101 protein-coding genes and 2 pseudogenes (2 of these 103 cut by a window edge) are annotated in these 115,343 nt (G+C 46.7%); 56 read left to right on the top strand and 47 right to left on the bottom strand.

The window, feature by feature from the left end:
- Positions 1-51, top strand: partial view of an IS1 family transposase gene (locus H6F73_RS06340; RefSeq protein WP_190758336.1) — the final stretch only. Its footprint begins 663 nt before the window's first position; the window shows 51 of its 714 coding nt (coding positions 664-714); the start codon falls outside the window, past its left edge; it ends in the stop codon at positions 49-51.
- Positions 52-168: 117 nt separating this feature from the next.
- Here the strand turns inward: H6F73_RS06340 and H6F73_RS06335 are convergent, their stop codons facing one another.
- From H6F73_RS06335 to H6F73_RS06325, 3 genes are all read right to left on the bottom strand, one after another.
- The gene (locus H6F73_RS06335) at positions 169-627 is read right to left on the bottom strand and encodes a peroxiredoxin (protein ID WP_190757937.1); all 459 of its coding nucleotides are present in this window, start codon (positions 625-627) and stop codon (positions 169-171) included.
- Between the two features lie 154 nt (positions 628-781).
- The gene (locus H6F73_RS06330) at positions 782-1,678 is read right to left on the bottom strand and encodes a metal ABC transporter permease (RefSeq protein ID WP_190757936.1); all 897 of its coding nucleotides are present in this window, start codon (positions 1,676-1,678) and stop codon (positions 782-784) included.
- A gap of 65 nt (positions 1,679-1,743) precedes the next feature.
- On the bottom strand, positions 1,744-2,469 hold the full coding sequence (locus H6F73_RS06325) for a metal ABC transporter ATP-binding protein (protein ID WP_242072381.1): 726 nt from the start codon (positions 2,467-2,469) through the stop codon (positions 1,744-1,746).
- 185 nt (positions 2,470-2,654) lie between these two features.
- Here H6F73_RS06325 and H6F73_RS06320 point away from each other — a divergent pair, with 185 nt between their 5' ends.
- Entirely contained in the window at positions 2,655-3,635 is a 981-nt protein-coding gene (locus tag H6F73_RS06320) for a metal ABC transporter substrate-binding protein (RefSeq protein ID WP_190757934.1), read from the top strand.
- Positions 3,636-3,817: 182 nt separating this feature from the next.
- A complete protein-coding gene (locus H6F73_RS06315; protein ID WP_190757933.1) occupies positions 3,818-5,110 on the top strand; it encodes a DNA cytosine methyltransferase in 1,293 nt (430 codons plus the stop codon).
- Positions 5,111-5,112: 2 nt separating this feature from the next.
- Here H6F73_RS06315 and H6F73_RS06310 read toward each other — a convergent pair whose 3' ends face one another.
- Positions 5,113-6,561: an LCP family protein gene (locus H6F73_RS06310; RefSeq protein WP_347239481.1), complete on the bottom strand. Its 1,449-nt coding sequence runs from the start codon at positions 6,559-6,561 to the stop codon at positions 5,113-5,115.
- 298 nt (positions 6,562-6,859) lie between these two features.
- On the opposite strand from H6F73_RS06310, the gene H6F73_RS06305 reads away from it, so the two are divergent.
- The 4 genes from H6F73_RS06305 (at position 6,860) to H6F73_RS26395 (ending at position 12,643) form a co-directional block, all read left to right on the top strand.
- Positions 6,860-7,000, top strand: coding sequence for a hypothetical protein (locus tag H6F73_RS06305; RefSeq protein WP_190757932.1), 141 nt, complete (start codon positions 6,860-6,862; stop codon positions 6,998-7,000).
- Positions 7,001-7,046: 46 nt separating this feature from the next.
- Positions 7,047-8,108, top strand: coding sequence for a mannose-1-phosphate guanylyltransferase (locus H6F73_RS06300; protein WP_190757931.1), 1,062 nt, complete (start codon positions 7,047-7,049; stop codon positions 8,106-8,108).
- Between the two features lie 129 nt (positions 8,109-8,237).
- Positions 8,238-9,875 carry an AarF/ABC1/UbiB kinase family protein gene (locus H6F73_RS06295; RefSeq protein WP_190758334.1) on the top strand — a complete coding sequence of 546 codons (1,638 nt, stop codon included), beginning with the start codon at positions 8,238-8,240 and terminating at the stop codon, positions 9,873-9,875.
- 86 nt (positions 9,876-9,961) lie between these two features.
- Positions 9,962-12,643 carry a bifunctional serine/threonine-protein kinase/formylglycine-generating enzyme family protein gene (locus H6F73_RS26395; protein WP_242072348.1) on the top strand — a complete coding sequence of 894 codons (2,682 nt, stop codon included), beginning with the start codon at positions 9,962-9,964 and terminating at the stop codon, positions 12,641-12,643.
- A gap of 54 nt (positions 12,644-12,697) precedes the next feature.
- Here the strand turns inward: H6F73_RS26395 and H6F73_RS06285 are convergent, their stop codons facing one another.
- Positions 12,698-12,889, bottom strand: a complete 192-nt coding sequence (locus H6F73_RS06285; RefSeq protein ID WP_190757930.1) for a hypothetical protein — start codon at positions 12,887-12,889, stop codon at positions 12,698-12,700.
- 270 nt (positions 12,890-13,159) lie between these two features.
- Here H6F73_RS06285 and H6F73_RS06280 point away from each other — a divergent pair, with 270 nt between their 5' ends.
- From H6F73_RS06280 to H6F73_RS06270, 3 genes are all read left to right on the top strand, one after another.
- Positions 13,160-13,840, top strand: a complete 681-nt coding sequence (locus H6F73_RS06280) for an N-acetylmuramoyl-L-alanine amidase (protein ID WP_190757929.1) — start codon at positions 13,160-13,162, stop codon at positions 13,838-13,840.
- A 106-nt stretch (positions 13,841-13,946) separates the two neighbouring features.
- Complete coding sequence (locus H6F73_RS06275) at positions 13,947-14,558, top strand: C39 family peptidase (RefSeq protein ID WP_190757928.1); 612 nt, start codon at positions 13,947-13,949, stop codon at positions 14,556-14,558.
- A 94-nt stretch (positions 14,559-14,652) separates the two neighbouring features.
- Positions 14,653-15,456, top strand: coding sequence for an MOSC domain-containing protein (locus H6F73_RS06270; RefSeq protein ID WP_190757927.1), 804 nt, complete (start codon positions 14,653-14,655; stop codon positions 15,454-15,456).
- 20 nt (positions 15,457-15,476) lie between these two features.
- On the opposite strand, the gene H6F73_RS06265 is transcribed toward H6F73_RS06270, so the two are convergent.
- From H6F73_RS06265 to H6F73_RS06255, 3 genes are all read right to left on the bottom strand, one after another.
- Complete coding sequence (locus H6F73_RS06265; RefSeq protein ID WP_190757926.1) at positions 15,477-16,673, bottom strand: DUF3747 domain-containing protein; 1,197 nt, start codon at positions 16,671-16,673, stop codon at positions 15,477-15,479.
- 887 nt (positions 16,674-17,560) lie between these two features.
- Complete coding sequence (locus H6F73_RS06260) at positions 17,561-17,749, bottom strand: CsbD family protein (RefSeq protein ID WP_190757925.1); 189 nt, start codon at positions 17,747-17,749, stop codon at positions 17,561-17,563.
- A gap of 181 nt (positions 17,750-17,930) precedes the next feature.
- Positions 17,931-18,548, bottom strand: coding sequence for a molybdenum cofactor guanylyltransferase (locus H6F73_RS06255; RefSeq protein ID WP_190757924.1), 618 nt, complete (start codon positions 18,546-18,548; stop codon positions 17,931-17,933).
- A gap of 863 nt (positions 18,549-19,411) precedes the next feature.
- Here H6F73_RS06255 and H6F73_RS06250 point away from each other — a divergent pair.
- Entirely contained in the window at positions 19,412-23,005 is a 3,594-nt protein-coding gene (locus H6F73_RS06250) for a bifunctional diguanylate cyclase/phosphodiesterase (RefSeq protein ID WP_242072347.1), read from the top strand.
- Between the two features lie 414 nt (positions 23,006-23,419).
- Here H6F73_RS06250 and H6F73_RS06245 read toward each other — a convergent pair whose 3' ends face one another.
- The 3 genes from H6F73_RS06245 to H6F73_RS06235 all read right to left on the bottom strand — a co-directional run bounded on the left by H6F73_RS06245 (position 23,420) and on the right by H6F73_RS06235 (position 24,853).
- Positions 23,420-23,641 (bottom strand): DUF167 domain-containing protein, encoded by a 222-nt coding sequence (locus tag H6F73_RS06245; protein WP_190757923.1) that lies wholly within the window; start codon positions 23,639-23,641, stop codon positions 23,420-23,422.
- 48 nt (positions 23,642-23,689) lie between these two features.
- Positions 23,690-24,130 (bottom strand): cupin domain-containing protein, encoded by a 441-nt coding sequence (locus H6F73_RS06240; protein ID WP_190757922.1) that lies wholly within the window; start codon positions 24,128-24,130, stop codon positions 23,690-23,692.
- Positions 24,131-24,253: 123 nt separating this feature from the next.
- On the bottom strand, positions 24,254-24,853 hold the full coding sequence (locus H6F73_RS06235; protein ID WP_190757921.1) for a DJ-1/PfpI family protein: 600 nt from the start codon (positions 24,851-24,853) through the stop codon (positions 24,254-24,256).
- Between the two features lie 235 nt (positions 24,854-25,088).
- On the opposite strand from H6F73_RS06235, the gene rppB reads away from it, so the two are divergent.
- From rppB to H6F73_RS06200, 7 genes are all read left to right on the top strand, one after another.
- Positions 25,089-26,435: a two-component system sensor histidine kinase RppB gene (gene rppB / locus H6F73_RS06230; RefSeq protein ID WP_190757920.1), complete on the top strand. Its 1,347-nt coding sequence runs from the start codon at positions 25,089-25,091 to the stop codon at positions 26,433-26,435.
- 176 nt (positions 26,436-26,611) lie between these two features.
- On the top strand, positions 26,612-28,276 hold the full coding sequence (locus tag H6F73_RS06225) for a TolC family protein (protein WP_190757919.1): 1,665 nt from the start codon (positions 26,612-26,614) through the stop codon (positions 28,274-28,276).
- Positions 28,277-28,423: 147 nt separating this feature from the next.
- Positions 28,424-29,746 (top strand): 3-isopropylmalate dehydratase large subunit, encoded by a 1,323-nt coding sequence (locus H6F73_RS06220; protein WP_190757918.1) that lies wholly within the window; start codon positions 28,424-28,426, stop codon positions 29,744-29,746.
- 354 nt (positions 29,747-30,100) lie between these two features.
- Positions 30,101-30,874 (top strand): aquaporin Z, encoded by a 774-nt coding sequence (gene aqpZ / locus H6F73_RS06215; RefSeq protein WP_242072346.1) that lies wholly within the window; start codon positions 30,101-30,103, stop codon positions 30,872-30,874.
- Between the two features lie 228 nt (positions 30,875-31,102).
- Positions 31,103-31,516 carry a VOC family protein gene (locus H6F73_RS06210; RefSeq protein WP_190757917.1) on the top strand — a complete coding sequence of 138 codons (414 nt, stop codon included), beginning with the start codon at positions 31,103-31,105 and terminating at the stop codon, positions 31,514-31,516.
- A 298-nt stretch (positions 31,517-31,814) separates the two neighbouring features.
- On the top strand, positions 31,815-32,456 hold the full coding sequence (locus H6F73_RS06205) for a hypothetical protein (protein ID WP_190757916.1): 642 nt from the start codon (positions 31,815-31,817) through the stop codon (positions 32,454-32,456).
- Between the two features lie 78 nt (positions 32,457-32,534).
- Entirely contained in the window at positions 32,535-33,020 is a 486-nt protein-coding gene (locus H6F73_RS06200) for a gluconokinase (protein WP_190757915.1), read from the top strand.
- 12 nt (positions 33,021-33,032) lie between these two features.
- On the opposite strand, the gene H6F73_RS06195 is transcribed toward H6F73_RS06200, so the two are convergent.
- The 3 genes from H6F73_RS06195 to H6F73_RS06185 all read right to left on the bottom strand — a co-directional run bounded on the left by H6F73_RS06195 (position 33,033) and on the right by H6F73_RS06185 (position 35,394).
- The gene (locus tag H6F73_RS06195) at positions 33,033-33,263 is read right to left on the bottom strand and encodes a hypothetical protein (protein ID WP_190757914.1); all 231 of its coding nucleotides are present in this window, start codon (positions 33,261-33,263) and stop codon (positions 33,033-33,035) included.
- Positions 33,264-33,406: 143 nt separating this feature from the next.
- A complete protein-coding gene (locus H6F73_RS06190; protein WP_190757913.1) occupies positions 33,407-34,228 on the bottom strand; it encodes an SDR family oxidoreductase in 822 nt (273 codons plus the stop codon).
- An 80-nt stretch (positions 34,229-34,308) separates the two neighbouring features.
- The gene (locus H6F73_RS06185; protein WP_190757912.1) at positions 34,309-35,394 is read right to left on the bottom strand and encodes a DUF2817 domain-containing protein; all 1,086 of its coding nucleotides are present in this window, start codon (positions 35,392-35,394) and stop codon (positions 34,309-34,311) included.
- A 124-nt stretch (positions 35,395-35,518) separates the two neighbouring features.
- Between H6F73_RS06185 and H6F73_RS06180 the strand changes: the two genes are divergently transcribed.
- On the top strand, positions 35,519-36,241 hold the full coding sequence (locus H6F73_RS06180) for a TPM domain-containing protein (RefSeq protein ID WP_190758331.1): 723 nt from the start codon (positions 35,519-35,521) through the stop codon (positions 36,239-36,241).
- A gap of 82 nt (positions 36,242-36,323) precedes the next feature.
- On the opposite strand, the gene H6F73_RS06175 is transcribed toward H6F73_RS06180, so the two are convergent.
- The 8 genes from H6F73_RS06175 to H6F73_RS06145 form a co-directional block, all read right to left on the bottom strand.
- Complete coding sequence (locus H6F73_RS06175) at positions 36,324-36,707, bottom strand: DUF4346 domain-containing protein (protein ID WP_190757911.1); 384 nt, start codon at positions 36,705-36,707, stop codon at positions 36,324-36,326.
- Positions 36,708-36,890: 183 nt separating this feature from the next.
- The gene (locus H6F73_RS06170) at positions 36,891-38,720 is read right to left on the bottom strand and encodes an aspartate kinase (RefSeq protein ID WP_190757910.1); all 1,830 of its coding nucleotides are present in this window, start codon (positions 38,718-38,720) and stop codon (positions 36,891-36,893) included.
- Between the two features lie 178 nt (positions 38,721-38,898).
- Positions 38,899-39,057: a hypothetical protein gene (locus tag H6F73_RS26235; RefSeq protein ID WP_206754740.1), complete on the bottom strand. Its 159-nt coding sequence runs from the start codon at positions 39,055-39,057 to the stop codon at positions 38,899-38,901.
- Positions 39,058-40,299, bottom strand: coding sequence for a tetratricopeptide repeat protein (locus tag H6F73_RS06165; protein ID WP_190757909.1), 1,242 nt, complete (start codon positions 40,297-40,299; stop codon positions 39,058-39,060). It abuts the gene before it with no gap.
- A 253-nt stretch (positions 40,300-40,552) separates the two neighbouring features.
- The gene (locus tag H6F73_RS06160) at positions 40,553-40,900 is read right to left on the bottom strand and encodes a DUF5615 family PIN-like protein (RefSeq protein WP_190757908.1); all 348 of its coding nucleotides are present in this window, start codon (positions 40,898-40,900) and stop codon (positions 40,553-40,555) included.
- On the bottom strand, positions 40,897-41,214 hold the full coding sequence (locus H6F73_RS06155; protein ID WP_190757907.1) for a DUF433 domain-containing protein: 318 nt from the start codon (positions 41,212-41,214) through the stop codon (positions 40,897-40,899). Before H6F73_RS06155 ends, H6F73_RS06160 begins: the two co-directional genes overlap by 4 nt.
- A 185-nt stretch (positions 41,215-41,399) precedes the next feature.
- Positions 41,400-42,968: an NAD(P)H-hydrate dehydratase gene (locus tag H6F73_RS06150; protein WP_199330438.1), complete on the bottom strand. Its 1,569-nt coding sequence runs from the start codon at positions 42,966-42,968 to the stop codon at positions 41,400-41,402.
- A 168-nt stretch (positions 42,969-43,136) separates the two neighbouring features.
- A complete protein-coding gene (locus tag H6F73_RS06145) occupies positions 43,137-44,033 on the bottom strand; it encodes a hypothetical protein (protein WP_190757906.1) in 897 nt (298 codons plus the stop codon).
- A 247-nt stretch (positions 44,034-44,280) separates the two neighbouring features.
- On the opposite strand from H6F73_RS06145, the gene mnmA reads away from it, so the two are divergent.
- The 5 genes and pseudogenes from mnmA to sat all read left to right on the top strand — a co-directional run bounded on the left by mnmA (position 44,281) and on the right by sat (position 48,520).
- Entirely contained in the window at positions 44,281-45,333 is a 1,053-nt protein-coding gene (gene mnmA / locus H6F73_RS06140; protein WP_190757905.1) for a tRNA 2-thiouridine(34) synthase MnmA, read from the top strand.
- Between the two features lie 200 nt (positions 45,334-45,533).
- A complete protein-coding gene (locus tag H6F73_RS06135; RefSeq protein WP_190757904.1) occupies positions 45,534-45,758 on the top strand; it encodes a hypothetical protein in 225 nt (74 codons plus the stop codon).
- Positions 45,755-45,970, top strand: a complete 216-nt coding sequence (locus H6F73_RS06130) for a Txe/YoeB family addiction module toxin (protein WP_190757903.1) — start codon at positions 45,755-45,757, stop codon at positions 45,968-45,970. Before H6F73_RS06135 ends, H6F73_RS06130 begins: the two co-directional genes overlap by 4 nt.
- Positions 45,971-46,075: 105 nt before the next feature.
- Positions 46,076-47,062: pseudogene (locus H6F73_RS06120) on the top strand (hypothetical protein).
- A gap of 276 nt (positions 47,063-47,338) precedes the next feature.
- Positions 47,339-48,520 (top strand): sulfate adenylyltransferase, encoded by a 1,182-nt coding sequence (gene sat / locus H6F73_RS06115; protein ID WP_190757900.1) that lies wholly within the window; start codon positions 47,339-47,341, stop codon positions 48,518-48,520.
- Between the two features lie 344 nt (positions 48,521-48,864).
- Here sat and H6F73_RS06110 read toward each other — a convergent pair whose 3' ends face one another.
- From H6F73_RS06110 to H6F73_RS06095, 4 genes are all read right to left on the bottom strand, one after another.
- On the bottom strand, positions 48,865-49,149 hold the full coding sequence (locus H6F73_RS06110; RefSeq protein WP_190757899.1) for a hypothetical protein: 285 nt from the start codon (positions 49,147-49,149) through the stop codon (positions 48,865-48,867).
- A 162-nt stretch (positions 49,150-49,311) separates the two neighbouring features.
- Positions 49,312-49,935 carry a cold shock domain-containing protein gene (locus H6F73_RS06105; RefSeq protein ID WP_190757898.1) on the bottom strand — a complete coding sequence of 208 codons (624 nt, stop codon included), beginning with the start codon at positions 49,933-49,935 and terminating at the stop codon, positions 49,312-49,314.
- Between the two features lie 241 nt (positions 49,936-50,176).
- Positions 50,177-50,341, bottom strand: coding sequence for a hypothetical protein (locus H6F73_RS26390; RefSeq protein WP_242072345.1), 165 nt, complete (start codon positions 50,339-50,341; stop codon positions 50,177-50,179).
- Between the two features lie 83 nt (positions 50,342-50,424).
- Complete coding sequence (locus tag H6F73_RS06095) at positions 50,425-50,637, bottom strand: BrnT family toxin (RefSeq protein ID WP_347239480.1); 213 nt, start codon at positions 50,635-50,637, stop codon at positions 50,425-50,427.
- A gap of 440 nt (positions 50,638-51,077) precedes the next feature.
- Between H6F73_RS06095 and H6F73_RS06090 the strand changes: the two genes are divergently transcribed.
- The 3 genes and pseudogenes from H6F73_RS06090 (at position 51,078) to H6F73_RS06080 (ending at position 55,079) form a co-directional block, all read left to right on the top strand.
- The gene (locus tag H6F73_RS06090) at positions 51,078-53,339 is read left to right on the top strand and encodes a caspase family protein (RefSeq protein WP_190757897.1); all 2,262 of its coding nucleotides are present in this window, start codon (positions 51,078-51,080) and stop codon (positions 53,337-53,339) included.
- A 165-nt stretch (positions 53,340-53,504) separates the two neighbouring features.
- Positions 53,505-54,356, top strand: coding sequence for a DUF3598 family protein (locus tag H6F73_RS06085; protein WP_190757896.1), 852 nt, complete (start codon positions 53,505-53,507; stop codon positions 54,354-54,356).
- A 114-nt stretch (positions 54,357-54,470) separates the two neighbouring features.
- Positions 54,471-55,079: pseudogene (locus tag H6F73_RS06080) on the top strand (Uma2 family endonuclease).
- An 86-nt stretch (positions 55,080-55,165) separates the two neighbouring features.
- On the opposite strand, the gene aat reads toward H6F73_RS06080, so the two are convergent.
- On the bottom strand, positions 55,166-55,747 hold the full coding sequence (gene aat / locus H6F73_RS06075) for a leucyl/phenylalanyl-tRNA--protein transferase (protein ID WP_190757895.1): 582 nt from the start codon (positions 55,745-55,747) through the stop codon (positions 55,166-55,168).
- Between the two features lie 128 nt (positions 55,748-55,875).
- On the opposite strand from aat, the gene H6F73_RS06070 reads away from it, so the two are divergent.
- On the top strand, positions 55,876-56,205 hold the full coding sequence (locus tag H6F73_RS06070; protein ID WP_190757894.1) for a hypothetical protein: 330 nt from the start codon (positions 55,876-55,878) through the stop codon (positions 56,203-56,205).
- Between the two features lie 62 nt (positions 56,206-56,267).
- On the opposite strand, the gene rpsN is transcribed toward H6F73_RS06070, so the two are convergent.
- From rpsN to H6F73_RS26385, 4 genes are all read right to left on the bottom strand, one after another.
- Positions 56,268-56,570: a 30S ribosomal protein S14 gene (rpsN, locus tag H6F73_RS06065; protein WP_190671718.1), complete on the bottom strand. Its 303-nt coding sequence runs from the start codon at positions 56,568-56,570 to the stop codon at positions 56,268-56,270.
- 114 nt (positions 56,571-56,684) lie between these two features.
- On the bottom strand, positions 56,685-57,401 hold the full coding sequence (nth, locus tag H6F73_RS06060) for an endonuclease III (RefSeq protein WP_190757893.1): 717 nt from the start codon (positions 57,399-57,401) through the stop codon (positions 56,685-56,687).
- A gap of 32 nt (positions 57,402-57,433) precedes the next feature.
- Positions 57,434-58,528: an RIP metalloprotease RseP gene (gene rseP, locus H6F73_RS06055; protein ID WP_190757892.1), complete on the bottom strand. Its 1,095-nt coding sequence runs from the start codon at positions 58,526-58,528 to the stop codon at positions 57,434-57,436.
- A 323-nt stretch (positions 58,529-58,851) separates the two neighbouring features.
- Positions 58,852-59,103 carry a hypothetical protein gene (locus H6F73_RS26385; RefSeq protein ID WP_242072394.1) on the bottom strand — a complete coding sequence of 84 codons (252 nt, stop codon included), beginning with the start codon at positions 59,101-59,103 and terminating at the stop codon, positions 58,852-58,854.
- Here H6F73_RS26385 and H6F73_RS06050 point away from each other — a divergent pair.
- From H6F73_RS06050 to H6F73_RS06040, 3 genes are all read left to right on the top strand, one after another.
- Positions 59,012-59,812: an endonuclease/exonuclease/phosphatase family protein gene (locus tag H6F73_RS06050; RefSeq protein WP_242072344.1), complete on the top strand. Its 801-nt coding sequence runs from the start codon at positions 59,012-59,014 to the stop codon at positions 59,810-59,812. The genes H6F73_RS26385 and H6F73_RS06050 overlap by 92 nt on opposite strands.
- A 124-nt stretch (positions 59,813-59,936) precedes the next feature.
- Positions 59,937-60,173 carry a hypothetical protein gene (locus tag H6F73_RS06045; RefSeq protein WP_190757890.1) on the top strand — a complete coding sequence of 79 codons (237 nt, stop codon included), beginning with the start codon at positions 59,937-59,939 and terminating at the stop codon, positions 60,171-60,173.
- Entirely contained in the window at positions 60,151-60,573 is a 423-nt protein-coding gene (locus H6F73_RS06040; protein WP_190757889.1) for a putative toxin-antitoxin system toxin component, PIN family, read from the top strand. The genes H6F73_RS06045 and H6F73_RS06040 overlap by 23 nt, the downstream gene beginning before the upstream one ends.
- A gap of 203 nt (positions 60,574-60,776) precedes the next feature.
- On the opposite strand, the gene serS is transcribed toward H6F73_RS06040, so the two are convergent.
- From serS to H6F73_RS06020, 4 genes are all read right to left on the bottom strand, one after another.
- Complete coding sequence (serS, locus tag H6F73_RS06035; RefSeq protein ID WP_190757888.1) at positions 60,777-62,057, bottom strand: serine--tRNA ligase; 1,281 nt, start codon at positions 62,055-62,057, stop codon at positions 60,777-60,779.
- A gap of 177 nt (positions 62,058-62,234) precedes the next feature.
- Positions 62,235-63,104: a transglutaminase family protein gene (locus tag H6F73_RS06030; RefSeq protein WP_190757887.1), complete on the bottom strand. Its 870-nt coding sequence runs from the start codon at positions 63,102-63,104 to the stop codon at positions 62,235-62,237.
- Between the two features lie 97 nt (positions 63,105-63,201).
- The gene (locus H6F73_RS06025; RefSeq protein ID WP_190757886.1) at positions 63,202-63,744 is read right to left on the bottom strand and encodes a zinc ribbon domain-containing protein; all 543 of its coding nucleotides are present in this window, start codon (positions 63,742-63,744) and stop codon (positions 63,202-63,204) included.
- A gap of 334 nt (positions 63,745-64,078) precedes the next feature.
- Positions 64,079-64,660, bottom strand: coding sequence for a TIGR00730 family Rossman fold protein (locus H6F73_RS06020; RefSeq protein ID WP_190757885.1), 582 nt, complete (start codon positions 64,658-64,660; stop codon positions 64,079-64,081).
- Between the two features lie 202 nt (positions 64,661-64,862).
- Between H6F73_RS06020 and H6F73_RS06015 the strand changes: the two genes are divergently transcribed.
- Positions 64,863-66,248 (top strand): ATP-binding protein, encoded by a 1,386-nt coding sequence (locus H6F73_RS06015; RefSeq protein WP_190757884.1) that lies wholly within the window; start codon positions 64,863-64,865, stop codon positions 66,246-66,248.
- A gap of 90 nt (positions 66,249-66,338) precedes the next feature.
- On the opposite strand, the gene H6F73_RS06010 is transcribed toward H6F73_RS06015, so the two are convergent.
- The 4 genes from H6F73_RS06010 to H6F73_RS05995 all read right to left on the bottom strand — a co-directional run bounded on the left by H6F73_RS06010 (position 66,339) and on the right by H6F73_RS05995 (position 77,261).
- The gene (locus tag H6F73_RS06010; protein ID WP_190757883.1) at positions 66,339-71,501 is read right to left on the bottom strand and encodes a PAS domain S-box protein; all 5,163 of its coding nucleotides are present in this window, start codon (positions 71,499-71,501) and stop codon (positions 66,339-66,341) included.
- 838 nt (positions 71,502-72,339) lie between these two features.
- Positions 72,340-75,132 carry a family 10 glycosylhydrolase gene (locus H6F73_RS06005; RefSeq protein WP_190757882.1) on the bottom strand — a complete coding sequence of 931 codons (2,793 nt, stop codon included), beginning with the start codon at positions 75,130-75,132 and terminating at the stop codon, positions 72,340-72,342.
- Between the two features lie 147 nt (positions 75,133-75,279).
- Entirely contained in the window at positions 75,280-75,858 is a 579-nt protein-coding gene (locus H6F73_RS06000; protein WP_347239479.1) for a hypothetical protein, read from the bottom strand.
- 119 nt (positions 75,859-75,977) lie between these two features.
- A complete protein-coding gene (locus H6F73_RS05995) occupies positions 75,978-77,261 on the bottom strand; it encodes a glycoside hydrolase family 10 protein (RefSeq protein WP_190757880.1) in 1,284 nt (427 codons plus the stop codon).
- Between the two features lie 828 nt (positions 77,262-78,089).
- Here H6F73_RS05995 and nrdJ (H6F73_RS05990) point away from each other — a divergent pair.
- The 15 genes from nrdJ (H6F73_RS05990) (at position 78,090) to H6F73_RS05920 (ending at position 94,065) form a co-directional block, all read left to right on the top strand.
- Positions 78,090-79,319 carry a ribonucleoside-triphosphate reductase, adenosylcobalamin-dependent gene (gene nrdJ, locus H6F73_RS05990; RefSeq protein ID WP_190757879.1) on the top strand — a complete coding sequence of 410 codons (1,230 nt, stop codon included), beginning with the start codon at positions 78,090-78,092 and terminating at the stop codon, positions 79,317-79,319.
- A 308-nt stretch (positions 79,320-79,627) separates the two neighbouring features.
- A complete protein-coding gene (gene nrdJ / locus H6F73_RS05985) occupies positions 79,628-80,710 on the top strand; it encodes a ribonucleoside-triphosphate reductase, adenosylcobalamin-dependent (RefSeq protein WP_347239499.1) in 1,083 nt (360 codons plus the stop codon).
- A 91-nt stretch (positions 80,711-80,801) separates the two neighbouring features.
- Complete coding sequence (locus tag H6F73_RS05980) at positions 80,802-81,017, top strand: hypothetical protein (protein WP_190671684.1); 216 nt, start codon at positions 80,802-80,804, stop codon at positions 81,015-81,017.
- Positions 81,018-81,936: 919 nt separating this feature from the next.
- Complete coding sequence (gene fbp / locus H6F73_RS05975; RefSeq protein WP_190757878.1) at positions 81,937-83,007, top strand: class 1 fructose-bisphosphatase; 1,071 nt, start codon at positions 81,937-81,939, stop codon at positions 83,005-83,007.
- Between the two features lie 92 nt (positions 83,008-83,099).
- The gene (tal, locus tag H6F73_RS05970; protein WP_190757877.1) at positions 83,100-84,239 is read left to right on the top strand and encodes a transaldolase; all 1,140 of its coding nucleotides are present in this window, start codon (positions 83,100-83,102) and stop codon (positions 84,237-84,239) included.
- 337 nt (positions 84,240-84,576) lie between these two features.
- Complete coding sequence (zwf, locus tag H6F73_RS05965; protein ID WP_190757876.1) at positions 84,577-86,106, top strand: glucose-6-phosphate dehydrogenase; 1,530 nt, start codon at positions 84,577-84,579, stop codon at positions 86,104-86,106.
- Positions 86,107-86,275: 169 nt separating this feature from the next.
- Positions 86,276-87,655: a glucose-6-phosphate dehydrogenase assembly protein OpcA gene (gene opcA / locus H6F73_RS05960; RefSeq protein WP_190757875.1), complete on the top strand. Its 1,380-nt coding sequence runs from the start codon at positions 86,276-86,278 to the stop codon at positions 87,653-87,655.
- Between the two features lie 66 nt (positions 87,656-87,721).
- Positions 87,722-89,209, top strand: a complete 1,488-nt coding sequence (locus tag H6F73_RS05955; protein ID WP_190757874.1) for a cobyrinate a,c-diamide synthase — start codon at positions 87,722-87,724, stop codon at positions 89,207-89,209.
- Between the two features lie 80 nt (positions 89,210-89,289).
- Positions 89,290-89,724 carry a DUF29 domain-containing protein gene (locus H6F73_RS05950; protein WP_190757873.1) on the top strand — a complete coding sequence of 145 codons (435 nt, stop codon included), beginning with the start codon at positions 89,290-89,292 and terminating at the stop codon, positions 89,722-89,724.
- Between the two features lie 410 nt (positions 89,725-90,134).
- Complete coding sequence (locus H6F73_RS05945; RefSeq protein WP_190757872.1) at positions 90,135-90,830, top strand: hypothetical protein; 696 nt, start codon at positions 90,135-90,137, stop codon at positions 90,828-90,830.
- 194 nt (positions 90,831-91,024) lie between these two features.
- Positions 91,025-91,801 (top strand): class I SAM-dependent methyltransferase, encoded by a 777-nt coding sequence (locus H6F73_RS05940; RefSeq protein WP_190757871.1) that lies wholly within the window; start codon positions 91,025-91,027, stop codon positions 91,799-91,801.
- A gap of 67 nt (positions 91,802-91,868) precedes the next feature.
- Positions 91,869-92,204, top strand: a complete 336-nt coding sequence (locus tag H6F73_RS05935) for a cupin domain-containing protein (RefSeq protein ID WP_190757870.1) — start codon at positions 91,869-91,871, stop codon at positions 92,202-92,204.
- 128 nt (positions 92,205-92,332) lie between these two features.
- On the top strand, positions 92,333-92,818 hold the full coding sequence (locus H6F73_RS05930) for a hypothetical protein (protein WP_190757869.1): 486 nt from the start codon (positions 92,333-92,335) through the stop codon (positions 92,816-92,818).
- Positions 92,819-93,011: 193 nt separating this feature from the next.
- On the top strand, positions 93,012-93,755 hold the full coding sequence (locus tag H6F73_RS05925; protein WP_190757868.1) for an alternative oxidase: 744 nt from the start codon (positions 93,012-93,014) through the stop codon (positions 93,753-93,755).
- 40 nt (positions 93,756-93,795) lie between these two features.
- A complete protein-coding gene (locus H6F73_RS05920) occupies positions 93,796-94,065 on the top strand; it encodes a Uma2 family endonuclease (RefSeq protein ID WP_190758329.1) in 270 nt (89 codons plus the stop codon).
- 38 nt (positions 94,066-94,103) lie between these two features.
- Here the strand turns inward: H6F73_RS05920 and H6F73_RS05915 are convergent, their stop codons facing one another.
- Complete coding sequence (locus H6F73_RS05915; RefSeq protein ID WP_190757867.1) at positions 94,104-94,808, bottom strand: Crp/Fnr family transcriptional regulator; 705 nt, start codon at positions 94,806-94,808, stop codon at positions 94,104-94,106.
- A gap of 378 nt (positions 94,809-95,186) precedes the next feature.
- Between H6F73_RS05915 and H6F73_RS05910 the strand changes: the two genes are divergently transcribed.
- On the top strand, positions 95,187-95,852 hold the full coding sequence (locus H6F73_RS05910) for a TMEM165/GDT1 family protein (RefSeq protein ID WP_190757866.1): 666 nt from the start codon (positions 95,187-95,189) through the stop codon (positions 95,850-95,852).
- A 112-nt stretch (positions 95,853-95,964) separates the two neighbouring features.
- On the opposite strand, the gene H6F73_RS05905 is transcribed toward H6F73_RS05910, so the two are convergent.
- From H6F73_RS05905 to petJ, 6 genes are all read right to left on the bottom strand, one after another.
- Complete coding sequence (locus H6F73_RS05905) at positions 95,965-96,804, bottom strand: tetratricopeptide repeat protein (RefSeq protein WP_190758328.1); 840 nt, start codon at positions 96,802-96,804, stop codon at positions 95,965-95,967.
- A 263-nt stretch (positions 96,805-97,067) separates the two neighbouring features.
- Positions 97,068-98,411 (bottom strand): TldD/PmbA family protein, encoded by a 1,344-nt coding sequence (locus H6F73_RS05900; protein ID WP_190757865.1) that lies wholly within the window; start codon positions 98,409-98,411, stop codon positions 97,068-97,070.
- Between the two features lie 269 nt (positions 98,412-98,680).
- Positions 98,681-100,165, bottom strand: coding sequence for a TldD/PmbA family protein (locus tag H6F73_RS05895; RefSeq protein WP_347239478.1), 1,485 nt, complete (start codon positions 100,163-100,165; stop codon positions 98,681-98,683).
- 303 nt (positions 100,166-100,468) lie between these two features.
- A complete protein-coding gene (locus H6F73_RS05890; RefSeq protein WP_190757864.1) occupies positions 100,469-100,858 on the bottom strand; it encodes a nuclear transport factor 2 family protein in 390 nt (129 codons plus the stop codon).
- Between the two features lie 26 nt (positions 100,859-100,884).
- A complete protein-coding gene (locus tag H6F73_RS05885) occupies positions 100,885-101,904 on the bottom strand; it encodes an aldo/keto reductase (protein ID WP_190757863.1) in 1,020 nt (339 codons plus the stop codon).
- A 33-nt stretch (positions 101,905-101,937) separates the two neighbouring features.
- On the bottom strand, positions 101,938-102,279 hold the full coding sequence (gene petJ, locus H6F73_RS05880) for a cytochrome c6 PetJ (RefSeq protein ID WP_347239498.1): 342 nt from the start codon (positions 102,277-102,279) through the stop codon (positions 101,938-101,940).
- A gap of 258 nt (positions 102,280-102,537) precedes the next feature.
- Between petJ and H6F73_RS05875 the strand changes: the two genes are divergently transcribed.
- On the top strand, positions 102,538-103,278 hold the full coding sequence (locus H6F73_RS05875) for a DUF928 domain-containing protein (RefSeq protein WP_190757862.1): 741 nt from the start codon (positions 102,538-102,540) through the stop codon (positions 103,276-103,278).
- Positions 103,279-103,466: 188 nt separating this feature from the next.
- Here the strand turns inward: H6F73_RS05875 and H6F73_RS05870 are convergent, their stop codons facing one another.
- Positions 103,467-104,555, bottom strand: coding sequence for an iron dicitrate transport regulator FecR (locus H6F73_RS05870; protein WP_190757861.1), 1,089 nt, complete (start codon positions 104,553-104,555; stop codon positions 103,467-103,469).
- A gap of 232 nt (positions 104,556-104,787) precedes the next feature.
- On the opposite strand from H6F73_RS05870, the gene H6F73_RS05865 reads away from it, so the two are divergent.
- The 7 genes from H6F73_RS05865 to H6F73_RS05835 form a co-directional block, all read left to right on the top strand.
- Complete coding sequence (locus tag H6F73_RS05865; protein WP_190757860.1) at positions 104,788-107,685, top strand: CHAT domain-containing tetratricopeptide repeat protein; 2,898 nt, start codon at positions 104,788-104,790, stop codon at positions 107,683-107,685.
- Between the two features lie 293 nt (positions 107,686-107,978).
- On the top strand, positions 107,979-108,725 hold the full coding sequence (locus H6F73_RS05860) for a DUF928 domain-containing protein (protein ID WP_190757859.1): 747 nt from the start codon (positions 107,979-107,981) through the stop codon (positions 108,723-108,725).
- A 15-nt stretch (positions 108,726-108,740) separates the two neighbouring features.
- Positions 108,741-110,981, top strand: a complete 2,241-nt coding sequence (locus H6F73_RS05855) for an adenylate/guanylate cyclase domain-containing protein (RefSeq protein WP_190757858.1) — start codon at positions 108,741-108,743, stop codon at positions 110,979-110,981.
- Between the two features lie 72 nt (positions 110,982-111,053).
- A complete protein-coding gene (locus H6F73_RS05850; protein WP_190757857.1) occupies positions 111,054-111,860 on the top strand; it encodes an MBL fold metallo-hydrolase in 807 nt (268 codons plus the stop codon).
- 237 nt (positions 111,861-112,097) lie between these two features.
- Positions 112,098-113,636 (top strand): mechanosensitive ion channel domain-containing protein, encoded by a 1,539-nt coding sequence (locus H6F73_RS05845; RefSeq protein WP_347239477.1) that lies wholly within the window; start codon positions 112,098-112,100, stop codon positions 113,634-113,636.
- A gap of 45 nt (positions 113,637-113,681) precedes the next feature.
- Positions 113,682-114,671 (top strand): filamentous hemagglutinin N-terminal domain-containing protein, encoded by a 990-nt coding sequence (locus H6F73_RS05840; RefSeq protein WP_190757856.1) that lies wholly within the window; start codon positions 113,682-113,684, stop codon positions 114,669-114,671.
- Positions 114,668-115,343 carry the 5' portion of an S-layer family protein gene (locus tag H6F73_RS05835; RefSeq protein WP_190757855.1) on the top strand. It continues 623 nt past the right edge of the window, so the window shows 676 of its 1,299 coding nt (coding positions 1-676); its start codon is at positions 114,668-114,670; the stop codon falls past the right edge of the window. Before H6F73_RS05840 ends, H6F73_RS05835 begins: the two co-directional genes overlap by 4 nt.

Below are 115,343 nucleotides of genomic sequence, written 5' to 3'. Positions count from 1 at the left end.
CGCTTGTTGCTCCACTATTTGAACTATCGGGTAGTACCTCTGTTCGCCTAAAACATTACCTTTTCAGCAACGCCATGACGACGAAATCGTCAATGAATTCTCAAAACAGAAGCGAAAAGAAAGAAATAAATTTTTCACTTCTCGCTTCTACTTGCGTGTTAATGGTTTCTAAACGTGGATTTGTCGCAATGTTTTCAGCGACTCCTCAATGTGAGCTTTAAAGTTCATCTGGGAGTTAAAGATATGCTGAACAACACCATCGCGATCAATGACATAAGTCACTCTACCCGGAAGGATTCCCAAGGTTGACGGGACGCCGTAAAGCTTCCGCAATAGGTTGCCACTGTCGCTTAACAGGGTGAAAGGCAGATTGTGCTTGGTGGCAAATTGCTGGTGAGACGCCAGGGAGTCGCCGCTGACGCCAATCACCTCAGCACCGGCATCCTTAAACGCTTGGTACTTATCGCGGAAAGCGCAGGATTGAGTCGTACAGCCTGGGGTGTCGTCTTTGGGATAAAAATACAGCACAACAGCCTTTTTGCCTCGGAAATCGTGGAGGCTGACGGGGGTGCCGGTTTGAGAAGGTAAGGTGAAATCGGGTGCAGTGTCTCCAACTTTGACTGTCATCGCGCCTCGCTACTACTCAATCTGAGTAAGATATTAACTTTTGTTATGCTACCGCGATTCGTTAGACGCTTGCCAGGAACAAAGCGCTGACAAATTCCCAAGTGCCGGTGGGGCTATATAAGTTAAGTAAAGTATTAGGATACCGACTGAGTCTTTACGAACGGGAACGCATTAAAGCCTTCAACTCCTGCCACACCGGCATCTGTCTCGAACCTGATCGGCGCTGAGTGAAAATACCTTGACTGGGACTGAACAGCAAAGCTAACACAAACAACCCAGATGTAACGAGAACAATTGCAGGGCCAGAAGGCAGGTTATAAAAATAGCTGAGATACATACCGGCAATGCTAGAAACAACCCCAATGCCGGCACCTAAAATCATGACTAAATGGAGACGCGAAACTAACAGATAAGCCGTCGCGCCCGGTGTAATTAGCAGTGACAAAACTAAAATAACCCCTACAGATTTCATACTCGCCACCACTGTTAGGGCGATCAATACCATTAGACCAAAATTAAGTAAATTAATCGGCAAACCCGCCGCCTGAGCGCCTGCTGGATCAAAGGTATAAAACAGTAATTCTTTGTACAGCAGCACCACAACCACCATCACAATTGCTGCTATGATGGCCGTGTCTCGAACTTCTAAAGCTGTAACACCCAGAATGTTGCCAAACAAAAAGTGATTGAGATCAATTTTGTTGTCTTTCTGAATAACCGTAATTAAAGTAATTCCGAGGGCAAAAAATGCAGAAAAAACAATCCCCATTGCCGCATCTTCTTTAATGGGTGATCGCGTGCGAATCCAGGCAATTGCCATTGCACTGAGAATGCCGGCAATGAACGCCCCCACGAAAATATTAACACCCAAAAAAAACGCAATTGCCAGTCCCGGCAACACAGAATGACTGATGGCATCACCGAGTAACGCGAGGCGCTGCACCATTAAATAACTGCCAACAACAGCGCAAATTGAGCCAACTAAAATGGCAATAATGAGTGAGCGCTGCATGAATCCATACTGTAGCGGCTCAATTAAAGCTTCAAGCATAAGAATTTAAGATAAAAACAGCATGAGTTTGTGTTTTATTTCGGGTACATTCGCAAAGTTAAGACTTATGCTGCTTCAGAAAAGAACATGACTTTACCGCCATAAGCGCGGTACAAGTTTTCTCGACTGAGAACCTGTTGCCGGCTCCCGGTTGCCACAACTTCAGTATTAAGCAAAATCAAATCATCAAAGTGAGTAATTGATTCGCCTAGATCATGGTTAACAACGAGTACAATTTTACCCTTTGATGCTAATTCATGGAAAATATCAAAGATTACGGCTTGAGTCTTTTGATCAATGCCAACAAACGGCTCATCAAAACAAAAAACCTCTGCTTCTTGAGCGAGTGCTCTCGCCAGAAACACGCGCTGCTGCTGTCCACCGGAAAGATCGCCAATTCGCCGGTTGTGGTAGTCACTCATGCCAACGCGATCTAAGGCATTTGCAGCAACTTGCCGGCTGACTGTAGAGAAGCGCCGAAACCAGCCGGTTTTTCTGATGCGTCCCATCATCACCACATCCCAGACAGTAGCGGGGTAAGTCCAGTCAATTTGCGAACGCTGCGGCACATAAGCCACGTACTGCAACTGTTCTGACAGGGTTTTGTCACCGTAGAGAACTTGGCCACTGGTGGCGGGAACTAATCCCAGCATCGCTTTTAAAAGGGTACTTTTCCCGGCACCGTTTGGCCCAATAATGCCGGTGAGTCGTCCGCCGCGCACAACACAGCTTGCATCACGCAACGCCTCTACCGTGCGGTACTGGACACCTAAATGACTAACGGTAATCATGAGATCGGAACTTAATTGGGTGTCGTTGAATTGATGTCGGAGTTGGGATATATCAAGATCGCGGGACAACTTGACGGTCTTCATAACCTGCTCTGTTGGAATGCTTTCTTTACAGCCTACTGCAAAAATGAAAGGAATATGAAAAAATCTATAAAGAGAAATAATCCGAGAGATATACAAAAGTGATGACTTACACACGAAGCATCAGAAACCTTTTGCTGCCGGCAGTTGTGGTTGTTTTGGGACTTTGGTTTAGTGGGTGTAGTCCCCAGGGAGGAAATCGTGAAGCATCAACCAACAGTGACAAGCCAAATGTAGTAGCAACGAGCACAATTATTGAGGATTTAACGGAAGAAGTGGCTGGGGATGAAATACAGCTCACCGGCATCTTGCAACCGGGTGCAGATCCTCACGTTTACGAGCCGGTGCCGGCAGATAGTGTTGCCTTAGAAAAAGCAGATTTGATTCTCTACAATGGCTACAATTTGGAGCCTGGGTTAATTAAATTAATGAATGCTGCCGGTAACAAAGGGCGTAAGGTGCCTGTGGGAGAAGTTATCAAGTCTTTGCAATTAGATAAAGCAGGGGAAAAAGTCCCCGATCCGCACGTTTGGGGTGATGTTAAAAATGTGATTCAGATGGTGAACCTCATTCGTGATGAGTTAATTTCGCTTTTACCTGAAGATCGAGAGAAATTCACACAAAATGCAACGCGACTGACAGGGGAATTAAAACAGTTAGATAATTGGATTGGCAAACAAATTGCAACCATTCCTGCCGATAAGCGCCGGCTCGTTACCACCCACGATGCTTTTCAATATTATGGACGGGCGTATCAAATAAAAATTATCGGCACATTGATTGGCATTAGTACCGAGGAGCAACCGAGCGCCCAGACTGTAAGAAAATTAGTGGATGCAGTCAAAGCTGCGGGTGTGCCGGCAATTTTTGCAGAAACAACGATTAACCCGGCGCTAATTACAACAGTCGCGGAAGAATCGGGCGTAAAATTAGCACCGAATCAGCTTTATTCTGATTCAATCGGGGCTGCCGGTGGCACAGGAGATTCTTATATCAAAATGATGGTTGCGAATACCCGCACAATTGTAGAATCTCTGGGAGGAAAATACACCCCCTTTGAGCCGGCAGCTCAATCTCAAAAATGAGTGCAGATGACTTTGTCAAAATCATTAATTAGGGGGTTTTATACACGCAAATAGTAAAAAAAATGATTTAAAAAATGACATTTTTTTGAAAATATATTACGCTAGAATCAATCAATGTAAGACATTTGATAAAGTCATCTATTTTTTATTTTAGCTAATTGAAATAATTTAAAAAGCTTGTTATGAACGGAACTACCCGTCCAATCGGTGTTGATTTGTTTGCCGGCGCGGGCGGCATGAGTTTGGGATTTGAACAAGCAGGATTTGATGTACTAGCTGCGGTGGAACTTGATCCCATTCATTGCGCGACTCACGAGTTCAATTTCCCGTTTTGGTCAGTTTTGTGTCAGAGTGTTGCCGATACAACTGCAGACGCCATCAGAAATTTATCTGCAATAGGAAATCGCGAGATTGATGTTGTGTTCGGTGGCCCTCCCTGTCAAGGATTTTCACTAATTGGCAAAAGGGCACTTGATGATCCTCGCAATTCCCTTGTTTTTCACTTTTTGCGGCTGGTTTTAGATCTTAAACCTAAATATTTTGTCATGGAAAACGTGCGAGGTTTGACCCTCGGAAAACATCAGAAATTATTGGAGGAGATTATAGAGGAATTTCAATTAAAGGATTATGAAGTAGAAGAAAATTACAAAGTTCTTAATGCCGCTCATTATGGCGTACCCCAAAATCGGGAAAGATTGTTTCTCCTGGGATGTCAAAAAGGCTTAACTTTACCGCAATATCCTGAAGCGATTACCTGCCCTGCAACATTAAGCGGTAAGAATTCCAGCAAATTATCTATGTTAACCTCGTGCCCGACGGTGTGGGATGCGATAGGAGACTTACCGGAAGTCGAAGATTACCCAGAATTGCTCAGCAAAGATTGGGTGATCGCAGAGTATGGAAAGCCGAGTCAATATAGCGGTCAACTTCGTAATTTTTATCCTGTAGATGATGATTATTCCTACCGGCGACAATTTAATTCGCAACTTCTGACTTCTAGTTTGGGTACACAACACACCCTGGAATCAATCAAAAGATTCGCCGGCACCGTTGCCGGTAAAATAGAGCCGATTAGTCGCTTCCATAAGCTTAATCCGCAAGGCATTTGCAACACACTTAGAGCCGGCACAGCGAGCAATCGCGGCGCTTTCACCTCTCCTCGACCCATTCATCCATTTACGCCGCGATGTATTACGGTACGGGAGGCAGCGCGGTTGCACTCATACCCCGACTGGTTTAGATTCCATGTGACAAAGTGGCACGGCTGCCGGCAAGTGGGCAACTCAGTGCCACCTTTATTAGCAAAAGCTGTAGCATCAGAGATTATCCGTGTTTTAAATGTACCGCTACAGAAGCCGGCGGAAAATTGGCAAATGGGAGAAGAAAAGTTACTCGAACTCAATATGTCTCAAGCAGCTAAGCGTTACGGTGTAAATTCACAAGTCATAGAACCGAGAACCCGAAGCAAAAGGTAAAATTAACGGCGAGGGGAAGAAGCAGATTTCAAATAAAATTGAACCCAATCTTGACCCACCCGAATTGTCAAATCAGATTCTAGCTCGCCCGTAGAATCCGATTCAATATTGCCAAACCCTAAGACTTTTTTAAGCTGTACTGCCCCTTGTAAATCACCTTTTTGAACAATAATCTGCGTCTTGAGGAGCCGGTCGGGCCAATCTTGCACAAGATACACATTATCAAAGCCGTGGTCTTGGAGATAGTTAACCGCAAACATTGCAATTTCAGGTGAATCAGAAGCGTTTTGAATCGCAATTTTCAGGGGACTGCGTAACTGACGGGCGGCAAAGCTATCGCCTTGAGGCAAATCTGCCTCACCTTCTCCCGGAACCTTTGGTTTAGATGAGATCGCAAAATAATCGCGCATGACCCGATCGCGCCCTTCACTATCCAGAATCCAGTAGCTAGCTTTATACTCTTGTGGATCGCTAAACCGACCGGGTAACATCACCATTTTTAAATCATCTGGTTGCATTTGAAGACTAAAATTCATCAGCGCTAGCATTTCTTCCAGGCTGAGATTCGTATCAATATACTTTTGCATCACCCGGATAATTTGAGGCAACCGAGGCAACACCGTCGAACTAGAAAGCCGGTTTCGCAATGCTTTCAGTAAACTCTGCTGCCGCTGTACCCGACCGATATCACCTTTATTTTCATTGCGGAACCGGGCGAACTTTTCTGCCTGTTCCCCATCAAGAGTTTGCCAACCTTCGGCTAAGTCAATATTGAGTTTCTGGGTTTCATCCACATAAGACATGGGGTGAGGGACAAACACCTCAACCCCACCGAGAAGATCCACTAACTCTCGAAATGCGCCGGTGCTGACGCGCACATAGCGATCAACCGGCACGCCGTTGAGGTTGCGACTCACCATCCGGGCGGCTAAAGCTGCGCCTCCCTTAACATTTGCCTCGTTAATTTTCTGCGTGCCAAATCCCGGAATTTCTATTTGAGTATCCCTAGGAATTGACAGCATATTCACCGTGTTTTCCTTCGGATTTACCCGCAGCAGCAGCATCGTATCACTGCGACCGGCAAAAATTTCTGGAGAGTTTTCCCGCGCCTTGGGAACGCGATCAATGCCCAAAATTAAAATATTGACGGGTCGTGTCAGCCGGTAATTAAAGGTTTCTTGCCACACATCCTGAAGCGATCGCCCTGCAGGCTCTTTAGGGCCAAGCGGGAGCGACAAAGGTGTCATCAGTGCTAGTGTTGCCCCTAGCGTGGCCGACATCGTTGCCGTCAGAATCAATCCTAAACTCCACAACATAGACCGGCTTGCGATCCCAGTGAATTTCAACACTGGCATTCGTTTGCCGGCGCTTGCAGACTTCTGTGGTTTTTCCACAACCTCCGATTGTTGAGAGTCTGCACCCTCTTTAAACGGATCTACTCCTTCTACCACCTTGACCTCACTCGCAAAACCACAGCCTGCGCGTACGGTTAAATTAAAATCAACGCGACTGATTATAGCCTGGGTTTTTTAATACACAGCGCCGGATCGATTGTAGATTTTAAATTTTAGAGTGTCGTTTCGCCGGCCAACGTGAAAACAGTCCTCCCTGTTGAAATCCCACAGAGATATCTAGAAGATTTTCTCGTTGACCGGCCAGACTTAAACTCGATAAAATCCGCACCCAGACTGTTTTCGAGCTTTAGACAGGCCGTGAAAATTTAACCCGAATCAACTGGATAGGAGCGCGTTGCTGAACCCTTACCCAATCTACATTTACGGGGCAGAACTGCTGAGCCGTATCCCCCCAATGGAAGATTTATCACCGGCAGCTCTACAATCATCGGTTGATCTTCACCCCACAGACGCAGAAAGCGGAAAAACCTTGTAGTATAGGGCGAAGAAAGATTGAGCTTCGCAACGGGCTAAAGCCAACCATGAATCGCTCCTTAATCCCTGTTATTCTTGCCGGCGGCAAAGGCGAACGCTTCTGGCCGCTCAGCCGGCGGCACCGGCCTAAACAATTTTTAAGTCTTGACGGCAGTGGCAAAAGTCTCCTGCAAGCAACCGCAGACCGCCTCCTGGCACTCGCCGGCGGTTGGGACGGGTTGTGGGTCGTCACCTCTGCCCAGCTTGCGGAAGGCTTGCGTGAACAGCTTCCCCAGTTGCCGGAAGAAAACTTACTGATCGAACCAGAAGGACGGGACACCGCGCCGGCAGTCGCTTGGGCAACCTTGGAAATTCAGCGCCGCTACGGGGATGATACTGTCATCGGCTTTTTCCCGGCAGATCACTGGATCGGGGACGAAGTGGCATTTGGGCAAACGATTAGCGCCGCAACCCAATTGGCGGCCTCTGAAGCGTCAATCGTCACCCTCGGCATCAAGCCGAACCTTCCCTCCACCGGCTACGGCTACATTGAGCAAGGCGACAGTGCCGGCACCTTTGAAGAATTGCCGGTTTATCGCGTGAGCCGGTTTACCGAAAAACCAGACCGGCAGACAGCGGAAAAGTTTTTGTCAACCGGGCGTTTTAGCTGGAATAGCGGGATGTTTATTTTCCGTGCCGGTGTTGTCCTGGCTGAACTTCGCACCCACGCGCCTACCCTGATGCAGCAGCTAGAAGCACAAGGACGCGATGCTTACCCGCAATTAGAAAAGATAAGTATTGACTACGCCTTGATGGAAAAAACCCAGTTAGCCTACGTGTTGCCGGCCTCTTTTGGCTGGGACGATCTCGGCGACTGGAATGCGATTGAACGCCTGCTCAAAGGAGACGCCGTCAATGTCGAATTAGCCACCCATGTTGGGCTAGACACCACCGGCACGATTCTCTACGCCGCTGACTCAGAAGAGGTGATTGTCACGATCGGTTTAGAGGATGTCGTCGTTGTACGCGATGGCAACGTCACTTTAATCGTCAAAAAAGACCGCACCCAAGACATCAAGCAGGTGATCAAAAGCCTACAGGCAGACGCCAAATTCGAGAATCTGCTGTAAGAATAAGTCTGGAGTCATTGGGTCATCGGGCTGACAGCTTGGGGATAGCTTATGGCATTCCTCCACTTATCCCATGCCCTAATGCCCTATGCCCCATGCCCAATCCCCAATTCCCAATCCCCAATTCCCATGTTTTCTTTAACCAGAACCAGTGGCCGCCAGGGAGAAATCATCGAAGTAGTCTTACGCAACGGCTGGGACTATATGCGAGTGCTGCTGACCGGCGGCAAATCCGATGAACCCAAACTGCCCACACCGGCTGTCCTGCGTAAAATCTTAGTGGAGTTGGGTCCGGTTTATGTCAAGTTGGGCCAGCTTCTGAGCACGCGCCCGGATCTATTGCCGGCACAATACATTGAAGCTTTGACGGATCTGCAAGCCAATGTGCCGCCGGTTCCTTGGTCAGAAGTGGAAGTGGTGATCCGGCAACAATTGCAAAAGCCTTTAGAAGAAGTTTTTGCCACCCTGGAACCGCGTGCAGTGGCTGCCGGCTCAATTGCCCAAACCCATAAAGCCACCTTAAGAGATGGCCGGCAAATTGCCCTAAAAGTTCAGCGTCCCGGCATTGATGTCGTTGTCGCCCAAGATATCTCTCTGATCCGGGCTTTGGCAGACTTGGTTGCCCTCACAGAGTTTGGCAAAGATTACGATGTTGTTGCTTTAGCCGATGAATTTGCCACCGCGCTTCAGGCAGAACTTGATTTCACCCAAGAAGCTAGCTACACAAATCAATTGCGGCGCAATTTGTCAACCAGTCGTTGGTTTGACCCTACGCAATTGATGGTTCCAGAAATTATTTGGGAATTAACCACTGAAAAGTTACTGGTTTTAGAGTGGCTAGACGGAGCGCCATTACTATTAGCTGATTTAAATGCCGGTTCTAATAATGGGGATGTTAGGGCTAAGCGTAAAGCCATAACAACCCTGCTATTCCGGGCTTTCTTCCAGCAAATATACATCGATGGATTCTTTCACGCTGACCCCCATCCTGGTAATTTGTTTTATCTCAGAGATGGCCGGCTCGCTTTGCTAGATTTTGGGATGATGGGCCGGCTTGACCCGCGCACCCAGCAAGTTTTGACAGAAATGCTATTAGCAATTGTTGACTTAGATGCAGCACGATGCGCTCAGTTAACCATGCAATTGTCGGATTCTGCTGTTCCGGATAAGCTGTCAAACTTGGAAAACGACTTTGCGCGAATGCTGCGGAAATATTACAACATCAGCCTTTCGCAAATTAACTTTTCTCAAGTATTTTACGAAGTGCTGCAAGTCTCTCGTGAAAATAAAGTTCGCTTGCCTGGTAGCTTGGGATTGTATGCGAAAGCACTGGCAAATTTGGAGGGAGTTGCACGTCAATTTGACCCCGACGTTAATTTACTCGATGAAGTTAAACCCTTAATTACAGACTTGTTTCGCCGGCAGCTTTTTGGCGACGATCCACTGCAAGCCGTTTTGAGAACTGCACTCGATATAAAAAGTCTTTCTTTGCAGTCTCCGCGTCAAGTTGAGTTATTGCTAGAGCGAGTTACTTCTGAAACGTTGCGGTGGAATTTAACTGTAAAAGAACTCGATGGGGTTCGCCGCACGATGGATGATTCAGCTAACCGGCTCTCGTTTAGTATTGTCGTTGGATCACTGATCATCGGGGCAGCCATTGTCTTTTCTAACGGTCAAAGTGTCGTTAGCAGCGCCTTGTTTTACGCAGCGAGTTTTCTAGGATTGTGGTTAATTGTTAGTATCTTGAGATCAGGCCGGTTGAGGTAATTTTAAACAGGGTCTTATTTTTTAATAAGATTTGTTGAGAGCTGCAAGATAGCTGGCATCAGTAAGGTGCCGGCGCAATGGCAATTATGCGAAAATCAATTAAATTGCCACTGCCCGGAGTACCCACTATGCTCGTTGCCGGCCAAATACTACGGAATCGCTACGAAATCGTCAAAGTGCTGGGAAGCGGCGGGTTTGCGGAAACCTATTTGGCAAACGATTTAGATATTCCCATCACTCCCAAGCCTAAATGTGTCGTCAAGCGGCTTCATCCCCAAGCAATTGAACCGGATATCCAGCGGTTATTTCAAAAAGAAGCAGAAATTTTATATAAACTGGCGCAAAACCATGAGCGCATTCCCAAGCTGTTTGCTTATTTTGAAGAAAATCAAGAATTTTATCTCATTCAGGAATTCATCGAAGGGCATGACTTAAGCAAAGAATTGAGTCCAGGCAAAAAGTTAAGCGAAACTTATGCGATTAAATTATTACAGGATATTTTAGAAATCCTGGCCTATGTTCACCAGAATAATATCATCCACCGAGATATTAAGCCCCAGAATATCATGCGGCGAAAAGATGGCAAGTTGATGCTAATTGACTTTGGAGCAGTTAAGGAGATTGGCATTCAGAAGACAATTTTATCAGGAAAAACGAGCCGCACGGTTTCTATTGGAACGCTTGGTTTTATGCCCAGCGAACAGGCAATGGGGAAGCCAAAACCAAGCAGCGATATTTACGCACTGGGGAGGACAGTCATTTTTGCTTTGACTGGAGTAGAGCCTGATTTGCTCGAAGAAGATAATGATGGTGAAGTGATTTGGAAAAATTACGCTTCTGTGAGCGATGGGTTAGCAGACATTTTAAGCAAAATGGTGCGAGATCACTTCACTGGGCGCTATGCGAATGCGACAGAAGCTTTGCAAGCGCTGAATTCTTTAGTGTCAGGATCAGCGCTGCCAACAGCCCCACCTCAAACGAAGACTATTATCTCGCCACCAGTCCTTCCGACTCCTTCCGTCCCATCTCAAGCGAGTACAGTAATTGCAGCACCCATTCTTCCAACTTATCCCTTTCAATTCATGACTGTTACCGTCAATGCTAGAGGAAAAATTGTTAATCGGCAGCAGGGACAAGCAGACGTTTTTACAGAAAAACTCAGTAACAACGTCAGTTTAGAAATGGTGTCAATTAAGGGCGGCAGATTTCTCATGGGTTCCCCAGAAACGGAAGAAGGGCGATATGGCTATGAAAGTCCTCAGCATCGGGTAACGGTACAGCCGTTTTTCCTGGGAAAATATCCTGTCACTCAAGCGCAGTGGCAATCAGTGATGGGCAATAACCCCGCTAACTCTAAAGGAAATAACAGGCCAGTAGAAAATGTATCTTGGAATGATGCCGTTGAATTTTGCCAGAAACTCTCGCAAAAAACCGGGCGTAACTATCGTTTACCCAGCGAGGCGGAGTGGGAATATGCCTGCCGCGCCGGCATTACCACCCCGTTTTACTTTGGCGAGACAATTACACCTGATTTGGCTAACTATGATGGCATTTATATTTACGCTTCTGGGCCACAGGGTCAATGTCGAAAACAAACAACCGATGTCGGGAGTTTCCCGCCCAATGCCTTTGGGCTGTACGATATGCACGGCAATGTCTGGGAGTGGTGTCAAGATGTCTGGCATGAAAATTACAACGGTGCGCCTTCTGATGGCAGTGCGTGGGAAATTGGGGGAGATAGCAAATACCGGTTGCGGCGTGGAGGTTCTTGGAACCTCAACCCCGCGTACTGCCGTAGTGCGCTTCGTATCAGGTACGGGCCGAACTTCAGGAACTACCACTTCGGTTTTCGGGTGGCACTCGTTCCCGCAGCGATCTCAGCGCCGGTTCTTCCCACTCCTTCCGTGCCGTCTCAACAGACTACAGTGATTGCAGCGTCTGCCCTTCCAACTTCCTCTTTTGAATTCACAACTGTTACCGTCGATGCTCAAGGAAAAATTGTTAACAGTCAGCAAAGACAAGCAGAAGTTTTTGCTGAAAAACTTGGTAACAATGTAATTCTGGAAATGGTGTCAATTCCCGGCGGCACATTTCTCATGGGTTCCCCAAACACGGAAGTAGGACGATTTAGCAGTGAAAGTCCACAGCATTGGGTAACGCTACAGCCGTTTTTATTAGGAAAATATCCCATCACCCAAGCACAGTGGCAAGCAGTGATGGGCAATAACCCGGCTAAATTTAAAGGTAATAACAGGCCGGTGGAAAATGTATTTTGGAATGATGTCGTTGAATTTTGCCAGAAACTCTCGGAAAAAACAGGACGCAACTATCGTTTACCCAGCGAGGCAGAGTGGGAATATGCCTGCCGCGCCGGCACCACCACCCCATTTTACTTTGGCGAGACAATCACCCCTTTTTTAGTTAACTATGATGGCAACGCCACCTACGCCTCAGTACCGAAAGGCGTTAACCGCAAACAAACAACCGATGTAGGGAGTTTTCCACCCAATGCCTTCGGACTGTATGATATGCACGGCAATGTTTGGGAGTGGTGTCAAGATGTCTGGCATGAAAATTACAACAATGCTACTTCTGATGGCAGTGCGTGGGAAAGTGGAGGAGATAGTAATTTTCGGTTGCAGCGTGGAGGTTCTTGGAAAAACTACCCCAGGTACTGCCGCAGTGCGAATCGTGGTGACTTGATGTCGGTCTTCAGCTACAACTTCGTCGGTTTTCGGGTGGCTCTCGATCCGATGAGGGCTATTTAACCCTTGTCTCTGTTACTCTTTTACCCTTTTCTTAGCATTTGATTTCACCGGCAATTAAAGCACCAGTTCTAAAACAGTTGAAGTTTGGGGTGACAATCTCCTGTCAATGGTTGTGATAAAGTGTTGTGTCACATATTCCATAATGACGGGTTGCAGCGTTAAGCCTGATTCACCGGCTTCAAGAAACATTCTAGCTTCGAGGGATTCTAACGCCTCTAGCAATTCCCGCCAAGAAACTTTCGGCAAGATTTCTTCATATAACTTGGCCGGCGTTACGGCTTCTCGGTTCTAAACTTTTGGCACTAAGAATTTGCAGACTTTCGGTAATAGAAAGTCCTATAAGATGAAACGAAGCATCATTGATTTGGGGCTGACGATGCCGGCTTTGCGCCGGTTAACGAATGTATCCGAGAATTTACACAAATTTACATAAATTAGTCACTTTTTCTCCCTGATACTCCCTTTACTGCCAGAAATAATTTCGTTATCACTAACCCTGAAACGAAAAATTAAGTTATGGCAAGCGATCCAAAAACCTATCAATTTGATCTTCCCACCACAAACCGGCCAACAGACGTTTCCATCCCAGAAACTTGGTATCCCGGCATTCGTAATTATTGGTCAGAATGTACAACGCAGCGCGATGTCCATCCCATTGACGGGATTAAAGCGGTTGTAATACACGCAACAGCCGGCACGAGTTCCGAAGGCGCAATTTCAGTCATGCGAGACGGCAAAGCCAGTTTTCATTGGCTGGTTCCAGATGAGAATGAACCGCAACATGGTCAACTCATTTGGGCTTGTGCGCCTGAAACTCTCGCAGCATGGCACGTTCGCAACGAAGTGTTTCACGCAGATGTGAATGCCGGCAGAACCAGAGTCAATCATTGGTCTTTGGGAATCGAAGTTGTGAACACACAAACAACAGCGGATAGGTTTTCAGATTGGCAGGTTGCTGTGACAGCAAAAATTGTTCGTTATTGTTGGGCAAAGTATCCCAATCTTCGCCATATCGTATCCCATGCAAAGCTCGACCCAGACCATCGTACAGATCCTGGGGTTAACTTCCCTTGGGATAAATTCAAAAGTTTAGTTTTATCTTCAAACGAGCAAGCACCTTTTGCGGCTTTCACCACTACGGCTAGAAATGCCGATGATATTTCTCCAAGTGCCGGCGATTCAAATTGCTGCTTTTAGGCTTAGAATATCTGAGCTTATATCTGGTGTCCGCGCTTTTTGCCGGCCTAGATTTCTTTCTCTAGCAATTTTTTCAGGATCGTCTAAAAATTTGTGAGGTCAAATCATGAAAGTTATTAAGGGTGTTCCCTATTTTTCTCAACTAGACAATGAGTTTGAACCCTACACAGCTTGTAATGTGACATCGCTTGCAATGTGCCTTTGGTACTTGGGTGTTCGAGGTAACGGTAACTACCATCAATTAGAGGATGAACTCTACAAACGGGCTGTTGACAAAGGCTGGAATCGTTTTACGACGCTGGGATTAAAAAGTCTAGCTGAAAGTTATGCCGGCATCAAAGACGACCTAACTGAAAAAGGCACTCTCAAAGATATCCGAGAAGCTATTGATCAGGAAAAAATTTGTATCGTACACGGTTTTTTTACAGCAGTCGGTCATATTCTCGTGATCAAGGGATACACCGACAATGGATTTATCGTTAACGATCCCAACGGAGAATGGTCTCCCTGGACTTATGACAAGAATGAGGCAGGAGGTAACAATAAAAAGGGAGAAAGTATTGAGTATTCCAAAAAAGCAATTACAGCTTGCTGCGATAGTTGGAGTATGGGTGAGGCAGAAATTCGCTATTCTTCGCTAAGCGATTCTCAAGCAGAAAAAGAAGCAGAAACAATTTGGCTGCACCGCCTTTATAAAGATAAAACCAAACTTGGATAAAGTGTTTTTAGTCATGGATTTGGTTGACATTTAATCACGCAATTAGCTTAAATTATTAAGGCATAATTGCAATTATTTTCATCAATCAAATCCCATGACACCGGCAGCAATCAAGCAGTTATTTACTTACCCGATTAAAGGTCTGACGCCCCATGAGTGCGAGCGCGTCACCCTGGAAGCAGGGCATGGCATTCCCGGCGATCGCGCCTTTGCCTTAATGTATGTCGAAGCCGATAAGATTTCCGACCCAGAAGAAAGCGTTCCCTGGCTGCCTAAAGGCAATTTTGCCATGCAGAACGACTGGCCTGGTTTAGCCGGCCTACAGTGCCAATACGAGCCGCAAACGGGCAATTTAAGTGTTCACCGGCAGGGGATTCCCCTATTCGTTGCAGACACCGGCACACCGGCAGGACGCGAACTCATCGGGGCATTTTTTACCGGCTACCTGGCTTCCCTGCACCCCACGGCAACCGCACGGCACCCAGAGAAAGCCCCCCTGCGCCTTGTCGGCAGCGGCACCGGCACCACACGCTATCCCGACCGGCAGCCGGTGCATATTTCCCTCGTCAGTCAGGCAACTCTTGATGCCATCACAACAGAAGCCGGTCAGCCGGTTGACGCCCGCCGGTTCCGTCCGAACATCGTTATAGATGGCGTATCCGCTTGGGAAGAATTCAACTGGATTGGGAAAGAATTGCAAATAGGAGAATGCCGAATCGCTATCTCCGCCCGGATTGGCCGGTGTGCGAACATAGATGTTAATCCCGAAACCGGCGAACGGGATATTCCCCTATTTTCCTTACTTCCCCAAAAATTTGGCCACGCCCAAACCGGCGTTTTAGCCACCGTGATTGCCGGTGGCCCTATCGCGGTTGGTGATCTTTTAAATCAACCGTAGAAGCATTAGCGCCCTTGCAATTACGGTGTTGGGGTTGCTGATTCCGACTTGACGCAGTTCAATGTCCGCAGAGTCGCCGCAGCCGCGTAGTTACGGCGTGCCGCTTGATCTGGGTAGAAGGCGTTGCCGGTTTCATTGAGTGGGGAAGCGACATTACAATAGCCAGACATCTGAGTGATCAGGGGAGCTGCCCAGTGAGTTGACGTGTCTGAGAACACTTTAGGCGTTTGTTTGGCACCGAGAGTCGTGGGCAGTCCGCGCAGCGATTTGCCCTTTTCTGCCGCCCGTCGCAACACTGCCATCATTTCAGCCCGTGTCACCGACTGTGCCGGTCGGAAGGTGCCATCTTGATAACCACTGATCAAGTTGTTATCGCGTGCCCATTGAATCTTCGCCGCACTCCAGCGCGAGGTATCCACATCCGGATAGGGGCGAGATGTCGCTTGAGTGGGGAGGGTGATATTGGCATTGGGGATGTTTTTCAAGGATTCCACCACCAAAGACACCAATTGCTCACGGGTTAAGGTTTCTTGCGGGCGGAAGGTATTATCGGAGAAACCGGCAACAAATCCGAGTTCCACAGCTTGATCGATTTCCTTGCCGTAAACATCGGTGCGGATGTCTGCGAATTTGGTTCCGCCGGTGTTACCCCCATCTGTTGGGGTAGCACCTAATGCTTGATCGCTGGTAAAGTAAACGTGCCCTAAAGTCTTGCCATCGTAAGTTCGTTTGGTCATCCGCCAGCCCGGATTCAGAACGATTTTAGAAAAATCATTGGAAAGGCCATTCGTTCTTCCGATTTCAATCACAGGTGCATTTCGAGTCGTGCTCGTTCCCAGCAGCCGGATATCTCCATCTCGGTTAACAACCCGCAGGCTGTACTGCAATCCTAAATCTTGATCGGCCATTCGGATAGAGTAGCCGTTGCTATCCAAGCTGCGGGAACAGATGCCGGTGAAGTCAAAGTTCAGCAGCAGCGGTTGCACTTGGACAGGACTCGACCCACTTTCACTCCAGCAGGGACGCGCACTCGATAGCTGTTCGATTACCAACAGTTTATAAGTATTATTGGCAAGCGGTTGAGCCACCGCAACGAATTTATTTTGGTCAACTTCTGTTTTGCCAAAAGTTGCAGCCAGAAGTGGGCTTAAAGCGGTGATTGTTGAGAGTGTTGCTACGGCAAAGGCAGCGAATTTAACGGGGAAAGATGTTTTCATGGTGTCTGGGTTAAATTAAGCGGTTGGCTGGGGTGGGGGTCAAGGTAAGTTCCTCTATATGTCGATTATTTCTGAGGTGCTTTCAACTGTTAAGAACATACGTTATGGTTCCTCAACTGTCTAGTAGGTTCTCAGCCGCAACTCACGTCCTTTTAAAGGGGGGAATGCTTCACCGGCATCCTTTCCAGGTTGTTTTTAGATTGTTTGCCGGCACCGCCTCCGGGAACTTTCCTTGTTGCAGTTAACAAACTGTCCAAATTTGGAAAGTTATTCCGGTTTGGGATAGCGAATAACTGCGCTGTGAGAGCGAACAAACAACGTTTACTCACTGGACGGTTCTCGTTTGAGATGTGCTTACTTGAATCTCTAGGCTATTATCACCCTTATTGGTAATTGCTGAACTTATCTTGTAGAAGAAGTTGCAAACCCCCTTGTTTCATCAAGATTCTTAAGAAAATATTAAGGCAACCGAATAGTGTCCAATTATAAGCTTTACCGCTCATAAATGAATGCCCAGCGCCAAGCAGACAATTTGGCCGCAGCCGGCGCAAAGCAAAACAGATGAATTCGCTGGTTTTGGGAACTTTTCCTCAGCCTACCTCGTCCAAAAACCAGGCTATTCAGTGACTCCAGCGGTGCTATTTGACCTGAGAGGCTCCACTGCAAGCTGATAAAAATACTATTATCTAACGATATTTTGGGTTCAAACTCACAACGAGCGCTTCCTAGAAAAGCACTAAAGCTAACCCAAATTTAGAATCAAGCCTAATGGAAAACCAGGAAGATTTTCGCGGCAATATGGATTTAAGTGAATTTTTATCAAATAATAAATCCAGCAAAATCGATTCTGCTGGATTTATTTTATTTAAAGATTAAAGCAAAAAACTTTAAGCTTTATCGATGAAGTTTTTTACGCCATCTTTAACGTCTTCTTTAGCGTGCATATTCGCCGCTTCCTCTTGTTTTACTTGACCTTCAATTTTGTCTTTCGGGTCGCCTGTGACTTCACTCACCGCTTCTTGAATTTTACCTTCTATGTTTTTAGCAGTAGCCGCTGCTCTATCTTCAATGCTCATATTGTTCTCCGTTTTATTGAGTTTTGACTAAGAGGCTTTGTCATACGTTCATCTTAAAAGATGGAAAGAACAAGCGGCCTCTCTCTACAGTTAGACTTTTTTTACACTATCTACCGAAAGATAGAAGACGCCATCGGTAAACAATGAAGGCAGGAGAAAATGTGATAATTGAAACAACTGCCTAGGTTTCGTGTTTTACTTGTTCGAGATCGGTGGGGGTGTTGCAATTAAACAGCATCTGCCTATCGCTCACCGGCACCTCTTGCACAGGATGTTGAGATAACCAACGCTGAAATGACCGGCCCCCCTGGTTGATAAACTCTTGGAGTGCCGGCAAACAACTGTGCCGGTAGAAGCCGCACAACGGTTGCCAGCCCTTGGCATCTCGCGGCAGCAGGGCGATAGCATCATCCTCGACATCACCCAGCAGCCCTATCCAACTCTGCAAAACCTCAACTCGCAACCGAGGCAGATCGCAAGCGAGCACCAGTACCCATTGTGTTTGCACCTGTGCCAATCCTTGGGCCAATCCCACCAGCGGCCCGTGGGGTTCCGTCTCGTCAGGCAAAGGCTCCTCTCGGATAAACCGGCAACTATTGGGCAAGATATCTTGATATCGTTCCGGCCAAGGTGTCACGACATACACCGGCGAAGCGCACTTTACAGCAATCTCATAAATCTGCTTGAGCAGTGGAACGCCTTGAGGTGCGATCAAAGCCTTATCCCGACCCATGCGGGAACTTTGGCCACCCGCCAGCACTATCGCACTCAGCGCCTGATCGCTTTTTTCTACTTGCATAATTAATTTGCCAGAGTGAAAACTTATCCAAAATTTTAAGTTTTTCTGTAACTTAATTCCTCTGCAAGTGGGAAACTGTATTTTAGTAAGATTACCGTAGCGAAGTTAAATTTTGAAAATATTCCGGTTGGGCCTGACTCTCCGCAATTATTAAAGTTCTGAGCGAGCTGGAACGCTCAAATCGTAGCTGATTGAAAGCCGGCATTAATCTTTTACCACATATAATTGAAAAAGTGTCAAAATTGGGCATTTAGGAGGAATAATTGCCAGAAAAACTCTAAATTTGGGGAGAAAGGCAAGCGATGGCGTCCGGTAGGTAGAAAGCAAAATTATTAATTAGTGTTGAGCCAGCCAGAAAAAAGGAGGCATTTCACCAAATTGCCAAACAAGTTACCGATATTCTTAGCTTCTTAACAATGAGCAAATGTTGAAATCATAGCTGACGCTCAAATTTAAGGTTATGAGATGACAGTTTTTCTGCCGACAGCCGCAGCCGCTGGTAAATTCGAGAAAAAAAATGTCGCGCTCTCTCTTGCCGAACCCCGATGATATTCATCTGTTCGAGCATTTTTAACGGTAACTGTAACCAGCCGCGAGTAGGCAGAATTTGAATAATTTTGTCATGACCGGCAACCGTGATGGGCGCATTCTAGTGTGGAACACCGCAGCGCTATTAATCGACGGCTGGAGCCTACAACAAATTCAAAGCAACTTCGTATGGGGCGCTAGCTGCTACTGTCACTCACCACCCAAACCATCCCCCTCGTTACGAAAGGAGTATCGCTCTGGAACCTATTGCAGTTGCAGATAGCAATCTTCATAAAGTTTTGTCAAAAGTTGCTCTTAACCCGTTCCCAATCTGCTTGAGCAATAACAAAATTCCTTGTATTCGCTTTACGATTGAGAAGGTGGAAGAAAGTGGGGAAACGGCAAGATTGTTCAGCTTTGCGCCCATGACTTGGGAAATTCAAGGACAAAGAATGGGGAAGGGAGAAAATAAAAACTATCCGGGGATCTTAGAGTTTTCCTCGCTGGCTTCGTTACACTCCTGGCAAGCCCATGAAAAAGGCTCCCAGTATATTGCCGAGCAAGTGCCAATGAAATTATGGGTTTCTGGGCTATATCAGCTTGATATCGTTTTTTATAAACTTTGGTTACAATTTACAGACAGAATCTTTCAAAAACAACTGGGCAAGAGCTGCCGGCTAGACATGGATGCTGGGGATTTACAGAACTACTTAGAAAGTTACTGGCCAGCCTTCCAAACTCACAAAATTTTTAAAAGGAAAGATTGCCGGCATGAGGATAATTGTTTGTTGTTAAATGCCGATGTCATCTGGTTGAGTGCGAAAGGTCAGTTAGTGGATCATGCCGCTGCCTGCACCACAAGCAGGCCAGAAACTGGTATCTGGCTCAACCAAACAGGTGCCCAAATTGAGTACGGTGGTAACGATGCCGATTTGGCTCAAAACCCAGCAGAAGTCAAGCACTTTTTGCCTAACCTGAATAAGTTTTACACAATAGAAAAGCCCCTGCTGACACCGGCAGGCCAAACTCGCAATCTCTCGGAACCCGTCACATACATTACTGAATGCGATCAGACAGAAGCAGCTATGAAGAAGGCCAATAAGGAGCTAAAACCTACTGTAGATGAGCTTGCCACCCCCCTATCACCCCCGGAAGACGGCATACTCAGGAAAGCGAATGAGCAACTGCAACTTGAGATTGCTGAACGGGAATGGACGGCAAAAGCACTGCGGACTTCAGAGGCTGAACTTCGCCTCATATTAGCGGCAATCCCCGATGTCATCGTCGTTTTCAACGCGCGAGGACGCTATCTTAAAATTGCGCCCACAAATCCCGCACTTTTGTACAAACCGGCAACTGAGCTAATTGGTCGAGAACTGCATGAGGTTTTTGAGCCATCCCAAGCTGAACTGTTTCTCAGCTATATCCATTTGGCTTTAGAAACTGGGCAGATGATTAATGTTGAGTACAGCCTGCTCATGAGAGAGTCGGGAAGGGCGCAGGGACAAGTGCCCACGCGATGGTTTGCCGCTAGCATTTCGCCGATGCAGGCAGACACCGTGATTTGGGTAGCACGAGATATTACGGAACGTAAAGCCGCTGAAGAAGCCCTACGAGAAGAGCGTAACTTTGTTACAACCGTGTTGGATACCGCCGGCGCTTTAGTCGTGGTTCTTGACCCACAGGGGCGAATTATTCGCTTTAATCGATGCTGTGAGCAAACCACCGAATACTCAGCGCCGGAAGTAGAAGGCCGGCTGCTGTGGGATTTGTTGCTGCTGCCTGAAGAGGTTGAGCCGGCGGTTGCGGTTTTTCAAGAACTGCAAACGAACCAGGGTCCCCACCAATATGAAAATTATTGGGTGACAAAAAGTGGAAATCGCCGGCTCATTGCTTGGACAAATACCGTGCTTCCCGACTCAGACGGGTCAATCAAATATATCATCGCCACCGGCATCGACATTACCGAACGCCAACGGGCACAAGCCGCACTCAGAGAGGCAAAGGAACAGCTGGAAATGCGAGTCGAGGAACGCACTGCGGCGTTAAGAGAGTCTAACGACCAGTTGGTTGTGGAAATTGTAGAGCGCAAACGGGCAGAAAAAGAGCTGCGCCAGCATAAGGAACACCTGCAAGAACTGGTGAAAGAACGCACTGCCGAACTCGAACAAGCGGTTGGACAACTGCGCCAGGAAATCATGGAACGCCAATGTGTTGAACAAGCGCTGTTTCAAGAAAAAGAACTGGCTCAGATCACGCTGCACTCTATTTGCGATGCGGTAATTACCACGAATGCTTTAGGGTATATTACCTCTCTCAATCCCGCAGCCCAAAGATTAACCGGCTGGTCGGCTCAAGAAGCCATTGGATTGTCGGTAAGCGAGGTGTTTCGCATTGTTCATGAAATCACCCGTGAGCCGGTGGACAACCCGGTAGAAGCCGCCCTGCGTGGCAACCGCATTGGAGAACTGGCTAACCCAACCCTCCTGATTGCCAAGGACGGCACAGAGTTGGCCATTGATGAATCGGTTGCACCCATTCTCGCCAGTGCCGGTCAAATTATCGGTGCGGTGCTGGTGTTTCATGATGTCACCGAAGAACGCGCCCTTGCGCGTCAGCTATCCTGGCAAGCGAGTCATGATGCTTTAACCGGCTTAATCAACCGGCGCGAATTTGAACAACATTTGAAACGGGCTTTGCTGATTGCTCAGACGCAAAACCAACAGCACGCACTTTGTTATCTGGATCTTGATCGGTTCAAGATTGTTAATGATACTTGCGGTCATGTGGCTGGCGATGAACTGCTGCGTCAAATTAGCACCCTTCTACAAGCCGGTGTGCGTAAAACGGATAGTCTTGCTCGTCTTGGCGGCGATGAATTTGCCGTGCTGCTTCATCAATGTCCCTTAGAACAAGCGCGGCGAATTGCAAATTCGCTCCGTGAAAGTATTCAGGCATTTCGTTTTATTTGGGAAGATAAAGTTTTTAGTATTGGTGCCAGTATTGGCTTGGTTGCAATTAATACCGAAAGTTGTAGTTTAACTCATGTATTAAATGCCGCCGATGGGGCTTGTTATGCCGCTAAAGAACAAGGGCGAAATCGAGTGCACGTTCATCAGAGTGATGAAACCGAATTGGCGCAGCAGCACAGCCAAATGCAATGGGTTTCCCGGATTACCCAAGGGTTTGAAGAAAATCGCTTTCGTCTTTTTTTCCAATCAATTATTCCAATTACAGATGGCTCGTTTAACAGAGAGCATTATGAAGTCTTGTTGCGCCTTGAAGATGAAGCCGGCAATCTGGTTTCGCCAATGGCGTTTATTCCCGCAGCGGAACGCTACAACATCATGCACACGATTGATCGTTGGGTGATTCGCACACTATTTGCTCACCTGTCAACGCGGAATAATCAGTTGGCTGCCGGCACCCCTCAACAGCCAGCCGGTCGCCGACAAAGGCTGTATGGCATTAATCTTTCTGGTGCCACTCTTAACGATGACCAGTTCCATGATTTTCTGCAAGAGCAATTCGCTTTGCATGAAGTTCCGCCTCACGTTCTTTGTTTTGAAATTCCCGAAACAGTTGCCCTGGCTAATTTAACCAAAGTTGCTCAGTTCATCCACACTTTTAAGAAATTGGGCTGTTATTTTGCTTTGGATGATTTTGGCAGTGGCACGTCTTCTTTTGCTTATTTAAAAAACCTGCCGGTGGATTATCTTAAAATTGATGGTAGTTTTGTGCAGAATGTTGTGGATAACCCACTCGACTTTGCGATGATCGAGGCGATTAACCGCATCGCTCATGTCATGGGGTTACAAACGATTGCTGAGTTTGTGGAAAATGATGAGATCCTCATGAAGCTGCGGACGCTGGGAGTCGATTACGCCCAAGGCTATGGAATTGCTAGGCCACATCCCTGTCATTTTTAATAAGTCCCGTCAATTTTTGAGAAAAGGCCGGCAGCGCGGGGATGAGGGGATTGTGAATGTAACGCCTGCTGATATTTTTGCTGGCTAGCGAAATCCTCGAAAGGCTTGCAATGTCAAGGATTTGAGGGATTTTTTTGGGTGCCGGTGTGAACTTGTTTTAAATCGGATTTGCATAAACTTTTACAGTTAAGCTGAGAACGATATAGAAGTTCCCACTAGGTAGATAACCCAAATCCAAACAAAAAAAAGATATTCTTTAAGGAAGGGATATTCCTGCCGATTATGACTTTGTACGGTTAAGTCTATCGCTTAGTGTCAGACATAACCGTAAAATCCTTATGCTTCCCATATTTTTGAAACGTAACAGTTCTACCTAACACTAATTGGCTTAAGTAGCAGTTAAAAATCATACTTTTATCCCAAATTAATAAGCTTATTTCTTGAAGACAAGCCTGATTTAATCGTAATTTGGGATTTAGGAATCTCAAACTTTTTAGCTAGAACTTTTATTAATTCCTCATTTGCTTTGCCATCCACCGGCGGCGACTTCAAATGTACCGTAAAACTTCCATCCGGTTCTTCCTGTATGGTTTGTTGTTTGGAATTGGGTTTGACTTTGACTTTGATAACTTCCATACAGGTAAGTTTTTGAAAGAGAGCAACTGAAAGCAGCCGGTTTAAGGATTATGCTGTAGCAAGACTAAGAAGCTGTTCTAGAGCTGCTTTAGCCGCTGCCATATTATAGGGAATTCGTGGCTTCATGGGACGGTAATCTCGCTCGTTAGCGATGCCATGTCTTAATACAGCATTCACCATAACACACGGTTCCTCGCTAAAGTTTATCGCACCGTGAGGTACGCCGGGAGGAATCGTCACAACCGCCGGCAGGTGTTCGCTTAAAGGAATATACCGATATTGCCGGTTTTGTAAGATTACTAACACAAAACTCCCGCGCACCACGAGCAGTTGATCAGTTTGGAAATGATGCACAAATATATCGTCAACAACCCCAGCCGCCACCTGAACTAACATGGTTTCGTGGCTAGACTGAGGTGTGTAAAACTCAACCATTCCAGACTTCGCTGATGTTAAAGTCCGGATTTCTACCTGCTTAATTAGACTCATAGGAGCCTCCCCAGATTAGAGCGGTTAGTTCTAATCTAGCGGATAGCTTTAAAATATTTGTGACTTACATCACTATTTTGTACCAAAGTATGGTATCAGGAGACAGTGCTTGCCTGATTCCCTTTACACAGCAACCCGTTCTGAATGTTCAATCCGAGTGCCCAACAGCTTGAGGAATTCAGCCAGCCAGCGGGGATGAGCCGGCCATGCCGGTGCGGTTACCAAATTGCCATCTACCAGCGCTTCCGAGGCGGGAATCTCGCTGTATTTGCCTCCTGCCCTCAGTACATCAAAGCTACAGGCTGGGTAAGCTGTGCAGCGCCGGCCTTCTAAAACACCGGCAGCCGATAAAACCAACAAGCCGTGACAAATTGCGGCCATTGGCTTTTTTGTTTGGGCAAAATGGCGAGTGATTTCCAACACCTTATCGTTCAAGCGGATATATTCCGGTGCTCTGCCACCTGGGACAACAAGTGCATCGTAGTCTGCGGCATTCACTTCATCAAACGTAGCGTTTAAAGTAAAATTATGACCCGGTTTCTCGCTATAAGTTTGATCGCCCTCAAAATCGTGAACAGCAGTGCGAATAATCTCACCGGCTTTCTTATCCGGGCAAACAGCATGAACCGTGTGACCCACCATTAGTAAAGCTTGAAAAGGCACCATCACCTCGTAATCTTCCACAAAATCACCAACGAGCATTAAAATTTTCTTGCCGGCCATTTTCAGACTCCTGTTAAGTTAAGTTAACAATTACAAATGACATCCGCGCTTATCTGCATTTATCTGCGTTTATCTGCGTGCATCTGCGGTTAAAAAAATCCATATTAATTATTTAACACAACCGACTTTTAAATACCAAAAGCCCTAATAATTCTTATCCTAAAACAGAATAACCAAATACCAGATAATTCGACAACGCCAAACATAACCGGCAATCAGAAATGAGAGACAAGCTGTGAACCAAAATAAACTTTTTCAGCTAACTCGGTGGCGATTGGCTAGTTGGTATGCCGGCGTCATGGGTCTAATTTTAAGCCTGTGTGGGTTAGGCGTCTACGAAGCCATCACTCACGCCCACTGGGTAACAATAGATCGCGAATTAGAATCGGTTGCCGGCACCCTGCACGATAGCATTGAACCACTACTGAAACAGCCCGGACGCTTAGAACCGGCAGCGGAGAAACTCTTGCCAGACATCTGTTTAGCCGGCCAAGAGTGCCAGAACTCCCCAACAAACCCTGCGCGTCATACTGCCGGTGCGCTGCATCAAGGCGCGTATTACGTGCGCTTAGTGGATCTTTCAGAACGCTTAATTGCCCTCGCCGGCAGCCAACCCACAGGATTACCAGCCACCTCCACAGAAAAATTGTGGCGCACCCTCAAAGATGCCGGCGGTAACCGCTACCGTCAAATTTCCCTGCCACTGCATACCCAAAACAACCGCGACTGGGGATATCTTCAAGTCGGACGATCACTCAAAGACTTTGATGACTATCTCGCCGCAATCGCATGGATTTTATTTTTAGGATTGCCCATTGCCATGATTGCAGTTGCCGGTGCCGGCTGGTGGCTGGCGGGACTAGCAATGCAACCGATTTACCGATCGTACCAACAAATCCAACAATTCACCTCCGATGCCGCCCACGAGTTGCGAACCCCTTTAGCCGCCATCAGAGCAACCGTTGAATCCGTTCTCAGAATGACTCACCTCAGCGACTGTGAAGCACGAGACACCCTGCGAGTCATTGAGCGCCAGAACCACCGGCTGTCCCAGCTTGTTCAGGATCTATTACTCCTGTCGCGCATGGACAGAGAAACCCAACCCCCAAATCCCCAATCCCAAATTCTCTGTTGTCTTAACGATCTAATCAGTGATGTAGCCGAAGAATTAGCGGATCTGGCGATTGCAGCCGGTGTTAAGCTCACCACAGACATCCGAACTAACAAACCCGTGGCAGTGGTGGGTGACGAAGAACAGCTTTATCGTTTAGTTTTAAACTTAGTCGTCAACGCCATTCAATACACCCCTGCCGGTGGCCAAGTCACGGTTATTTTAGAGCGCGGCAACCACCATGCTATGATTCACGTCCAGGACACCGGCATTGGCATCGTGCCGGCAGAGCAAACGCGAATTTTTGACCGTTTCTATCGAGTCAACAGCGATCGCTCCCGGCACACAGGCGGTTCAGGACTCGGCTTGCCGATCGCTCAAGCCATTGCCCAAGCTCACCAGGGTAGCATCCAGGTTTCGAGCATCTTAAACAAAGGCAGCAGCTTTACAATTTTATTGCCCTTCCGGTAAGGGCTAAGGGCTAAGGGAAAGAGAGGGGGTGAGGGGATGAAAATACAGAAAATTACCCATTCCCAAGCGCCTTAAATCCTTGGTCAAGAGCGAACTGTTAAAGCGAACTGCTATTCTGCTTAAGGTTGCTTGACAAATCTGAAGTTGTTTCCAACACAGCAGAGCAAAAAAAACGTATGTCAACCTTGCGTCATCTGATAGCTGCTGGACTAGGTGTTACAGTCGCCCTCAGCAACATCAAACCCAGTTCCTCCCAAACAACACCCTCCTCCACTCCTGCCGATCCATTTGCAGGAGATTCATACTTATTGCGGAAAGATGTAACGTGGGCTACAACCCCCGCCTCCAGCCAATCCTCGCCCAATGCAGAAGGGACAGCCGACGACGGGAGTAACCAGCAGCTTATCAGCGACAAAAGAGAGACAGCCGAAGCTGAACAAGTGCCCTTACAAGCGCGAGAGAATCCTTTAACGGGGGCATCAAGACCGGCTCCTGCCTACCTCAACCCCGACCCGAACCCCCTGCAATTTCCCACCAAACCGGAAGAAGTGAGAGTGGTGGGAACTCAGCCGATCACCTTGCAGCAGGCGATTGAACTGGCACGGCGCAACAATCAAGATTTACAGGTAGCCGAGCAACAATTACAACGTTCTCGCTATTCCCTGCAAGAAGCGCTGTCGGCAGAACTGCCTTCACTAGATTTAAATGCCGATGTCACCCGTTCAGATTCGGCACAGGGACAGCTGCAAAATGAGCGGCTGGAGCAACAACAACCGGGCCAGGAGGGCGCAAGTACCATCTCGCGTAGCTTGAGTGGCCAGTTAGAGTTAAGTTACGACGTGATCACATCGGGGCGTCGCTCTGCTAACATCAAAGCCGCAGACAGACAAGTCAAGCTGAATCAGTTAGAAGTCGAGCGCATTGATGAGCAATTGCAGCTCGATGTGGCGAATGCTTATTACGATGTGCAGCAAGCCGATGAGCAAGTGCGGATCGCTCAATCTGCCGTAAGAAATGCTCAACAAAGTTTGCGGGATGCCGAGGCATTGGAACGCGCCGGCGTGGGAACCCGCTTTGATGTATTGCGGGCGCAGGTGCAGTTAGCGAATGAGACGCAAAATTTGACCCAATCGCTACGCGATCAGCAAGTTTCCCAGCGCCAGTTGGCTCAGTTGTTGAGTTTGTCTCTGCCGACGAATATTTCAGCCGCAGATCCCGTAGAAGTGGCCGGTTTTTGGAATCTCACGCTAGAAGAGAGCATCGTGCAGGCGTTTAGAAACCGCGCTGAATTGGAACAACAGTTAGTACAGCGGGAAATTAACGAACAGCAGCGGCGGGTGGCGCTGGCTGGTGGGCGTCCTCAAGTCAGTGTATTTGGCAACTACAACGTGTTAGATGTGTTTGCCGATGATTTTGACATTACTGATGGTTACGCCGTCGGAGCGCGGTTGAGATGGAATTTATATAATGGGGGCGCGACTAGGGCTAGGGCCAATCAGGAGGAAGTCGATACGCAGATCGCGGAAACTCAGTTTGCCGATCAGCGCAACCAAGTTCGCTTGCAGGTGGAGCAAGCCTACTACGATTTGAGGGCTAATTTTGAAAATATTCAAACGTCTTCTGTGGAGGTAGAGCGCTCACGGGAAGCTTTGCGTCTGGCACGGTTGCGCTTCCAAGCCGGTGTGGGCACCCAAAGTGAAGTGATTGATGCTGAAAGTGAGTTAACTCGTTCTGAGGGCAACCGAGTGCGAGCAATTCTCGGTTATAATCGAGCGCTGGCCACGATGTTACGGGCTGTGAGCAATACTCCGACTGCCGGCGATGTGACAATTTCTCCTTAAGTTGTCTGCGCTTGAGGCAATAACGGCCTAAACAACCGGCTCGGTTGAGAATATTAGTGAAGCAAACAGCAGAAGCGCTCATTAGTATAGATGGTGTAGCCTGTTGATTTGAAAGAATGCGCGGAGCGTCTCCGCAGGAGAATTGTTATGGGGATGACCCTCACTGAAAAGATATTGGCACGAGCTGCCGGTCGTGAGGCTGTGGAGCCGGGGGAGAATATCTGGGTTGATGTTGATTTGTTAATGACCCATGATGTTTGTGGCCCTGGAACGATTGGCGTTTTTAAGCGCGAATTCGGTGCAGATGCCAAGGTTTGGAATTCTGAGAAGATTGTTCTGATCCCAGACCATTACATTTTCACGGCGGATGAGCGAGCTAACCGCAACGTGGATATTCTGCGAGATTTTGCACGCGAGCAGGGGATTAAATATTTCTACGACATCACTGATCGCTCGGATTTTAAGGCAAATCCGGATTATAAGGGTGTTTGCCACATTGCCCTAGCTCAGGAAGGTCACACCCGTCCGGGAGAAGTGCTGTTTGGCACGGATTCTCACACTTGCAACGCCGGCGCGTTTGGTCAGTTTGCCACCGGCATTGGCAATACGGATGCCGGTTTTATTATGGGCACCGGCAAGTTGCTGATCAAAGTGCCGGCGACGATGCGGTTTATCCTTGATGGGGAAATGCCGGATTATTTGCTGGCAAAAGATTTGATTTTGCAAATTATTGGGGATATCAGCGTCTCTGGTGCCACTTACCGGACAATGGAATTTGCCGGCGAGGCGGTTGAGCGGATGACGATGGAAGAGCGGATGACGCTGTGCAATATGGTGATTGAAGCCGGCGGCAAAAATGGGACGATTGCGCCGGATCAAACGACGTTTGACTATGTTCGCGCCCGCACTGATAAGCCGTTTGAGTCGGTTTACACTGACGCTGATGCCAAGTTCTACAGCACTTGGCGGGGTGATGTCTCTAAATTAGAGCCGGTGGTTGCCCAACCTCACTCCCCTGATAATCGCGCCCTAGCACGAGAATGCAGCGATGTTAAGATTCATCGCGTCTATATCGGTTCCTGCACCGGCGGCAAAACTTCAGACTTTATGAACGCCGCCCGTATTCTCAAAGGCAAACAGGTAAAGGTGCCGACTTATTTGGTGCCGGCTACCCAAAAGGTTTATGAAGACCTGTTTAGCCAGAAATACGAGGGACAAACGCTGTCGGAGATTTTCTTGGCTGCTGGTTGCATTGAGCCGGCTGCACCTTCCTGCGCCGCTTGTTTGGGTGGGCCGAAAGATACCTTTGGTCGGGTGAATGAACCAGAAATCTGCGTATCCACCACCAACCGCAATTTCCCTGGACGTATGGGCAATAAAGAGGCCGGTATTTATCTCGCCTCACCTTACACAGCCGCAGCTTCCGCACTCACCGGCTACGTGACAGATCCCCGCGAATTCCTCAGCTAAAAGTAAAGGTGGCACCGGCTCCTCGCGAGACGCATAAATGCAACGGATGAGTTTATTCTACTTGTAAGGAATAACTTATCTGTTGCATTCGCCATCTCACCCGTGCGTTATTAGTACAAATTTATTGGGAATAATTTAAAAGTCAATATTCAGAAGTCAGACGGGACGAGAAAAGAAAGAAATTATAATTTCTTCTCTTGGATTTTTCAGTGTCCCTCTTTTTCTGGTTGCTGGCTTATTGAATTTTTATACCATTTCTGTTAAGCCCTCCAAATTGGTTGTTGGTAATGGGTGAGTTTCACATTACCGGCTACCCTTAAATTTGTAGTGCCAAAATCCAGAAAGGTATTACTTTTGATAAAAGCGTTAATTCGCTTTGCCGGCAACAAGCAACACACGTCGCAAGAAAACTTGTTGAAAGGCGAAATAAACAGAATTATGAATAGCAGAGCAAGAATTTTCATTGCCGAAATGATCGGCACAATGGTTTTAGTTTTAGGGGGATGTGGCAGTGCAGTTTTAGCCGGCAAACAAATAGGCTATTTAGGGGTTTCCCTCGCCTTTGGTTTATCTTTATTAGTGATGTGTTACACCATTGGCGGTATCTCCGGATGTCACGTCAATCCAGTAGTTAGCATCAGTTTAGTTTTTGCCAACAAAGTTAAGAAATCTTTGCTGCCAATTTATATTGGCGCTCAAGTGGTTGGGGCAATACTGGGTGCCGGCATTTTATATGCAATCGCATCAGGAAAACCCGGCTTTGATATCAGTGCCGGTTTTGCGACGAATGGGTATGGAGCGCATTCTCCTGAAGGTTACGGACTGTTTGCAGCAGCCATCACTGAAATCGTCTTAACCTTCTTTTTGATAATTGCCGTCATGGCAACCACCCATCCTAAATACATTCCATCGGGTTTTGCCAGTATTCCGATTGGTTTAGTATTGGTTCTCATTCATTTAGTCGGCATTCCAGTAACCAATACTTCAGTGAATCCAGCCAGAAGTATTGGTGTGGCGATTTTCCAAGGCGGGTGGGCTTTAGAACAGCTTTGGTTGTTTATTTTAGCGCCAATTGTTGGAGGAATTTTAGCGGTTTTGGTGTATAACATCATTAGCGCTGATCAATAGTTGTGATGATTAAGGGCTGAGGATTGAGTAAGAAAGATTTAGGTGAGAAAAAGTCTTGCTCATTTCTTATTTCCTCAGCCTATATTTTGAGAAAACCTTTTTAAGTTGTTTTTCTATTTTTAACTTAATTGTATCTTTTATAAAAAAGCAGATTAAAAGATATAGAGTGCCTTAAACAGAAATCGGAGTTTATAATATATTAGTTCTTCCAGAAGAGGGAAATGTTTTATGACCCTTGGTAGTGTGAATCACCTAAGCCTAACGGTTAGTGATCGATCCAAATCAGAACCGTTTTATAACGCGATTTTAGGATTCATGGGCTATCAGCAGGTGGAAAAAACCGATGAGTTCATCATGTGGTGGTTAAAGGATGCTGGAGCCATCTTAATTTACACCGGCAACCCGAATTCCCCGAACAAAATCCATGATCGCTACTCACCAGGATTGCACCATCTTGCTTTTAACGCCGGCAGCCGTGAACAAGTCGATAATTTATATAAGCTGATAGTCGAGATAGGCGCTACAGTTCTCGATCCACCAGCCGAATACAACCATTACGCACCGGGTTACTACGCAGTCTTCTTTGCCGATCCTGATGGAATTAAACTGGAATTGGTTTATATGCCTAATCTTCCTGAATAATCAGCTAATTTCCCTAGTTTTCAGGCAAATCCTCTTTTATGCCCTTAGTGCCGGCAGAAAGATCAGTAATTGTTCTAGGGACGGTATCCTTTCACCCTCATTCTGTGAGTTTAGCTAGCAAGAGTGAGTAACTTCTGAGAAAAAAGATCGGCTTGCTTCTACACCTATTGATAGGCAATTATTAACCCACAGATTTCTAGGGTTCTTACTATAGATAGGTGAAGAGAATTCGTACCAGTTCTAGGATGAAGAGGTAAGAAATTTAACCGATTACAAAAGTTTATCAGAAGGCGAAACCATGTTTAACAAGCGAGTTAATTCCAGCAAGTTGTTGAAACTGCTTACCGGCGTGGTAGGAGTAGCCGGCATGACTTCTTTAATGGGACTGCCGGCGATTTCCCAAACTACAATCAATCAAGATGGATCTTCGACAACTCCCACCAACACAGGAACTCCTGGCAGTACAATTATTCTCCCCGGTAATAGCGGCAACAATTCCACAACGATTACAACCCCAGGTGGCAGCACATTGACAGTACCGGGTAATACAGTTAACCCCACCGGCACAACCAACAACAATACTAATAACCTGCCTGCCGGCACCAGTGTGACGCCCGGTACAAACACCACTCCCAGCGCCATACCCAGTTCTTCCGGTGGTACAGAATCTAGAGATATCAACGGTGCGCCAGGAACCATTAGCACCCCCAGCGGTTCGCCAAACTCGCCCAATACCAACACCGGCACTACACCCACCACTCCCGGTAGTTTAAACGTTCCGAGCGGCACAACCAGTGGCCCTAGCGGCATTGTGCTGCCTAACGGAACACCGCCCATTCAAAACACGAACACCAATGGCGGCACCACAGTCACCCCTGATGGCAACATAGTCGTCCCCACCAATGGCACCACAACAACACCTAGTAGTGGGACGCGCTGAATTTAGCAAGCTTCTCAAATTATGATGATATAAGGGCGATCCGTTGGATCGCCTTTATTGTTAACAGATAATATTGAGATGATCCTTCTGGTAATGGGAGTTTCAGGCTCCGGCAAATCCACAATTGGTCTGCTACTAGCCCAATCTTTAAACTGGCATTTCAGCGATGCCGACGCTTTTCATCCACCGGCAAACGTTGAGAAGATGAGCCGTGGTATTCCCCTAGACGATGCAGATCGGCAACCGTGGATCGAAGAACTGCAACGGGCTATCGATGGGTGGTTGCAGGAAGACAAAAATGTGGTGCTAGCGTGTTCAGCCCTTAAAGAGAGCTACCGTCAGTTACTTCTGCGAGATCCGGAACGCATGAAAGTTGTTTACCTCAAGGGTTCTTTTGAGGCAATTGAGCAACGGCTGCGTTTGCGTGCGGATCACTTTATGAAAAGTGATTTGTTGCGAAGTCAATTTGATAGTCTTGAGGAGCCAAAAGAAGGAATTTATGCAGATGTAACTGAACCGCCGGCAACACTTGTTGAAAATATTAGAAGCCGGTTAGGGATCTAAATACATCTGTGCTCAAAACTCATACTCATTATCTAGCAAATCACCAAAACCATCAATACAATTTAATTGGTCGGCTTGTATTTCATACTTATCAATCCAGCGTTTAGCCATTTCAATTGCTTCATCCTCAGACTTCGCGTTGCGAACTGCAATGTAGTGATGACCATCCGAATCCCAAACTTCGACATAGAAGACTTGCTGGGTTTGGATAATCCAACGTTTGTAAGTTTCTGCTGGTTTCATACTGGCTTATTAACGTAAACGCGCCAATTTTGGCTGGCTAATGATTAGGAATAAAGGCTAATTATTAAGGCAAGAGAGATTTACATCGCATGAGTTTCGGTGCCATTCCTCTTCAGCGCGTGCCCAAAGCCAAATCCGATACTTTAAAGCAGCATCTCAGGATAAATTAGCGTATAACCCGCCGCCTTGATTTTCTGATTAGATACCTGTGCGTTATAAGGGCGAGTCGAGCGGGCTGAAGTATCCCAAGAAACCTTTTCTAAATTATGACGTTCGCACACCCGATCAATGACTTCGCGGGATGTAAGTGGAACATCATGCACAAGATTGTAAATGCCTTGTAATTGCTTTGTCAGAGCAAAATCGATTGACCCCACAATGTCTTCTAAGCGAATCCAATTCGTCCTATCTTCACCGGCACCCGGACGAGTTGTGCCGGCAGCCCGACTGAAAATCTTCACAAGTTCCCGATCAGGGCCGTAAATTCCGCCTAAACGGAGGATACAAACTTTCAAGTTTTCACCGGCAGCGCCTAATAACACTTGTTCTGTCTCCGATAAAATTTCACCATTTTCATTAGCCGGTGCAACGGGGGTTTCTTCATCCACCCATTCCCCATTTTTATCCCCATAAACACTATAGCTGCCGGTGTAGATGAGCTGCTTCACACTTGAAGTCTGCTTTAACTGTTCTACCAGTGTTTTTGCCGTCTCCAAGTAGCTTTCTCGGTAAGCATCTCCCCCCGGTGCACCCACACTCAGAAGCACTGCATCTTGATCTTGAATCACAGAAAGTATTGCGCCGGCATCATTTCCTTTCATCACCTCTACGCGCTGCGCGATCTCCTCAAGTTCCGCCACGCGCGTTTGGGTGGTTGTTGTGGCTGTCACCAGATGGCCGAATTCACGCCACCGGCGGGCAATTGCACTGCCAACGTAGCCACAGCCGATAATTGCAATCTTCATGATTTTATCCTCTTCAATGCTGCTGTAATGGAGTGTGATTTTTCCGGGCTATGGAATACAGTGTACAGGTTAATGTTTGGTCACTGAGATATTATTTTGCAGGCTTGTTTAACTAAATTAATGCCTTGAGATAGTGCGATTTCACGCCACCGGGGATCTGCCGGCGCGAAAATTTCTACCAATCTCTGCTTTGCCCGTTCCCAAGCCGGATCATCGGGCGTTCCCCACCAATGGGCGCGGTTTTCTGCCCGCAAGGCTTCAACAACTTGGATAATCGGATAGGTGCCAAATTCTGCAGTGAGAAAGTCATAGCGTGTCTGGGGAAATTTTGCTTGACACCAGGTTCCTAAACCGCCGCGTGTGGGGTAAGCCATGCCTTCGGTTGTCAAGGGTGAAACGACATCTGAACCGAAATTTTGAATTAATTGTTGGGCTTGTTCTGAGTCTGCCGGCACATCAATTAAAAGTTTATATGTAAATTTGCGACCAAGGCCGGTATGAAAATCAAGATGGACAACGTTTGTTGCCTCTCCCACCCATCGGGGAAGATTTTCTGCTAAAATTTGTTGGGTTTTTGAGGGAGAATTGCCTCCAAAAAATAGCCCTTTGGGAAAGTCATATTGCCCCACAGGTAAAGTATTTTTTAAAGCCGGCATCCCGTAACGCAAAATCAGCGCCATTGCTTTGATTAAAAAAGGTTCAAACTGCGATGGCGGTGAAGTTGGGTTGAAAAACGCATCGAGTTTGGGGTAATTTTCTGGACTGCCGTGATACTCTTCGCCGGCTAACAGAAAATTACGATTGAGATCGGCATTCTCTTCATTACACCGGCGTCGCCACGCAAAGCCATAGGGATTCAAAGCGTGAAGTAAAACTAAAGCAGTATCTTGGGGAAAACTGTACTTCTGAAAATACCCTTCAAGCAGTGCAACTTGCACAGCCGAACCGAAAAAACCTTCAACTCCATGCAATCCACTGGAAACAATCAGCACACGCTTGGGGTTGAGTGATCCCAAAATTGCCACATCAATCGTCAATTCTTCCCCATTTTGCCCGAATTCGTCAATCGCAAAAGCCTCAACAGAACATCCGAAAGCACTCGCCCCGCAACGAAAGCGATGCCGTGCAGTAAAGTAATCTGGAGAAAAAGCAGCAGTGTCAGACATCTATCAAAAAATCCCCGAATTCCTGAATGCCGGCGCAAAACTCAACCTTCAATCCTCAAGCCGTTAGTTTTACCGGCAATTTATATAGTATTTTTTGTAAACGATCTGTTTTAGGATTCTTATGATTAAACAGCTCCTCAAACAAATATTCAGCACTTTTCAATATCATACCCGTCTTCTTTTGTCAATAGCGGCGCTCGTTTTGGCAACGCAATTTGTGATGGCACCGGCACACGCCACCGGCGTCTATCAAATGCCGAGTTTATCAGCCGGTGAGCGCACTTGGGTACTCGATGAAGATGATGCCATCAGCCGGCTTAATGAAGGGCGGATCAGCAGCGCCTTGGAGAAGCTAGCCGATCAAACCGGCAAAGAAGTCCGGTTTGTCACCATCCACCGGCTTGACTACGGCGAAACCATCGAAAGCTTTACCGATAAGCTGTTTGAAAAATGGTTTCCCACCTCAGAAGCACAAGCAAATCAAGCCTTATTGGTACTCGATACCGTTACTAACACCGCAGCGATTCGTACTGGGGATAAAGTGAAGACGGTTCTCTCCGATGAAATTGCCCAAAGTGTGGCTTCGGAAACCCTGCTTGTGCCTTTGCAGCAAGGCAATAAATACAATCAAGCCTTTTTAGATGCCGGTGATCGCCTTGTAGCGGTATTATCGGGTCAGCCTGATCCGGGTGCGCCGGTTGTGGTAGACACCACGAACGTTGAAAGCACGTTTAAAAAAGCAGAAGAAACCAACACCGGCAATGCAACCATTGTTGTGGTTGTGCTTTTAATTGCCGCTACGGTTATCCCAATGGTCACTTACTTTTTCTATCAAGGTTTTTCCTAAAATTTACACATTTAATCTGCATAAATTTACAAGTTGCTTTTGATCAAAAGCTGTAAATCATGCAAATTAAATGGTTTTTAGCTTAATCTTGAACGTAATCTTGGCCATTGACTAAAGCCATCTCAGCCCGGACAAATTCCCGCCCCAGATAAGCTGCATGATCCAGCAGTGTCACGGGACTGGGCTGAGTTTCTTCAAAAATTTTAACGCACAGTTCTTTAGCGGTTCTGCCGGCAAACTCAGTCGCGTGTGTGCGTTCCACCTTACCTCTGGCGGGGATAACTTCGCCGGTTTCCGGATCGACAGCCAACCCGCGTTCATCAATGGCATTGGTGAAGTGCTTCGCGCAAATTAACCCCGATTCGCGATCTAGGTAAATAATAAAGTAACCGCCCGGATCGAGAACGAGGTGACGCTTAGACAGTTCTTCATCAATCGCAGCAAGGTCTTCAAAAATTTGATTCATGGTTAGTAACTAGATGAATTCTGTTCCTAGATCGTCGAGAATTAGTCTCGTTCTTTTAACAGAACAATCCTATTTCTAGTTTAGAAGTCCTTGGCTGCTTAATCATTCATTCACGCGATCAAAAAGGGCGAGGGGCATCTAAAACACCCCCGCTTCCCAACTTTTTTCAAAGCAACTGCAACTTCAAGCCGGCACCTCTATTTTTTGAGTGCCGGCTAATTCAAAGGCTGTGTGGATCGCTTGCAAAGCCTGCACACCACTTTCTTCATCCACCACACAGCTAATTTTAATTTCAGACGTGGCAATCATTTGAATATTGATTTGCTGTTTCGCCAGCGCATCAAACATCTGCGCCGCAATACCGGGATGGTTAACCATGCCAGAACCCACGACACTAACTTTGGCAATTGCCGTATCTAGCACCACCTCAACACTTCCCCACTCAGCCGCCAAAGCTGCCAAAGCCATCCGGGCGTCCTCTGCATCAGCCCTGGCTACGGTGAAGGCAATATCCCGCGTTGCCACGCCATTAATAATGCGACAGCGCTGGGATTGGATGATTGTGTCAACACTGATATTGCGCTTTGCCAATAGTCCGAATAACTGCGCTGCCATGCCGGGGCGATCGGGGATATGGCGAATCGCAAGGCGGGCTTGTTTCATATCTAGCGCCACGCCGCGTACCGGGGGCGGGAGGGGGAGAGAGGGGGAGGGGGCGAGGGGGAGAGAAGATTGTTCGCGTACCGGCGAACTATTGACTTCAAAGGTTTCGCAGAGGGCGGAGATCGCGCGATCCCCATCTTCGGCGTCGATGACGCAACTAACTTTCACTTCAGAGGTGGAAATCATTTGGATATTCACACCGGCATCCGCTAAAGTTTGGAACATCTGCGCCGCCACGCCGGGACGCCCGATCATGCCGGCACCGGCAATACTGACTTTAGCGATTTTCCGTTCCACCATTACCTCGGCTTCATCGGGTGCAGCATCAAGGTGACTGCGAAGCGTGGGGGCGATCGCAGACGCTACGGCTTCGGCTTGATTCAGGGAATGTTTGGTAACAGTAAAGGCGATATCGTTGCTATTGCCTTCGTGAATAGACTGGATAATTAAGTCAACATCCAGGTTTTGTTTGCCGATCTCGCCAAATAAACGCGCTGCTACACCGGGACGATCAGGTACTCGCAGCAGGGAAACCTTTGCTTGATCGGTGTCAAATTCTACCGCATCAACCGGATGCACAATTTCTAAGCCTTTCAGGGGGCGGGGAACGCGTGCCGGTGAGATGACTTTTGTGCCGGGGTCATCTGTCCAACTAGAGCGTACCACTAAGGGAACGCCGTAATTACGGGCAATTTCTACCGCGCGGGGATGCAGTACCTTTGCGCCCAAACTGGCAAGTTCGAGCATTTCATCACAGGTAATTTCTGCCATTAGCTGGGCGTCTGGCACGAGGCGCGGGTCGGTGGTTAAAATACCGGGGACATCGGTATAAATCTCGCAGAAGTCTGCCCTGAGTGCAGCAGCGAGGGCAACGGCTGAGGTGTCGGAACCGCCGCGCCCCAAGGTAGTAATTTCTAAGTCTGCGCTGCTGGCGATACCTTGGAAGCCGGCAACGACGACAACTTTACCGGCATCAAGCTGGCGCTGCATCCGATCAGTTTCAATGCGTAAAATGCGGGCGCGGGTGTGTTCCGCTTCCGTGACAATGCCGACTTGTGCGCCGGTGAGGGAAATTGCCGGCTGTCCGAGTTCCTGCAATGCCATGCTGAGGAGGGCGATGGAAACTTGTTCGCCGGTGGACAGCAGCATATCCATTTCCCGCCGGCTGGGGTTTGAGGAGATTTCATTGGCTAGTTTCACCAACCCATCGGTGGTTTTTCCCATTGCAGAAACCACCACTACTACCGAGTTGCCGGCTTTCACCGAGTTTATTACACGTTGAGCCACTGCTTGAATGCGTTCGACTGACCCAACGGAACTGCCACCATATTTTTGAACGATTAGCGCCATAACACTTCTCCCACCAACGCTGCTTGTGAATACCTGGCCGGCTGCGGCGTTTAAGCTGTCAGGGATGCCAGAAAATTTGTATTTGCGATCAATCTATTAACTTATCAGACTCGACTGCGCGGAAACCGCTAAATTTTAGATTCTCTCGTCTGCCGGTGTGTGGGATATCTGTCTGAGGTTATAAGTTGTGGGGAAAATGGGGGTGATTGATGCGCCGGATGCCGGCAGCCTTGAGGAAGATGATCCTTGAGACTGTGCCGGCATATTTCGAGCAAGATATAGAAATGTGCGGTTGCTTCGCGTTTCTAATGTTGCCGGCTGTAATGCTGCAATTCATCTAAGCTTGGTAAAAGTCCGGTTTAATTTCAAGGGCGCGGTTGTAGGAAGTAAGCGCCTCCTCATAGTGACCTAAATAATCTAGACACATCCCCCGGCTATACCAAGCTTCGTGATCGTTAGGTTGAATTTCAACGACACGGTTGAAGGAAGTGAGCGCTTCTTCATGCCGGCCTAATCTAGCTAGCACTTTTCCTTGATTTTTCCAAGCTTCATGATCGTTGCGGTTAATTCCAACGGCACGTTTTAAGGAAGTGAGTGCTTCTTCATACCGGCCCAATTTATTCAGCGATATGCCCAGTTTTACCCAAGTTTTGTGGTAATCGGGTTTAATTTCAAGCGTGCGGCTGAAAGAAGCAAGTGCCTCTTCATATCGACCTAAATCATTTAGTAAATTACCTCGATTATACCAAGCCTGGTGGTATTCAGGCTTAATTTCAATTGCGCGAGCAAAAGAAGTGAGTGCTTCTTCTTGCCGGCCTAATCTAGCTAGCATATTCCCTTGGCTATTCCAAGCCTCATAAAATTCAGATTTAATTTCAACGGCGCGATTAGAGCAAATGAGCGCCTCTTCATATTGCTCTAATTCAGCAAGCAATAGCCCGCAGTTATACAAAGCTTGGTAAAAGTCAGGTTTAATTTCAACGGCGCGATTATAGCAAATGAGCGCCTCTTCATACTGCTCTAATTCAGCGAGCGAATTTCCCTGGCTATTCCACGCTAGGTGAAAGTTGGGTTGAATTTCAACGGCGCGGTTGTAGGAAGTAAGCGCAGCAAGAAAATCTTCTCTCCTGTATTGTTCATTGCCTCGATTAAACCATACCTCAGCCCCTTCAATATTTTCCTCTAAATTTTCTATCTCTTGCCGCTGCGGTATTTGTGCCAGTAAGTGCCGACCTATTTCTACTGCGACTTCCCCCAATCTCTCCCTACGAATTTCCCCAAACTGTACCAACCGCCGCGCTAATTCTTCATGCTGCGCCGGCACACTTTGCAACGATTCCTCAAACCGACGCAACCAGGCGATCCACTCCGCATCTGTAACCCGTTTAGCTATCAAAAACCCCTTCACCGATCCCCGACTCCACCCCTCACGTACCCCATCAAGTAACTGCATGAAAACCGCCTCAAGTTCTTCATCACTCAGGGTTTGACGCGGTGGCGGCGGAGGGGATGGCGGCTCGTTGTTACTAAATAAGTCCGGAAACTCTCTAAAAAGACAATTCCAAATATTGTTTAACATTTGAGGGGCTAGAAAAAGTCTAATAATTATCCTACCAATTTTACAGATAAGATTTCTTTAATCCCCACATTGACATCAGGAAACTAGACTGTAGCAATAAAAAGAACGGGATGCCGGCAGCGTTGATTGATTCTCCCCAAACCCACCAGAGGTTAAAATTGCCGGTTAATAGCGAATGCCGGTTAAAGCCGGCTCACATCCTAATTTGTTATTTTCAATACCAAAAACACTTTGTAATAAGATATCGCATCAACTACAAAGGCAAATATTGAACGCAATTAGCAAAATCTTCAGGAGTGCCGGTTTTTGCGATGATTTCCAAGTCGCGCACACAATCCCCAACGCTAACAAGTCGTTGATGAGCGTAGATCACACCAGAGAAGCTTACCCCCTCACTCTGCCGGCGTTTTGCTATAGCTAGAAAATCTTCATCTTGTGTAAAAATAATGCGCTGAAGTTCTGTAGCACGGTCAAGTAAAATCGGATCTGGTGTACCTTTCCGATTATCTTCTTGAACTGTTAAGACATCAACATCCCGCAAACGTAAACCTAGCGTAATTGCTAGATGGATATGTTCATCCATATAAAGCGCTACGCTCACTTAATCAATCCTTGAGCGCGAAGTTTTTTAGAGAAAGCAGATTCTCCAGCTTCTAGACGTAACTTTTCAGCATACTGGAAACGTCGCTCCATATCTGCATCAAGCTCCTGTTTATAATCCCAATAATAAGCTAATGCCGAATGAATTTGGCTCATTGTCAAATAGCGATGGTTCAGATGCAACTCGGCTGGACTCCAACCGTAAGCAATATGAGCCTCCACTAATTCAACAACTTTCATCGTAGTGCCGGCAATTATCGGGACATTACCCTCAGCGAGTTCCACATATTTATATTCCGTAGCTGTGAATGTCATAGGTTTTACCTCATTAATTTTATTGCTGTCTGGTATCGCATCAATTTTACAAATTTTTCTCAATGAGTATTGCTTAAACTCTCTCAATCAATTTCATCGCTTTAACCGGCACTCCTACAAATTAGAGCAATTAGGAAAAACTGTTATTGATGCCTGCATCATTTTGGCAATGAAAATACCTAAAACTAAACCGGCACGTTTTTAGCAAAGTAAGATTGCATCATCGGCAGCAAATATTGCGTCAGCGTAAAGGCATCTACCCCTAACTCTGTGCGTTCCTGGGCTGCTAAAATGCCGGCTTTTGCGTGCCACCAAACTGCGGTTGTGACTAACGGTTCCACCGGCATATTTCCCGCAACCGCCTGGGCAATTAAACCCCCCATCAAGCCGGTTAAAACATCCCCACTGCCACCCCTTGCCAGCGCCGGCGTACTTTCTGGATTAATCCAAACTGAACCATCGGCATGGGCGATCGCGGTTCTCGCGCCTTTTAACAAAACAATTGCTTGACTTTGCTGAGCCGCAGACTTTACTGCATGAATTCGATTATTTGTCAAGTCTTCAATGTCGGGAAACAGCCGCTTAAACTCCCCAGCATGGGGCGTCAAAACCGTTAAAGCTTGCCGTTCCGCCAAAGTCGGGATTGTGCCCAGTTGCGCCAAGACATTCAACCCATCCGCATCGACAACAACCGGGCGATCGCTTTCTAACACCATTTCTACCACTGCTGCGGCCTCTAAAGTCAAACCTGGGCCGCAGGCGATGGCACTGTAGGAAGTCAAATCAGTCCCCACCGGCAGCTGTTCAATCGCCCCAGAATCTGTTTCCGGACAACCAATGATTAAAGCTTCGGGTAGCTGGGCACTCAACAGCGGCTTAATCGACTCTGGCACCGCAATAGACAGCATTCCCACACCACTGCACCGCGCTCCTAACCCGGTTAAAATTGCCGCGCCGGTATACTTCCGAGAGCCGGCAATCAGCAGCAGATGCCCCATTTTGTACTTATAGGTTGACTGGGGACGCGGCAGGGGAACGTGAGCAAGGGCAACGGAGGGCGTGACGCGACGAATTGCCGGTGCTTGCCCCACAACTGCCAAAATATCCACCAAAGGCAAATCAAAATCAATCAATTCCACCTCGCCGGCATACTGCAACGCATCGTCTTGCAGTAAACCCAACTTCCACAAACCCAAACAAAGCGTCCGCGTCGCCCGAATTGCTGTTCCCAATACCTCGCCGGTATCCGTATGCAACCCGGAAGGCAAATCAATACTCAACACCGGCTTGCCCCAAGTATTAATCTGGTTAATTGCATCAGCAATAGAGCCTTCTAAGGGTCGCTCCAGCCCAAAGCCAAATAACCCATCTATTAATATTTCAGAGTCCTTGAGCGCATCAATAACCTCATAAGAAGGAATCCCTAATCGCGTTGCATAATGAGCGTGCTGATCCGTCAGTTCCTTCAGCTCAGAAAAAGCCCGATAAATCGAAACTTCATAACCTTTGAAATGCAATTCTCTTGCAATCACCAAGGCATCGCCGCCATTATGGCCAGGGCCAACTAACACCCCCACTCGCACCGGCATCGGATAAAGCGTTTGAATGCGGCGGATAATCAGTCCAGCCACCTTTTCCATCAAAGCTGCCACCGGCATCCCAGCGTCAAACACTCGCGCCTCAATCGCACGCATTTGTTCAGCCGTCACTGCAATTTGCTGAATCTGTTCTTGCCGGTGTTCAATCCCTACCAAAACGCTCTCTCCTAGCTTCTAATCCTAAGTCAATCTCTAACTCCTATCCCCAATGCCCAATGCCCCATGCCCAATGCCCCATGCCCATACCTTTAGGTTGGCGCAGCCTTGCCCCATGCCCAATGCCCCATGCCCAATGCCCCATGCCCCATTCCCAATCCCAATCCCCTACCGACCATAGTAAACCCGCGCATTCTCCAGCCCCAAATCTATTAAATAGCGGTTCCAGCGTTCTGCTGTGCCTCTATCTGCGAATGGCCCAACTAAGACGTGGTAGCCGCGAGGTTTGTCTCGATCTTCCACACCTTCTGCCGGCACACCGAGTACGCGCACTTGTTCTGCAATCACCGGCAAATCTCTTTCCGGTGCGGGAATGGCGACAAAATAATCATTGTCGCTCGTTCTCCTCGTCGCTGATGAGCCTGTGAAATAGCCGGTGCTAGGATTAGCTCGACCCTCTATTCTGGATGAGTTGGGGAAATAGGCATCTGTCCTAGGGTTATATCGACCCTCTATCCGGGCGACTTCAGCCCGAATATACAGCGCTTCAATCTCTCGCTCTCGCCGCTTTGCCAATTGTCGATCATAAAAAGTGCCGGCTTTGATCACCCTGCGTCCTTTGTACTGATCAATATACGCATCCGGTGCGACTCGGCGGACTTGTTCGAGCATTTCGTTACTCTCCCCTCTCACATAAACCAAATATTGCCTGGATACTTGTGCAAGTAACTGGGAGGTTGGCACATCTGATAAATTCCAAGATTCTGCCCCAGCAGGGCTTTGACACGCCATCAGCAAACAGCCGGTGAGCACTAATGCTTTTTGCAAGGCAATGGAGTGCGAATGGGACACAATAGCGAAAGTCGTCAGAATCCAACTATCAAATAGTCTTTCAGTCGGTTTTAACCGACTTTTGCTATTAGCCGGGGGTTTTAACCCCTGGCAGGTTTGGGAAGAATGAAACAGCCCTACTTTTTGCAAGGAGGCAACACAACTCGGACGGTTATCACCGGCATCCCTGCTGTTGTTATTGCTGCTGGGTTGATGTTGCTGATTTACACTCATGCCGGTTTCCCCACAATGCTCTACTCTGTAGTCTCGGACAAAATTTGCGCTCAGTCTACCACACGCAACCCCAGCTCTTTCAATCTCTTTCAATCTCTCCCATCTCCCTCTCAACACACCCCATCTCCCGCTCAAAACTCCCACTCAGCACTCAGAACTTAGAACTGGGCACTCCCTCTGGCTCCCACTCTTCCCCTGCCGGTGTTAGCTTAGAGTAATAGGTAATTTTTTGCAGTTGTTCAAGATCATGAACAAAGTAGTGGTGGGCCTCTCCGGTGGAGTCGATAGTTCAGTTGCAGCGGCAACCCTCCACCATCAAGGATATGAAGTTGTGGGACTGACCCTTTGGCTGATGAAGGGTAAAGGTCAGTGTTGCACGGAGGGGATGGTTGATGCTGCCTATATTTGCGAACAATTAGGCGTTCCCCATCACGTTGTCGATATTCGTGAAGTTTTCCAGAGCAATATTGTGGATTATTTGGTCGCCGGCTACAGTGCCGGTGTGACGCCGCTGCCTTGCTCTCAGTGCAACAAAACGGTCAAGTTTGGCCCCATGCAGCGCTACGCCCGTGAAGAATTGGGCATTGATAAAATCGCAACCGGCCATTATGCGCGGGTTAATTACGACTCTGCTAGCGGGCGCTATCAACTGCTGCGGGCTTTAGACCTCAACAAGGATCAATCTTACTTCTTGTATGATTTATCCCAGGAAGTGCTAGCTGGGTGCGTGTTTCCTTTGGGCGAACATACGAAAGCGGAAACCCGTCGTCTCGCGGCTGAATTTGGCTTGAAGACTGCCGATAAGCCGGAAAGTCAGGATTTGTGCTTAGTAGAAGCCAATGGTTCCATGCGGGCATTTCTAGATAAATATCTCGCGCCGCAAAAAGGCGAAATTGTTGACACAACCGGCAAAGTGTTGGGACATCACGATGGCATCCATCACTATACGATCGGTCAGCGTAAGGGAATTGGGATCGCTGCCAGTGAACCGCTGTATGTGGTTGCCCTAGATGCCGGTCGAAATCAGGTAATTGTGGGAAATCGCGCCAGTGTTCATCAATCGGAATGCACGGTACACGGCGTTAATTGGGTGTCTATGGCGCAGCCGGCAACCCCCATCAAGGCACTCGCCCAAGTTCGTTACCGTACCCCTGCAATGCCGGCAACCGTGATTCCTTTAGAAGATGCCGGTGTTCGTCTGGTTTTTGATGAACCGCAGTTCGGGATTACTCCCGGACAAGCGGCTGTTTGGTATGCCGGTGATGTTTTATTAGGCGGTGGCGTCATTACTCCCGAATAGTAAAGCATGAGGGCGCAAAACCTGATTATTTGTAGGATGGGTAAAGCGAAGCCCGAATTATTCGTCTCACTTTATCCATCCGGCAAGTGTTATGTTTCTTCCTACTACAGAGGCGATTTTTGTTATGAAACTTTACCCCTACTTGCTTCACAGTCTACGCCATATTCTCTAATTGTTAAAACTCAAAATAGGTAAAAGCGATGTCAGCAGTTTATCGCTTAAAAGCTAGCGAACTAGATCGTAATTTTTTAGAAGAAATCAAAGCCATTTTTGGGGATAAAGAGATTGAAATTATTATTGCTGAATTTGATGAAACCGAATATCTTTTAAAATCAGAAAGTAATAAAAATAAACTTTTGAAAGCAATTGAAAATGTTAAAAAAAAGCAAAATTTAGTTGAGGTTAACTTACAGGATTTGCAATGAGCAGAAGAATTATTTTTGAATCATCTGCTTTTGCAGACTTTAGCAAATGGGCAAAGTTAGACAAAAAAATCTATCGCAAAATTGTCGAACTAATTAAGGACATAGACCGCTCACCGTTTGAAGGATTAGGTAAACCTGAGCCTCTGAAATACGAATTAAGTGGTTTTTGGTCAAGGCGCATTGATAATGAACATCGTTTGAAAAACAGTTAATTGAGTAGTCTCTATGAAATCTATTTCTGGCAAAGCACTGTGTATTCATTAAGTTTGATTGGGCTTAATAGTAATATTTCAAGGCTAGAATGAGGAGTAACACTTGTGAATTCAATAGTTTTGCAACTACAAAGAGATGCACTTGACCCCTCTATTTCTGTTTTAACTGTTCTCCGTAGAGCTCTTGTGGTTGCTAGAAAGCTAAAGATCAAGGAATTTGAGGCATGGATTGAGTTAGAACTAAAGGGATATAACGGGCATTCTATACCTCAATATCGCTCTATTAGAGGGAAATTAAGAGGATGGAATTGTTATAATGGATGGTGTCCAATAGTTACAGATGATCAAGAGTTTTTAGAGGATCTTGAAAACATTTGCAATTGCTGAATTGGGCAATCAATGAGTGAGCTATCTGCTTTGATTGAGGATACAGATGACGAACTACAGATGCAACTGCCACCTACAATAGAGTCCTTTTTGGCTTCTAGGGTGGGTACTTCAGTAAAACTTAGTATTTGCCGAGCAAGTGTAAAAAGGATTGTGGAATCTGTCAGAGATGTGATTCTTCAATGGGCTTTAAAGTTGGAAGAGGATGGAATCACAGGCGAAGGGATGGTCTTTTCTATGGAAGAGCAACAGATCGCTGCTAGACATAATTACAGTTGTTTAATTGAGATTAATATAGGACAGTCACAGATGCAAAATTCCTCATCAGAAAGTCAATCAAACTCGGACTCCTTCAAAAATGACCTTCGTGGAGCTAACGTTGCTAATTTTGCAAACCAAGTTTCGGGTAATGCAAGACAGCAAGCAAATCAGCATATTCATTTATCCGAAGCGAGAAAAACTCTTGCGGAAGCAGCCGAGGAGATTCAACAACTCCTGAAGCAGTTAGAGCAAACGAATCCGACTGCAACTGAGCAAGAAAAAGTGGCTTATGTTAACGATGAAACTACTCCCAGTTTCAAGCGCCGTGCCGCTGGTGCGCTTCAAGCAAGTAGTGAAACAGCAATTGACGAGTTCATTCTGGAAAATAAGTATCTTAAAGTCGTGAAAGCTGCTATCAAAGGTTGGTTACACCCAGGTAGTTGAGTTATTTGATGCTACCAGCAACATAAAAAATCAAAAGCACGGGACAGACAAAATCATTGCATTTCCTTCCAAAATAAAATTACCAATATCCGTTATTCTTTCTTCCTAGCCCCCCTGCTTCTCCATCGGTATTCTTGGAGTGGGAAGGAAGTCAGCCGGCTCTTCCCCTTCACACTTCCAGGAACCCTGCTTCCCCTGTGCTCCCTCGCGAAGTAGGATAAATGAGGAAAACAGGATCATTCCAACCAATTTCAGTCAACGCAGAGAGGGATTGTTTTGAGTCAGCATCTAGACGGTATTGCCCCCCACGGCGGCTACCTAATCAATCGTATTGCTACATCTGCCGAAGGGCAGGAATTTCTAGAACAAGCGGACGTTTTACCCCGCGTGCGACTCGATGAAAGGTCTCTTTCCGATCTGGAACTAATCGCGATTGGTGGGTTTAGTCCACTCACCGGCTTTATGGAGCAAAAAGACTATGAGCCGGTTGTATCTGATATGCGCTTGGCGAATGGACTGCCTTGGTCAATTCCAATTACGCTGTCTGTGAGCGAGGAAGTTGCAGAACCCCTGAAAGAAGGCAGTTGGGTGCGCTTAGATGACCCCACCGGCAGGTTTGTGGGTGTTCTCGAACTGACGCAAAAATATCGCTATAACAAAGCCCATGAGGTGATTAACGTCTATCGCACCGATGATGAAAAGCATCCGGGTGTGAAAGTCGTTTACGAGCAAGGGCCAATTAATTTAGCCGGCCCTGTATGGTTGTTCCAGCGCGATCCTCACCCCCAGTTTCCCAAATACCAGATTGATCCAGCCGCATCTAGGAAGCTGTTTAAGGAAAAGGGTTGGAAAACTGTAGTTGGTTTCCAAACCCGCAACCCCATTCACCGCGCACATGAATACATTCAAAAATGCGCTCTCGAAACCGTTGATGGTTTGTTCTTGCATCCTTTAGTGGGTGCAACAAAAAGCGATGATATTCCCGCTGATGTGCGGATGCGTTGCTACGAAATTCTGCTGGAACATTACTATCCCAAAGACCGGGTCATCATGGCGATTAACCCGGCGGCGATGCGTTATGCCGGCCCGCGTGAAGCGATTTTCCATGCCCTAGTGCGGAAGAATTACGGCTGCACTCACTTTATTGTTGGGCGCGATCATGCCGGTGTGGGTAATTACTATGGCACCTACGACGCTCAATATATCTTTGATGAATTTGAGCCGGGTGAATTGGGCATTTCGCCAATGAAGTTTGAACACGCTTTCTATTGCAAACTCACACAGGGAATGGCGACTTCAAAAACCAGTCCGAGTAACCCGGATCAGCGTGTTCACCTGTCAGGAACGAAGGTGCGGGAGATGTTACGTGCCGGCCAGTTACCGCCGCCAGAGTTTTCGCGTCCAGAGGTTGCCGCTGAACTAGCCCGTGCGATGCGAGTGCCGATGGAATCTTTTTAGCGATTGCCGGTATTAGGGAATTATGGGATTTTCTCGTCGATTACGGAAACGTTTTAGGCGTGAATACTTTTACTCAAAGACTCTAGCGGCATGGGGAAGTTTTAAAGAATTATTTTTGAATAGTTAGTTCCCATTTTGAATGAAAAATTCAAATTTCCTGCATTCAAAATTATCTTTTTTGCTTCCCTTCTTCCTCAGCATAAACGCATCTTAATTAAGTTTGCATCTTCTGTTCTCTATAATAAATTTAAGAGTTTTAAAGACGAAAGATCATCACCGGCATTTAACGCTTCTGCAAGAATATGAATTCGCTTTAATTTATCTGCGTCAAACGGTTAGTGTAATTACTCCTCAAGATAGCGGACAGGATTTTGCCCATCGAACTTTACTTGGCAATTCACAATCCGTCCCTGCTGAAACTTCAAAACAAGCCGATTATCGTCTCTTCGCCAACTTGCACTTCGGTCAAAAATGCCCTCGATCATTTGTGTTCCCTCAAAATTGACTATTTGAACGTGAGTGATTTGCTGAACTTTATCTTCAGCAATGATCCATGCCTGAGATTCCTCTTTAGCAATCAGTTCAAGCAAGTTATTTCGGGTGCGAACTTGGACAATAAATTTTGACATTACTTTCAACTGATATAAACAATTTGACAACGACTAAATCCTAATTATCCCACCTGTCAGGTGAAGCAGCCTAACGGCAAAAGCCAGCGCCGGCAGTTAACCTCGGCAACTTCACCAGCAGGTTTCAATCATCCGCTGCCCTAAAGTATTGGGCTGCTGCGGCTACTTCGGTGCTTTACGCCAACCATTTGCGATCGCCTCTGACTCTGTACAAAACCACCTTTCTCCCTTTGTTGGATCGATTCTTGTTGCTTCGTAATCTTCCATACCCGGAAGGTGATAAAGCTTATCGCCGGTACTAATCGAGATATTGCCTTTGATAACACATTCTTGGTTTGTGACGGCTCTCATTGGAGAGGCAGAACCGGCTGGTGTTGGGGTAGCTCTAATTGGAGGGGCAGAACGAGTAGGACTAAGGGTCGTAAAAAGCGCAATGACAGCCAGAGCTCCAAGGCTAACAACACTTTTAAGTAAACCCTGTTTCCTTGGTGCCGGCTTGGTTTGCAAAGGTCGAGCTGCACCGCCTTGTTTCCTTGCTTCCTGCTTGGTTTGCAAAGATTGATCTGCAACACCTTGAATTGAAGCTTTAGCAGCACGTACCTTCCCGTCTGGTTCAGCAACTCGCTCGTAGAAAATCGTATCTCCGACTTGTGGCCGGCGATCTGCTCTCTTCAGCGCACTGATATGCAAGAAAACTTCTTTACCGCCATCTTCTGGCTTGATGAAGCCAAAACCTTTATCATCTTTCCAGGTTGTCAGTTGACCTTTATTGAGCACAGGTTCCATAAAATAGCCTCATATTGATGTTCATTTGTAGTGTTCCCAAATTGAAATGAGGTTACAACAAATATACCAGGCGATTGAAAATTGCTGGCAAGGGCGCTTCGCTAAGACGGCTACAAAAATCAAGTCTGCCGGCGCGGAGTTTGATAGCCTGTGACAGTGTTTTGAGTCTGTGTTCCTCTGAATTTTAGTTGCCTTTTTCAGAAACGTGCGATGCTCTCAAATAACTTTTATATTTCACAGCTCATTTTTCGTCGGTCATATCCAACGCTGTATTAGCCGGCACTTTGGGAACAATCGCTGGATTTTCCTGCATAATTCTGATTAGAACCCGTAAAGCTTCATTGACTGCATCAGCATTAAGAAATATCTCTGCAACATCAGGTTCTAAACGTACAGTTGTCAGCAAAATTCTTGCGCCCAGAACCTAATCTTCTGACTCGCAAGCTCTTTAAGTCATACTCTGATCGAAGCTCATCTTCCCTGTCTGACTTATCCCTGTTCATAAGCTTCTCGCTCCGCTTGCGTTACTTCTCTAGCACTAATAAGACGAATAGAATTTCCTCGTTCTGTGTAGGAGACAATTAACAATCGCTGCCGGTTTGACTCTCCCACAATCAGGTATCGTTCCTCGTCTTCTGAGTGATCTGGAGCGTAGAAGTCAACATAGAGCGGATCGGGGAAAAACGGTTTTGGCTTCCTCAAACGAAATCCCGTGCTTTGAGAGGTTTCTTATTGCTTTATTTTCGTCTCAATCAAACTTCATCTGATTATTGTAACCTCGTCACAATCGAGGAATCACGGCTGCAAAGAGAGAAATATGACTCGCGGAATGTCTAGATGTTTATGTATAGGAGATTACAAAGTAGAGGATAAACACTGAGAAGGTGAAGAATAAAAAGCAAGTTTGCTACCTTTAAAGACTTAAATTAAATAGTTAAATAACTCCGGTTAGGTTATGAGTGTGTGCGGCTGATATGATAATATGCAAATTGACCAGGACTGCAAAGCAAAGCCCCACAGCAGTTTGCTCACTTCATTCCCGCACGTTTACGGAACCGCCACCCCAATGCGTGAAAGGCGTAATCGAGGTCACCCCAGCCACCTGAAAATTTAAACTAAAAGTAAGAGCCAAGGAAGAGCGAATGGGACTGAAAAGGCGGGAATTTTTGCAACGAGCCGGCAGCTTGCTGGCAGGTTTGGGAATGAGTGAAGCATTGCTGGGGCGAATGGGCGATCGCTACTATCAAGCCCTGGCACAGCCAAACGCTCGGAAGTTGGCGCTGCTCGTTGGCATTAACCAGTATGGCACCGGCAACACCCTCAACGGCTGTGTAACGGATGTGGATCTGCAACGAGAACTGCTCATTCACCGCTTTGGCTTCCAACCGGCAGATGTTTTGACGCTCACCGACAGTCTCGCCACTCGCAATAATATTGAAAATGCCTTCGTCAGCCATTTGAAGGAACAGGCAAGTGCTGATGATGTCGTGGTTTTCCACTTCAGCGGCTATGGGCGTCGCATTCATGCCGGCGGTGAGTCTGAACCGGCACCCAATTCAACGGCTAAACTCCAAAATTCTTTCGTGCCGGTCGATGGTATCCTTGGCTCCGATACCACCTTGGTTAATGATTTATTAGAAGAAACACTGCTGCTGCTCATACGCTCACTGCAAACAGAACGCGTTTTGGCAGTGCTCGATACCAGCTACACCTATCCCGGCAACGCCTTACAGGGAAATTTGCGGATTCGCTCTCGCCCAACCCCGATGGCAGATGCAACCGACTCTGATGAACTGAATTTTCAGCAACAACTGCGGGAAGGAATGACTCAAAAACGCGCCTCTGGGGTGCCTGGAGTGATTCTGACAGCAGCCGCACCCGACCGGCAAGCGGCTGAGATGCAGTGGAATGGATTTAGCGCCGGCTTATTTACTTACGCCCTTACCCAAAGTTTGTGGGGGGCAACACCGGCAACCACGCTAAACTTCAACCTGCAACGGGCAGCCTGCACCCTCAAGCAACTGGCAGGGAAAGATCAGCAGCCCCAAATCCTTCACGAAACCAGCAAAAAAAATACGTTACCAGTGCCGGTGTCCCCAGTTGGGGCAGATGGGGCGGTGATGTCGGTGGCGGATGATGGTAAAACCGCTCAGGTGTGGTTGGCAGGACTGCCGGCACGGGTTTTAGAATCTTATGGCGTCAATTCTCTGCTGAGAATCGTTCCCCAAGAACCGGCAGCCGGAGAAAATGCCACGTTGCTCCAAACTCGCTCTCGCAGCGGTTTGACGGCGCAAGCCCAACTTTTATCAGCGAATGGGGCGGCTGTTACGCCCCTAAAGGTGGGACAGTTCGTTCAAGAAGCCGTCCGAGTGTTGCCGCGAAATATCACCTTGACGGTGGCTTTAGAAGCCGGTTTAGACAGAATCGAGCGGGTGGATGCAACGAGCGCTTTTTCCACGATTTCTCATGTCTCGGCGGTGGTGGCGGGTGAACAACCGGCTGATTGTTTATTTGGGCGCGTGCGAGAAACTTTACTCGCCCAAACCCCAACATCTGCTTTACCCACCCTCGCACAAGGCAGCTACGGCTTGTTTTCCTTGGCGCAAGATTTAATTCCCAATACAATCGGCGAAGGTGGGGAAGCCGTGAAGGCAGCGGTGCGCCGGTTAACGCCACAACTACAAACGCTTTTGGCAGCTAAGTTATGGCGCTTAACCGCAAATGAAGGATCTTCTCGTTTGGGGATTACAGCCACTCTCGAACAGGTGGAGGGCACTGAACAACGGGTACTGCTTGAACGCCAAACCTTGCGAGAACAAAGCAATAAAGCAACACACCGCGCGGCTCACCAGGACGCAGATTTAGGCGTTTTGAATTTATCTGCCGGCAGCCGTATCCAGTACCGGCTGAGAAATGACAGTGATCGCCCGGTTTATTATATTCTGCTGGGTTTAGATCACCGGGGACGAGCCTATGCCGGCGGTGTTTGCGAAGCCGTTGCGCTTTGTGCTGTCCAGCCTGCCGGTTCTACAGAAGTTGCTCAAACCCAACCGGCTGTGCAGCAAAATGCGATCGCCCCAGGAGAAAGCGTGACAATTCCCTCGGCTGCGTCTCAGTCTGCCTGGATCGTGCGCGGTGCCGGTGGGATGACGGAAGCGCAAGTGATTTGCTCGACTTCTCCCTTCACTCGGACAAGTGCGGCGCTGGCAGCGGCAATGCCTTCAAGGGGAGAAGCTCAGCCTATTGGTGTGCTGTCAAATCCTTTGCCGGTGGCGCAAGCACTTTTGCAAGATTTACACGAAGCGAGTGCCGGCAGTGCTCAACTGGCTGGGATATCAAGCGATGCGTTTGCTTTTGATGTGAATGCTTGGGCGACGCTGAGTTTTATTTACCAGGTGGTTTAAGGTGGAGAAGGTTGTTATCTCTAAATAAGATGGGAAAGTTGCCGGCATTATGGAATCTGAATTTTTGAGGCCGGCAGGAAACAATTTAGAATAAGGAAAGGTTCGAGAAGTTAGGTCTCAATCTTTTTTTGCCCTATTTAATCTTCAAAATTAAACCCTTGAATTATGTCTTCTCAATGGAATAACTTTTTGCAAAATCTCGGACAGTGGCAAGGTTCATTTACTCAACTTTCCCCTGCCGGTGAACTGATCAATATGACTCCCAGCGTGCTTTTTTTAGAAGGGTTAGAGGATAACCAAAAAGTTCGCCTCAGACTGCGCCGGTTTGCTCCAGATTCTGGAGGTTTAGAGGAAACCAATGTTCAGGAGATGGTGCGGGAGTATAGTTCTCTAGGGCGAGATATTTTGTTTTTTGAGAATGGAGCATTTTCTCAAGGCAGCATCCAATTAGCACCTTACGCGGAATTTGGGGCAGAATTTGGGTTTATTGCTAATAACAATCGGCTGCGCTTAGTGCAGTTATTTAACCAGGATGGCAAGCTGGATAAATTGACGCTAATCCGGGAAATGCGGGCGGGGACAGAGGTTGTAGAACGCCCTCCTTTGACTTTAGATCAATTGCTGGGAGAATGGCAGGGAGAGGCGCACACGCTTTATCCCGATTGGCGTTCACCCGATCAATTTTCAACGACGTTGAGATTACAAAAAGACGGTGCTGATCGTGTGGTGCAACAACTGAGTTTTGGTGCCGGCGCAGGTATCCAGGGTTTTACTTCTAAAGGTCGAGTTGAAGGGAAAACTATCCTTTTTGATGAAGGTTCTGTGCCGGTGCAAGTGTTGATGTTACCCGATGGCGCGTCTTCTACTTGTCTTCAATCTGTTCAACTGCGTCAGTCGTTCTTTTTAGAAGCCGGTTGGTTAATTCAGCCGGATTTGCGTCAGCGTTTAATTCGCCGCTACAGTGATAAGGGTGAATGGGTGAGTTTGACGCTAGTTACTGAGCGGAAAATTAATTAAAATTGTAAAAGTTTAAATTCAACCACTGATAAACACAGATAAACACAGATAATTTATTCGTGTTGAATTATCTCTAGTCATTGATGCAGATGGTTGCTAAGTGAGGAACACAACATGGTTCAATTAGTCCCACAACTTCTTACCAGCGATGAATTTATTAAACGATACGGCGAGGATGATCGCTATGAATTAATTGATGGCGAATTAATTAATATAGAACCAACAGGATTACACGAGCAAGTCGCTGCGATGATTGGGCGAAAGCTAAATGTGGAGATTGAGCGCTAGAATACTGCTTATTTTATTCCCTATCGATGTCTTATTAAACTATTAGGAACAGAGACGGCTTTTCGTCCTGATGTCATTGTTTTAGACCAATCTCAACTGGTAAATGAACCTTTATGGAAACAGGAGCCGGTAATTACATTAGGCGCTTCAATCAAACTTGTGGTTGAAGTTGTAAGTACAAACTGGCAGAATGATTACGCCCGAACGGTTGAGGACTAGGCAATTTTAGGGGTTCCTGAATATTGGATTGTGGACTATCTGGGTGTTGGCGGCAGAGAGTATATTGGCAAACCTAAACAGCCGGCAATTACAATTTGTACCTTGGTTGAGGATGAATATCAAAAGCAATTATTTCGGGGAAACGATTTGCTCGTGTCTTCAATTTTCCCAGAATTACGACTAACGGCTCAAGAAATTTTTGTAGCCGTAAATTAGGAAACTTGCTCAGTTATTTTCTGAAAGTTTCTTATTCATTAATTGCATTTTTATTTTCTCTGCTTAGAAAAAGTTACAAGTTTAAATTACTGAAAAGAACACTGGCGTCGCACAGCTTTTTGGAGCAGGGGTTCATACTCTTGTTCGCTAACGGTATAGGCTCCAAATCGTTCTAAATGGGGGTTCATCATTTGCGCGTCAAATAATAGGAACTGTTGCGTTTGCAGGTGTTCGACTAATTTGACCATTGCGACTTTTGAGCCTTCGGGAATTCTATAAAACATGGATTCTCCAATAAAAGCTCCCCCGATAGCAATTCCTAAAATGCCGCCGGCTAGTTCATCTCCTTGCCAGGTTTCAAAACTATAAGCCCAGCCGGCTTGATACAATTCCCAGTAAATCTCTTGCAGTTGTGAGGAAATCCAGGTTGTTTCTCGGTTAGCACAACCGGCGATCACGCCCTGAAAATCGCGGTTAATGGCTGCTGTAAAGCGTTCTTGATTGAGAAAGCGTTGCAATGAACGGGGGTAGCGAAAACGCCCATCTAGGGGAATTAACGCTCGTTGCCGGCTGGAATACCACCCCAAGCTACCATCTTCCCCATCATTGGCCATCAGGAAGTAGCCTTGAGCGTACCCCTGGATAATCGCAGGAATATCAAATTTCATCAGAGAAGCTGGGCAAAGGTTTAGACAGTTGCCCGACAATTTTATGTAGGATCGCCAACTGTGGCAAGTTGTTTACTGAGCCGGTGTCAACCTAAGATGGTTAGAAACAGCTGCCATATTTAGAGCTAATGTCTGAGCCGATTTCACCGATCACGTTACCTCCCGTTCAAAATCCTCATCAGGAAGGCGAATGGTTGCAAACTGCTTTGCATAAATGGCTAGACGAACAGTTTATCCCAGAGCCGGTCAATCAGGAGATCGCCCAAAGAGCTGCCCAAATTTTCGTCCGACAGCGAATGGAAGGCGAGAATGATGTGGGTTCTCTCGTGATCGCTCTCGTTACCGAAATGCAAGCGTTTGATTTTTCTAAAAGCTTTTATGGAGAGTTTGCCGTTGCCAACGCGGTTAGCGACTTACTACTAGAGAGTTTGGGAATCAATCGATGCTGCGGACAGTAAGATTTTAGATTTTAGATTTTAGCGTTTCCATGCAAAATCTAAAATCCAAAATCCGATAACGACTACCAGCTGGACTTAACCACGCCCGGTAGCAATCCTGTGTGAGCCATTTCTCGAATAACGTGGCGAGACAAGCCAAAGTCACGATAGTAACCTCTGGAGCGACCTGTGAGCCAGCAACGATTGCGGAGCCGGGTAGGAGCGCTGTTACGCGGCAGCTGTTGCAGTTGCCGGTGAACTTCTATTTTGGCTGCCGGCGTCGTGGCATTGGCAAACTCTTCTTTTAACTCTTCTCGTCTATCAGCGTACTTATCCACTAGACGCTGGCGTTTCTTTTCCCGCTCAATCATGCTCTTCTTGGCCATGAACGATTCTCTTATCCCCAAATAAAGACACTATTTCCCATTGTATCTGATCGAGCTTGAGCCGGCCAAGAGCTATCGGTGTACTTAACAGATTTGTATATTAAGTCAAACGCTTCAGGCACTCCCAACACCGGCATCAACAACACCGGCATCAACATCTGCCGGCATCAAGGGTTGAGGGAGATTCGCAGAAGGGCACAGATCCGCAAGGGCGCAGGCATCGCACAAAGGTTTGCGGGCATTACAAATCGCACGTCCGTGATAAATTAGCCGAATTGACCAATTTTCCCAATCTTCCTGGGGCAGTAGACGAATTAAATCTCGCTCGACGCGCACCGCATCGGTGTGTTCAGTCAAGCCCAACCGGCGGCTGAGCCGGCTGACGTGGGTATCCACCGTAACGCCTTGATTGATGCCGTAGGCATGGGCTAAAACCACATTGGCGGTTTTTCTGGCAACTCCCGGCAACTCCAGCAGCAGTTCCATCCGCTTCGGCACTTTACCTTGAAATTTTTCTCCGATCATGCGACAAGCGCCCTTAATATTTTTGGCCTTGTTGCGATAGAAGCCGGTGGAACGTACTAAAGTTTCGAGTTCTTCTAAATCCGCACCGGCAAAGGCGGGTGCATCAGGAAACCGGCTAAATAGTGCCGGTGTCACCTTATTCACCCGCTCATCTGTGCATTGTGCGGAGAGGATCGTTGCCACCAGCAACTGCACCGGCGTCTCATAATTAAGCGTGCATTTGGCATCTGGATAAAGACGCTTTAAGCGAATCAAAATTTCGAGCGCCCGTTGCTGAGTGGCTGACCATTTACGTGTGATGCTCATGGGTAGGGAAGTGGATATTACCAATTAATTGCTTATTGGAATAGCCTCTGAATTACCTCTAGCTGAGTCGTATCGCGGATAATCAGAAAAATGCCTAAACCTAAGAGCAGCATTAATCCGGTCTGCATGACTCCATCTTGAATGTGGGTGGGCAGTGGTTTACCACGCATTGCTTCAATCAGCAAAAACGCTAATTGTCCGCCATCGAGTGCCGGCAGGGGCAACGTATTGATCACAGCCAAGTTAATGCTGATAATTGCCGCAAACAGAAACAAGTTAGCCGAGTCTGATTGGGCAACTTTAGCACCTTGCTCGACAATCTTCACCGGCCCTGCGATTTGACCAACAGTGTCGCCAAAGTTGGTAATTAACTGGTAAAACCCTTGAACGGTTCCCACGAAAATCGCCTCAAACCGATTTGCGGCAAGGCTAAACACCTCGCCAATGCCTTTGGAGGGCCGGTATTTGACGGTGCCACTGGGGGCCAATTGCACACCGATGCGACCTGTTCCATCTGCGCTGGCGACTGGTGTTACCCTAACAGGGAACGTTTCGGTGTCACGCTGAATTGTTAATTTCAGGGGTTGGTTCGGATGCGATTCGATCGCCTGTTTTAAGGCTGGGATTGCCTGCTCGGAGGCCCCCAATTCCTTGCCATCGATTGCGAGAATGATATCGCCTGATTTAATGCCGGCAACGGCTGCGGCAGAGTCCTGCGAAACAACTTGGGGCACTAAAACCCCTGGTTGATAGTTAATTCCATCCGGCACCCCAAAACCGCCGAACTGAAGAACCAACACTAGATAGGCAAAGATCAAATTGGCAATGACCCCGGCACTAATCACAATTGCTCGATCTAAAACAGGCCGATTGCGTAACAGATTAGGGTCATTTTCAGGGATGTTGCTGGCTTCAGGGTCATCATCAGGGAAACCCACATAGCCTCCCAAAGGAAACGCCCGAAGCGCATACTCTGTTTCTGGCCCTTGATATTTCCACAAAACCGGGCCAAACCCGATGGAAAAGCGGTTGACATGAATGCCTTGAAGCCGAGCTGCCATAAAGTGGCCTAGTTCGTGTACCACTATTAGGAGGGCTAGGACTGCGATCGCTGCGAAGACTGGCATGAAGTAATAAGAGTGAAATTCCGGGCTTGACTTTTTTCTATTCTACGTTGTGGGGAAGCTACAGCGCCGCACCAAGCTCTAGGATATGCCGGCGTAAATACCCCTCAAATTGAGCTGCCTGGGTGCGTTGGGGCGCATTCCTTTGACTTGTCATCGCCAGCGTCTTTGCTAGCATTGTGGGGATTTTGTCGCTCTCTGCGGCTCTTATCTAGTCTCCACACAGTTTTTATGAAGAAAATCCCTAGCTTTAAGATTAAGCCTTGTCAAATTTTTAAGTGGCTTATTCAACTGTTAGTTTCCGCTTACTTAGTATTCATTATCTGCTATTTTATTTTCAGATTTTTATTTTGGGACAGTTTTTGGGTCGTTGCGTTTGTCAGCATTGGGATTCCTTTAATTCTGTTGCCTCTTTTGATTTTACCATTTTGGTTCTTCTTTGTTAAAAAGCGCTGGTTTTTTATTCTTTCCTCTATTGCTTGTCTTTTGCTATTAAGCTGGTTACATTTAACATATTTTTCTCCCGAACCTGTCAAGATTACCGCCTCCCAGCCTTCACTCAAGATTTTATCTTTCAATTGTTATTGGAATAATACAACTCCCCAAGCTTTAATTAAGTTAGTTGAGCAACATAAACCCGATTTATTATTTTTGCAAGAAACAAATGCAGCTCACGCCAAGAAAGCATTTCCTACTTTAAAAGTTTCTTATCCCTATCATGTCGATGCGCCAACTATCAGCTTTTTCAGTAAATATCCCATCCAATTCGCTGAACGGCTTAACCTAGCGGGACATAAACAAGTTCAGCAACGAGCAATTATTCGAGTAAATCAGCAAGATGTCATGATTTACCACATTCAAGTCACAGCGCCTTGGATTCGTCCCCGCAAATTCTTTTCATTATTCTCTGTGCCAACTTATGTTTATTACGATAGAACGAAAGAAATTAAAGATTTAGTGGAACGACTTCAGAAAGAAAGCCTGCCAATGATTGTTGCCGGCGATTTTAATATGACGGATCAATCTCAGGATTACGATTCAGTCAAGAAAGTCCTCAAAGATGCGTTTTTAGCTTCTGGATTTGGTTTTGGCTTTACATGGCCACATGGTTGGGATGTTGGCCTTATCTTGAAAAAGTTTCACTGGAAATTAAATTTCCCCTTAGTTAGAATTGACTATGTTTGGTATTCAAAGCATTGGAGTTCTCAACACAGCAAAGTTTTACCGGCTGTCGGTTCCGATCACCTGCCGGTGGAGACTTATCTCTACTTGAAGACAAACCCCTAAATTGGCCAAAACAGTCAAGGTTGCAGAATTGCTATTATAAGCGAAGCGGGTTCTCTGCCTCATCACTGAACCAGCCCCTAAAAAATTGAGGTAAAATATCCACAATTCCTAAACGTAACTAAAGATGAATCAAGCTAACTATCAACTTTCCCTAAATTTTGAGCAAGTTTTAGCCTTGGTCAAACAACTGCCTTATGCAGAAAAATTACAATTAAGTCAAGAACTTGAAAAAGAAACATTAAACAATAAATTAACAGAACTTTTAGAATTGTTCAGAACCGATGAACTCTCCTTAGAAACGATTGAGCAAGAAGTGGAGGCAGTCCGAACAGAAATTTATGCCAGAAAGACAACCCATTAAAGTAATTATAGACACCAATCTTTGGATTAGCTTTTTGATTGGAAAACAATTAGTTAATCTCCAAGAATTAATGGTTAATAAAACCATTCAAGTTGTTTTTTGCGAACAAATTTTAGAAGAAATCAATCTTGTTACCCAAAGACCTAAACTACAAAAATATTTTCCTAGAACGAAAGTACAGGAATTAATTGAATTGTTGAAGGTAATCGGCTTATGTATAGAAATCAGCTCAGAAGTCTCTATTTGTAGAGATGCAAAAGATAATTATTTGTTGGCTTTAGCTAAAGACAGTCAAGCTAATTTTTTGATGACTGGCGATCAGGATTTATTAATTTTGGTGACTTTTGAAAATACAGAGATTGTAACGTATCAAGATTTTTTAGGCAAAATCAAGGAATAGACTCCTAAAGTAGGAGAAACATCCCATCCTCATCTTCTAGCTTTCATGTTTGTGTTGATCAAGGTTGAAGCATGAGCGAATAGATATTTGGGAACAATAGACACAAAATTGATATTTTAAAATGATTTTCCCATAAAAAAAGGAGGCAAAACCTCCTAATTTTTCCAAGCTGAGCCTGGTAATGAAATAATATCAAGGGAATCTTACAGCACTTCACGATGCAGGTAAGGTTGCAAGACTTCTGGGATGCGAATCGTGCCGTCTGGTTGCTGATAGTTTTCCAGAATTGCAGACATTGTACGCCCAACTGCTAAACCGGAACCGTTAAGCGTGTGGAGAAATTGAGTGCCTTTTTTACCGGCTTCCTTAAAACGAATACCGGCACGTCTGGCTTGGAAGTCCCAGCAATTAGAACAACTGGAAATTTCACGGTATTTGCCGGCAGAAGGCAACCACACTTCTAAGTCATAGCATCTTGCTGCCGAGAAACCGATATCCCCACTGCACAACTCTAAAACCCGGTAAGGTAGTTTTAAGGCTTGCAAAATTGCTTCAGCATTCCGCACAAGGCTTTGATGTTCTTCCTCAGAAGTGTCAGGGTGAACAAATTTCACCAGTTCAACTTTATTGAATTGATGCAATCTGATCAATCCCCGCGTATCCTTGCCATAGCTGCCGGCTTCCCGGCGAAAACAGGGTGTATAGGCACAGTGATAAATCGGCAACTCTTCTGCTGTGAGAATTTCATCCCGATAAAGATTTGTCATCGGCACTTCAGAAGTGGGGACTAACCATAAATCATCGTTAGCACATTTAAAGCTTTCATCCGCAAATTTAGGTAATTGTCCGGTGCCGGTAAGCGCGTCAGAATTAACCAAAACCGGCGGCATTACTTCAACATAGCCGGCTTTAATTTGCGTATCTAGCATAAAACTAATTAGCGCCCGTTCCAAAGCCGCGCCGGCACCAATCAGCGTCACAAATCGGCTTTGCGCGACTTTTACCGAACGCTCAAAATTGAGAATTCCTAACTTCTCCCCAATTTCCCAATGAGGCAAAATATTTGCGTTTTGAGGGATATATTCATCACCCCACCGGCGCACTTCTACATTTTCTTCCTCACTTTTGCCTATCGGCGTTGACTCGCTAGGTAAGTTGGGAAAAGATAGCAGTTGAGCGCTTATTTCTGCTATTAAGTGTTTTGCCTGCGGTTCAAATTCTCCCACCTGGGTTTTAATTTCGTTGCCTTCTTCTTTTAAGGCGACAATTTCAGGATCGTTGGGTTTGGCACCGGCTTTCATTTTTTGCCCAACCAATTTGCCAATTTCATTGCTACGAGCATTCAGCTGCGATAGTTTTGTTTCCAGTTCTCGCTGCTGTGCGTCTAGCTGCAAAATCGGCTGTAAATCGTAATTTCCGCCGCGCCGGTTGAGGCGATCCTGAACAGCTTGTGGATTTTCCCGAATTTGCTTTATATCAAGCACAAATTTTTCCCAACTCGTCTCGTTTCTCTAACATTCTGCCTGCAGCGCAACTGCAAATATCGCCCGGTTTTGGTGCCAGACGTCAGTTGTTGCCAGTACATTAAAATATGTTATCGCGCATTCGTCAGAGAGTGCCTAATTATAGCAGTAGCAATAAACCGGCCTCACCGGCATCCCTTAATTAAGCCGAGAAACAGTTAAGGAATAATCCAGGTAAGTCTCGCAAGCTTCTGTTGAGCCGGTTACAGGTGCCGCCCTTTCCGGATCAGCGGTACAAGCGAGGGGAATATGACCCTCCGCCGCTAATAACCCGGAAGTGGGATCTAAACCCACCCAGCCGGCTCCAGGCAAGTAAACCTCCGCCCAAGCGTGCAGCGCGGCACTATCGACTTTTGGCCCATCTGGCGGATTCCCGTCAGGCACTAACTGAATGAGATAGCCGGATACAAACCGCGCCGCAAGCCCACAATGACGCAAAATTTGTACTAACAACCAACCGCTGTCTCGGCAGGAACCCATTTTTTTGCTCAGGGTTTCTTCACACGATTGAATACCAGGTTCTAAGCGTAGAGAATAGGTGATTTCTTGTTTTAAACGCTGGTTGAGCGAGACAATAAAATCGGTGATTGCTGTTTCTTGCCGGCTAATGGTTGCGATCCATTCTTGTAATAATGGCCCGGATTCTGCTATCTCTAAAAATGGAATCAGTTCTTTTGCCAGTTGCCGATCATAAGTGAAGGGATAAAGTTCGGCATCCGGTTCTACCAAGAAATTAAATGGGTTGATAGATTGAATTTCTGCAATTAGATCAACTTCTAGTTTTATTTCAGTCGTTGCTTGCGGAAATATTAGCCGCGCTAAAAAGTTTCCGTAAGGGTCTTGTTGCCAATAGAGGCTGTGTTCTGGGGTATGAACTTTAAACGCATAATTTTTCACCGGCATATAACAACGAGGTGCCGGTCGCAGCCGCACGATATGCGGCCCTAAGAACACAGGTCGCTCAAATCGATAGGCGGTTAAATGATTTAGAGCAACCTTAATAGACATAAAATAAAAAACGTTAGATTTCAGATTCTAAAGTTTAATTTAGCCCAAATTGTTACCTCAGTGATCAACTGATTCCTGAGAATCTGCCTATCTAAAATTAAACCAAGCCGTGTCCGCAGTTAGCGCAGAAACGATCACTCGAACTGACGCCGGTGCCACATTGGGAACAAAAGCGCTTGCCGGCATCCCCTGCTGCTGATTTTCCCATACTCATTTGCATATCACCCATCCGCATCTCCATCGGTTTCATCCCCATCTCCATGTTTCCCATGTTCATCGGTTCCATTGGCTTCATCGGTTCCATCGGCTTCATCGATTCCACCGGCTGCTGGGTTGAAGCTTCTGCCGGCTGCATCGGCAACGCTTCCGCCTCGGTTAAAGCCGGTGCCGCACTCATCAACCCCATACTGTTGCCTTGTATTTTGACAAATCGATCACCTTGTGATGTCGTTAATTGCAATACAAAGCCGGCAGAGGTGCGGAACAAAACTGGGGGTGAAGTCCAAGTGCCGGTGGTGAAGCTAGTGCGCTGACTTTGCTGCTGTCCAGATCCACTGCTCATCAGAGAGATCGCCGTCTGCTCTCCCTGATTGTCGATGATAATCTGTTGGCCGGCGTCTAAGTTGCATTGATAAGCCATGATGGTGCCTGATGTCAAGTAAAATTCGCTGGTTCCATCATTTTAAGTGAGTTTTCAGAAACTGGAGTTGCGAATGGGAGCCGGTTCTGGTGTTTCTCCTTTCACTCAACAGGCTGGAAACTCGAAGACTATTGATTGCTGTTTATGCTTGGTGGTGCGATCACGAAGCGTGCGGTAGGCAATCGCTATCTGTGCAAGTATCGCACTGTTGCATTCTCGGCCAAGGAAATGTAATGCATAATCTTAATTCTGCTTTGCTTAATACTGATGAATGCCAATAGTATGAGCTTGGATTTTTATCTAATGCTAAGAAGATCCTCAAACAATAGTCGCTCTAATGCTGATCTCGGTTAATCCATTTAGGGAGCGTAGGTACTTCAAATTGAGCTAGTTTTTTAATTAATTCCACTGGCTCTTCTTCTTGCAGAATAATTGCTCTGTGTTCAGAACGAATAAACTTCTCTTCCATTGCGTGGTCAAGAAAAGAAAGTAGCCTGTCATAGAAACCCTCAACATTTAAGAGTCCACAGGCTTTCCTATGAAATCCAAGTTGAGTCCAAGTTGCAACTTCACAAAATTCCTCTAATGTTCCTAATCCACCCGGCAGAGCAATAAATGCATCTGACAGATCAGCCATTAGTGATTTACGCTCGTGCATCGATCCAACGACCCGAAGATCGCTTAATCCAGTGTGTGCAACTTCCTTATCTACCAATGCTTGCGGAATTACCCCAATTACTTTTCCACCAGCAGCAAGCATAAAATCAGCTACAGCGCCCATCAACCCTACGTTGCCCCCACCATAAACAAGGGCAATTTCACGCTTTGCCATTTCAACACATAGGCTTTGTGCGACCTCAAGGTAACTATCGCGAACACCAAAGTTTGAGCCGCAATAAACACAAATACTTTTCATCAACTTTTGTCGATTTTCTAAATATTCCCATCATTCCTTAGAAATCAAAGGTTTGTCCAGTTAAAAAATGTTCAATTTTGTCGGTTATTTTCCTTATTCTCACTTTAAGTAAATAAATTTTGTACGAAAATGTACTAGAATGTACTAAAAAGTTAGTTGAATGTGAGTTACAAATATAAAATAATCACATTCGCTTGGATTCATGAATCTTAAAGAAATATTAAGTCTCGTTGATCACATAGTATTTACAAAAACCGGCCAGCACCTTAACGATTTACAACAAGCGGTACTGCGAGGAACTATACAACGCGACACCTATAAAAAAATAGCTAAAGATTTTGATTGTTCGGAAAGTAATATTAGGCAAGTGGGTTCACAATTATGGCAGATACTTTCCGAAAAGTTAGGTGAAGAAGTTAGTAAAACAAATTTACGAGCAGCAATGGAGAGGTTGCACATCTCTAATATTTTAAACTTTGAACAAGAGGTTATAGTGAGCAGTAGTTTCAACATTTGTAGAGAAAATTTATACACACAAAGCATAGAATACTCAAGCTCGTTCAATAAAGAAATATCTAACACCCAACACCTTCAGACTCTACGTCACGATTTAAGTGAGATGCCGGCATTGGGTGATTTCTATGATCGTACTTCTGAACTTGAAACCCTCAAAACCTGGATTTTAGAACAACGCTGTCGTTTAATAATGCTCACCGGCATCACCGGCATCGGCAAAACCACACTAGCTGTGCAACTCGTTCAACAAATTAAAGATGAGTTTGAGTACGTGGTTTGGTGCAATCTAGAAGCATCCCCTACTTTCGCTGAATTTGAAGCGAACTTGATACAGTTTTTTTCAGACTCGGAAAAGCTAGATTCGCCGGCACCTAGCCAAAAACCCTTATCATTGATTAAATATTTACAAAAATATCGCTGTTTAGTCGTCTTAGATGACATTCACAACCTTTTCAATAGCGGCGAATTGGCAGGTAAATATAAACCAGGATACGAAGAATATCGCTCTTTATTCAAACAGATAGAAAAATTATCCCATCAAAGTAGTTTTCTTGTAATTGGTTGGGAGCAACCGAGAGAAATCACTCAAGTGAAAAGCCAAAATACTCCCACTCGTACCTTACAACTTCATGGTTTAGGTATGGCTGCCGGCCAGGAAATCCTAAAAGATTATGGTTTAGAAGAAATCGACAACTACTCAGCACTTATTCACCGCTACCAAGGCAATCCTTTATGGTTAAAAAGTGTGGCAACTCTGATTCAAGAATTGGGGGGAGGCGTAACTGGCCTACTAGCAGATGATACCATATTATTACCAGAAGATTTGAAGGATATTTTACAACAACAGTGTGATCGCCTATCTGAACTGGAAAAACAAGTTCTATGCTTATTGGCAAGAGAAAAGGAGGCGATCAACCTGGCAAAATTGCTAGAAAATGGCAGAATTCCACCGGCAGACTTACTAAACGCACTGCAATCTTTATCGCGGCGGTGCTTGATAGAACAACAAGCAAATTTTTACCGACTTCTACCAGTTGTAAAGCAGTATGTGATTACAGTGATGGATGTTTAATGCTCTGGCGTATTTTAACCGGCAGCTCAGTTTCCGGTAATTATTTTCTCGATTACATACACTCCAAAAACTTTTTAAATCAATCGGCAGCTATTTATTTGCCGGCACAATGGGAATTTCTATTAAAAACTCCGCTCCCTGACCGGCTTGTGAAATACACTTCAACTGACCGCCATGCTTCTCGATAATTTGATAGCTGATCGACATTCCTAAACCCGTACCAGAACCGACAGGTTTTGTGGTAAAAAACGGATCGAATAATCGGGATTGTACCTCCTGGGTTAGACCAATTCCACTGTCAGCAATGCGGATGACAACGAATTGTTTCTTGTTTACTGTTGAGTTTTCCGACTCAGCATTAAGGGATAAATTCTTAACCACCTCAGTGCAAATCCGAATGGTACTGGGATTGTTTTCGATTTCTTCAATTGAGCGCTGTCTGTTCAACTCATCAATCGCATCAATGGCATTCGTGAGGATATTCATAAACACCTGATTCATCTGACCGGCATAACATTCCACCAGTGGTAAATTGCCGTATTCTTTAATAACTTTGACACCCGGACGATCCGGCTTAGCTTTCAAGCGATTTTGCAAGATCATCAGCGTGTTATCAAGACCTTCGTGAATATCCACCTGCTTCATGTCCGCTTCATCCAGACGGGAGAAGTTTCGCAAGCTCAGGACAATATTGCGGATGCGCTCAGTTCCGACCTTCATCGAAGAAAGCAATTTAGGAAAGTCTTCGATTAAAAAATCGAGTTCAAACGTTTCAATTTCGGCTTGGATTGCCGGCACCGGCTCTGGATAATATTGCTGGTAAAGCTCGATTAGATGCAGCAGTTCTTCCGCATACTGATTCGCGTGAGTGATATTGCCATGAATAAAATTAACCGGATTATTAATTTCATGCGCCACACCGGCAACCATCTGGCCTAAACTCGACATTTTTTCACTCTGAATCAGTTGAGTTTGGGTTGATCTCAGTTCCTTGATCGCTTGCTCCAACTGTTCAGCTCTGGCACAGCTTTCAGCATAAAGTTCGGCTTGATCGATGGCAATCTCCAGTTGGGCGGTTACTGCCTGTAGCAGTTCCACTTCCCACTCCCTCCAAGGTCGCACCTCGCTTTCCTGAGCACAGCTAAACAAGCCAATCTCACCACTAAGAGTTTGAATGGGCAGCATAATCAGCGATTTCGCCCCCCAAACCTGGAAATAGTCACGCTCTGTAGGATCGAGGGAATTTAGAGTATCATCAACCCGAATAATCTGGAGATTGATCATCCGCTCGATAATGGGATCTGCTGGGTTGATCGGGTATGTCCCTAAAAAGCTAGGCAAATGGGGTAAACTTGCTTCTTTCGTGATCTCCCAAGTTCCCCCGGCAACTCCCGCACCACCAGCAGTAAGCCGGCACCAAGTGAAACTACAGCGATCAAGCTGTAACAGGTTGCGAATTTCTTGTACCCCAGTTTCCAAAATGGTCTCTAAATCCAGGGAATTACGGATTTGATTGACGAGCCGATTCAGCAAGTTTTCCCGCAGCGCTTGCTCCCGCAGGCGTTCTTGCGCTTGCTTGTCCGCCGTAATGTTACGACAAACAACGACACCGCCCCTGAGTGTGCCGGCTTCATCCTTAAGCGGTCTGCCGCTGATTTTCACCCAAACACCCTCCGGCTGCTCCGGATGACGGACAAACACTTCCGCACTGTCAAGGGCTTCTCCTTGGATCGCCCGTGTCAGAGGCAAATCTGCCGGCGGAAAGGGAGTCCGGCGATCCGCTAAAAACAGACCGTACTGTTCCGACCATTCGTCAGGAGTGGTATTAGTGGCACCCAAACCGAATATTTCCTCGGCAGCGGGGTTGAAGATCACAAATTTCCCAGTTTCATCGGCAACAATGACGCCTTCGCCCATGCTATCGAGTACCAGTTGCAAAATGCCGGTTTTTTGCCTGAGTTCTGCCTCAGAACGCGCCAACTCTGCGGCTGTCTCTCGTAAGGCTGCTTCCGCTTGTTTGCCCTCGTGAATGTCAGAACAGATGCCAACCCATTCGCGGATGCTACCGTCTTCTGCTAAGACAGGAACACCCCTGGCACAAAAGTAGCGATAGCTGCCATCCATCCCCCGGATGCGATACTCGGTTTCATAAAGACTTTTGGTGTGAACTGCGTTTTGCCAAACCTGTCCCGATCTGTGCCGCTCCTCTGGATGAAGCGCATCCACCCAACCTAAACCTTTAACTTCTTCTACACTTTGACCTGTGTAAGCTCTCCAATCAGGGATATCAATCACCTGTCCTTCTGCATCTGTTGTCCAGACAATCTGCGAAGTTGCGACGATCAAAGAGCGATAGCGCTCCTCACTCTGGCGTATTGCGGCCTCTGCCTGCTTGCGGTCGGTGATATCAGCCGAGATGCCACAGATTGCATAAGGGACACCGGCAGTGTCGCAAAGCGGAAACTTGATCGAAATATATGTATGCAAACCATCGTCATGAAGCACCTCTTCTTCCGACTGCAAAGCAGTTCCAACTTCAAGAACCTGTTGATCGTTCGCCCGAAATGCCTCCGCCAACTCAACTGGGAAGATTTCGTAATCGTTTTTGCCTTTAATATGCTCGCGATCAAAGTGAAACAGGTTTTCATGCTGGCGATTAACCAGAAGATATCTACCTTCTAAATCCTTGACATACATACACAAGGGAGAGTTATCCAAAATCGCCTGTAGTCGCGCTTCGCTCTCTTTCAACGCTTCTTCTGCTTGCTTGCGATCGCTAATATCGCTTGAACTAATCGCGATGCCATCGCCGAGGGGAATAACTTGATGGCGAAGCCATGAGGCAGCGACTCCTGGCGCAGAGATGGGAAACTCTTCTTCTAAGGCAATGCCGGTTTCCACCACGCGCTTGTACTTGTCAAAAAAACCGTCGGTGCGATTGATGGGAAACAACTCGCATAGCTGAGCGCCAATCACTTCTTCCTTAGAGCGCGAAATTAACTTCGCACCTTGGGAGTTGAGATCGACGAATTTAAAATCAATAATATTTCCCGCTTCGTCGCGCACACTCTTAAAGACATAGAAAGCATCAAAACTTCCCTCAGCAGCCGCTCGGAACAGTGCTTCACTCTCCCGTAGTGCTGCTTCAACCTGCCGGCGCTCAGCCATTTCATTTTGCAATCGTTCAACTGCATTTTTTAAGGCTGCGGTACGCTCCTCGACACGGATTTCTAACTCTTCATTGGCTCTTTTAAGAGCATCCTCTGCGTGTTTGCGTTCGGTGACATCTTGCATCGCTACAACCGCACCCAATTTTTTGCCATTCCCATCAAAGATTGCTTGTCCACTGGCAAGTAGGGTACGGACTTTTCCGTGTTTTGGGGCAATGATCATTTCTGTATTCCGAACCATTTCTCCTTGCAAGGCTCGAAACAGGGGAATCTCTTCTTTTTGCATCGGTGTCTTCCCGTCAGAGCGATACAAATCAAAGTGGTGCGCCCATTCTTTCAAAAGAATCGGTTGTTCTGGCAACCCATGAAACTCTTGGGTGGCGTGATTAAATAAAGTTAAAATGCCATTGGCATCGCACGCAACAATTCCGTCTGCCAGGTTATTAAGCAATGCGTTTAAAAACTCTCGTTCTTTATTTAAAGCTTCTTCTGCTTGCTTGCGATCGCTAATGTCTCGCGAGATTCCTATAAGACCGATGATATTTCCTTGTGGGTCACGGTAGACGCTTTTTGTTGCTAGATACGTCCGCGTAATATTATCACTTCCTGTAACAACTTCCTCAAGGATCTGAGTTTGACCGGCTCTCATGATGTGGCGATCAGTTTCCCTAATTTGCCGCGCTGTTTCTGCCGGCAATATCTCTGTGTCATCCTTGCCAATCACTGCTTCCACAGAATCTTTGCCAAATATCTGAAGAAGGGCGCGGTTGAGCATTAAATATCGGCCCTGAAGATCCTTGATAAAGATGGGGTCTGGTGTTCCGTCCATCACAGCATATAAAAGGCTGTAACTTTTTTCTAACTCTTCTTTTGCTTGTTTTAAGGAGGCTTCTGCCTGCTTGGCGGCGGTGATGTCGCGGACAATGCTAATAACTTCTGATTCTTTGCTAACAACAATTCGCGCTTCGTAATCGTACGAGTTGCCATCAATTGTTATCTGATACTCAAAAATTTGAGGAACGCCAGTGCAGAGGGTTTGCTGAATGTAGTGCATTGTTTGCTCAGCCATCTGTGCCGGCAGCACTTCCCACACACTTTTACCGATAAATTCACTTGCCGGCACTAAAAGATTAAAGTCTTTTGCCGGCTTATATTCTAAATAAATACCTTCTTGACTAATACAAAAAATTGCATCGGGAATCGCATTCAGCAGCGCACGATGCTTGGCTTCGCTTTGCAAAAGTGCAGACTCAGCTTGCTTACGCTCTGTGATATCTTCAAAAGTTCCCAAGATGCCTACAACATTGCCTTCACTATCGTGCAGCGGCACTTTGCTCGTATCTAGGCATAATTGTTTGCCATCCCCTTGTTGCAAGCGTTCGATGATGTGATACTCAGCAGTATCTGTTTGCATAACTCGACCGTCGCATTCAAGGTAGAATTCAGCCTGTTCTTTTTTCCAGGGGAGATCCCAGTCTGTCTTGCCAACGATATTCTCTGGAGTGCCAACGTCGGCGACAATTGCAAAGTTGCGATTGCAACCTAAATATACTGAATTTCGATCTTTCCAAAAAATACATTGTGGGATGTTGTCCATGACAAGCTGCAACATTTGTTGTGATTTTTGCAGCTTTTCATCAATGTGCCGGCGTTCAGTAATTTCTGCTTCTAATTGCCGATTAGCCGCTTCTAGCTGTGCTGGGCTGGGCGCGTCAAGTGCTAAGGGGATGAGCGGTACTAAAAGAAATGCAAAGGCATAGGATGACCATGTCGCGTTGAGAAATTTGATCGTTCCTGAAACCCAGTAAACAGGATGCCACAGGGTGAAGACATCCATCAAGTGAATTGTCCCGCATCCACTAAAAACAAAAAATGTGCTGACAAGCAAAATGACAGTTTTAGTGGGTAAATCTTGCCGATTTCTGGTGAAGTAAACAATAGCACCAGCAACGAACAAGTAAGCAAGCGCTGTTAAGAGATCCGAGGCTAGATGAAGTGAAACTAGCCCTGGTTTCCAGAGATAGCAATGCCCGTGTGGAATAAATGGACTTGAGCTAAAAAATATTTGCAAAAATTCCTGCATATAAACTCTCTGTTTTTACCTCTTGTTGCCGGCAGCATTTCACCCTGCTTAAAATACCCAGAAACAGACTCCTATTAATCTGATTCCCCTATGAGCTTTAAGTTCTGATTGATCTTAAAAATCTAGCCTTAGATAGATTAAATTTAAGAGTAATTATATTCGCAAAAACTCATATGTGCCCTAAGAATGAAAAAATATTAAATTTTAATCTCTTGCTTAATACAAACAGTTGAAATTTGCAGAAAGCTCCCCTGGAACCGCTAAAGGCAAACTCAAAAACTAAACCAGATCCTTCACTTTTGAGTTTCCTATGTCAAAGGCGAGTTGCCCGTTAAGATTTTTTACACAATATAACACACTGCCTGATTACCAATCGTTGATTTGTTGACACACAAGCCTATTCATCAGTAAAATTACTGCCACAGATACCATATTATTCTTTTTTACAGTTACAGAGAAAGTACGGAAATTTAGGCTAAAAAAAGATATTTTAATAAATTTTTGTTAAAAAAATTGCCGCTTCTATCGCTCAGAAGCAGTGCAATTTTCTTGACAATTGAAAAGTTTCGCCCAGATGAAAATAAATTTTTATACTGATCGCGGACAATCACTCAGGGTTTTATCTCTTCGGCTTTTGCGTAATTGTGAATACCGGCCAACAATAGCTCAACTGAGAGGATGTTTGAAAAGTGTAGAATCGAACTCCCAAGCAACATCACCCTAACCCTGTCCTGTGGGAGAGGGAACCGGAAACTCTCTCTCCTCCACCTGGGGAATAAGGGTTATCTGTTTTGCGACTTTTCAAACATTCTCTGAGGCAGAGACGAAGGTGGCAGTATTATCGCGGTAATTCTACTCGCTCTCCGAAGCGCAGCAAGGTTTCCAGCGTCGCTAAGTGATTTTTCCAGGTTTGGACTTGGTAAGGATTTTCGGAGGAATACAAGCGCATCCAGCCATCAAATTCTGCTTGAAAACGGCTAAGCGATTGTTGAGCTGTGGCTAAATGACCGGCAGATGCTTCAGTTGCCAGTAGGTTTAAACTACTTTCCAGCGCTTGCGTTTTGGCGGTGAACTCACTTAACTGCGGTTCCGCTATTTTTAGCTGATTATTTGCCAGCAGAAAATCCCATTGCCTTTGCAATGTCTTAAATCGTCCGGCGGCAGTGGCGAAAGGCTGCCGATAGGGAACGGCTGCGGTACAGTTTGCGCCGGCACATCCTTGAGTACGGCTGAAAATGCCATGTAAACGGTTACTAATATTTTCTGCCGCAAACAAGGCATAACCCGGTGCCGGCAAATCCCGCAATGCCTGAATTTGATCCACTGCCACCACTTCAGGCAAATTCAGCAGCCGAATCGCCGGTAAAATCAAAGTTGCCCCCAGTGCCGGTGCGCTGTTGTTGACTCCAGCCGCTAAAGTCAGCCAAGGTGCAGCCAACTTTTGCAACCCGCCGGTATCCATTGCATAAGTCATTGGCACAACCAAATCCACATTTCCCTGATGCGCCCATTCTTCCCAATTCTGCTGGATTTTGTTGAGGCGTTCGTTGCGAGGCAAGGGAAATACCGCCGCTGAAACCATCACATTCGCACGCCGGCTGCGAATCAGTTTCGATGCCTCGGCAACAAAAGAGTCAATTTGGCGGATGCGGAACCCCGTCCACTGCCGCCACAATTCCGTATCGCTTGGCGAAATATCCGCTGGATCAACCCCTGCAAGTTGTCGAAATTGCTGACGTGCTGCTTTGCCATAGCCGTAGCTGCTGCCAAGCGCCGGATCTTGAAAGGGATAGCGAATGTAGTCTAGCTGCACCCCATCGACTTCGTACCGGCTGACAACTTCATCCAATAGCTTGAGCAAGTAGCGCCGTACTTCTGGATTTGCAGGGTCTAAAAACGGCTTCGTTTGTCCTGTGGGAATCATCTTGCCGCGATGATCGTAACCTGCCCAATCTGGATGGGCACTAATCAGTGGCCCTGGATAATCCGCCGGCTGGTTGAGCAGTACATTGTGACGCTGGTTGCCGGCAGCGAACACCCACACCCATGCGTGCAGTTCCATGCCTCGCTCATGGGCTAATTTCACCCCAGCAGCGAGGGGGTCCCACCGGCGCGTCTGTGGATTCTGTTCTGGAGCGACTTCAGAGGGATAAATGGGATAGCCGGCATTGACGGTTTCAAAGAAAATCGTATTAAAGCCTGCCGCTGCCAGCCGGTCAAAAACCGCAGCCAGTCCTCGCTCAGAGCCGGCTCTCACGATGGTGCCGCGATCTAACCAGATGGCGCGAATTTCTGGTTGAGCCACAGGCTGATCGGTCGGGTAATTTTCCCACAGCAGCCGTCGCGCCGCGACCCATTGTCGGCGAGCTTCGGTGTAATTCTTTTGTGCTAACAGTTGAGGAAATACTTGCAACACTTGCCGCGCCTCAACGATTGCTTTTTCCGCAGCCCCTTGATTTGTCGCAGGACGAGTGGCAGATTTATTGCCGGCTTCTGTCGGAGTTTCTGTGGCGAGATTTGCTGGAGTATTGGCTGCGCTGGCAGATAATAAGGCACTTTCAACTCGCCCTAAAAGTTCGGCGAGTTCCTGGCGCATAGCGTTACCTTGAGCGCTAGTGATGGTTTGGGAGTCGGGGTTGATTTCTTGTTGTGCCGGCACGACTTGATCTGCCGGATCGCTTTGTGCCGGCACGACTTGATCTGCTGGATCGCTAGAGTTTTGTGAGGGATTTGGGGATTTAGGGATTGCCGGTTGAGAATTGTCTCGCTCAGCCGCTCCCCCTCGCCTTTGCGCTCCCTCTCCCCCTCTTCTAGATTCAACTGCGCCCCCTTGCCTTTGCTCGCCCTCTCCTTCTCTTCTAGATTCAACTGCGCCCCCTCTCCTCGCCACCGGCATATCAGTAAGCTCAATTGCTCCATAACGGCTGAGGGTTGCTTGCAACCAGGCTGTATCAGTTTCGGCGGATGCTGCACCTTTGCTGCCCCACTGCCAGCCAAAAAATGTGGCTTGTTCACTGGTGACGACGGCTGGGGATGAGGTGTTGGGACAGGGTTGTGTGCCGGTGCAACTCCAGGTAGCAGCGGTTTGGCTCGATAAGCCGGCGGGAATTAAGACGCCTCCAGGAACGGGTGTAGCGGTTAATTCTGGAGATACCCAGGTGTCGCAGGGTTTAGCACCAATCGGGGCGTTGCGCCAGTCGCCGGTGCAAATTCGCATCCCTTGAACTGCGGAAGGCTGGGGCAGGGGAAACGCCCAGGATGCGCCTAGGAGTGAGCGCAAGGCTTGACGCACTTCTGCTGAGGAGCGACTGCCAACCGGCCCTGAAGCGATAATTCGACCACCTTGGCTCATCCAGGCATCGAGGGCGTTGACTTGTGCCGGTGTTAGGGTTTCGATGTTGGCTAAAAATATAACTGTGGTGCCGGCTAGATCCGATGCCCGATTAATTTGCGCGATATCGATAGTGCGATAAGCAATTCCTGCTGCATCTAAACGCTCGGTGATGCCGGCCCACTCTTGGGCATTATCCGGACTCCGCACGACTCCTAAGACGATTTCTGCTGCCCGACTAGATGCAACCCTAAAAAATGAAAGAGAAATGATCAGAAACGCCAAAAATATCTTTTTCATTCTTTAGTTTTTCAGGTATAATCTCGCACTGCTATCGCTTGCCTTGAGGTGCGGGAGAAAGCTAACTCCCCACAAATCCAAGCCAAAGGCAATTATTACCCATATTTAAGCAAAAACGCTGGCTGAACATTTAGCTAAGATTTCTTTTTAATGGGAATCGAAAAAGCAAACGAGCGGAATTCCTGTGGTTGCAGCAGCAACAATCCATGCCACAGCCAAACCCACCACCTCTCCCAAGAATAAGCCCGTAGCTTGGCTCAACAACCCGCCAACTGTCCACCCGATAGCCAGCGCCACCGCCCAGCATACGGAACTCGTGAGTACCCACCGCCAACCTGCGGTGACTTGTTTCCAGATCGCCAACCACTGCGCCAACCCGATTAATAATCCCATCTGTTCACCGTTTATCGCCCCATAAACGATTCTCAGGGGAATTTGCGGGGTTGCCGGTGCAAACCAGCCGAGTGCACCCAAGCCACTGAAGCCCAGCAATCCCCAACTGATCACACACGCCAATACCCACCGCCAGGGGTGAGAAATTCGCGATCTGAGAAAAAACCATTGTGCTAGCCCGATCGCCGCACCCCCAATTGCCCCCTGAAAAGCTCCAATATCAGGTCTCTCACCAATTTCAATAAATAGTAAACTTACTAAAAAACCCGCAAGCGTGAGCAGCACCCACTGCAACCAAACAAAGAATTCTGTTTTTACAAACTTTGAACTCACACACATTTAATTTACACATCAGTATCTTTCACACCAACCGTTAACCATCTGTGTATGCCCAACGGCACGATGCGTTATCATCTGTGGTTAAAAAATCTTGTAAAACAGCACCCTGCAAATTATTTACTTTTGACAACTGCATTAGAAAAAATTGCTTGAAAGCCCTTTCTCCGTTGCCGTGGCGACTCTGGGGTGAGATAACTCCACAAACTCTCCCAGTAGAAGAAGGATACCCCATAAAATCCGCGTTCGCGAACTAGCCCCACCTGCTTTTGAATCTGTTTCATCGCTACAGGATTTCTCCAGGTGCCGGTTGTGATTCCCACGCCAACAGGAATTTTACGGCGGGCGAGCTGAACTGCCGGCTGCTCTAAGTCCACCTGAAAGCTGCTCAAATCATTGCGATATACCTGCAAGATAAAGTCTTCGACTAAACCTTGCTCTACCCAAGTTTGCCAATCTTGGAGATACTTTCTATAAGCAAAATATTGTGAGTTAGAAGAAAGAGATACGATCGCGTCGGGCTTAACAGCTTTGATTGCGTGAAATAACTCTTGCATGAAATGAGTAATTTTGCCGGCACGCCAGCGCATCCACTCCTCATCTAGAAAATCATTCGGAGGATTTTGACCCTGATGTTCGAGCCGGTACAGCTTAACAGTAAAAGGGTCATAACCCAGCTCCACCGGCATCCCAAAATGATCATCTAGCTGAATGCCATCAACATCATAATTGCTAACCACTTCCACAATCAGATCACGGATAAACTGCTGCACTTCTGGATGCAGAGGATTCAGCCAAACTTGCTTACGAATCAGGAAAGATGACGCAGCAGAAAAAATACCAGGCTTGCCGGCATTCTGCTGCGGGGTTCGCTTTGCGCCGTCTTGAACTGCCTGTTCATCCGGAATTTCTTTAATATTTTTGCTGCTGTCGCGCCTAGTCGTGAGCCAGTCTGGGTGACGCTGGGCAAGTTGTGACTGTGCCGGTGCCATGAAGCCATACTCAAACCAGGGGATGACTTTTAAGTGCCGGCGATGTCCCTGCTTAAGAATTTCCGCCAGAGTATCTTCAAAAGGGCGCATCACTGCTAACAGGGGTTCTTGCGATCGCCCTGTCACATCATGCGCCACAGCACTTGGGTAAAAGGTATGTCCCCGGTTCCAGACGACGGGATAGACGGTGTTGAAGTTGAGTTGAGACAGTTGGTGCAGTGCGCGGTTGATTCCCCAAGGGACAAACAAAACGCCACTGGTGACGTTCGTTAACCAAACGCCGCGTAGTTCTGACTCAGTAGATGGGGGTATTTGCGAATAGGTGCTACTTCCAGCAATTAATTTTAAGCCCAATAAAAAGCACAAGCAAAAAATTATCCATTTTTTTGCCACTAAATTCAATCTCATTGAACAAAAATTACTCTTATTCTAATCATGACGGTGAGAGATATCTAGAAGTCGAGCAGGATGCCGAGGCTGTCTCTTGATTGTGGGCTGCCGGCTTTTCAACAATTTTGCTCTTGAGATTATACCAATTTTAAAAAGTTATGCGACAACTAACGTTCCGCCATCGGCACCACAATGCTCGCTAATTGAGCTGGTTTTAACGCTTGGCGACTCTGAAGGTTTGCACTGTTGCATAACTTTGCAGGCTATTCTTTACTTTTTTTGCTTCCAAAACATAAGCGCTTGAGCCAATAGAAGCGTAAACCAAAGCACAAATAAGCTGGCAGAGTGACTAGGAGAAACTTCTATTTTGCCATGCGGCTGCTGAAAAGATTGAAAGTGAGGGTCAAATCCCATCACGGTTTCAATGTTTCCGGTGGCGTCTAAAATCACTTTTTTTTCTCGATTGTCTCATTGGTAATGGGGAGAAAATCAAACAGAAATTGTTGAGCGTCAGCGATTGCGATTACGACGACTTTGCCGGCAACCCTTGCCCTTTGTCAGTCCCTATAATTGGGCAGGATTTGTCTCTCAGGGTTTAGCTTAGGATTTGACCGCAATCTTGCCGGCAAAAACTCTATTTGTATAAATGTTGTCAACTAAAATACTTGACATCAAATAGCCCCTTCCACCATACCTCAAGGAACTCTGGCTTTACACAGAATTAGTCCTAAAAACCGGCAACCCCAGAACCTCTATAGCTAGCGCACAATGACCCTTTTCAAAAGGTTTAAACCCCATATCTGATATAGTCATGATCTACTGATGTGTCCTGACCCGATAAGACTTATGGTTCGAGAATTAGAGCGCACACGCCCAACCGGCGAGTTTCCCGAAACGGCACCGGCAGCCAATCCGGTATTTTTTAGAACGTACAGCCGCCGCACAGCAGCCGGTCGAGAGACCTGGGAAGAGGTGTGTGAGCGCACTGTGGGGGGGTTGGCGAAACTTGGCAAACTCACCCCGGATGAAATTGAACTTTTGATGCAGATGCAGCGCCGGCTCAAAGCGCTTACCTCCGGGCGCTGGCTGTGGGTTGGGGGCAGCGAATGGATTGAGCAATCCCAAAATTTCTCAGGTGCGTACAACTGTTCATCAACAAACATCGCTGACTGGCGTGCCTTTGGTCTGCTGATGGATTTGGCAATGATGGGTTGTGGCACCGGCGCAGTCCTCGAACCGAAGTATATCAACCAATTGCCGGCAATTCGCAATCGGCTCAATGTTGAAATTCAAGGCGAAATCGGCTTAACTCCCGCACAAAATCGCCGTGAAAAATCAGAAGTCAAAATCACTGGAAACGAGGTATTAATTCATGTTGGAGATTCTCGTCAAGGTTGGGTAAAGTCTTATCAAACTTTGCTAGAATTGTCAACAGATGAGCGTTTTTCAGACGAAGTTAAAGTCATCATTAATATTAGTGATGTCAGGCCGGCGGGAGAACCCTTAAAAGGGTTTGGTGGGGTCGCAAATCCGATTAAGTTACCAGAGTTATATGAGCGTTGCGCCGCAATTTTGAATAAAGCATTAGGCCGGCAGCTTAACTCAGTTGAGTGTTGTGTGCTGATTGATGAAGCAGCGGTGGTGGTGGTGGCCGGCAACGTGCGAAGATCAGCTGGCATGAGACAAGGTTCAAGCGAGGATGATTTGTTTGCCGGCGCTAAAACGAATCTCTGGCAGCAAGATGAAAACGGGAACTGGCGAATTGACCCCGAAAGAGATGCGCTGCGGATGGCAAACCACACCAGAGTTTTCCACTCTAAACCCACTCTGGAAGAAACAACAGAAGCGGTGCGGAAACAATATTATTCCGGCGAGGGTGCAATTCAGTGGGCCGGTGAAGCCATCGCCAGAGCTAATAATGATTTATTGTCGGATCAAGAAACGAAAAAGGCATTTCTGAAAGCTTATCAAGAAGGAACGATTAAGGAATGGTTCCACACAAGCTATCCGAATATGCCAGAACAGGAGTTAGAGCATCGATTAGCCCGTTTGGGCTTAAACCCGTGTGGTAGATAATTTTGCCTCACGTTAAAAACCCCGCAAATACGGGGAAAGCTGAAATGCTAATCCCGTGGTAATCAGAAGAACTAAAACGCTTTTGACACCGTACAGCGTAGAGAGTGAAACTAGATGACAATAAAAAAAGTTATTTAGAATATAATCTCTCCAAGAGTGTGGGGGCGCGAAAACAAGATGCCAGATAGTTACAGGTTAACCATGTAACAGAAAGGCACTCCTCTATTATTAGAGGAATTACGCGCAAAAGGTACGCGGAGCTACTGCAAAAATAAAGCAGTAGAACTAAAGGATAAAAAGCCTTTAGGATAACAAAACTGGAAATTATTGGCTCTAATTTTCACTGCAATCTTGCGGAGGTTCACTTAAATCAAATTAATCCGAAAAACGAAAAAGAAATTGAGGACGCCTTTACCGCCGGCGCATTATCCGTCGCGGTATTGCTCAATCACAAATTCATTGAACCCCGCTATCAATACAGCCGGGAATTAGACCCGATTGTAGGAGTTTCCTTCACCGGCTTGTTCGACTTCTTCGTGAATGCCTTTGGCGTAGACTGGCTGCGCTGGTGGCAAGAAGGACGACCGGCAACACCACAAGGAGTGGAGTTTAAACGGCAGGAACAGGAGTATCTCACTCGCTGGAAAGATATTGTGAATCGCGTGGTGTGGGATTACTGTGACCGGCACGGATTGAAGCGCCCGAATCGCTGCACGACTGTGCAACCATCTGGCACAAAATCCTTACTGACAAGTGCAAGTCCGGGTTGGCATCCCCCCAAAGCGCAACGATTTATTCGGCGCATTACATTCCGGAAAAATGACCCGGTTGCACTGGCTTGTATTGACTACGGTTACAGTGTGATTCCTTCACAATCTGACAAAGATGAAAACGGCAATCTTCTAAACGATCCGTTTGATCCCCGGTGTTCAGAATGGCTGGTAGAAATTCCCGTTGCTGTCCCTTGGGCTGATTTACCAGGTGCTGATGAAATCGACATCAACCAGTTTTCTGCACTCGCACAAATGGACTTTTATATGCAAGTTCAAAAATTCTATGTGCGACATAACACATCAGCAACGATTGAATTGCGCGAGAGTGAAATAGAAGCCTTGGGAACGCAGATTTATGAAGCGATCCGAGACGACGAAGGTTATATTTCAGTCGCACTTCTGGCGCGTTTTGACTCTCTGCAAGCCTTCCCGCGCTTGCCATTTGAGCCGGTGGATAAGTCAACCTATGAGCGGTTAATGCAAGAAGTGCTGATTCGTCGCCAAACCGATAATTTCCTCGCTGCGCTCAAGCGTTATGATTCAGGGGAAATGCCGGATGCCGGTCCTGCCGGTTGTGATTCAGATAAATGTCTGATGCCAGAGCAAAAACCTGAGTAAGTACAATTAGCCACTCCCCCGCCACTGCCCCCTAGGAACGCGCTAGGATACCAGAGGACGCAAACACACCGGCACGATTAGGAGACTTCCCATGTTCCTTGACGAACTGACACCAGTTTTTAAAGAACTCGCCCAAAATCCCGTTGCTTTCATGGGGGGATTCTTTTCCGGCATTCTCCGGCTTAACCTTTCTGATGAGCCGGTTAAAAGCTGGCTTGATAAGCAAGCCGGCACCACCACCTACACATCTGCCGGTAGAGACAACAACGGCAACAGCAGTGGCCCTCAGTCAATTACCATTGACTAACATTTCGTTTAACTTAAACTGAGTAATCGCAAGGTCTGCCAATTCTAGGCAGACCTTTTGTTTTATTTTTTCTCTGTTGCTTAGTTCAGCTAATTCGCTCTTTATTTAACGCCAAAAAGCACTATTTAACAGCTAACTAAACCCAATATAAAATATAAAAGAGAATTTTCTATAATTTATATTACTTTAAACAGAATTTTATTTTAACAAGAGCGATTAAACCGGCCTCTTATTTCAAAGCTGCCACGACTTTAAACTGCTGAAGTGCCGGCGAAACAGATACAGCAATTTTCACTTGTGTTCAATCTAAAATTTCAAATTCTAATAACTCATTCAGAATCACCCTTTAGGGTATTGACACTCAGCAGATCGCTCCTTTTGGAGGGGGTTTGGGGGACGCAACCGTCCACGGCAGTTATGGGGATGGCACAGCACATAGGATACTGCCTCCCCAATGGGGGGTCTGGGGGGCTTCCCCCCAAAGTCTTTCTGACTTCCCCAATATTTCAGCTAATTGAGAACCGCCCTATCACGTATGCCGGCTAGTAAATTGATAAGACGAAATTAACGCCCAAGCGCCTGAACAGCCTGGGTGAGTTGAGGATGTGCCGGCACTAACGACCAAAAGATTTGAGTATCGCAATGAATATCACCCACATTCCCAAACGATTTCCTCCTTAGTGAAGATGCACTGCCCATTCAGTCTCCCATTCAGCAATCGAGCTGGCATAAGCGAAGAGACTCACCGAAGTAGGGAATGATAAAGTTTCTTTAGTTCATCTAAAGTTAACCACCTGTTCTGAAATGCCTCCCTAAGATAGTAAGTGAGGACTGACCGAGCATTGCGGGCCAAGCGAAGCAACCGGCTGCGGCTTTCCTCCAACACGAGTGCGCTTATCGATAGGGAGGATTAAAAACAATGGCAGAACCCAATCAGCCTGTAGCGCAGGAATACGCTTTGGATCACGATTGTAAGACGCTATCGCGTCACGTCTTGGAGCAACTCCATAGCTTCTCTTCAGACGCTCAGGATCTCAGCGCCATCATGAATCGCATAGCCCTCGCAGCTAAGCTGATTTCTCGCCGGCTCAGTCGGGCTGGGTTACTTGAAGGTGCCCTAGGATTCACTGGCGAGGTGAATGTGCAGGGAGAAACCGTCAAAAAAATGGATGTCTATGCCAATGAGGTTTTTATCTCAGTATTCAAGCAAAGCGGCCTTGTGTGTCGCTTGGCATCCGAGGAGATGGAAAAACCCTACTACATTCCAGAAAACTGCCCCATTGGACGCTATACCCTCCTCTACGACCCCATAGATGGTTCTTCCAATCTAGATATCAATCTGAATCTGGGTTCCATCTTCGCCATTCGCCAGCAAGAAGGAAACGATGAGAATGGAGAAGCCCTCGACTTGCTGCAAAACGGACGGAAGCAAATTGCCGCCGGCTACATTCTCTATGGCCCAAGCACCATGCTGGTTTATTCGATCGGCACCGGCGTTCATGCCTTCACCCTCGATCCCAGCTTAGGTGAATTCATCCTCTCCCATGAAAACATCCGCGTTCCCAAGCACGGTTCCATTTACAGCGTCAACGAAGGCAACTTCTGGCAGTGGGAGGAATCGATCCGGGACTACATCCGCTACGTCCACCGTCATGAAGGCTATACTGCCCGCTATGGCGGCGCACTGGTGGGAGACTTCCACCGCATCCTGTTTCAAGGCGGCGTGTTTTTGTATCCCGGTACAGTCAAAAAACCGGAAGGCAAACTGCGCTTGCTCTACGAAACCGCTCCCTTAGCGTTTTTAATCGAGCAAGCCGGCGGGCGGGCGAGCACCGGCACCCAAGATATCTTAGATGTGGTGGCGGAAAAAATTCATGCTCGTACCCCTCTGATCATCGGCAGTCAGGATGATGTGGAACAGGTAGAGTCGTTCATTAAAGAGCGAGCTGAAGAAAAAACACGTAAAAATCAGCATTCAGCCGTCAGTTAATTTGAGATTGGTAATCTACAATCCCAAATTCACTCATCAAAGCTTCCACAATACAACCAGTACAAATCGTCAAAATTTAACCGAGAACAACAATGACAAACAATCCTTTATTGCAGATCGGACAAGAATACGGTCAAAGTATCTGGATGGATAATTTGAGCCGCAGTATTATCGAATCTGGCGAACTGAAAGAGATGATTGAATCGCGCGGCATCATGGGGATCACCTCCAACCCAGCGATTTTTGAAAAAGCGATCGTCGGCAATGCCGCCTACGATGCGGATATCGAAGCCGGGATCAAAGCCGGTAAATCGATTCAACAGATTTATGAATCCCTGGTGTTTGAAGATATTCGCAACGCCTGCGATATCTTGCGCGGCGTCTATCACGAGTCCAACGGTTTAGATGGATACGTGAGTATTGAAGTGCCGCCCAACATGGCCCACAATAGCGAACAGACACTGGAAGCAGCCAACAGCTATTACGAAGCCATCGGTCGGGAAAACGTGATGATTAAAATCCCTGGCACACCCGAAGGCTTAAAAGCCGTGGAAAAAGTCATAGCCGCCGGCATCAACGTTAACGTGACCTTACTGTTCTCCGTTGACAGTTATGTAGAGAGTGCCTGGGCCTATATTCGCGGGTTAGAAGATCGCCTTGCTGCCGGCCAAGACATTTCTAACGTCGCATCCGTTGCCAGTTTCTTCATCAGCCGCATTGATATCAATGTCGATGCCCGTCTGGACAAGCTGATCGCAGCCGCAAGTGACGAAGCCGAGAAAGAGCGGTTACGCCAAATGAAAGGCAAATTTGCCATCGCCAATGCCAAGCTCGCTTACCAGAAATACAAAGAGATCATCAAAACTGATCGCTGGAAAGCCTTGGCAGCCAAAGGCGCAAAAGTGCAGCGGCTGTTGTGGGCTTCCACCGGCACCAAAGACCCCAGTTACAGCGATGTCCTCTACGTCGATGAACTCGTCGGCCCTGACACCGTTAACACCATGCCGCCGGCAACCATTGAAGCCTGTGCGGATCACTGCGACGCCGCCAGCCGCATCGAAACCGATGTGGAAGGGGCTTATAAGCTGGCAGAAGAACTGCCGAAGTTGGGGATCAATCTTGATGAAGTCATGACAGAACTTCTAGTAGAAGGGATCGATAAATTCGTTACGCCCTTCCAGTCCCTGACAAAATCCCTGCAAGACAAAGTGGACAAGTTAGCGCCGGTGTAAGTGAGAGGAACGGTAGGGAATTGGGCAAGAGGAGTTTAGGCAGTGGCGAGTCTGCTGCCCTTCATCCATCCTCGATTTCCAATTCCCAAACCCAATTCTCTCCCTTAATTCGCGATGCCCTAGGAAGTATCCTGCCGGCTGGCTGGAGGGGGCAAAAATAACAGAAGAAGTTCGGGCTGAAATCAAGACTGAGTATCAGGGGCCAATCAATTCTCAAACTCAGCAACTTGAAGAGATGACGGCAAAAGATCAAACCGTTCCGCATCAGCTTGAAGAGATGACGGCAAAATATGAAGCTGTATTAGCAAGACTGGAAGTCATAGAACGAGGAAGGTAGATGGTAGCAGTATTAGAAAATCCCCTGCGCGTAGGATTGACTCAAGAACGAACCCCGGAACCTTTAATTTTGGTTATTTTCGGGGCGTCGGGAGACTTGACTCAACGTAAACTCGTGCCGGCAATTTATCACCTAAAACGCGAGAGACGACTGCCGTCGGAAATGACCATTGTGGGCGTTGCACGGCGCGATTGGAGCCACGACTACTTCCGAGAGCAAATGCGCGAAGGCGTCGAACAGTTTTCCGATGGCATTGGCTCTGAGGCTCTGTGGCAAGATTTCTCCGAAGGTTTGTATTACTGTTCCGGTGACATCGACAACCCGGAAAGCTACCAAAAACTCAAAGCTTTTTTAAGCGAACTGGACGGCAAACGGGGGACGCGCGGCAACCGAGTGTTCTACCTCTCGGTTTCCCCCAAATTCTTCCCAGAAGCCATTCGCCAGCTAGGGACTTCGGGGATGCTGGCAGATGCGACGAAAACCCGCTTGGTGATTGAAAAACCTTTTGGGCGGGACTTGGGTTCAGCTCAGTCTCTCAACCGGGTGGTGCAACAAGTCTGCAAAGAAAATCAGATTTACCGCATCGACCACTATTTGGGTAAAGAAACCGTCCAAAACCTTTTGGTGTTTCGGTTTGCCAATGCCATCTTTGAACCGTTGTGGAACCGGCAATTTGTCGATCACGTTCAGATTACCGTCGCAGAAACCGTAGGGGTAGAAGATCGAGCCGGCTACTACGAAACCTCTGGGGCGTTGCGCGACATGGTGCAAAATCACCTGATGCAACTGTTCTGCCTGACGGCGATGGAAGCGCCCAACTCCCTAAGCGCCGACAGTATCCGCACAGAAAAAATGAAAGTGCTCCAGGCAACTCACTTAGCGGATCTCCGCAACCTGGAAGCCGCAGCGGTTCGAGGGCAATACTCAGCCGGCTGGATGAAAGGCGAACCCGTACCGGGATATCGGGAAGAACCGGGCGTCAACCCCAACTCGATCACCCCCACTTATGTCGCTATGAAGTTGCAGGTGGATAACTGGCGCTGGCAAGGTGTGCCTTTCTATCTGCGAACCGGCAAACGCTTACCGAAAAAAGTTACGGAAATTGCGATTCAGTTCCGCGAAGTGCCATTTTTAATCTTTCAGTCAGCCGCCCAACAGGCAAGCCCGAATGTACTGACGATGCGAATTCAGCCGAATGAGGGCATTTCCTTGCGTTTTGAAGTGAAGACGCCAGGAACAGATTTGCGGACGCGATCGGTAGATATGGATTTTAGCTACGGTTCAACGTTTGGCAAAACTTCAGGCGATGCTTATGACCGGCTGCTGATCGATTGTATGTTAGGCGATCAAACACTGTTCACCCGTGGCGATGAAGTGGAAGAAGCTTGGCGAGTCGTCAGTCCCGCACTCACCGCCTGGGAATCGCCCACTGATCCCGCCACGATTCCCCAGTACGAGGCGGGCACCTGGGAGCCAACAGAAGCCGAACAGATGATGGAACGCGATGGCCGGCGGTGGCGCAGACTGTAGTGTGAATGGCTAATCGCTAATGGCGTTTTCTGCGGGGTTGGCGGTTGGTGATTAATCGTATCGAGAGCTACAAACAATTGCCCAACCGCCACTCAACAATGAAGAACAAGCAATTGGTAATCAGTCAATCGCAAATAACAGAACACTTTTGACAAAGGACAAGTGACAAATGACAACACAAACGGCTCCAATTCTTTCCCTACAGCCGCCTAAAGATGTTTCCATTAGTGAAATCGAGGCGGAACTCAGTAAAATTTGGCAAGCTTTTAATGCCGTTGGCGATGATGGAAATGTGCCGGCGGCGACGCGGGCCACTACATTTAGCTTGCTGGTTTACGAACCCGAAGAAACCCAACAATTACTAGCCGTCTTAGGCTTTTACACCGGCCCAGTTGATGGCATCGGTGGCCCTCGCATGGAAGCAGCGCTTAAGCAAGCCCAGCAAACTTATGGGCTGTCGGTGACGGGCAAACCAAACGAACAAACACTAGATAAACTGCGAGAAGCTTGGCTCAAACAACGTGGGGCAGACTCAAACGGAGATGGCAGTAACAGGAGAGCCACTGCCTTGGATGCGAGAAGCGCGGTAGCCGATGAGATCGCCTCTCGCAACCCTTGTCGCATTATTGCGCTGTGCCCAGTATCTGGGGAAGATGAAGGTGTAAGCGCTCAAGTTTCCGCCTATTGCCCCATCCAAAAACACAGTCAAAGCACGCTGGTGTGCTGCGAATACATCACCCTAAAAGGCACCGTAGAAGCTTTGGAACGGGTGGGGGGGATGATTTCAGCGCTTTTAATCGGAGAACTGCCCAAGTTCCTGTGGTGGAAAGCCGCGCCGGATCTCAATAATCACGGTCTGTTCAAGCGGCTAGCAGAACTGTCTAACTGTGTGATTGTTGACTCTTGCCAGTTTACCGCTCCCGAAGCAGACTTACTACAGGTGCAACACCTTCTAGAGTCAGGCATTCCCGTTGCTGATTTGAACTGGCGACGGCTGGCTGCTTGGCAAGAGTTGACGGCTGAGGCGTTCGATCCACCCGAACGTCGTGCTGCCCTTCAGGAAGTTAATCGCGTCACGATTGATTACGAAAAAGGCAACCCCGATCAAGCGCTGATGTTCTTGGGTTGGCTAGGTAGCCGGCTACATTGGCAACCGATTTCTTATGAAAAAGAAGGCGGAGATTATGACATCAAGCGCATTAAATTCTTAACCCAAGATCAGCGAGAGGTGGAAGCTGAATTGGCGGGAATTCCGACGGCAGACTGGGGAGATATTCCCGGTGATTTAATCGGTTTGCGCTTGACTTCTACCAATGCAGATGCTGACTGCTGCACGGTGCTGTGCTCTGAAACAACGGGTTGTATGCGGATGGAAGCCGGTGGCGGTGCCCAGTCTTGCCGCATTCAGCAAGTTGCACCGATGAGCGATCAAAAGGCTGAGTATTTGCTCAGTCAGCAGTTGCAACGTTGGGGACGCGAGATGCTTTATGAAGAAAGTCTGGCAGTCACGGCGGAGATTATCAGGTTAGTTGAGGGCGTTGAGGGCTAATTGTTCATTGTTCATTGTTCATTAGCGTCAAACTTTTGAACAGTGAACCGTGAAGCGGAAACAACTATGGCTTTAGTCATTGCCGGCGAACGCAGTGGGGTAGGCAAAACAACCGTAACGCTTGCCCTACTGGCGTCTTTAAGGCGTCGGGGTTTTAATGTTCAATCGTTTAAAGTTGGCCCGGATTATATCGATCCGATGTTTCACCAATATGTCACGGGCCGGCCTTGTCGCAATTTAGATGCGGTGCTGACTTCTGAAGCCTATGTGCAGGAGTGTTTTGCCCAGCACACCCAAGCGGTAGAATTTGCCCTGGTAGAAGGGGTAATGGGCTTATTTGATGGGGTGAAAAGCCTTGGCAAAGCCGAAGCAATGCCCCATGCCCCATTCCCAATGCCCAAAAATGACTTTGCCAGTACCGCCCACATTGCCAGACTGCTGCAACTGCCGGTGTTGCTAGTGATTGATTGCAGCCGGCTATCTGGTTCTGTAGCTGCGATCGCTCATGGTTATCGTTCACTTGATCCCCGCTTGCAATTTGCCGGCATCGTGCTCAACCGCGTCGGTAGCGATCGCCACTTGCAACTACTAGAAGAGGCGATCGAACCCCTGCAATTACCGATTCTGGGCGTACTGCGCCGGCAAGATAATATTACCCTTCCCGACCGGCATCTGGGCTTAGTGCCGGCAGATGAACTGACAGATTTAGATGCTGTACTTGACAAACTTGCACATATTGGTAACGACTGCTTTAATTGGGAACACTTGTTGCCCTTATTAGAAAAATCAACCACAGACACACACAGAAACACCCCAGAAAAACATCTGCGTTTATCTGCGTTTATCTGCGGTTCAAAATCAAAAATCCGATTAGGTATCGCATACGATCACGCCTTCAATTTCTACTATCAAGATAATTTAGATATCCTCGAATCTTTAGGTGCCGAATTAGTATTTTGGAGTCCCTTAAAAGACAGCTTGCCGGCAGACATACAAGGATTGTATTTTGGGGGCGGGTTTCCAGAAGTCTTTGCTGAAGAATTAAGTCAAAATTCCCAAGTATTGCCGGCAGTTAAACAAGCAATTACAGCAGGAATGCCGGTTTATGCAGAGTGCGGCGGACTAATGTATTTATGCGAAAAAATTGTTGATTTTGAGGGGCATTCTTGGCAGATGGTGGGAGCGCTGCCGGCAAGGGCGGTGATGGGGAAGCGTTTAACATTAGGATACCGACAAGCAACTGCCTTGCAAAATACAGCGCTACTGGCTGCCGGTGAGACTGTTTATGGGCATGAATTCCACCGTTCAGAACTCACCCTTTTAGGAAAAGAGGGGGAGGCGAGTATTCTTGATATGCCAACACCGCTCTATCAGGCTGTTGGCATCTCTCCTCAGCTTTCGGCTAGCGCAGGAGTAATGGAAGGCTGGATATCCCATCAATTACACGCTTCTTATATTCATCTGCATTGGGGCGCTTTTCCAGAGATGCCGGTGCGATTTTTACAACATTGTTTACAGTTCAATCCTCTTTCAAATTCGGTCGATAAAATTTAACTTTTCTCTCAAGCAAAGCGTTATTATTGAGGTGCTATAGGCATGGTTAGTGATGCAGCGTTAACGTTATAGATTGAGCTATGAATGAAACGTATCTAGCAGATTTCAATGCGTGGATTGACCAAACAGCCCAGCTATTGCGGGATCGTCACTGGCATGAAATTGACGTAGAGCATCTAATTGAGGAGATTGAGGGCTTGGGCAAAAGTGAACGGAGGGCGATTATCAGTCAATTAACTCGCCTTTTACTACATTTGCTCAAGTGGCAATATCAACCTCAGCGTCGTTCGGATAGTTGGCTAGATTCTATAACTGATGCTCGGACTCAAATTGAATTATCAATTGAAGATAGTCCCAGTCTCAAAGATTATCCCGCAGAGCAACTTGAAGAGAGTTACCAACGCGCGCGTCGCCAAGCAGCTAAACAAACGACTCTAAATATTTCAGTGTTTCCAGAAGAGTGTCCCTATTCTTGGAGTCTAGTCTTAGATGAAGACTGGCTACCAGAAGACTAAAATCTCAATGTAACTCATATCAAATCCGATTATGACAGGCTCCCTACAAGCTTACTAAATCTGCTTTTAGCAAAGGTTTCCGTATCGAGGACAGGAGTTTTACTAAAGTGGATTTGGTACGAATGGAATCAATCAAGGGGACAGTGTGTCTCAAAGGAACTTTATTGAAGCAATTTTTGGAATCACCGCTTACAGCAACACGAACGACGTAGAGCGTTTTTCATTGAAGAGTTTTTGCGACACAACCAATTTGGCGTTTTATGCCGAATCATTCTGCATATCCACCCACTATGGGATCTTAGGCGGAAACTTTCTGTCCATTAATAATTGTGCTGTAAGCCAGCTTTTCTTCGCGCACAATTTAGAAATGCCTTATATTATTGTACATGGCTATGTGAGCACGTCACCAAATGGAATGGAAAGCTCTAGAACCTTTACAGCTACTAACGTGCGGACGCAGGCTGGATGTAGCAGGATTTGTCCTTGGCGATTGCTTTGAGATAATTTTACGAAACATCTCAGAGGTTTATTTGAGTGCTGCATGGACACGTGTATCAGAATGCCTGAAACGAAATCAAATTGTTGCTAACGATTTAAGTTGGGGCTGGATGCACTCTGGAGAGACAAGCGTTCCTAACTCAGATTGCACGCCCTCAATCCGCATCGTTACCCCGACAGATTTTACGGGATGGACAAGTTGTGAATTGTCGGATATCTGGCGAACAGGAGAATGTGACCGCCTTGATGCAGAGTTGAAGGATGGTACTCCATCAATCCGTTGCACAGCCACATGGCGCTCACTTAAATGGAGCATTGCGCCGGAAGACTATCAATTGGCGTTGAAACTTATTGCAGTCAACTGCACAGAAGAAGTCTCAGATTGGGACCCCAGATATGTGTTGCAGAACATCAATGAACCAATTGAACTCTGGCGTCAGATAGGCAAAGCCCTACAAGACAATAATCAGCAGCAGATTGACACGTTGTTAGAAGAAGCCAAGTATTCATATACATCTTTGGGATACCGGATTCTTCTGCGAGGATATAAGACGTACCTTGACAGCGGCATTCACGAAGGTGAAGTCAGTTTGCCGGAGTTGACGTAACAATAGAGATTATAATGCGCCGCATTGCAGCACAATCAGTCATTACACCCGACCGCTTACAGACTTATAGGTAGTTTATTATAACCGGATTTGGTATCAGATACCGATATCGGCAACTATGAGCTAGCTCAAAGTCAGAAGCGGAAATTTTTGCCATTGTAGTGAATAGCACCGGCTCCAACAAGGTGAACGCTATGAGCAACGCGACTTTGAATTTCCAAACAGCATCGGGTCATCAAATACTGGCAGCCGCCGGCAAAACGATTTTACGGCCTGGTGGGCGCACTGCCACAGAACAATTATTTCAATGGGCTAATTTTCAGCCTGGAGAAACAGTGCTAGAGTTAGCGTCTAGTTTTGGCTACAGTGCGATCGCCCTGGCTCAGCGTTTTGGCGTGCGGGTTGTCGGTGTTGAAAAAAATCCAGAAAGTGTAGAACGTGCCCGTGCTAATGTTCAGGCTGCCGGCTTAGAAGGGCAAGTCGAAATTATTGAGGGAAATATTTTTCATTTAGATACCATTTCTGAGCAGTTTGATTGGGTTTTTGCAGAAGCAATTCTATCCATGCAATCTGCACCGGGAAAAGCTAAAATCTTGAAAGAAATTCAGAGCCGGCTTAAACCAGGTGGCAAGTTTCTCTCTCACGAAATGGTCGCCAAAACTCGTGAAGCAGAAATTCATCAAGATTTAGCACAAATTGTGCGAAGCAATACGACACCGCTATCTGAAACGAACTGGAAAGCAGCTTTTACAGCAGCCGGCTTGCAAGTTCAGCAGCAAAAAACCGGGACGCTGGCATTGTTAGATTTGCGGCAAGTCATTCAAGATGAAGGCTTGTTGAGTACGGCTAAAATTTTGTGGAATGTGTTAACTCACCCTCAGATCCGGCAGCGAGTGCTGGCAATGCGCGGCGTGTTTAAGAAATATCAGCAGGATTTGGGATACATCATTCAGTGTGCAATTGCTGAGTAAGCTTGCCCATTTGAGAAATAAAAATCAGTACCTTTGCATTCGCTACAATTAAAGAGGTTAAAAGACCATGACAACTCCAACTGTAACCGGCTCATCTTCAATCATTCGACTGCAAGAGCAAATCGAATACCCTCATGCCGGCGTCCTCAGCAAAGTGCTGGTGAAAGATAAAAATTGTCAATACACCCTATTTTGCCTAGCTGCCGGCACCGATATTTCAGAACATTCTTCGGCTCGGAATGCAACCGTCAATGTCATTGAAGGGCGAGGAATTCTGAATTTAGAAGGGAAAGATATTAACCTTGAGCCGGGCGTTTTTATCTTTATGCCGGCTCATGCGCTCCATGCCTTAAAAGCCGAAGAAGATTTAGCTTTCCTGCTCACCCTTTCTGAAGCGACTTAATCAATACTTGAGGAAACTCTTTTGTAAATTTGGGATTTTAAATCAAACTCTCAAATTTATGAGCTACCTCATAGTCAGCAACTCATTTGGCAAAGTAAACTCAGTTTGTTGTTTTGAAGTACGAAGTGATGCAAGAAGTATTTACCCAACATCTCAATTTATCTGCTGCTGAGTTAGAAGAAGTGCTTTCACTCAGTTTGACGGATCTTCTCAACTCAGTGCAAATTAAGGACGCATTAAACAGCTTAGATGTTCAAACACTCAGAGAAACGTTGCCAACCGCAGCCAGTGTATTAGCTGAAAGACTTCCTCCTTTTTATAATTGGTTAAAAAATGAGTTAGGAGTTCAGCGCGTTCCAGACAGTCCAGCTCACACAACTAAATGGGTAATTGGGTTTGTTAATAACCAAGAAAGCTTAACTCGTTTAGTTGAATTGCATCGTCCCGTTCCGAGGCCGGCATTAGAACGTTCGGTTGCTCCTTTAGTGGCGGCATTTGATGGCGTAGAAGACGAGCAAATTCGGCAAAAATGGCAAAAGGCGATCGCAGCACTTTGCTTACCTCTCGTTGTTGCCGCTCGTGAAGAGGAGCGATCTCGCCTTGTAAAAGCGTAACAATATCCAGACTTACGCATCCTCATCACCCTTCAAGCTGCGAAGTTATACCAATGATGGTTGGGTACTGACTGAACAGTACCCCCCTCTTTAGATAGAAGTCGCCTTTCCCTCCAAATACTATCCTTAGTAAGTCAAGGTTCAATCTACTTTCAAGAATCAATTTGACAGCTCTTGTTAGGAGAAATTAGAAATGATTCGTCTACTTGTCAATGTTTTAGAGTGGATTCTGAACACTTTTTATCGCAATCGCCGTTATCCTCGCTTCTTTGTTTTAGAAACGGTGGCGCGGGTTCCCTACTTTGCCTATACTTCAGTGCTTCACCTTTACGAAACGATGGGGTGGTGGCGTAAGGCAGACTGGCTAAAAATTCACTTTGCTGAGTCTTGGAACGAGCTACACCACCTGCTAATTAGTGAAGAATTGGGAGGTAACAAATACTGGATTGATCGCTTTATTGCCCATGCCGGCGCTTTGGTTTACTACTGGATTGTCGTTTCTGTGTACATCCTTTCACCCCGTTCTGCTTATCACTTTATGCAGCTGGTGGAAGAACACGCTTACCATACTTATGATGAGCTTCTCAAAGAGCATGGGGACGAACTAAAAACTCAGGCTCCACCCCAAATTGCCCTCAGTTATTACAGAAATGGCGACCTCTATATGTTTGATGAATTCCAAACAACGCGCCCGCCAGAGGAACGCCGCCCGCATATTGAGACACTCTATGACGTGTTTGTTGCCATTCGAGATGATGAAATGGAACACGTGAAAACAATGGTTGCGTGCCAAAAAGATGATGCCAGAGCGAGCTTTAAGAGTCCGCACAGTCCTGATAAAGTGGCACTACCTGAAGCGAGCAAAGCCGGCATTGAAAGCAATGAAGAAAGTTTAGAGGAAGAAGCGGTTGAAAAAGAGCCGGTAGAAATGCAGTAGTGCTCTTTTTTATCAAGCGCTCTAACGTTACGCAGCTAAAATTGATTCGTCATCACTCAACCGGCAGACGATTGAAATTCTCTCTCACGAACAGAAGCCGAATCAAGTCATTGGCAACATTCTCCACTGTCTGCGCTACGGTTGTCGATTGGGATGGTTTATTGATCCTGATGACTTTAGTATTTTAGTATTCCTCCCAAACCAACAGCCAGAATTGTTACAAGGAGGAGATCGCTTGCCGGTGCTAGAAGAAATTAACTTGGAGCTAACAGCAGAGCAAGTGTTTGGATGGCTTAAAATGGGAAGTTAGACTATTTAAAGATTATCTGAGCCGGCAATTTTTTACTGTCAATCCTTAAGTTCTTTACCGGCAGCGATTTCTTCTAATGCTTTCATATCCAAAATTGTAATTTTCCCGCCGCGACTGTAAGCCACAACTGATTTAATAGTTTTAATCAGGCGCAGGCATTCTTCATAAGTAATTCCGATACTGCGAGCGATTTGATAGTAAGAAAGCTTAGATTTTAAAACAAAGCCGGCTGCCGTTTGCTCCGTGCCATCTTGTGAGGCAGAATATAAAATTAACCGCGCTAACCGTACAATTGCGCGTTCTGACACTAATCCATGTACGGTGTCGTGAAGCTGCTGGATTCTTTGATTAAATACCATCAGCATTCGCAAGGCAATCTCTGGTTTTTGCTGAATGGCTTCGAGTAAAGCATCTCGATCTACAGTAAGAATTTCGCTATCAGATTCGGCGGTAACGGTTGCCGGCGCAATGCCATTGCCTAAGAGTGCCGGTGCGGCAAAAATTTCCCCAGTTAATAAGGTGCGGAGAATCGTTTCTTTACCGGCAGCCGAGGTTTTGGTGACGCGAAGGGAACCCTTGAAGAGTGCATAAAGCTTCGCCGGCAAGCGATCCCCTTCTTGCATGACAATTTCCCCCGGCTGAAATTGCTTCACTTGGCTATAAGCCTGCAACCGTTCTAATTCTGGGGATTCTAAATCTGAAAAAATCAGAATTTGTGCGAGTTGTTCAATGGTAGCTTTCATATTTTTTTCATAGTTTCTGCTTAATTAAACTCTCCCCATCTCTCTTGAAGCGGGGAGTACATCCCAACAGCTCATCTCTCATTTGATATCCGTTTAAGACTCAAAATCTTCCGCCTAGGGTATTGTATATATCTAAAGATAGATGTAAAATGACTGATATCCGAAGGGGAGTAGCTGCCGGCACACAAAAAAGTCGGCCCATCTAAATCAACATACTGGCAAATTGCCTGGTTTAGATGACAAGTTTTTGAAATTAAACGTCAAATACTTGGGAGCGAGACCTTCACTGAGTTCACATCGTTAGTGAGCTTGGTGAAGTCTTAATTGCTTCCATCAAGCTCACTCATTCAATAGAGAAATTGAGAGGAGCTTGAAAGCGTGTTAACAGCGTTTACTGCCGGCTTATTATTAATTACGGTTTCAGAATTAGGCGATAAAACATTTTTTATTGCCGTCATTTTATCCATGCGCCACTCGCGCCGGCTCGTATTTACCGGCGTCACAGCAGCCTTGGCAGCGATGACGGTGCTATCTGTACTCATCGGACAAGCGGCATCCTTACTCCCCCAAATTTATATCACTTGGGCAGAAATTTTATTATTTATCGGGTTTGGGATCAAGCTGCTGTATGAAGCCAGTCAGATGCCGGCAAAAGCTGAGTGTGCTGAAGCCGAAGAAGCCGCCGCCGTTGTCGAGCAAGCCGAGTTGAACTTATCAGCGACTCCCTTAAAAAATAGCGCCACTTCCGCTTTTTCGTTGAACTCACCCCAAATGGCAATTGTCTTTCAATCCTTTCTGATGACATTTTTAGCCGAATGGGGAGATCGTACCCAATTTGCCACCATTACCTTAGCCGCCTCCAATAATGCAGCCGGTGTTACTCTCGGTGCTATTTTGGGACACAGTATTTGCGCCGCGATTGCAGTTTTGGGGGGACGCATGATCGCTTGTCGCATCTCTGAGCGGATCATGACAGCGATCGGAGGCGCACTGTTTCTAATTTTTGGTGTACTCGCCTTCTTAGAAGGCGTTGTGAAATCGTAAAAAATCAAGCACAGACACGAAAATGCTTGACAAAAGTTGTTGCTAAAATTCCAGATGGGAAAATTTTAACCGCAGAGGAAAACATGAATAATTTGTGTTCCTCTGCAGAAGACTACTCTTGAGGCGCGTTACTGGGCAAACTCTCAGTCGGGGTTGCAGCCGGCGTTGGAGTCGGTGCCGGCGCTGCGGCTGCTAGTTGCTGAATTTGATCTTTATACTTTGCCGGCGCTAAAGTCGTCGCCTTTGAGAATAGAGACGTTGCCTCGCCAGATTTGCCTTGTCGTTTGAGTACAATTGCCTTGCCTAGCACGGGGCGAAAATCGTCAGGCTTATTTTTCGTGAGTTCATCGTAAATCGCCAGGGCTTCCGCATAACGTTTTTCCTCGGCGTATACCTGCCCTAAAATTAGTTGCACCGAAAGCACATCAATACTGCCGGGGGCAACCTGATTCGCTTGAGGAGCGCCTTTGAGCGTATCTTGCAGCAACCCAATTGCCGCTTCTGGGCGGTTTTGTTGCAGCAGCAAACTCACTAATCCTTGCAGCGCCTCAACATTTCCGGGCTTACTTGTCAGAATTGAGCGATAAGATTGGGCAGCACCTTCGCGATCTCCAATTTGTTGCTTCGCTTGAGCGAGGAGCACGCCATAAAGTGGCTCTTCAGGATTTGACTTCGACAGTTGTTCGAGGGGGACGATTGCCCCTTTAATATCACCCAACTCTAGCCGAGTCCGTAATAGCCCTTCCAGCGCTGCCTTATTTCCCGGTTCACGCTGCAAAACAAGTTCATAACCCCGCGCCTGCGCTTCCAAGTCTACCTGCTTAGAAGGCTGCTGCGCCGCCTGCTGGGTGGTTGCCGGCGTTGCTTCAGGAGGCACTTGATTTGCCTTAAGAACATCACTTAAAAGGGGAAGGATGGAAAACCCCACAAAGGCGATGAGTGCCAACACCATCACCACTCGAACAATCAAGCGACTGCGTTTTTGGGACACAAAACTGCTTTGAACTCTACAGAGATTATCGAGCAAGAAGGGATAGTCCAGTGCTGTGATCGCTCTCAACGCTCCATTGCCGGTTAAATATCCCCACTTCCCCCCTAGATTAACATGGCGAGGCAAAAACGCCTCGGTGCTTGTCACAAAGAAGCCGGCAACTCCTTTCCAGAAGTGCCGGCTGCTTTGTTACCGTTCAAGGATGCAAACTAGATGTTTTAAACTTAGGCTTCTCCAGTGATAGACAGCCCATCCACCCATATTCTGGGGCACACGCCGCCAGGAGTCAGTTCTGCATCTGGTTCGACAAAAATAATCGACTGGAGGACTTCGCGAAAGTCACCGGCAACCGTTGCAGATTCAATGCTCGTCAATTTGCCGTTATTCACCATCCAACCATCAAACGGCAGAGAAAACGAACCCTGTAACGATTTAACGCCGGCATGAAGTGCCTGCAGATCATCGATGAAAATCACATTGTCTGCATTCGCAAGGCTATATTCCTGCTCAGCTTTCGCACCTTGAAGGACATGATAAAAGTGCGAACTGACCATAACTTTAGAGCCAATATTTGCATGACCCGTAGGCTGAGCGTTGAGCCTTTTTGCGGTGCCGGCACTGTGAAGAAAGTTGGTTAAAGTACCATTTTCAATTATCGAAATCCGACGAGTCGGCGTGCCTTCACCATCAAAGGTTTCCGCTCCAATATTCGCTGGATGTAGTGCGTCATCGTAAACCGAAAGCAAAGGAGAAGCAATATTTGTTCCCAAAGATTCAGGCGTCGATAAACTTTGCTTATCCAGAATACTTTGAGCATTGTACAAGTTAGAAAATGCCCCTAACAAGCTCAAGAATGCTTCCGCAGAGAAAACAACGGTATATTTACCAGTCTTGACTTTTTCATAGTTCAAGTGACTGATCGTTTTCTCAGCCGCTTCTTTCAAGCAACCTTCAATATCGAGCTGTTCCAAACTACGGCTGAGTTTAAACGCGCCGGCACTGCGGGGTTTTTTCCCTTCCTGTTCAGTTTTGCTGTAAAGATAGATAGAAGCAATCGAGCGGGATTCATTCCTTGTCGCGCCGGCACTGTTGAGATAAAACCTGTCAATCTCTCGTTGAGCCAAACCATTGTAAGGCACCCCTTCAATAGCCGGATGCGCCGCTAACAGTTCCTTTTCCGCTTCTATCAGACTTTCTATCAACTGAGAAACTGGCGCTTGGGTTGCCTTCTCATCCGATGACTTTTCGAGGGGCACAGTCGCTTCTGGGCTAAAATCAGGAGCATTATCCTTGACCCCAAAAAAACTTGCCTCATAAGCCGTTTCCAAGGCTAATTTCAGGCCATTTGGATCAACATCAGTTGTGCTGGTGACACCCACTGTATTGTCATCATTCCAAACACGAACCGTCACACCAGAGCGATTAGAAGCCTTAACTTGTTTCGGCGCTCCTCTATCGACTTGAACGCTCGTTTCATCAACACTCGATCCATAAATATCGAATTTTTTGATGCCGAGTTTCTCAGCATTTTCCTTGGCGTGATTAGCAATTTCGGTGATATTCGGCATAGTCACTTGTTGAGTTTAAAACAGGGCAATTTAACCACAGATAAACGCAGATATTTTTGAGATTCATCTGCATTTATATCAACGCAACCAATCACTCAAATCTTCATCTGTGTGCATCTGTGGTTAAAAAAATCTTCTTCCGTAATCTTCGGCACAGTCACTTGTTGAATTTAAGACAGAAAAGAATTAACCGCAGATAAACACAGATATTTTTGAGATTTATCTGCATCTATTCTTCATCTGCGTGCATCTGCGGTTGAAAACAATCTTTACCGGCCACCAACAGTAATGGAATCAACCTTAATATGGGGCTGTCCAACAGTGGTGTAAATACTGCCACTAACAGAACCGCAGAAACCGGCAGCCAGACCGATATCTTGGGAACACATGGAAATTTTGTTCATAATTTCCTTAGCTTCCCCGATTAAGATGGCTCCTTTTAAAGGTTTCGTAATTTTGCCATTTTCAATCAGATAAGCTTCTTCCACAGAGAAGTTAAATTCTCCAGTTGCGCCAACACTACCGCCGCCCATCTTTTTGCAATAAATGCCTTTATCGATGGAAGAGAATAAATCTTCGTTGGTGTATTCTCCGGGGGCGATATAAGTATTTCGCATCCGGCTAGCTGCGGCAAACGTATAATTCTGCCGGCGTCCACTGCCGGTTCTGGGATGTCCAGTTAGCAAGGAACCTGAGCGATCGGCTAAGAAGTTTTTCAGCACGCCTTTTTCAATCAGCAGGGTGCGTTGCGCCGGCATTCCTTCATCGTCCATATCGATGGTGCCGAAAGCGTTTGGCGACAGTCCTTCATCCCAAGCTGTTAAACTTTCGTGGGCAATTTTTTCGCCTTTTTTATCAGCAAAAGGAGTGGTTTTGCGTTCAATTTGAGTGGTTTCTAGCAGGTGTCCACAAGCTTCGTGGAAAATCACGCCGCCAAATTGATTTGCCATGATAATCGGGTAATTTCCCGATTCCACATAATCTGCATAAAGCATGATGCCGGCGGATTCTGCAACTTCTTCGGCGGCAGCTTCAGGATTCCACTTTCTCAAAAAGTCTGCTTCGCTGGTGCTGCCGTCGCGCTTGGCAATCGATGAACGGTTGGCACCGTCAGCGCACAACAGGTTGTATCCGACAGATTGAGTCAGGCGGATGTCACGGGCAAAAGTGCCATCACTGGCAGCAACTAAAACTTCTTGCCAATCTCTGAAATAGCTGGTGCGTCGGGATTGGATATGCTTTGCTTTGCGTGTCAGCAAGGCGCTGGCATCCAGCAGCACTTCTCCCATTTCTCGGATAGGGCTACACTGAGGCAACCAAGCATCTTTCCCTTTTTTTGTAGCGTAGTCTCTGAGGAGTTCTAAATTAATTTCAGGGATGAATGCGTTGGGTGCCGGCAGTTGCAGTCCCAGGATAGAAAGACCTTTTTCTAGGGCAGATTTTAGCCCAGAAAATGAAAGATCATTGGTGCTAACGTAGCAATCGGCTTTGCCGCGAAACACTCTAACGCCAGCGCCGGTGGAAAGACGCGGCGAAATGCTGGTGATGGTATCTTCTTCTGCCAAACAGCTAATATAGTTTGCACGTTCTAAGAAGAATTCAATAAAGTCCGCACCGGCAGCGCGTCCGAGTCCTAAAAGCGTTGATAGAGGCGCTTCCCAGGTTTCATCGAAGCGATCGGGGGTTGAGGTGTATTGAAGGGTAGGTAGTTCTTTGGAAAGCAGTAATGTACTGGGATGCATGGATAGCGTCATCAGAAGAACGTCCTTCAGAGAGTAGGCTGACTTTTCTTTGGTTTGTCCAGTCTAACAAATTCCTGAAACTCCGGCTGGACAATGGTTTTTTGCAGTGGCTGCTACAGCCTTTATAACCTAGGAATTTTATTTAGCAAGTAATTTCTAGTATTCTCTTTTTTTAGTTGTTGTGTCGATTGTGGATAGGCGTAGTGAAGGTGGGGGTAATAGCGATCCCCGAACTTTGATTTTTGTGCTATGCACCAAATTCTGCCGCCAGCGAAGTCTGCCGCAAATGCTGCGATTGGTTCAACGCTGTCACTTCTAGCGCATCATTGGACTGCCGTGATGGTGGATTAAATACCATTTTCCACCCAAGAATTCAAAAATATTGGTTGCCATTGATTCTGCTTGAATTCGTCTGCCGGCACTCACTTGCAGCACTTTTTCGACTAAAACAATGTAACCAATATCATTGCGAACATCTGCTGTAATAATCTCGGTTTCGATTTCGATATAATTGGTATTTTTAAATATCAACTCCCAAGAGGCACGGATTTCTTTCCACCCCCGGATTGCGTTGCGTCCAGGGTGAATGCAAAGCGTGCCGATTCCTTGCGACCAAATCGCACTCATTGCTTCTATGTCCTTTTTTTCAAAGGCTCGATAAAATGCTCCGTTAGCGGCTAAGACTTCATTTCGTTCTTCTGTCATTTCAATTTTACAGTTTAAATGAACAATCACCGCCGGTATTCGTCGCCGCAGTCTCCGATAAGTTTATACAAATCCCGTGAGTTACGGATAACTGCATCGATTTGTGCCTCATCTTCTGCATCTAAGCTGAAGTTAAATACTCTGGCATTATCTTCTAAATGTTCTGATACACCCAGCCGTGCACCGACAATAACGCCCCCAACTGCCGGCAGGTCTAAAATAGTACGAACGGCTACATTTGCGATGCTGACTTGATGTTTATCTGCGATTTGCTTGAGCGCGTTAAGTAATTCTTGAAATAACTTCCAGCCGCCCCAATTATCTACCATATTTTTGTATTTTCTCAAACTAGCGGTTGCTAGTTCTCCGCCACGGGGTTCGGGCTTTCCGAGATATTTTTCTGACAGCAAGCCACCGCAAAGTGTGCCGTAGGTAAATAGTTTGATGTCGTGTTGCCGGCACAATTCAACCATATTCACTAAAGGCCGGAGATCTACCAAAGAAAATTGCACTTGGTTAGATACTATTTTGATGTTATTATCAAGAATTATTTTTAAATGTTCAGTGTCAAAATTTGTCAGTGCCAGATGCTTAATTTTGCCCTCTTGTTGAAGTTCCGTCATATATTTGAGGGCGGCCAGATAATTTTCGTCTTTGTATTCCCACCAGTGGAATTGCATTAAATCGAGGGATTCAACGTTCATTCTCCGCAGGGAGATATCAATATTTTCTTCAACCAGCTTTCGGGTCATTTTTCCCGGTCTGGGCACCCATTTCGTAAAAGCTTGTAAATTAGAAAGGGCATCTTTCCCACGGGTTGAAATTAGTTGCCGGCGAAACTCACCAATAAAATCCTCGGCAGGGCCATAATGGTCTGCCAAATCCCAAGTTGTGAAACCGGCATCCAGATATTTAAACATATTCTCAATAGCAGCCTGCCGGTCAATTTTTCCGTGACCCCCAGATACTTGCCACATTCCATTTAACACGCGGCAGATATTTAAATCAGGGGTAAATTGCAGCCGACTGGATTCGGGTAAATTCATTTTTAATCCTTATTTCTGTTTTATCTAACCAGTTTAACGCCAATCTTTCTCGGCTTGATCTAATACATAAGCTGAGACATCTTCTATCTGCTGTTCGCTTAAGCGATCTTTGTACGCAGACATATTATTTTTTCCGTTTGCAACGATAGATGAGATCGCTTCGATTGAATCCATCCCATTTCGCTTTAACGCTTTTTGCTTCAAATTCTTACCGCGCCTAATAATATTACCGCCATTAATATGACAGCCGGCACACTGGACGCTAAAAATTTGTTCGCCGTTCGCAATATCTGCCGCTAAAGCCGGCTGGTTAAAGGTAAGATTTAGTCCGATCACTACCAGCATTATGGCTGTTAATAACTTTTTCAATGAAATGCCCCTCAACTACATAAATAATTTCAAAGAACTAAACACAATCGTCAAGTTTAGATCTTCAATGCCCAATGCCCATACCTTTAGGTTGGCGAAGCCTTGCCCAATGCCCTATGCCCCTACCTTTAGGTTGGCGAAGCCTTGCCCATCCCTCTAAATTATTACCACAAAACGGGATTCGCTGCTTAAAATATTGACAACCCCAGAAAACGAAGCCAAGCTTGACTTGAAATCTATATTAAGCTCATCGAGATTTAGAGCGTGATTTTACGAAAGTCGCTTCGTCTATTAGCAATTTTCACCGGCATTCTTTCTCCCGCTTGGGTAACGGTTCCTGCTGGAGTGGCGCAGCAGCCGGTGCAGGAACAAATTAGCTTGCAATTCCCAAAAACATCAGATCGAGGTGCGCCGGCAAGAACGACAGGGGGAGGATCGCGAGGTTCTTCTTGTGTCGCAGAAGGGGAAACACCGCTTATTGCATTGATGCCTACACGCAATAATGTTGGCACAACCGTTGCCGCCCATCCTAGTTTATTTTGGTATATTCCTCAAACTCGCGCTCAATTAGCAGAATTTGTTTTAATTAACAGCCAAGGGGATGAAGTTTATCTGGCAACTGTTACACTTGCCGGCACGCCAGGTATTCTTAAATTTAGTTTATCGGAAACGGTGGCTTTAGAAATAGGTCAAGATTATTTATGGCAGTTTGCGATAATTTGTGATTCGCAAGATCGGGAGTCGGATGTGTTTGTTCGGGGATTATTGCAACGCAGAGAATTGAGTAGAAATTTACAAAATCAGCTCAAGTCTGCTACAGGTTTAGAACAAGCTAAGGTTTATGCAAGTGCAGGAATTTGGCATGATTCTTTGGCAATAGTTGCTGAGTTACGCAGTAATGAGCCGGCAGAGTGGGAAGAGTTTTTAAATTCTATTGGATTATCAGATATTGCTAATTCGCCTTTTTTGGAGGGGCCGGCAGTGGAAAAGTTTTCTGATCTTTAGTGTTGTTGCAAATATATTATTTTTTTAACCGCAGATGCACGCAGATAAACGCAGATGGGTTATTTGTGAGGGGTGAGGGTTTGTGGTTTTTAAGATATTTGAGATTTGTGCCAGTTTTAGCCAGGGAGTTGAGTCCCTGGCGGGTTTCAGAAGAATGAAACGTGCTGCCTGCCGGCACATCGGACTTATTAGGGCACTGCGATGTTATAGTGACGCTCACGGACGGAAGGGCCACGCACTACGATCCTGACGCGACGACTCGCCGGCATGGGGACGATTGCTTTAAATTTACCGTCTGCGCCGGCCTGAATTGCCCGATCATTGATATACAGTAAATCCATCGGATCGACTTGACCTGTAACTCGGACGGTGCGCGGCCCTAGTTTGAACACATGAAATCGGCTGAGATCGGCTAGGGGGGGTGTTCTTTGGGGAGTCGCCGGCGCTTTTCCTGGCTCGATGACGGTAAAGAAGCCGGCATTTACGAGGACTTGCGTGCCTTGAGCTTCAGCGGCAACGATGCCATCAACGGTATCAACGCCGGTTTTGCCGATGGGGCCAACATCCACCCCGAAGGAGGTTCCGCTGACTCCAGCAACACCGGCAGGGGTGCGAACTCTCACTGGCGACGCGCTGGCAGATGAACTTTCTTGCGCGATGTCATCGAGTTTACCCAGTCCCGTAACCGTATTTAGGGCGGCAACTTGGGTGGTTTCGGCTTCTCCCCTCACAGAAGTCGGTCTGGCTACAGATCGGGCGATCGAGAGTCTTACTCGTCCTGCCGGCACAGCAATTGCGGTCACTTGGTTGGGATCAATCCCCACATCTCCCGCCAGGGTTTGAATTTGGACGGTTGTTCTTTCTGCAACTTCCACAACGCCAATATAACTGTCGATCCGCAAACGCGCAGTGGAGTTTTTCCCGGTGATTAATTCATCCCCTTCCGCAGTCAGACGATCGCCCACTTGTGCCGGTCGCCCGTTAATTGTGACAGTGCCTTTAAGTTCCTCCACTCGCAACCCCCGTCCCGCAGCGGTTCCCTGCGCGATGATCGTATTGCCCGAAGTTGAATCAGCAATAATTGCCGGCTCAAGATCGAGAAAATGTGACTTGATCGGCGCGGCAACCGCGTCCGTTGCCTGTGATCGCTGTGTGGAAGATGGAGAATTGGCACCGGCATTGGCTCGTTCTGTCAGTAATGAGCCGGCAACAAGAGCAAGAAATAAGCCGGTTGAGGCGAATCTCCAAAAGCCTAAACACCGCAAAAATTGATTCATGTTTATATTTTGTGATTTGGAAGGCAAAACACTTTTAATCTTCCCATCAAGACGTGCCAGATCGGAAAGTTGACGGATTTCGTCGCATTTTCCCTTAAAGAGCCGTTACCGTAAACAAACAACGAGGAACGCAGCAAACAGGGAATCAGTCTTTTAGAAAGTCTACTTCTGTTCTGCCTTTTCCTTACTCCCTTCTCTGTTCATCCTTCATCCTTCCGGAAAGAGTACAGTTATGGCTCAAAGACGCAAACAAAACTTAATTGACAGAGAATTTAAACAGTCTTTGCGCTTATTCTTAAAATCCCCGCTGAAGCTGGGGAACCAGCGCCCCAGCCGCGCAATTGGGATCACTTTGTTGTTGGGGGTTCTGTTTTTGCCTTCGCCCGTCGTGGCAACTGCCGGCAAAGTGCCGGGGAAAATTGCTCAACTCTCACAAAACACCCCTTCTGATAGCCGTAGCGCCGCAGCGGATCGCGCCTTTGAGGAAGGATTGAAACTGTTTCAAGAAAAAACGCCGCAATCGCTGTCACAAGCAATTCAAAAGTGGAAACAGGCATTGCAGCTTTATCAAGCAATTGGAGATCGGGCCAAACAAGCCGACACGCTTTCCGGAATTGGTTCTGTTTACGGCATTTTAGGAGATAAACAGAATAGTTTAGACGCTTACAATCAAGCGCTTTCTCTTTATCAAGCGGTGGGTGATAAAGTTGCCGTTGCTGACACTCTTAATAGCATTGGTTTAACCAACGCCGATTTAGGAAAATTCAAACCGGCACTCGAATCTTATAATCAAGCACTCACCCTTTATGGGGAAGCAAAGGATGCCGGTGGAGAAGCGTATACTCTCAATAACTTGGGCGTAGTCTACGATGCTTTGAGCGAGTATCAGCAAGCCCTTGACGCCTATAACCGAGCTTTGCCACTGTGGCGAGAAGCCGGTGAAAAAGGCGTGCAAGCCACCACACTCAATAATATTGGCGTGATCTACGATGCCTTGGGCCAATCCCAGCCGGCCCTCGACGCTTACACTCAAGCCTTGGCGATTTATCGGGAAGTCAACGATAAATCTGGAATTCCCCTTACCCTTAACAACATCGGTTTAGTTTATGCCAACTCTGGTAAGTATGATCTCGCCTTGGACTACTACAACCAGGCGTTGCCTCTCTGGCAAGAAGTGGGCAACCGGCGCAGACAAGCCACTACGCTGAATAATATCGGCTTTGTCTACGCCAACACCGAGCAGTTACCGAAAGCGCTGGAATCTTACAACCAAGCCTTGCCCCTATGGCGGGAAGCCGGTGATCGTCGGGGGGAAGCAAGCACGCTGAATAATATCGGCTTTGTCTATGCCAGTTCCAGCGATCACACGCAAGCACTGAATTACTATAACCAAGCTTTGCCCCTGCGTCGGGCGCTAAGCGATCGCCCGAAGGAAGCTTTAACCCTTTACCGGCTTGCCCAGTCTCAACGTCAGTTGGGTAATCTGAATCAAGCAAAAACTGAAATTGAAGCGGCGATTGAAATTATTGAAGACTTGCGAACAAAGGTAGACAGCCAGGATTTGCGGACTTCTTTCTTTGCTTCTAAACAGGATTATTACGAATTTTACATCGACCTGTTGATGCAGTTGCATAAAACCAACCCGGATCAAGGATATGATGCGGCGGCGCTGCAAGTCAGTGAGCGGGCACGGGCGCGTTCGCTTTTGGAGATCCTGACGCAAGCCGGTGCAGAAATTCGTCAAGGCGTTGATCCGCAGCTATTAGAACGTGAAAGCAGCTTGCAGCAACAACTTGCGACACTGGAAGAACGTCGGGTACAGATGCTTGCCGGTCAACATAAAAAAGAACAGACGGGCGCAATTAACACCCAAATTTCTACCCTTTTGGCGGAATACCGGCAAGTTCAGTCAGAAATCCGAGCCAAAAGTCCCCGCTACGCCGCTCTCACCCAGCCGCAACCGCTGACGTTATCAGAAATTCAAACACAGGTGTTGGATGAAAATACGGTGCTGCTGGAATACTCGCTAGGCGCGGATCGCAGTTATTTATGGGCGGTGACACCGACTTCTATTAATAGCTATGAACTGCCTGGGCGGGAGGAAATCGAGGACGCTGCCCGGAATTTCCGAGATGCGGTGACGGTTCCGAGTATGAGAATTCGCCGGCAAAAGACGGTAGAATCGGCGGCTGCACTGAGTCAGATTATTCTCGCGCCGGTTGCCGATCAGTTGGCTGACAAACGCTTGCTAATTGTCAGTGATGGGGCTTTGCAATACATTCCTTTTGCAGCGCTGCCGGTTAATAAGAATGCCGGCGCTTCTCAAGCATCAGAATTGGTGCCGTTGGTGGTAAAGCACGAACTCGTTAACTTGCCTTCTGCCTCAACGATTGGTGTTTTACGGCGAGAAATTGCGGGACGCACTGCAGCTTCTAAGGCTTTGGCGGTGCTTGCTGATCCGGTATTTGCCAAAAATGATGAGCGCGTTAAAAATGTGTCATCAATCGAGCCGGTTAAAGGTGAGAAGCCGGCTGAAGAATTCGAGTTCAACCTGAAGCGATTACCCTTTACGAAGGAAGAAGCTGAGGAAATTTTAGCACTGGTGCCGGCTTCCCAAAAAACCAAAGCTTTCGGTTTTGCAGCAAGTCGAGATATCGCCACCAGTCCGGAACTCAGCGAATATCGCATGGTTCATTTTGCGACTCACGGCATCCTCAACAGCATGAAGCCAGAGTTATCAGGATTAGTGCTATCGATGGTGGACAAACAAGGCAAGCCGCAAGACGGTTTCCTCCGCCTATCAGAAATTTTTAACCTGAATCTGCCGGCTGAGTTGGTGGTTTTGAGTGCCTGTGAAACCGGCCTGGGTCAACAAATTCGAGGTGAAGGGTTGGTAGGCTTGACAAGAGGCTTTATGTATGCAGGGGCGGCTCGTGTTGTGGTGAGTCTGTGGAGTGTGGATGATGCGGCGACATCGGATCTAATGGTCAATTTCTATCAAGGAATGCTGAAAAAAGGTTTAGCGCCGGCTGCTGCCCTGCGGGCGGCACAGATAGAAATGTGGCAGCAACAGGAATGGGAAGCGCCGTTTTATTGGGCCGGTTTTACGGTGCAAGGGGAATGGAAATAGAGGGGGCATTGGGCATTGGGCATGGGGCATTGGGCATTGGGAAAGTGGGAGATATCTTACTTTTCTAAATAAGGCACATGGATATAGACTCAACACGCTGCTGGCTTCAAAAGTCCGCGCCGGCAGAGTGGGTTTGTGTAGATGTGATTTCAATCGCCAGGGATATTTGCTTCATTAGGAACATGAGCTTGGTTGATAAATTCATTAAGAGTAGATCAGCCAATTGGGGATTATCTTTGCTGTCAATTGTTCAATAAAGCTGTTAGCCATTTTATTGAAGAGGAGTGATTTTTATGATGAATTTACTCAAATTTTCTGGGGTGTTGGGAATGGTTGCCGGCATTGTTTCACCGGCACTTGTCACATTTGCTGCAGTGCCGGCACAGGTTGGGGGGCAATCTTCTCAAGAAATGCTGATCAGTCTCAAGTTTCCAAAAACATCTGATCGCGGTGCCCCAAGACGCACAGCCGGCGGAGGATCGCGGGGAGATGATTCTGCTTGTACAGATAGCAAAATGCCTTTAACGGCGTTGATGCCGAGTCGTAATAATGTGGGAACAACGGCTGTCGGTAATCCTTCTTTCTTTTTCTTTGTGCCTAAAACAACTGCGAAACAAGCAGAATTTGTTTTAGTGAATGATAAAGGGGAAGATGTTTATGTCAATACTTTTGCCATTGCCGATACTGCCGGTGTTGTACAAGTGAGCCTTCCTGAAACGACAGCTTTAGAAGTAGGAAAATACCATACATGGCAGTTCGCTTTAATCTGCAACGATCAAGATCGTAAAAACGATGAATTTGTCCAAGGGTTTATCCGACGCAGCGAATTGAGTGCGGATATGAAACGCAAACTAGAGCAGGCAACACCCTTGGAACAGGCAAAATTGTATGCCAATGCGAGAGTTTGGAATGAAACTGTTACAATTCTTGCTCAGTTGCGTGATAGTCAGCCGGCAGAATGGGAACAATTACTAAAGTCAGTTGGGCTACAAAAGTTCGCATCTGAACCTTTTGCCCCCTGCTGCACGGCAAAAAATTAATCACAATGCGGTTGTATGTGGACACCTTTTAAACGTCTTCTGTGGCAATGGCGCGGTGTATGGATTACTGCCCCCAGTATTGCGGCGTTAATCATCGTCCTCCGCGTTGCCGGCTTCTTGCAGCCGTGGGAATGGGGGGTTTTTGACCAATTTATGCGCCTACGTCCCCCAGAAGCGTCCGACAACCGCGTTGTCATTGTTGGTATTGATGAAGCTGATGTGAAAAACATTGGAGAAGCCAACTTTTCTGATGGAATTTATGCCAAGCTGATTAACAAACTAAAAGCGAGACAGCCAAGAGCAATCGGATTAGATATTTATCGCAATATCCCCGTTGAACCGGGGCATCAAGAATTAGTTAAAATTTTCAAATCTACGCCTACCTTAGTTGGTATCCAGAAAGTTATTGGAGATAGCAAAAGCGAGACAGTTGCCCCGCCAGAGGCGCTGCTAGAAAATAAACAGGCGCAGGTAGGCGCAAATGATTTGCTGATTGATGCCGATGGCAAAGTGCGGCGCAGCTTTTTCTTCGTGCCAGATAAAAATGGGGAAACCGTCTACAGTTTAGGGCTACTTCTGGCGGGGTACTATTTAGAGAAGCAAGGCATTAGCCCAGAGCCGGTTGAAGGGACAGATAATTGGAAGTTAGGAAAAGCAGTTGTTGTCCCTTTTGAAGCTAATGATGGCGGCTATGTGCGTGCAGATGCCGGCGGCTATCAAATTTTATTAAATTATCGCGGATCGAGCCGGCACTTCAATACGGTTTCGATGAGCGATGTTTTGGAAGACAAGCTGCCACCCGATTGGGGACGCGATCAGGTAATCTTGATCGGGAAATTCGGACAGAGTTTTAACGATTCATTTTTAACGCCCTATAGTAGTGGTTTGCTCAGCCTGCCGGTGCCGATGAATGGGGTAGAAATTCACGCAAATTTAACGAGCCAAATTCTCAGCGCAGCTCTAGATAATCGTCCGTTAATTAAAAGTTGGTCGGAACCTTTAGAGGGGCTGTGGATTTTATTTTGGGCGGTTGCCGGTGCAACTTTGACTTGGCATTTGCGATATATCGGTGGGGTAAAATCTTTTTCTGTACGACGAACCGCGAGTCCAATTATTTCAGCCGGCATTTTATTGGGAATAAGTTATACAGCTTTGTTGTCGGGCTGGTGGATACCTGTGGTGCCACCTTTACTGGCGCTAGGCGGTTCAGTTATTGCAATCACCGCTTACATTGCCCGCACTGCCGGCGATATTCGTAAAACCTTTGGACGTTATTTAACTGATGAGGTGGTGGCTAATTTATTAGAAAACCCCGAAGGTTTGAAAATGGGTGGAGAGAGGCGAAAAATTACAATTTTTACCTCAGATTTAAGAGGATTTACTGCCCTGTCCGAACGCTTGCCGCCTGAAGAAGTTGTGAAAATTCTTAACTTTTATTTAGGCTGTATGGCAGATGAAATTACCCATTATCAAGGAACAATTGATGAGTTCATGGGTGATGGGATTTTAGTGTTATTTGGTGCCCCCACCGGCAGAGAAGATGATGCGACAAGGGCAGTTGCCTGTGCGGTGGCGATGCAGTTGGCAATGACGCGGGTTAATGAAAAGATGAACGAGTGGGGATTGCCGGCACTGGAAATGGGAATCGGGATTAATACGGGTGAAGTGGTGGTGGGAAATATCGGTTCCGAGAAACGCACGAAATATGGCATCGTTGGCAGTCAGGTTAACCTCACTTACCGCATCGAATCTTATACCATCGGCGGTCAAATTTTGATTTCAGAACCTACTTTAAAAGAAGCGGGTTCAAGTGTTAAAATAGAGGGGCAGCGTCAGGTAACGCCCAAAGGTGTGAAAGAGCCGATTACGATTTATGAAGTGGCCGGCATTGGCGCACCCTACAATCTTTTTCTCAGGAAAGAAGAAGAGGAATTTTTTCCCCTTACAGAAGAACTTCCGATTCAGTATACGCTTCTGGAAGGAAAGGATGTTAGCGATAAACTGTTTCAGGGAAGTTTGGTAAAGCTTTCTGCAAAAGGCGCTGAGGTACTTGCACAGGAGTTAATGCCGGCACCTTTAAGTAATCTCAAGCTTAATTTATTACAAGCAGCCGGTGAAGATGTTTATGCAAAGGTTGTAGAAAAGCCGGCAGATGCGGGAAGATTTTATATCCAGTTTACAGCCAAACCGCCGGTAGTAGCCGCGAAGCTTGACGCTCTCTACAAATCACTGGAAGCGTTGGGAACTGGCAAGTAATTGTGAATGAGCTGAGTGTGATCCTGAGCAACAGCGAAGGATGTTTATTTAACTGATAGGCAGTAAAAAAAAATGAAGTTAATTTTCTTAGGATCGGGGTCTGCTTTCACGGTTGGAGCCGATAATTTTCAATCAAATATGCTTTTAGTTAGCGAAGAAGGGCATAAACTTTTGATTGATTGCGGTTCCGATATTCGGTTTTCTCTTCACACTGCCGGTTTCTCACATCTAGATATCACTGATATTTATATCAGTCATTTACATACGGATCATGCCGGTGGGTTAGAATATATTGGCTTTGCTACAAAATTTGACCCCAGATGCGATAAACCCAATCTTTATCTGAGCAGTGCCTTATCCAATGAACTTTGGGAGCGAACGCTGTCGGGTGGCATGAGACATATTGAAGGCGAAATTGTTGATATCAACAGCTTCTTTGAAGTTAAAAAAGTTGAACCGAACAATAGCTTTTACTGGCAAGAAATAGAGTTTAAGCCGATTAAAGTTGTTCACATTAATAACGGCTATTATATCATGCCAAGTTTTGGGCTATTTTTTGAAGTGGATAAAGTTAAAGTATTTGTAACAACAGATACGCAACTTTGTTTAGAGCAGCTTGAAGAATTTTATGAGCAAGCGGAGATTATTTTTCAAGATTGTGAAACCTCATCGTTTCCCACTAAAGTTCATGCCCACTATAATCAATTATTGAAGTTACCAGAAGCGATTAAACGTAAAATGTGGTTATACGGTTACCAACCGGGTGCGCTTCCGGATGCAAAAAAAGATGGATTCTGCGGGTTTGTGAAGCGAGGAGAGATTTTTGAGTTTTCAGACTTCCTGAGCACGTCAGCGAGTTTAAAGTCCGCAAAATTGTAAATATACTCAAGTTGCAAGGGTGTGCCGGTGCTCGTAAAAATAGAGTGAGACAATTTGCTTAGCATCTGCGAAAGGCACAAGCGCAGCCATATAAATAAAGTTCGCACAGACAAAAATCGAGTATAATCGATTTTCAAGTTTGTCTGGGCGGGCTTTGTCTGTATATCTCCTAGTTTCAAGTTCTTGGGTTTCCTGCCAAGTCGAAATGTATATTCTGCCGGCACTTCTTGGAAAAGTATGAATTCAATGAACAACCTGTTGCAGCAACTATTTACAGAGCTTTATAAGCGAATTACAGAACCCTTTAAAATTGGAGATTATTCGATCTCAATTTCTGCTGTAATTCAGCTATGTGTGTTGTTATTAATCCTTATCTTTATTTGCCGCACGCTTAAAAATTTCCTCAAGCGCCGACTGCTGGTTAAAATGGGAATTGATGAGGGAAACCGCGAAGCGATCTCCACAATCATCAGTTATGCGGTTGGAACATTAGGCTTTATCATTGTTCTGCAAACAAGTGGTTTTAACCTTGCTTCTTTAGCGGTTGTAGCCGGCGGCTTAGGCGTTGGTATTGGTTTTGGGTTGCAGGATATCACAAAAAACTTTGTGAGTGGTCTGACTTTACTGATAGAACGAACGGTAAAAGTTGGAGATTTTGTTGAATTTGACAGTATTTCTGGCTATATTAAAGAAATTTCAATTCGCTCTACCATTATCCGAACCTTAGATGGTTGCGATGTCGTTGTTCCCAATAGCAAATTAGTTGAAAATCGCTTAACAAATTGGACTTATGAAAGCTTTTCAGGACGCATTCATATTCCCATAGGGGTTGCCTATGAAAGCGATCCGGTTTTAGTCACAGAAATTCTTTTAAAATCGGCTTACATGGAATCAAACATCTTACACGAGCCGGCACCTAAAGTTTTTTTTCTAGGATTCGGTGATAATGCTTTGAACTTTGAATTATGCGTGTGGGTGAGCCGCATTGATAATAGACAGGCGGTGCGAAGTTCTTTAAACTTTATCATTGAATATAATCTGCGACAACAAGGTATTACAATTCCTTTTCCTCAAAGAGATTTGTGGCTACGAAATCCAGAAGTCTTGACACCGTTATCTCGTTATCAAGCAAATGGTCAAGAACTTCCACAGGTATCGCCTCCGCAAGTATTCGGAGAAAATGGTCAAGAACCCTCACAAGTATCAACCCCACCAATCCTCAAGGAAACTGTAAAACCGGCCTCTGTCGTTGCCCCAACTAAACCTTTAGCGCTTCGGGATCTATTGCGGGAGGTAACTTATTTTGAAAACTTTACCGATTTAGAACTGCGGCAGCTCATTGAAAGTGGGTATCGAAAACGCTTGCGACCCTCAGAATTTTTATTTCATGAAGGCGATCCGGGGGATGCTTTCTATATCGTCCTTTCTGGATCGGTAGAAGTTTTTGTAGAGAAAATAAACAAACGTCTGGCAAATTTGGGGCCAGGTAAATTTTTTGGAGAACTATCCTTAATGTTAGGAATTCCGCGCACAGCATCAGTTCGGGGGTTAGAAGATAGCATTCTATTTGTGATTAACCATCAGAGTTTTGAAACGCTATTACGCGCCAATCCAGAATTAGCCGAGGTAATTGTCCAAGAGCTAGGAAAACACAAAGAAGAATTATCACAACGACAGCAGCAATTGCGAGAAATGGGATTGGTGGATGCAGCGGAAGATGACAAAAATCCAGTGACTTGGGTTCGCAACCGGCTGAAAAACCTGTTTAGTCTTTAAAACTGGGAATAAGCAATCAGCCACTCGCCACAGAAGTTAGAAATCATGAACGTATTGAGCAACGCATTTAAAATCACGCTTCACCTCAGCGCAATGTTGGCGTTAACCGGCAGTTTTTCTGCGTCCGCTCAAATTGTGCCAGATGCAACCTTACCCAATAATTCCGCTGTCAGTGTCGAAGGGCAAATCAATCGCATCACCGGCGGCACAACTGCCGGCAGTAATTTATTTCACAGTTTCAGCTCATTTTCCCTCCCCACCGGCACCACTGCCCATTTTGATAGCGCCCTAGAAATTCAAAACATCTTTTCGCGGGTAACTGGCAGCTCAATTTCCAATATCGATGGATTAATTCAAGCAAATGGCAGCGCTAACTTATTTTTAATTAACCCCAACGGGATAATTCTGGGACCCAATGCAAGGCTAAATATTGGCGGCTCATTTCTGGCAAGTACGGCCAATAGTATTGTTTTTAACGATGGCAGTCTTTTCAGCGCCAAAAACCCGCAAGCTCCACCTTTATTAACCGTAAATGTGCCCGTTGGCTTGCAATTCGCCTCAAATCCGGGCAGTATTGCTGTGCAAGGGCAAGGACTCAACCAACTAGCCACAGACGACCAACCGGCCACAGACGACCAACCGGCCACAGACTACGACGTCCAAGCTGACATTGCCTTTCAACAAAGCGTTTTAGACAGTCCCATTGGGCTGGGGCTGCAGCCGGCAAGAACCTTGGCACTTGTTGGGGGCGATGTAACATTTTCTGGTGGCTTATTAAAAGCGCCGGCAGGACGAATTGAACTGGGGAGTGTGGGGGATAACAGCAGCGTTAGCCTCACTCCAACCGGCACAGGTTTTGCCTTGGGATATGAAAACGTTGCAACATTTAAAGATATCCAACTCAGCGGACAATCTGCCGTTTTTGCCAGTGGAGAAGGTGGCGGTAATATCCAGCTAGCCGGCAGGCGCATCCAAATTGCCGAGGGATCGCAGATTCAAGCTTCGACATTGGGGACGCAACCGGGGGAAATGTGAGAGTTCGCGCGGCTGAGTCGGTAGAAATCACCGGCACCTCAGCAGATGGGGAGACAGGCAGCATCTTAGCCTCTGCAACTTTTAGCACCGGCAACGCCGGCAATGTCACCATAGAAACTGGCCAGTTAATTCTCCGTGATGGGGCGGGAGTCGTTGTTGCCACTTCCAGCGAGGGAAACGCCGGCAACCTGAAAGTACGCGCTACCGACAGCGTTGAAATCATCGGCACCTCAGCAGATGGGGAGACAAGCAGCATCCTAGGGGCAGGGACGGAGGGTGCCGGCGATGCGGGCAACGTCACAATAGAAGCTGGCAAAATGAGTGTCCGCGATGGGGGATACGTACTTGTTGACACTGGTGACGCAAGTGAGGGAAATGGGGGAAATTTAACCGTCCGCGCTACCGACAGCGTTGAAATCATCGGCACCTCAGCAGATGGAACAACTAGCAGTTTCAATGCTGATACTTCGGGTTTTGGAGATGCCGGCGATGTAATCGTTAACACCGAACGTTTAGTAATTGGGGACGGCGCAGAAATAACAGTAAACGGGTTTGCTTCAGGAAATCCAGGCAGCATCGAGATTACCAGTCGTGATGTGCGTCTTTTTAACCAGGGAAAAGTCACCGCAACCTCTGCAACCGGCAAAGGCGGAAATATTACCTTACGCGCCC

The organism is Microcoleus sp. FACHB-68 (assembly GCF_014695715.1).
In the GTDB taxonomy this organism is placed as follows: domain Bacteria; phylum Cyanobacteriota; class Cyanobacteriia; order Cyanobacteriales; family Oscillatoriaceae; genus FACHB-68.
Note: the sequence above shows the minus strand (reverse complement) of the source record. Positions and strands in the feature narration are given on the sequence as shown.

Excerpts from the sequence above, each read along its gene's own strand:
- H6F73_RS06335 (WP_190757937.1), bottom strand. The coding sequence starts at position 627 with ATGACAGTCAAAGTTGGAGACACTGCACCCGATTTCACCTTACCTTCT.
- H6F73_RS06330 (WP_190757936.1), bottom strand. The coding sequence starts at position 1,678 with ATGCTTGAAGCTTTAATTGAGCCGCTACAGTATGGATTCATGCAGCGC.
- H6F73_RS06325 (WP_242072381.1), bottom strand. The coding sequence starts at position 2,469 with ATGATTACCGTTAGTCATTTAGGTGTCCAGTACCGCACGGTAGAGGCG.
- H6F73_RS06320 (WP_190757934.1), top strand. The coding sequence starts at position 2,655 with ATGACTTACACACGAAGCATCAGAAACCTTTTGCTGCCGGCAGTTGTG.
- H6F73_RS06315 (WP_190757933.1), top strand. The coding sequence starts at position 3,818 with ATGAACGGAACTACCCGTCCAATCGGTGTTGATTTGTTTGCCGGCGCG.
- H6F73_RS06300 (WP_190757931.1), top strand. The coding sequence starts at position 7,047 with ATGAATCGCTCCTTAATCCCTGTTATTCTTGCCGGCGGCAAAGGCGAA.
- H6F73_RS06295 (WP_190758334.1), top strand. The coding sequence starts at position 8,238 with ATGTTTTCTTTAACCAGAACCAGTGGCCGCCAGGGAGAAATCATCGAA.
- H6F73_RS26395 (WP_242072348.1), top strand. The coding sequence starts at position 9,962 with ATGCGAAAATCAATTAAATTGCCACTGCCCGGAGTACCCACTATGCTC.
- H6F73_RS06280 (WP_190757929.1), top strand. The coding sequence starts at position 13,160 with ATGGCAAGCGATCCAAAAACCTATCAATTTGATCTTCCCACCACAAAC.
- H6F73_RS06275 (WP_190757928.1), top strand. The coding sequence starts at position 13,947 with ATGAAAGTTATTAAGGGTGTTCCCTATTTTTCTCAACTAGACAATGAG.
- H6F73_RS06270 (WP_190757927.1), top strand. The coding sequence starts at position 14,653 with ATGACACCGGCAGCAATCAAGCAGTTATTTACTTACCCGATTAAAGGT.
- H6F73_RS06265 (WP_190757926.1), bottom strand. The coding sequence starts at position 16,673 with ATGAAAACATCTTTCCCCGTTAAATTCGCTGCCTTTGCCGTAGCAACA.
- H6F73_RS06260 (WP_190757925.1), bottom strand. The coding sequence starts at position 17,749 with ATGAGCATTGAAGATAGAGCAGCGGCTACTGCTAAAAACATAGAAGGT.
- H6F73_RS06255 (WP_190757924.1), bottom strand. The coding sequence starts at position 18,548 with ATGCAAGTAGAAAAAAGCGATCAGGCGCTGAGTGCGATAGTGCTGGCG.
- H6F73_RS06245 (WP_190757923.1), bottom strand. The coding sequence starts at position 23,641 with ATGGAAGTTATCAAAGTCAAAGTCAAACCCAATTCCAAACAACAAACC.
- H6F73_RS06240 (WP_190757922.1), bottom strand. The coding sequence starts at position 24,130 with ATGAGTCTAATTAAGCAGGTAGAAATCCGGACTTTAACATCAGCGAAG.
- H6F73_RS06235 (WP_190757921.1), bottom strand. The coding sequence starts at position 24,853 with ATGGCCGGCAAGAAAATTTTAATGCTCGTTGGTGATTTTGTGGAAGAT.
- H6F73_RS06225 (WP_190757919.1), top strand. The coding sequence starts at position 26,612 with ATGTCAACCTTGCGTCATCTGATAGCTGCTGGACTAGGTGTTACAGTC.
- H6F73_RS06220 (WP_190757918.1), top strand. The coding sequence starts at position 28,424 with ATGGGGATGACCCTCACTGAAAAGATATTGGCACGAGCTGCCGGTCGT.
- H6F73_RS06210 (WP_190757917.1), top strand. The coding sequence starts at position 31,103 with ATGACCCTTGGTAGTGTGAATCACCTAAGCCTAACGGTTAGTGATCGA.
- H6F73_RS06205 (WP_190757916.1), top strand. The coding sequence starts at position 31,815 with ATGTTTAACAAGCGAGTTAATTCCAGCAAGTTGTTGAAACTGCTTACC.
- H6F73_RS06200 (WP_190757915.1), top strand. The coding sequence starts at position 32,535 with ATGATCCTTCTGGTAATGGGAGTTTCAGGCTCCGGCAAATCCACAATT.
- H6F73_RS06195 (WP_190757914.1), bottom strand. The coding sequence starts at position 33,263 with ATGAAACCAGCAGAAACTTACAAACGTTGGATTATCCAAACCCAGCAA.
- H6F73_RS06190 (WP_190757913.1), bottom strand. The coding sequence starts at position 34,228 with ATGAAGATTGCAATTATCGGCTGTGGCTACGTTGGCAGTGCAATTGCC.
- H6F73_RS06185 (WP_190757912.1), bottom strand. The coding sequence starts at position 35,394 with ATGTCTGACACTGCTGCTTTTTCTCCAGATTACTTTACTGCACGGCAT.
- H6F73_RS06175 (WP_190757911.1), bottom strand. The coding sequence starts at position 36,707 with ATGAATCAAATTTTTGAAGACCTTGCTGCGATTGATGAAGAACTGTCT.
- H6F73_RS06170 (WP_190757910.1), bottom strand. The coding sequence starts at position 38,720 with ATGGCGCTAATCGTTCAAAAATATGGTGGCAGTTCCGTTGGGTCAGTC.
- H6F73_RS26235 (WP_206754740.1), bottom strand. The coding sequence starts at position 39,057 with ATGAATTGCAGCATTACAGCCGGCAACATTAGAAACGCGAAGCAACCG.
- H6F73_RS06165 (WP_190757909.1), bottom strand. The coding sequence starts at position 40,299 with ATGTTAAACAATATTTGGAATTGTCTTTTTAGAGAGTTTCCGGACTTA.
- H6F73_RS06155 (WP_190757907.1), bottom strand. The coding sequence starts at position 41,214 with ATGACATTCACAGCTACGGAATATAAATATGTGGAACTCGCTGAGGGT.
- H6F73_RS06145 (WP_190757906.1), bottom strand. The coding sequence starts at position 44,033 with ATGAGTGTAAATCAGCAACATCAACCCAGCAGCAATAACAACAGCAGG.
- mnmA (WP_190757905.1), top strand. The coding sequence starts at position 44,281 with ATGAACAAAGTAGTGGTGGGCCTCTCCGGTGGAGTCGATAGTTCAGTT.
- H6F73_RS06135 (WP_190757904.1), top strand. The coding sequence starts at position 45,534 with ATGTCAGCAGTTTATCGCTTAAAAGCTAGCGAACTAGATCGTAATTTT.
- H6F73_RS06130 (WP_190757903.1), top strand. The coding sequence starts at position 45,755 with ATGAGCAGAAGAATTATTTTTGAATCATCTGCTTTTGCAGACTTTAGC.
- H6F73_RS06110 (WP_190757899.1), bottom strand. The coding sequence starts at position 49,149 with ATGTCAAAATTTATTGTCCAAGTTCGCACCCGAAATAACTTGCTTGAA.
- H6F73_RS06105 (WP_190757898.1), bottom strand. The coding sequence starts at position 49,935 with ATGGAACCTGTGCTCAATAAAGGTCAACTGACAACCTGGAAAGATGAT.
- H6F73_RS06090 (WP_190757897.1), top strand. The coding sequence starts at position 51,078 with ATGGGACTGAAAAGGCGGGAATTTTTGCAACGAGCCGGCAGCTTGCTG.
- H6F73_RS06085 (WP_190757896.1), top strand. The coding sequence starts at position 53,505 with ATGTCTTCTCAATGGAATAACTTTTTGCAAAATCTCGGACAGTGGCAA.
- aat (WP_190757895.1), bottom strand. The coding sequence starts at position 55,747 with ATGAAATTTGATATTCCTGCGATTATCCAGGGGTACGCTCAAGGCTAC.
- H6F73_RS06070 (WP_190757894.1), top strand. The coding sequence starts at position 55,876 with ATGTCTGAGCCGATTTCACCGATCACGTTACCTCCCGTTCAAAATCCT.
- rpsN (WP_190671718.1), bottom strand. The coding sequence starts at position 56,570 with ATGGCCAAGAAGAGCATGATTGAGCGGGAAAAGAAACGCCAGCGTCTA.
- nth (WP_190757893.1), bottom strand. The coding sequence starts at position 57,401 with ATGAGCATCACACGTAAATGGTCAGCCACTCAGCAACGGGCGCTCGAA.
- rseP (WP_190757892.1), bottom strand. The coding sequence starts at position 58,528 with ATGCCAGTCTTCGCAGCGATCGCAGTCCTAGCCCTCCTAATAGTGGTA.
- H6F73_RS06045 (WP_190757890.1), top strand. The coding sequence starts at position 59,937 with ATGAATCAAGCTAACTATCAACTTTCCCTAAATTTTGAGCAAGTTTTA.
- H6F73_RS06040 (WP_190757889.1), top strand. The coding sequence starts at position 60,151 with ATGCCAGAAAGACAACCCATTAAAGTAATTATAGACACCAATCTTTGG.
- H6F73_RS06030 (WP_190757887.1), bottom strand. The coding sequence starts at position 63,104 with ATGTCTATTAAGGTTGCTCTAAATCATTTAACCGCCTATCGATTTGAG.
- H6F73_RS06025 (WP_190757886.1), bottom strand. The coding sequence starts at position 63,744 with ATGGCTTATCAATGCAACTTAGACGCCGGCCAACAGATTATCATCGAC.
- H6F73_RS06020 (WP_190757885.1), bottom strand. The coding sequence starts at position 64,660 with ATGAAAAGTATTTGTGTTTATTGCGGCTCAAACTTTGGTGTTCGCGAT.
- H6F73_RS06015 (WP_190757884.1), top strand. The coding sequence starts at position 64,863 with ATGAATCTTAAAGAAATATTAAGTCTCGTTGATCACATAGTATTTACA.
- H6F73_RS06010 (WP_190757883.1), bottom strand. The coding sequence starts at position 71,501 with ATGCAGGAATTTTTGCAAATATTTTTTAGCTCAAGTCCATTTATTCCA.
- H6F73_RS06005 (WP_190757882.1), bottom strand. The coding sequence starts at position 75,132 with ATGAAAAAGATATTTTTGGCGTTTCTGATCATTTCTCTTTCATTTTTT.
- H6F73_RS05995 (WP_190757880.1), bottom strand. The coding sequence starts at position 77,261 with ATGAGATTGAATTTAGTGGCAAAAAAATGGATAATTTTTTGCTTGTGC.
- nrdJ (WP_190757879.1), top strand. The coding sequence starts at position 78,090 with ATGGTTCGAGAATTAGAGCGCACACGCCCAACCGGCGAGTTTCCCGAA.
- H6F73_RS05980 (WP_190671684.1), top strand. The coding sequence starts at position 80,802 with ATGTTCCTTGACGAACTGACACCAGTTTTTAAAGAACTCGCCCAAAAT.
- fbp (WP_190757878.1), top strand. The coding sequence starts at position 81,937 with ATGGCAGAACCCAATCAGCCTGTAGCGCAGGAATACGCTTTGGATCAC.
- tal (WP_190757877.1), top strand. The coding sequence starts at position 83,100 with ATGACAAACAATCCTTTATTGCAGATCGGACAAGAATACGGTCAAAGT.
- zwf (WP_190757876.1), top strand. The coding sequence starts at position 84,577 with ATGGTAGCAGTATTAGAAAATCCCCTGCGCGTAGGATTGACTCAAGAA.
- opcA (WP_190757875.1), top strand. The coding sequence starts at position 86,276 with ATGACAACACAAACGGCTCCAATTCTTTCCCTACAGCCGCCTAAAGAT.
- H6F73_RS05955 (WP_190757874.1), top strand. The coding sequence starts at position 87,722 with ATGGCTTTAGTCATTGCCGGCGAACGCAGTGGGGTAGGCAAAACAACC.
- H6F73_RS05950 (WP_190757873.1), top strand. The coding sequence starts at position 89,290 with ATGAATGAAACGTATCTAGCAGATTTCAATGCGTGGATTGACCAAACA.
- H6F73_RS05945 (WP_190757872.1), top strand. The coding sequence starts at position 90,135 with ATGGAATGGAAAGCTCTAGAACCTTTACAGCTACTAACGTGCGGACGC.
- H6F73_RS05940 (WP_190757871.1), top strand. The coding sequence starts at position 91,025 with ATGAGCAACGCGACTTTGAATTTCCAAACAGCATCGGGTCATCAAATA.
- H6F73_RS05935 (WP_190757870.1), top strand. The coding sequence starts at position 91,869 with ATGACAACTCCAACTGTAACCGGCTCATCTTCAATCATTCGACTGCAA.
- H6F73_RS05930 (WP_190757869.1), top strand. The coding sequence starts at position 92,333 with ATGCAAGAAGTATTTACCCAACATCTCAATTTATCTGCTGCTGAGTTA.
- H6F73_RS05925 (WP_190757868.1), top strand. The coding sequence starts at position 93,012 with ATGATTCGTCTACTTGTCAATGTTTTAGAGTGGATTCTGAACACTTTT.
- H6F73_RS05915 (WP_190757867.1), bottom strand. The coding sequence starts at position 94,808 with ATGAAAGCTACCATTGAACAACTCGCACAAATTCTGATTTTTTCAGAT.
- H6F73_RS05905 (WP_190758328.1), bottom strand. The coding sequence starts at position 96,804 with ATGGTGTTGGCACTCATCGCCTTTGTGGGGTTTTCCATCCTTCCCCTT.
- H6F73_RS05900 (WP_190757865.1), bottom strand. The coding sequence starts at position 98,411 with ATGCCGAATATCACCGAAATTGCTAATCACGCCAAGGAAAATGCTGAG.
- H6F73_RS05895 (WP_347239478.1), bottom strand. The coding sequence starts at position 100,165 with ATGACGCTATCCATGCATCCCAGTACATTACTGCTTTCCAAAGAACTA.
- H6F73_RS05890 (WP_190757864.1), bottom strand. The coding sequence starts at position 100,858 with ATGACAGAAGAACGAAATGAAGTCTTAGCCGCTAACGGAGCATTTTAT.
- H6F73_RS05885 (WP_190757863.1), bottom strand. The coding sequence starts at position 101,904 with ATGAATTTACCCGAATCCAGTCGGCTGCAATTTACCCCTGATTTAAAT.
- H6F73_RS05870 (WP_190757861.1), bottom strand. The coding sequence starts at position 104,555 with ATGAATCAATTTTTGCGGTGTTTAGGCTTTTGGAGATTCGCCTCAACC.
- H6F73_RS05865 (WP_190757860.1), top strand. The coding sequence starts at position 104,788 with ATGGCTCAAAGACGCAAACAAAACTTAATTGACAGAGAATTTAAACAG.
- H6F73_RS05860 (WP_190757859.1), top strand. The coding sequence starts at position 107,979 with ATGATGAATTTACTCAAATTTTCTGGGGTGTTGGGAATGGTTGCCGGC.
- H6F73_RS05855 (WP_190757858.1), top strand. The coding sequence starts at position 108,741 with ATGTGGACACCTTTTAAACGTCTTCTGTGGCAATGGCGCGGTGTATGG.
- H6F73_RS05850 (WP_190757857.1), top strand. The coding sequence starts at position 111,054 with ATGAAGTTAATTTTCTTAGGATCGGGGTCTGCTTTCACGGTTGGAGCC.
- H6F73_RS05845 (WP_347239477.1), top strand. The coding sequence starts at position 112,098 with ATGAATTCAATGAACAACCTGTTGCAGCAACTATTTACAGAGCTTTAT.
- H6F73_RS05840 (WP_190757856.1), top strand. The coding sequence starts at position 113,682 with ATGAACGTATTGAGCAACGCATTTAAAATCACGCTTCACCTCAGCGCA.